Raw genomic sequence first — 115,343 nt, 5'->3', positions numbered from 1 at the left:
CGCTTTGACGGTCGGCGGCGCATTCGCGAAAGATCGTACGCTTGACGAGCGAACTGTCGAATCGAAACGCAAGCCCGCACCGCCGGCGCAGCAGCAAGCCGCGCCGCAGCCCGGTTCGGTCGAACAACAGTCGGCCGTCGTGTCACCGGAACCCCGCCCGGATTCGCCCGCCGGGACATCGCCGGTCGTTACGGAACAAGTCAAATCGCCGATGGCAGGCGAGCAGATCAACTGGTGGGTGATCGGCGGAGGCGGCGGCTGGGGTTCGTCGGCCAGCTTCCAGATGAACGGTACGATCGGCCAGACAGCGGTCGGCGTCGCATCGTCAGCCAGTTATACGCTCAATCAGGGATACTGGCAGGATTTTGCCGGCGGATCGTCCGGTTGCTGCACCGGAAATACGGGGAACGTAAACGATGACGCGGGCGGGAACGTCGATTTGTCCGACTTGATCTATCTGGTCAACTTCCTTTTCCTGGGTGGTCCGTCCCCAGTCTGTCAGGCATCGGCCAACACCAACGGCGACGCGGGCTGTAACATTGACTTGTCCGATCTGATCTACCTGGTCAATTTCCTGTTCCTCGGCGGGTCCGCTCCGGCGGCATGCCTGCCCGGCTGTTGAAAGTGATCCGTCGCAGAGTCAACGGCATCCCACATACGGGCCACCCGCTGAACAGCGAGTGGCCCGTTGATTTCGGCTTCCGAATTTTTACTCTTTCTTCGCGACCGAGAATCTGTTACCTACCGGCATGCATCGTCGCCACGCACATTACCTCGCATTCGTGACGCGCGCTCTCTCAGTAGGGGCTGTCGCTTTGACAATGTCGCTTTTCGTAGCCTGCGGTTCCGGATCAGACAGCTCGCAGGCGACCGAACATATCCCCGAACGGCAGAACGGCGTCCGGGTCACACTGTCGTGGACGGCGGTCGGCGACGATGGCGAGGTGGGGACCGCTGCTCGATACGAGATCCGCTACGCGTTAGATTCTGCTGTACTCCGCGCCTCCTGGGACAGGGCCGCACCGGTTTCCAATATTCCCACACCGTCGCCCTCGGGTTCGAAAGTATCCGTGACGAGGGTTCTGCCCTTATGGCCGGACACGACCTACTACTTCGGAATCAAGGCTGTCGACGAATCGGGCAACTGGTCATCGTTGTCGAATGTCAGCGTTGTTCACACCCCGGAAGACACCACCGCATCAGGCCGTCGCGACCGGCGTCGACGCTGACTGTTCGCCGCACAGCCGGCGCGGTTGCGCGGCGGCGTGTGCGATTCTTCCGTGATCACTCGCCGCCAGAAAATACTTGACAAGATACTCTACGAAAATTATTTTGTTTCCACATCGTAGAGTGCTAACGCGATTTTTGGATAAAGATGTGTGAAATCGCGCACAAGCGATGGTCTCGGTCGAAGTTGTGGAACGACTTTTCGAGTTGTAAGGGTGTGGGGTCAATCCGGGGACCCGCATTTTATCAGCAGCAGCTTTGACGGCGTCGTCGCAACATGGCGACGCCCAGGAATTGCCGAACGCGGCTGTGCACGTCGTGCGCAATCGCAGTGATATGCCTTCAGATAGACTAACCGCTGTGGAGGTGAATCGGCATCGACGGTCCAGTCATTTATTCACCACGTTTTAAACGCATTTACACGTCTTAACCCGGCCGCATATGTGCGGCGCCGCCGTGCGGATGTGTGCCGACGTACCTCAAACACTTTGCTACTCCGACTGAAGGGAGGTGACTGCGGGTGATCTACTTAATCGATCCGAAGGATGTGACCAGCCAGGTCTGCATTCTTTATTGCAGCAAGAAGTGCAAGGGTGTCGTGTATCCTTTGTACGGGGTTCCGATTTAGGCGATACCCCGCGTTAGGTGATCGGCATTGCTTATGGAATGTCGTTATCACCGTATCGCACGAACAGTCAGTGCAGAGTGAAACCTGAACCCACTGAAAGGAGGTGAAACAAGAGTGATTTATCTCATCGATCCAAGCGATGTGACGACGCAGGTCTGCAGAATTTATTGCAAGACCAGGTGCAAAGGTGTCGTGTACCCGCTGTATGGCGTACCACCGATTCCGATTTAATGCACGCTGCACAGCCTTGCGAGGCTGTATGCCCGATTCGGACACCGTCGGTCTGAACCGTGGTTGAGACACACGATTCAAGGGCAACTGCACCGCAATCACTCGCGCAGCTGGGCGCGATCGGTGCCTGCAAATTATCCGATTTGCGGAGGGTTGTATTCGGTTCGGCCGCACGCCGTGCCGATCGGGAGAAACGACGGTGCGGGAAGGGGCGACCTTTCCCGCACCTGGTCAACGACGTGAATAGGGACGAAAGCTGATTGGTTGAAACTCATGTTTAAGGTATCGCGGTATAATCACTTTCAGTCCGGGCCAAACGGGTACCACATAGCGTACAACGCATGCAGCGGTGCGGTGGCACTCATGACCGATGAAAACTACGCTGCCTACTGCGCGCTCGCCGCGAAACTGGGCAACGGCGAGTCGCCATCCTTTACCGAGGCCGAGCAGCAGTTGCTGCAGCAGCTGATTTACGGCCGGTTTTTATACGACGACGCGCGCGACGAACTCCGTTCCTACAAATTCCTCCACCGCCGGACGCGGTTTGAAACCAGCACGCTCGGCCTCGTCATCGCCCCCACGATGGCCTGTAACATGGCGTGCCGGTACTGTTTCGAGGGCAACAAGCGAGGCCGGATGTCGACCGAGGTGATCGACAGCCTGATTGCCTTCGTGAACCGTCAGGCTGCGCAGCTCAAGCATCTCGACGTCTGCTGGTATGGCGGCGAACCCTTGCTGGCCATGGATATTATCGAGCGGCTGACCGCCGCGTTCCTTGAGGTCGGCACGTCACACGGCATTCCGTACGACGCATCGATGATCAGCAACGGCTATCTGCTTACGCGCGAGACTGTCGATCGACTCACCGAGCTGCACGTTCGGCAGGTGCAGGTCACGCTCGACGGACCGTCGCATATCCACAACCGCAAGCGGCCGCTGAAGAACGGCAAGGAAAGCTTCGATCGGATAATCGAGAATATCACGTATGCCAGCGGGCTGATGTCGATCAGCGTCCGCGTTAATGTCGACCGCACGTTCACCGCCGATATGGTGCAGCAGTTGCTCGACGAGCTTGCGCGAGCCGGGCTGCAAGAGCGGGTGGCGGTCAATTTCGGCAAGATCGAGTCAGCCACCACGGCATGCGCCAATATCGCAGACCAGTGCTACGAGAACCGGGATTTCGCCGCGATAGAGGCGGCGTTTTACCGAATTCTGCTCGATAACGGATTTCGGATCGAGTCGCTGCCGTCGCCGTCAGCGACCGTCTGCATGTCGCAGCAGGTCAACTCGTTTCTGATCGACCACGAGGGCTACCTGTACCGATGCTTCAATTATGTCGGCGACCTGTCCAGGGCGACCGGGAACATCAAAGAGCCTATCGACTTCCATCATGAAAATTTCCAGCGCCTCTTCGCCTTCGATCCATTCGAGGACGAGAAGTGCCGCGACTGCACGATACTGCCCATCTGCATGGGCGGATGTCCCGCCCGCCGCGCCGAAGGCGTCGCCTCCGGCGACCAGCTGTGCGACAGCTGGAAGCACAACCTTCAACCGATGCTCGAAATAATCGCACGCGAACGACAGCAGCGGATGCAAGCCGCTGTGGAGGAGAAGTCATGAGCGAGTTTCAGTTTTATCCGCAAGCCGTCGTCTGGGAGATCACGTTTGCCTGTAATATGCGTTGCCTCCACTGCGGCACGGCCGCCGGGAAGAAACGTCCCGACGAACTGACGACCGACGAAGCCCTGGCCCTGATCGACGAGTTATGCGCGCTCGGGGCGGTGGACATCACCCTCTCCGGCGGCGAACCGCTGCTTCGCACTGATTGGCCCCTGCTGGCTAAACGAATCAACGACAACGGCGCGAAACCGTACCTGATCACCAACGGTATGGCGGTCACGCCGGAGATTGTCGATACCTTCGTCGATGTCGGCCTTCGCAATGTCGGCGTCAGTTTCGACGGCGTCAAAAAGACCCACAACTTCATCCGGCAGCGCGAGGACAGTTACGACCGGGTGATCAACGCGTTCCATCTGATGGCCGCCAACCCCCGGTTGAAAAAATTCTGCGCCCTGAGCCAGATCTCCAACATCAACCTCGACGAGATGGAGACGATCCGCGATATCCTTATCGACAGCGGTGTGCCGCAGTGGCGCATCCAGATGACCACGGCCACCGGCCGCATGAGGGAACACGGCAATCTCGTCATGTCGATCGAGAACTTCCCGCGTTTCGTTGACAAGATCCTCGAACTGAAACAGGACAAGCGGCTGGATATCGATGTCGGCGAGAATATCGGTTACTACGGCTGTAAGGGAACGATGTTGACTGACGGCCACCCGTACTGGGGATGTTTTGCCGGAACGCGGGGACTCGGGATCGAGTCCAACGGCGATATCAAGGGATGCCTGTCGATGCCCGAGCAGTTCGTCGAGGGCAATATCCGCACGCGTTCCCTTACCGAGATCTGGAACGACCCCGACGCCTTCGCGTACAACCGCAAATTCAAGCGAGAGTCCGCCGGCGGTTTCTGCAAGCAGTGCAAGTATCTGCCGATGTGCCGGGCCGGCTGTGCGACGACGGCAGTTTCCGCATCCGGGTCGCGGGGCGACAACCCTTACTGTATATACCGGATTGAGCACGGGCAGGGGCTGCATTGCCAGGACAATGAGCTGATTACCAACCTGCTGACCGCGGTTTATCGGCAGATCGGCGAGGAGATGCCGGCTCAGTGAGATACGGCCATCGGCCGCTGATGTCGAGTGTTTTTGATGTGCGCCGGGCGTTGCTATCGACGCCCGGCGTGCGTATTATACGGCGCTGAAATCTAGCGAGGGAGTGACCGACTACCGGTTACGACTATGACGGCGAAAAAGAGCAAAGTCCAAAGGCTGTGGTGTTACCTCCGCCCCTACTGGGGTCTGGAGTTGCTGACGCTGTTCGTGATGACGATCATCGCGGCGCTCGCGCTCGTCCTTCCCGGCGCCGTCCGGTATCTTATCGATGATCTGATTCCGACGCTGCTTGCCGGAGACTCCGCCAGCCCCGATATCACACCGATCGTCATGTTCGGGCTGTTTCTGGTCGGTGTCTATCTGGCCAATGTATTGTTCTCCTGGGTCCGTGATTATCTCGCCGGTTATATCGGCGCGCACATCATCGCGGACATGCGAACCGCACTCTTCGCACACCTTCAGTCGCTCTCGCTGCAGTTCCATCAGAACAATCAGGTGGGGGAGATCATGTCGCGGATTCTCTCCGACGTCAGCCGCGTGCAGAGCCTGCTGACCTCGACGCTTCTGATGTTCTTCACCAACATTCTGCTGCTGGTGGCGATTCTGATCTACCTGCTGAACGTCAACTGGTACCTGACGGTTATTGCGATCATTCCCGTGCCGCTGACGGTGGTGATTACCTCGTTTTACGGCCGCCGCCTGAACAGGATCAGCCGGTGGTTGCAGGAAGCCATCGCTTCGCTGTCCGGGCGAATACAGGAGTCTTTTACCGGCATAAAGACGGTCAAGGCGTTCGGACAGGAAAACCGCGAGGGCGGCCGCCTCCGCACGATCGTCGACCGTATCACCCGGCTCTACGTCCAGATATCCGTCAATACCTCGCTCTCCGTCAATGTCGTGCAGTTCATTTCCATGCTGGGACCGATTGTCGTACTCGCCTGGGGAACGTATTTGATCGCACAGGGACAAATGCAGCTCGGCGCTCTGATCGCCTTCTATATGCTGTTGACCTATTTGTACAGTCCGGTCGAAGGGCTGGCATCGCTGCATATCGAGGTCAAGTCCGCGATGGCGTCGGTCGACCGCATCTTCGAGTACCTCGATATCCCCGCGACCGTTGTCGAGCCGCCGAACCCGGTCGTGCTGTCGCAGCCTCGAGGCGAGGTCGAGTTGCGACATGTGCGTTTCGCCTACGAGGGCAGTAACGGCTTTCGACTCGAAGGGATCAATCTGCGAGTGGCGGCGCGGGAGAAGGTTGCCATCGTCGGACCGTCGGGCTCCGGAAAAACTACAATCATCAATCTCATTATGCGGTTTTTCGATCCGGACGACGGGACGGTCACGCTTGACGGCGTCGACCTTCGCAACCTCTCGCTCACCAGTCTTCGCAGCGCCATATCCATCGTTGATCAGGAACCGCTGCTCTTTCGCGCCACAATCCATGACAACATAGCGTTCGGTGTGCCGACAGCGACCGAGGCCGACGTACATGCCGCGGCGCGGATCGCCAACATCGGCGGGTTCATCGACAGCTTGCCCGATAAATACCAACATATTGTCGGCGAGCGTGGCGTAACAATCTCCGGAGGCGAAAAACAACGACTGTGTCTGGCCCGCGTCATACTCAAAAACCCGGCCGTGGTGATACTCGATGAAGCTACCTCGGCGCTGGATGCCAACTCGGAGTACCTGATTCAACAGGCCCTCGAACAAGTCCTGGTTGACAAAACTGCAATTATCATTGCCCATCGCCTCTCTACGATCAAGCACGTCGACCGAATCGTAGCGCTCGATCGCGGACGAATTGTCGATGAGGGTCGTCACGACGTGTTGATGGAGCGTTCCGCCCTGTACCGCGAACTGGTCGCGCACCAGCTTAAGAACTGAGGTAGATTACCTCCGCGATCTCCCCGCCAATTCGGTTGCATAACATGGACAGGACGGTATATTACTTTCGACTTCACTTGGCTTACAACAGAGCCATACAGCGGCCAACGAGCGTCGGGCCGCCGAAAGAGATTCTCGTCATAAACGGGGTGAATCATGTCACGCGCATTTATCCGCAGCAAACTTGCGGTGTCGTGTGCCTGTCTCTGCGCCATCTTCTTTGCCGTATCCGCGAGCGCTGTCTCGGAGCCGCTCTGTGGCGACATCAACGGTGACGGCACCGCCACTGACCTCAGCGATATCATCCATCTGGTCAACTTCCTCTTCCTTGGCGGCAGCGGGCCGAATTGTCCCTACACAGCCGACTGCAACGCCGATGGGCTGCTTGACATGTCCGATCTTATCAGGCTTGTTAATCTCGCGTTTCTGGGCGGACCGGCGCCCGATTGCCCGGGTATCATCCGCGAGTCGACTGACGGTAAGTGCTTGCAGACTGACAAGGTTCCGGGCGTTGCCGGTTCGATGTCCACGCTGTCAGTCACGCAGGGCGAATGCATCGCTTTTCCGGAACTTGGTGAAGAAGACTCGACCGAGTACATGTATGCCGAGATCGTCGGCGATGATCTTCACGTGCACCACTTCAACGCCTACTACAACTGCTGTATGATGTACGCGGTCACCGCACAGATCGAGAACATCCCCGGCGGTTACTACGTCACCGTGCAGGAAGCAGACACGACGAACAATCCCTGCTACTGCATGTGTTATTTCAACCTGGAAGCGGTCATCTACCTGATAGAGATCCAGGAGCCGACCATGTATATCGTCGAACTTGTTCACGGCGACGGCCATACGGTTGGCATCGATACGGTGTGGATCGGTCAGGAAGAGTCAATGCATGTAGACGTCGTCGGTAACGATCTCTACATCCACCACATGGGTGCATGGATGAACTGCTGCCCTGGATTTTTCACGACATTCGAGTTCGATGAAAACGTAATCCGTGCCTTTGAAGGCGACTCGCTCGGCATGTGTGATTGCTATTGCCTCTACAACCTGCGCTCGATCCTCTATGACGTCTATCCCGGAACCTGGATTGTGGAGTTATACGGGGTCTGGCCCGAAGGGCAACTGGTGGGAATCGATACCGCTATCGTGGCACCCGGACGATAACGGACGGAGAGGTCGACTATACGCCTGATGGAGGATGCGCCGGCAGTATCGGAACCGCGCGACCCTGTGCGGCGATTGCACAGATTTGGCAGCGGGTAGTTCTATTCCTACCCGCACGCAGGATGTAATCGCGTGTGGGACAAGGGAGTACGGTGTCGAGGCGCTCAATCCCGGTTCCCCCGAGTCACGGCCACATTAACGCTCCGCCATAACCTCCCGATACCAATGCAAACGCCCGATCATCGACAAAAGAACCCATTGGGAGGTACACAGAATGACAGACAAGACACGAAGCGTGGTGGCTGTTGCGCTTGGAGCGATCCTGTGCGTGCTGCTTGCAGGCACATCGACCCTCGCCGACAACACAAAGTCGTTTGAATATAACCTGTACGGTTATTTCAAACTGGATGGCGCCTACGACCAGAATTTGACCAGCCACGGCAATTTCGCCATGTGGGTTAAACCGCAATCCTATGAGGACGACGACGATCAGTTCAACATGACCGCCAACCAGTCGCGGTTCGGACTGAACCTTGCGGGCAAGGGATACGAAGACGTCAAGATCAACGGCAAAGTTGAATTTGACCTGTATGCGGGAGTCACCGGCGCGACCATCGCTGAGAACAAACCGATGTTGCAGCTGAGGCACGCGTACTTCACGGTGCAGAAAGGCGGCACGAAGCTGCTGGCCGGACAGAGCACCGATCTGATCTCGCCGCTGAATCCATCCACCCTCAACTACTCGGTTCTCTGGGGTGTGGGTAATATCGGCTACCGTCGCGCCCAGGTCAGTCTGTGGCAGACCTTCAAGGCCGGGGAGACCAATGTCACCATGGCAGGAGGCGCCTTCCGGACGATCGGCAACGACCTGACTCCAACTTTCACGCTCGCTCTTGGCGAAACCGCTGACGGCGCCGACGACGGCACCGACGCCGGTATCCCCTCGGTGCAGGGTCTGCTTGATGTCAAACACTCGTTTGCATCGGGCGCCGCGCTGCAGCTGGGCGTGTCCGGTCTCTGGGGCAAGCTGAAAGCCGAAACCAACCTGGGCAACTACGAAGACTACGAGAGCTGGATTGCCTCGGGTCACCTGCAGATCGACTTCTCCAAGGCCTTCGGTGTCAGCGGCGAAGTCTACTCCGGCTCCAACGGCGGTAGCTACTTCGCCGGCATCGCCAACAACAGCAAAGTTGACGGCGTCGCGTCGTTTGGCGCCTGGGGTTCGGTCTGGGCGCAGGTCTCTCCGAGAGTGAAGTTCAGCGCCGGTTACGGCATGGATGATCCGGAAGACGAAGATCTCAATACCGGCGACCGCGTCTACAACCAGTGCGTGTACGGTAACATCACCTACAAGCTGGTTGATCCCGTTGCGGTCGGCTTCGAACTGAGCCAGTGGCAGACGGACTATCTCGACGGCGAGCAGGCCAAGACCATGCGCGCGCAGACGTCCTTCCAGTTGAACTTCTAAGTTTCGCACGTCGGCAGAACCGACGCCAAACCCGGTCGCCACTCCGCGACCGGGTTTTCTATTACGTGAAGGTTTTAGGCGGCAGGACGAGTCGCTTACGTTTGCGAATGGGCTAGCTTTCTGCTGAAAGAATGCACAACTTGATCGCTCCTTCCGCCGATCGTGGCGCGTTTATAATCCGTTGTTTCTCAAAGCGTTGACCTTCGGGCACTCCGGCCGAGCCGGGCCATCGGCCACCACCCCAGTGAAGGGTCAAGAAAATGGGCCGATAACTCTAAGAAGCACCGATGTAAACAATTCCAGGCGCCCATCGGGCGCCAACGGTCTTGCACCGGGAGATGGCACCGGGAGAAGTGTATGCTCACTGCCGGGGGGAGTGCCGCCTGCCAAAGACCGGGCTGGGGGATGGAAAGGAGCACGCGTTCATGAAACTCAGTTTTCAACTCACCCAAAAGCTCATGCTGATGATGTTCGTCATCCTGGTCATTTCGATGGCGGGTGTGACCATGATCAGCGTGTATCAGTCCGAGAAGTACTTGACCGAACTCGCCCAGAACGATCTCGCGCACATGACGGCCATGGCCAAGAACCTGTGCCAGGTCAGCGCAGAGCAGTCCAAATCCGCCGTGCAGGGCCTGTTGTCCTCCACGCGCAAGGTATTCGATGCGCGCGGCGGCAGCAGTGTCGTGCTGCAGGACGGCATCATGTATGCCGGCGGTATCGGGACCGGCTGGACGGTCAATGACAACACGGAATTCGTCGACTGGGTCAACCAGAACACCGGTGCTTACTGCACGATCTTTATGAAAGACGGTAACCGGGCCCGGCGGATCTCCACCAGCGTTGTCGACAATCAGGGCAAGCGTGCCGTGGGAACGTACCTGTCGCAGGAAGTCTACGACGCCGTCATACGTGATGGCAAGTCGTTCAACGGGCGCGCCTTTGTCGTGGATCGCTGGCTTGTCACCGCCTACGAGCCGATTCGCGACGTCTCCGGAAGCGTCGTCGGCTGTTACTTCGTCGGCGTCGAGGAGCGGTCCGCCACATTGCGTACCGCCCTGCTGAGAGAGAAAGTCGGCAAGACCGGGTACATCTACACGATGAACTCACAGGGCATCCTGCAGATTCACCCGGCAAAAGAAGGTTCCGACTTGACCACGCATGATTTCGCCAAGGAAATGGTGGCGAAGGCGCCCACCCTGGCCGCGGATGAAATCGGATGGGTGTACTACGACTGGATCAACAAGGAACTGGGTGAGACGGAAGCGCGCACCAAAATCGTTGCTTACGCGTACTTCCCCGAATGGGACTGGATTATAGGTGTTGGCAGCTATCTCGATGAATTCACCGCCCCGGCCAACTCCGTCCGGAACTCCATTCTCCTGCTGGGCATCATCTGTCTGGTCGTCTCGCTGATAGCGGGCTTTTTTATGGCCCGGTCGATTGCCGGTCCGATCAAGGAAGTAGCCCGCATCGCCGAATCTATGGCGCAGGGCGACCTCTCCCGCACCGTCCATATCAACTCCAAGGATGAGATTGGCGTGCTCGCGAGGTCGTTTAACGCCATGATCAACTATCTGCAGGGTGCGGCAGCCGCCGCGGAGAGAATCGCCGCCAACGATCTCACCGTCACCGTGGAACCCCGCTCGGATAAAGACACGTTCGGCCACGCTTTCAAGAAAATGCTGGCCAACTTCACCGATATGATCCGCCAACTGTCTCAGAATGCCCAGGAACTGGTCAGCGCGGCAACCGAGATCGCGTCGTCCTCCGAGGAAATGCCCCGTGGCGCCAAAGACCAGTCCGACCAGGTCGGACAGGTCTCCGCGGCGATTGAAGAGATGAACGCGGCCATAGCGGAGTCCGCCAAAAACGCCGGCTCCGTTTCAGAGGCCTCCAAGCGCGCCTCCGACAACGCCTCGCAGGGCGGGTGTATTGTCAGTGAGACAATCAACGGCATGCACAAGATTGCCGAAGTCGTGCGGCAGTCCGCCGGGTCTATCGGCCAGCTCGCTGAGGCTGCCGACAAGATCGGTGAAATCATCGATGTGATCGACGACATCGCCGACCAGACCAACCTGCTTGCGCTCAATGCGGCGATCGAAGCCGCGCGGGCCGGTGAGCAGGGAAGAGGATTCGCCGTCGTGGCCGACGAAGTCCGCAAACTCGCCGAGCGTACCGGCAAAGCAACGGGCCAGATCACTGAAATGATCAAAGGCATTCAGAACCAGACCGGCGACGCCGTGTCGTCGATGGAGTCCGGTATCAAGGAAGTGGAAACCGGTCGTCAACTGGCCGACCAGGCCGGCGCCAGCCTCAACGAGATCGTCACGATGACACAGGAAGTCATGGCGATGATTCAGCAGATCGCCACTGCCACCGAAGAGCAGTCGGCCTCCGCCGAGGGTGTCCTGAAAAACATCGACTACATTTCCTCGGTCACCAAAGAAACCGCTCGCGGTGCCGAACAGTCGGCCGCCGCAGCCGAAGAACTGAGTCGACAGGCCGACGGCCTCAATCGCATGGTGGAGAAATTCCGTATCAAGGCCTGATCGGTATACCCGAAAGTGCATTTACACGGCGGAGAACTTCTCCGCCGTTTTTTTTTTCGGCGCCTGTCCGCATACGAGTGAAGTTTAATCTCATATATCCGTTCATTGCGACTTTTTGCTTGTATCATCCGGGCGTCTCACCTATTCTATCCGGGCTCTCGGGAAGGATCCGCATAATTGACGGACGAACAGAACGTAACTCTTTAATCACCGAGGGCGACCGCATGGTCGCCTGTTTGAGACGCGCTTCACAGGCGCTCTGGAGGAATCACATGTCACGCTTTACGGGAACCGTAGTTGTGCGCGTTGCCATGTTTGCGGCGCTGATCTGCGCCCTGGCCGGTGCCGCATCGGCCGACATCTACATGGTGCAGGTGCATCATACGCCGGAATTGCAGATGATGGGACAGACCCAGCCTGCGCGGACCGATACCGGTTCGGTATGGGTCACCAGTGACAAAGTGGCGTCGCTGACCGGCGACAACACGTCGATTATCGTTCGCGCTGATCTTGGCAAGATGTACATGATCGATCACGGCGCCAAGAAGTACACGGAACTGCCGGTCAATTTCAATGACATGGTCGATTCCATAATGGCCGAGGCTGCGGAAGACTCCGACGACGCTCAGCTCGCTCAGGCTAAAGAGATGATGAAACAGATGATGGGCGAAGTCAAGATGACCGTTACCCCGACCGATTCAACGCAGAAAATTCGCGACTGGGACACCCGCAAGTATGTCGCCGAGATCACGATGTCCATGGGGACCACCGTCTCGGACATGTGGGTAACCAAAGACGTCGACATCAACTACGAGGCGCTGTGGTCCGCGACCAACGCCATGCTCGCCATCCTGCCGGGATTCGATGATATGATCGCAAAGATGAAGGCCATCGAGGGCATGCCGGTGAGAACCATCACGACCACCACCATGATGGGCCAGAAAATGACCAGCACCTTTGAGGTGATTGAGCTATCGACCAAGGACGCTCCCGCCGGCATTTACGAAGTTCCCGAGGGCTACACCAAGGAGAGCTTTGGAAAGTCGATGCCGGGTATGGGCGAGTAACCGCGCTCGATTTCTGACCGGACAACGTGACCGCTGACGGGCGGGCGCCGTGATGGCGCCCGCCCGCTTCTTTTTGCCGCTCCCGATCGATTGCCGCAGTTCCTTGACAAACCTGCCGATGCACCCTTGTTTTACGATAGTCGAATGTGGATCGCACAAGTCGCTCTGCTGCCAGAGAAAGTGAGGCTCGACATGAACATACAGGATCTGTGGTTGACGTTGAAGGACTGGTTGCTGACCGGCGGTGTGCGGGTAGTTGTTATTCTGCTGATGATGCTCGCCGCGATGTTCATCACGCGACTCGTCGTGCGGCGGATTTTTTCGGTGCTGGCGTCGAGACAGTCGACAGAGGAGGGCAAGAAACGCCTCGTCACGCTGAGATCCGTCGTTCGGTGGGCGACCAGCATTGTCATCATTACCGTGGCGATGATGATGGTACTTCCGGAACTTGGAATCCAGATCGGGCCGATCCTGGCCGCCGCCGGAATCGTCGGCCTCGCGGTGGGATTCGGCGCCCAGCAGCTGGTGCAGGACGTGATAAGCGGATTTTTCATCCTCATGGAAAACCAGATCCGGGTGGGGGATGTCGTGCAGGTTGCCGGCAAAAGCGGGCTGGTCGAACGCGTGACGCTTCGCATGACCGTGCTGCGCGATACGTCCGGCAGCGTCCACTACGTGCGTAACGGGCAGATCGACCTGGTCACCAACATGACCATGGACTACTCGTATTACCCGATTGACATCGGGGTCGCGTACCGGGAGAACACCGATGAGGTCGCCGCCGTCGCGAAAGGCGTTGCCGAAGAACTGCGAAACGACCCCGCATTCAAGGACGACATACTCGAGCCGCTCGAGGTTCTCGGCGTCGACAAGTTTGCCGATTCCGCGGTGATCATCAAGGCGCGCATCAAGACCGTGCCTATTAAACAGTGGCGAGTCGGCCGCGAATTCAATCGTCGTCTCAAACTCGCATTTGACGCGCGGGGTATCGAGATACCGTTCCCGCACGTGACCCTCTACATCGGTGCGGGGAAGAAGGGCGAATCAGCGCCGCTTCGAGTCGCCATGGACGGTGGAGGAACCGTACATGATTCCGGAAACTGATCCGACAGAGCCGGCCCGCGCGCTCAACAGCCAGACGCGCAAGAAGCGTCATCGTGCCGGGCGGCCGGCAGCGCGGCGCAAAGTCGGCATGGAGCCCGGCTCGCTCGTGTACGTGGGCGAGCCGCGCGAGGGTGAGGCATCGATCACCATCGTAGACGTAGACCAGGCCGATTTCTCCGTCCGGCAGGCGGTGCAGGCGTCCGATACATTCACGTGCCGGGACAGCGCACCCACCAGCTGGATTCGTGTGGTCGGCGTCCACGACACGCGAACAGTGGGGCAAATCGGCTCGCACTTCCAGATTCACGCGCTGACGATCGAGGATGCGCTCAACACGAACGTGCGGCCCCGGTTCGAAGACGTCGGCGAGTATTTGTCGGTCGTGGCCAAGACGCTCGCCTACGACAGTGAGTCGAAACTGCTGACGACCCGGCAGGTGACCGTGGTCTGGGGCCGATCGTGGGTGATTTCGTTCGAGGAAGGCCCCGATAGCATCTTCGCGCCCATTCAGGATCGGATAGAACGGCTCGGGCAACGTCAGCGGATGCATCAGAGCGACTACCTCGCCTATGCGCTGCTCGACCTGATTGTCGACCAGTACTATCTCGCGTTCGAGCAACTCGGCGACCAGATCGAGGACATCGAAGACAGCCTGGTGCAGGGCGCGGACCGCGACCGGCTGGCCGACATTCTCGACGTCAAGCGGGCGCTTGCCTTGATTCGTCGCGCGGTGTGGCCCATGCGGGAGACGATCGGGATGCTGGAACGCGCCGACTCGGCGCTTATCCGCGCGGAGACGAGGGTTTATCTTCGCGACCTCTACGAACATTCCCTTGTGTCGCTCGACACCGTAGAGTCGCTACGGGAGACGGTCTCGGGCATGCTCGACATCTACCTCACCAGTGTCAGCAACCGGATGAACGCCGTGATGAAGGTGCTGACGATTATCGCGACCATCTTCATCCCGCTGGGGTTTCTGGCGAGCGTGTACGGAATGAATTTCGACCGGGCTGTCAGTCCGTTCAACATGCCCGAGCTGGGATGGCGCTACGGTTACCCGTTGTTCTGGGTGCTGGTCGCACTCGTGGGTGGCGGGTCGCTGGTGTGGTTCTGGCGGAAGAAGTGGTTGTAGGCGAACGCCTGCGTCACCCGGCGCTTCGGCCGACATCGCGGATGACCGCCCGGCTTTCCTCCTGCCGCCGGGCTTCTTCGGCGAGCAGGCGTCGATGGTCGCGCCAGGTGACCGATACCATGGCGAGCGCGGCCAGCATCAGGGCGATTCCCATCAATTCGTGGATGAACAGCAGAATCGCGAGTCCCGCCACGAACAGCGTTGCGACACGAATCCAGCGGACGACCATGTCGGGCGTCTGATCGTCCACGCTTTTGGCGCGACGACGACTGAGGCGGTCCAGGTAAACAGCGAGCCCCAGCACGCACGCCCATGCCAGCAAGAAGATTCCCGGAACCGGGTTGAAGAACCATCGCAGCGCGAACGCGCCCATCACCAGAAACGTAATCGGGAGGTAGACCGGCGGGCGGACCGAACCCCAGTAAGAATCACCGGCCAGCGGATCGATAACGTGTTTGAAACGCTGGCGGGTCAGTTGCTGCTGACGGTCCAGTTCGCGGCGCACCGGACGAGTGGATCGCACAACGAGCGCGAGCACCAGCCCCGTCACGATCAGGATCGCCCAGACCCAAAGTTCTTCGCTGGAAATCTGCCGCATGAATGCCTCATATAACCGGTTGACGGCGATAACTAACCGCCGGGCCGCCGGGCGTCAACTAAAACACTTCCGGTGTGGCGGGCGGATGGCCGGGTGGCAAGTTGGAAGACGGTCCCACCCGATGCGGGGTGTCGAAATTAAAAAAGTCATCGTACAAGTGTGCCCGCGTGTCGATTACAGCGAAATAGGTTCGTTTTGTCATTTTTATGGGGACCCCATTTTTTACTTTTTCCCCGATCTTGATATCCGGCAGGGGAGTAACCCATGTTTGACCGGGTATTTGACAATCTGTCGCGATACACAAGTACCATCGTTTTTGCACCTCATGTGAGAGGAGTCTTTACTAAGGGGGTGCGGGCATTTTCTCCATCGATGTGATGGGGAAAGTGTGCGGGGCGCGCGGCGCACGGGGACGAACGGCACGCACGGTGGGAAGTCGGCGGGTTCGAAGACGGACCCGCCCTGCGGGGATTGTTTATACCTCAAGTCAATCCCACCCGGGACGGGTGGGCTACTCGGTGTAGCGTGTGCGGTCAGGCGGGGTCGCCTGACCGCACTGATATAGGCTTTTTCAACATGCCCGGGACGCCAGCCCGCCGAGGCCGACCGGTGCGCCCGTGGCGTGCGGGGGTCGGCCGATCTCTGGCGGGTTCGAGGACGGACCCGCCCTACGGGGACTTTTTACACCTCAAGTCAATCCCACCCGGGACGGGTGGGCTACTCGGTGTAGCGTGTGCGGTCAGGCGGGGTCGCCTGACCGCACTTATATAGGCTTTTTCAACATGCTCGGGACGCCAGCCCGCCGAGGCCGACCGGTGCGCCCGTGGCGTGCGGGGGTCGGCCGATCTCTGGCGGGTTCGAAGACGGACCCGCCCTGCGTGAGCTACCCGATAATGCGCGAGAAATCCTCGTACGGAATAACCGGCCAGGTCTCGGTCTCCAGAATGCCGGAGTTGTTGATGTCCGAGGCGAGCTTAAACGCCAGACTTTGATCGGGGGCGTCAAACACCGCCAGATAGTCATAGCGGCCCAGCGTGGCGAACAGGTTCGTCACCTTTACGTGATTCCGTTTGAAAACGTCAAGAGTCTCAGAGACGGTGAAAGACAGGTTGGGGTGCGCTTTCTTGGCGTTCGGATTGATCGTCATGGCCATGATAAAGGTTGCCATACATCCCTCCTGTGGCGCGTCGATGTGTGTGTCACACATACGATAGCAGGGAGATCGGCGTTTGGCAAGGGAAAGTGGGGCGAGGAGATGGTCGGGGGATTGCCTTAAAAAAATACGCCCAGGAGGATTTGAACCCCCAACCTTCTGATCCGTAGTCAGACGCTCTATCCAATTGAGCTATGGGCGCATTTATGCTTTTTTCGAGGCACTAATAATACGGAACCACGGTCTGATTTGTCAACCATCTTTTCGGCCGGTCGGTGTCAGTGGGGTCGCTGGGTCAGGTAGATGATCGCGGCCGCGATGATAATAAACGCCGCGAATATCCCGATCAAGAGCAGCGGGTTGGCCTTGTTGTCGGCCGCCAGCGCTACGGTCTCAGTATCGTCAGAGGCTTTTTTTTTAGCCTCGGCCAGTTTCTGCAACCACTCGTCCTCGTGCGACAAGAGGTTCGCCGACTCGCCCGGCAGGGTGATTTTCTCGAGATCCGGCAGCGGAGAGTCCTCGGCGTGGGCGACCCGGATCGTGATAACGGTGACGTTGTCCATCCCGCCGCGATCGTTCGCCATCTGGATCAGATCACCGGTGATCCGGTTGATGTCGTCGTTGGCGGCATGGGCGACCTGGAAGATTTCATCGTCGTCGGCATATCCGCACAGGCCGTCGGAACACAGGATAAACGTGTCGCCGGGGCGAACTTTGACGATCGAGAGATCGACTTCGACGAGTTCTTTGACGCCGAGCGCGCGGGTGATGATGTTTTTGCCGACCAGGTTATCGGCTTCCTCTTTCGAGAGATTCTGGGTGTGCTGGATTTCGGCCACCCAGGAGTGATCTTCGGTCAGCGGCTGGAGGCGGTCGGGCAGCAGCTTATAGGCGCGGCTGTCGCCGACGTGCGCGACCGACATGATATCGGCTTCGAAGGCGGTCGCGACGACGGTGGTGCCCATCCCCGCCTTGCCGGTATCGGCGCGCGCGGCGTTGTGAATCGCCCGGTTGGCGAGCCGTATGGCTTTGACGAGCAGTTCGGCCTGAGCCGGCAGGGTGCGGCCGAGTGCGAGTCCGGGGTCGCTGAGCATCTCCCGCGCGAAGGCGTTAAACGCGGCCTCGATCGTCTCGACGGCGAGCCGCGAGGCGACCTCGCCGGCCTGATGGCCGCCCATGCCGTCGCATACTGCGTAGACGTTGTTGCGTTTGTCTATCGAAAGTGAATCTTCATTGCCCTGGCGAACGAGACCACGATCGGATTTTCCTGCAACCTGAAGGCTCAGCGGCACGTGGAATTCCTTATCGTTCTTCATGATTGATCTGCGTCCCCCGATTATATCGATCGACGCAGACCGGTGCAAGTTTAATATTGGACAAACCGGATACAGCATACCGGACAGGGAAAAGCCCCGGTCGAAAACCGGGGCTTCTCCTGGTCTATATGAGAGGGGAAGAGGGACTTATTTGAGCAGGAGCATCTTCCGACTCAGCGACGCATCGCCGGTCACCAGCCGGTAGAAATACACACCACTGGACAGCCGCGAAGCATCGTACTCCACCTCGTGGTCGCCGGCCGACATCGTTCCCAGCTCCCGATGGTCAACCGCCTGTCCGAGGACGTTGTAGATTTCGAGCCGGACAGGAGATTTCGACGGCAGCGCAAACGCGATCGTCGTCGTCGGGTTGAACGGGTTCGGGTAGTTCTGGTAGAGCGTGAAGCCGTTCGGCAGGGTCGACTGATGATCGTCGTCCACGTCGGTCACCGACAGGATCAGGTTCACCGAGCCGATGACTCGCTGGGTGGTATCGATCTTCGAGAAGACTTCGAACGAGATCACCCCAACCGTGTCGTCGGGCACATCGGCCCAGTCCATATCGACATCGAAATAGACATAGGTGGTTTCACCGACGCCGTTATAGAAGTTGGAGTCCGGGATGAGTACGTCCCACAGGGACTGGTCGGCCGAGGCGGTCACGCCGTAGAAGTCGAGGCCGTCGCCGTCATTGCGGATGCCGACCTGGAAGCGGACCGTGTCTTCCCAGCGTCCGGCCGCGTCGAGCGGCATATCGACCGCGGTGAGGCTGATAATCGCGGAGGCCACGTTCAGGTCGACCTCGTCATTCGCCTGGTTCGTCCAGGTGGGGTCGCCGGTTACGACCGCCTGGCGGCCGTTCACCATGAACGTGATGGAATCGCCGGCTTCCGCGCCTTCATCCTCGAGCGGCGTGTTGGAATCGTCGCCGTACACCGGCATAAACCCGTAGCTTCCGGCCGTATGCACGATAAATCTTCCGCACAGTACCCCGTCGGGGTCGAACGCGTCGATTATCGAACCAACCGGAACCGGGTTGCCGTTGTAGGTCGTGTTGCCGCTGTAGAAGTTGTTGAAGAACGGCGTCGTGATTATCTGTGCCTGAACGGCCGACCCTGTCGCCAGGAGCACTCCGACCAGGAACGTTTTGAATAGCAGTTGTTTCACCGTATCACCACCAGGATAGTCCGGCCGGGGAGACTGCTCCCCGGCCGGATTCTCTCGTTTTATTTCAGAAGCATCATCTTCTTGGTATCAGTAAAGGTATCGGTCGTCAGGCGGTAGAAGTACACCCCCGACGAAACCGTTTCGCCGCTCTCGGCGCGACCATCCCAGACCACCTCGGTGGTACCGGCCGCCGCCATGCCGTCATAGACCGTGGCGACCTTGTGACCGAGGATATTGAAGACGTCGATCCGAGCCTGGCCGGCGGACGGCATCGTGAAGCTGATCACCGTCGACGGGTTGAACGGGTTCGGATAGTTCTGGGCCAGCGAGTAGGTTTCCGGAACGGTGTTGTTGCCCGCCGACTGCGAGGTCAGCGCGCCCACCTCGATCCGCTCGCCGTTGCCGGTCCAGACAAACGTCTCGTTGGTCCGGGCGCCGTCGATCTCAAGATAGAACGACTGTCCGGCTTCGACGCCGATTTCGGCGTCCGAGGTCTTGCCGTAGACGGGCATGAAGCCGAAGGTGCCGGGCTGGACGACGTCAAAGGAACCGACCAGCTTGCCGTCGGCGGTAAAGGCCTCGATTCGCGAACCGGGAGTAACCGAGGCGCCGTCGAGCGTCACGTTCGACGAGTACAGGTTGACCCATTCGGTGGTCGGGCTGACGCGGCCGGCGAGAGCGGTCGGCAGCGACGCACGGCCGCCGTAGCTTTCGTACGGCAGGATGTACGATGATGTAAATGCGACCGGCGAAGCGCCCGGGTACACCAGCGTACCGTTACCGGAGACCTTCACCCAGTAGCCGTTGCAGGCGGCCATTTCGGTCAGGGTGTTGAACTGGGGCATGGTCGGCGAATAGGTCAGAATACCGCCGTCGTAGCCATACGCCCAGAGCAGGATGCCGTCGAGCGATATGAGCGCATCGGCCGGGGCCATCGTCATCTCAGGCAGGTAGCTGACGAGGTTCCATCCGGTGGTGACCGGGATCGGCGTGCTTACCGGAACCGCCGTGCCTTCGATAGCGAGGGTGAAGCCCATGCCGTCTTTGACGCGGATCCAGTAGCCGCTCAGGTGATCGACATCCCACAGGGTCGAGAACTGTGTGAGGTCCGGATCGTAGGTTAGACCGCCGCGCTCGAAGCCGAGGATGACGTCGATATTGTCCATATACGGACCGAGGACGGTTTCGAGGTCGTCGGACTCAGTATCGATGCGCCAGCTGACGAGGTTCCAGCCCTCCTGCAGCGTGCATTCCTGCGTGATGACATCGCCAACCGCAAGACAGACCTGTACCTCGGCGTACTCCGCCGGATAGATCACGTCGCCGTCGGCAATCGCGGGCATACCGTTGACGAAGAAGCTGATCATATCGCCGGTCAGGGCGCCGTCGTCGCCAAACTGATCGTTGGCACGGTACACCGTCATGAAGGAGTACGAGCCGGCTTCGATGACGATCTGACGGCCGACCAGCAGGCCACGATCGGAGACCCACGCCTCAACCACGGAGCCGATCGGCAGCGGCTGACCGCGATAGGTATTGGTACCGCAGTAGTAATCGACCCACTGCGATGTCGGGGTGAGCTCCGGCAGCGGCGTGAGGACAAGCATGATGCCCTTGTCGCCGAAGTTCAGGTTCTCGGCCAGAGCCGGGTAGTACCCGTCGGCAAACGCATAGAGGGCGAACGGGACGGTCGTGAAGTTGCCGAATCCGAACGATCCAAGTTCGGAGGAGAACCTCTGGTCAAGCGGTGCGCCGAACGGGAAGCTTCCCCAGAGCTGAACCGTGGCGCCTTCGATCGCGGTACCGGCGGTATCAACCACGAAACCGCAGACGTAGTTGGATACGGTGTCGACGACGATGCCGCCACCGACATATTCGGTCTGTTCGATTTCAGCGCCGAGGCCGCAGTCGCGCACGAACATCGGATTTTCAGCGCCGGCCGACGTGTCGAGCACGAATCCGTAGAATCCGCCCGGAGCCTCGCACTTGACGGTGACAAAAAGGTTCACCCAGTTGCCGGATCCGATATCAATGAGTCCGCCGTCGGCTTCAGTCATCAGGCTGAGCGTTCCGGCGTTGTTGTCGACATTGAACGTGTTGATTTCGTCCGCTACCCGCGACGCATCCAGAGACACCGAGTCGATATACAGGGCAGTCGGATTAAACACGAGCTGCGTGTGGAGCATCGACACCGGGCAGCTGTTGACGAAGTTGACCGGGACGGTGACGCGCATGCCCGGGACGGCCGGGACCGTCACCACCCGCACGGTATCGTCGCTGGGGACTATGACTTCGTTGATAGTGACAAGAACCGCGAAGTCTCTCGAGGCCGGCTCACACACGTTTTCATCGGTAGACGATACCACGTAGGGGAACGCATAGATGCCGACCGACAAGCTCATGGTGTTTACGTAGATGAAGATCGAGTCACCGGCGCTTCCCGATACGGTCGAGCCCGAATCGCTCGTCGTCGCGTTAAAGAACGAGACCACGGAGTCGTTGGTCGGGCCGGATATGGAGAAGTCAAAGTCGCTGCCGGGGATGGAGCCGAAGACATACAGCAGAGCACTTTCCGGCGTGGCAGGTCCGCCCTGCGGAGCTACAAAGGCGAAGACGGAATCCTGAAGCAGCAGTTCCGTGCAGGGCTCTTCGTACGGCGGGAATTCGATTACGGTACCGTTCGGCAGGGCCGCAAACAGGCCGAAGGGTGCGCCGTTCTGGTCGTCAGCCGGCGTCAGGAATCCGGACGCAAAGACGACCGCCGCGCTGCCACCAAGCGAAGAAAGATCGGCCGTAAAGGAGGCAAGAATGGACGTGCTGTCCGCGACGTCGAGAATGTAGGAGGCCGTCGGGACCGACTGGTAGAAGACAAACTCACCGTAGGTGATGTCGTCAAGCAGGGTGGCGACGCCGCGCGCGGTGATGTCCACGGTCGGGGCGTCAGTCGCGCCGTGCAGACTCGCGAATTCGACGGTCGAGTCATTGGCGGCAACCTGACGGGCGTTCGCAATGGAGTACATCGTGAACGTAATATTCACTCCGTCGGGATTGGCCTGGAATCCGGCCGGCTCCAGAACGCCGTTTGCGACAAACACGTATGTCTGATTCTCCGCCAGCGTGACGTCGAAAATGGCAAGGGGAGTCGGGTCGTCGAACGCCGAGACCTCGATCAACAACTGCTCTTCGGCCGGGAGGCTGACGAACGGTGTCGCGGTCCGGAAGGTGAAGTTGTCGAGGAGCAGTGAATCGTTCACCCAGACGTCTACCGTCTCGAGCGCCGGGCCGGCGGCGTTGTGGATAATCTGCACCAGCGCCGTTGTCGGCGGCGGAGGCAGGATTGTCGTCACGACATATATGTACGCATCGGCGGTCTGTTCGATGTCTTTCTCCTGGGGCTCGGGGACGGCTTCCGCCACCAGGATCGAGTCGATGTATGTCCCTTCAACCAGCGTGCTGATGTCGACCGAAACCGAGGTTACGCCCGGCGTCGTCAGATTCAACGGATCGACCGTGATGTACGGCGCAGCCGTGCTGAGCAACGTCGCTATCGCGAGATCCCCGGTAACGGCGATCGACACGTCCTGAGCATCGGGACTGTCGCCGCCTTCTTCGCCGGTGAAATACAGGGTGTCGGGACTGAGGATGTATTCGGGAGCAGCCGAGATTGTCGTCACGACATACACGTACGCGTCGGCAATCTGCTCGGCGTCCTTGTTGGCCACAGCGATTTCCGAAACCAGGATCGAGTCGAAGTAGTCACCCTCGGCCAGCGCACTGATGTCCACGGTGACTGAGGAGAGTGCAGGAGTAGTAAGGTCGGCTGGGTCGACCGCGATATACGCGGCCAGCGGCGAAAGGGTCACATCGACCGCGAGATCTCCTTCGACCGCCACCAGAACATCCTGACCGGCCGGGTTATCGCCGCCCACGACTCCGCTGAAATACAGGGTGTCGGGTGACAGGACGAACTGCGGCGCCGCCGTTACGGTCAGGGTCACCGGAACCAGGATGGAATCCTCCGTATCAGGCGACCGTACCACAATCACATCGTCGTACACGTCGGCAGGCAAACCGATAATATCGACTCCGACCTGTATCGATGACGGAGTGGTTCCGTCGGTTGCGCTCAGCGTGAGCCAGTCGTTGGTCTTGGAGACGGTAAACGGAACGGCACGCGCGGTGGCCTCTTCAATCGCCAGCGTCTGCGTTCCGGGGTTGTCACCGCCTTCAACGGCCGTGAAGCTGAACGACAGCGGCTCGACCACGAGAACCGCGGGAGGCAGCGCGTTGACGGTAATCTGCACGGTGTCGGCATCGTTCAACTCACCGTCAGACGCCTCGAAAATCGCGGTGTACACGCCGGCATCACCAATCTCGGTGACCCAGGAGAAAGACCCCGTGCCGTCGCCGTTGTCATCAAATGTGGCCCCGGCCGGCAGCTGCAAGGCGGCCAGCGACGGCGTGGTGCCGTCGGGATCAGTCGCCGTGACCGTGAGCGCCAGCGTCTCACCTTCGGTGACGGCCGTGTCCGGCAGATTGCCGATTACCGGCGCCTGATTGGTGGGCGCGCTGGGATCGACGATCGTGTAACAGTGTGGTCCCGAGAAAGTCGGGAAAATATCGTTGGCCGGTACTAAGCCGTCGCTCCACTTCCAGTTGTTGGTCGGAGGAAAGCTCGGAACCGAATCGAGGCAGAAAACGGAATTGTGGATGGTTGGATCATTAGGAATATCGACGGAGATGAAGAAAACCTGGCCGGAGAATCCGCCGGCCGGAATCTGCAGTCCGGTGCCAAATGACACCCCGGAAAACGAAATTGTATCAGGCGTAATCCCATCGGGGCGATATACGGTGTCGGCGAAGATGACGTACGTTCCGGCATTGATATAGGTGGGATTCATCGACGCCACAATGTTGCCCCACCGGGCTCCTCCGCCCGGCGAATAAACATGAAAGCCGTTGGTAAACCCGGCGATGCGCCCGCCGCCGATCGCCCCATCGACGTTCCAGCGAAGCGGGAACTGCACCGTCGTGCCGATATCGATCGTGCCCTCATTGGACACGCCGGTCGGATCATCCAGCGTAATCGAATATTCCTGCGCCTGCGCAAGCGACGCCAGGAGGGTTACCATAGCTACAAGAATAAGCAGTTTTCGCATACTCTTCTCCTCGTACTAACCTCTCGGACTATAATCGTTTATTGACAGATACATTGTACTTTCAGGCATTCGGGGCCGCTTGTTCCCTGCCAAAACCGGCGATTGCGCTACCCCACAAAGCAGCGAGACCTGCCACACATCATCGGGATCGTGCCCGGCCATTTGTTTATTGTCAAGCCAGTATGTCAGACCAAGAAACAGGAAAAACGAAACGATGCAGTAAAGTACGCAGGGTAGTGTATCCCCACATAGACCGCCTCAAATATACCAAAAACCGCCCGTCTGTCAAGGGATTAAGGCGAATACTCAGTGTCCGAAATTTGAACTGACGTTTCTGTTCGCAGACTCTGCGCGACGCGCTCGGAGCCAGAAGAATGTGGCCACAAGAACTGCGCCGCCGATGTCCGTAACCAGATCGCGCACATCCATCACCCGCCCGGGAACGAAACTCTGCAGGTACTCGTCGGCCATCGCGAACACCGATACGAACAGGACGGTCAAGAGATACGCCAGGTTCAAGGGAATTCGTTTCCCGATGCTGGAGAACGAGCGGAAGGTGATCCAGGCAAAAAGCGAGTACTCTATAAAGTGCACCAATTTGTCGAGGGCGAGAAACCTGACTTCAGGGGTTTTCAGGTTCGGTATAGATGATGCTGCGATAATAAGGCCCGCATAGAGGATCACCGGAAGGTGATACCAGAGAAAGTGGCGGGTACGGGAAGGCCGACGAGTGGATTCAGTCATGACGGTCTTTTTAGCGGAGTCCGGGGGAGGAGTCAACAACAATCCCGTTTTTCGATTGCTGTCGCCCGCAACACGGCGGAAGAGGGCACGGTCCGGCGCGATGACCGTTTGTCTGACGGAATTCCGGCAGAGGAGCCGGCCAAAGGCGGTAACTTGCTGACAGCGCTTCTGTTATAAAGTCGTGTCCGGTTCCGGCCCCCAAAAAGCCCTTGCCAGAGTTGACTGAAGATTCTATCATGCAAGGCTATAATGACAGGCTGGTGCTGGTGGACGCGCCGGGGCGCAGTTGCCCGCGATGTATATGCGATTATTCCACCAACAGAAACCTGACCACCGGCATTACCCGGGAACCTCTAAGCAGGAAAAGGGACACGTAAAGTGTTGAACGCCTGCCGGACGGCGCCGCAGATCGGCCCCTTCCCGGCAGCGACCCAGAATCATCATGAACGATCAATCATCAAATCATCTATCGTACTGGATCATGGTCGGCACTATCCTCGGCGCACTTTGCGGGTGGTTTTTGCCGGGGGTTATGCTGTCGATTGACTTCATCGGCGCTCTATTTCTCAACGCCCTGAAGATTATTGTCTTTCCGCTCGTAGCGACCACTCTCATTCTCGGAATCACTACACTGGGGGACTATACCAAACTCGGCCGAACGACACTGAAGACCTTGGGTTTTATCGCCGCGACATCGGGCATAGCCGCCGCAATCGGTCTGATTCTCGCGCTGGTGCTGGGACCGGGTCGCGGCATCACGTCCGGTTCATCCCCGCTTCCCATTGAAGTAATGCCGCCGCAGTTGCGTTCGTTCGGCGACTTTTTGACCTCGTTGATTCCCTCCAACCTGATTGAGGCGGTCGATGGCGGCAATTACATCGGACTGGTGGTCGTGAGCATCGTAACCGGCATCGTCCTGACGACCCGGCAAGTCCGTGGTCGTACGGTGCTGTCCGTCGTGAAGGATCTGCAGGACATCTTAATGAGACTACTGTCGTGGCTTTTGGCGGTTGCGCCGCTCGGTATCGCCGTTCTCGTGGGAGCGGCGGTCGCGGCCAATCGTGCGAGCCTCTCGGAGTTTATGTCCGGCGCCGCCATGTTGATCCTGGTGGTGGTGATCGGCCTGCTTGTCCAGGGCGTTCTATTGCTGCCGACGATCCTTCGTCTGTACGGGCAGCGTTCACCGGTTGAGTACCTGGGCAACATGCTCCCGGCGTTCTGGACCGCCTTCGGGACCGCGTCGTCGTCGGCGACCTTTCCCGTGACATACGAGGCGGTGGTGGAGCGGAACCGGGTCGACGAGCGGGCAGGGTCATATGTCCTGCCGCTCAGCATGACTCTGAACATGAACGGATCGGCGTTGTATATTGCCGCCGCTGCTGTCTTTGTCGCTCAGGCGGCGAGCATAAGTCTGTCGGTTGTACAGATTCTGCAGTTGTTTCTCGGTTCGCTGATCGTATCCCTGGCGCTCGGCGGCGTGCCGAATGCGTCACTCTGGGGTGTGGTTGCCGTAGCGTCCATTGCCGGTTTCCCCCGCGAGGCGATGGCGGCTTTTTCGATACTGCTCGTGGTCGACTGGGTGCTTGATCGTCTGCGCACGGTGGTGAACGTTGCCGGCGACGGTGTCGCGGCCGCAGTGATCGCCGAGACTTTTGAGTTTAAGACGGTAGGTCAGCGCGGGGCCCGTATGGCCGGCGCACGCACCCGCCCGGTGCGTCGCGACGACCGATCCGACCGCGGTTCTGCGGATTCCCGACCCGACCGCCGCCCCGGCCGCGACCGCGACCGTCGCCCTGTCGGCGAGCGGGGCCGGCGTCCGGATCGACCGCCGTCCGACTCAACTCGTCGGGATGCGCCCGACACTGACCGTCGCGAGCCCGAACGGGCTGTGTCGCCACCGGATCGCGAAGATCGTCGCATGCGCACGCGTCCGGATCGGTCCGGCGATGAGTCCGGCCGCGATCGGCGTCGCAGCCGCCCAGAAACCGGCGACCGACGTTCGGACCGGGGTCCTCGCGATGACTCGCGCCGTGGGCAATCCGGGGGAGGGGACCGCGAACGTTCCGACAGGCCGCGCGGCGGTGACAGCCGGCATGGATATTCCAGAGGCGACCGCAGACCGTCGGCCGGCGAACGATCGCAGCAGACCGAGGAAGTCGCAGCCCCGGACTCGCCGGTCGAGACCGCGCCCGTTGCGTCGTTCGTTACACCGACACCCGTTGCGCCGACACCCGTCGCGCCGATACCGACAATTGAACCAGCGGCTGAGACGAGTACTGAGTCTTCGAGCCCATCCGAAAGTCCGCGCGTGTTCAGACGCGTATTGAAACCAACCAGCCAGGCCACTGCCGCCGAGCGGCCGGACGACAGTTCTGATGATAGTGGCCAAAAGACAACTGAAGACCGTGCGGCTGAGGAGTATTCACCGGCCGTAACTCCCGAAGTGCCGACGTCCTTGCCGGATGTTGTCGCTGAGCGCGATACGGACGTCCGCAGCGATGACGGCGCGGAGAGCGAGGCAGCCGAGAGGCCGTTGTCGTTCGGCCGCAAGGTCAGCCGCAAAGGCAGACAATCTTCGTCGCCGAAGGCCCCGGATCAGGAAGTCGGTCCGGTGGGCGGTTCCAATGAGGGAGAACCAACGGAGCCGGTGGAGGCGGAAGACTCTTACTCGAGTGAGAATATCGCGTTCGGACGCAGCAAACGAAAGAAGACGCGGTAGATCGGCCGACGTACCGATTTCTGGAACTTTTCGGGGTCATTTCGCGCTATTATGAGCGAATAGACGGCGATTCGGGCAGTAAGCCTGACAAAATCGGTGTGATACGGAGGTAAGGGACAATGAACACCGCCAAGGTGTTTCTGATGATGACGGGTCTGGTGTTGCTGTTTATGGCCATCGGCTACTATTTCGGCGGCCAGAGCGGCATGATACTGGCCTTTGCCATAGCCTGTGTGATGAACTTTATCGCTTACTGGGCGTCTGACAAGATGGTGTTGAAGATGTACCGGGCGATCGAAGTCAAGCCGGGCGAGCGCGGCAAACCCGGCCTGCTGTACGATGTGGTGCGGAATATCGCGACCATTAACGGCATGCCGATGCCCCGCGTCTATGTCATTCCGACTAAAGCGCCGAATGCGTTTGCGACCGGCCGTAACGCCGAACACGCCGCGGTGGCCGCGACCGAGGGCCTTCTCGAGATATTGAACAGAGAAGAGCTTGAGGGCGTGATGGGCCACGAGATGGCGCACGTCAAAAACAAGGACATGTTGATCGGGACGATCGCCGCCACGTTTGTCGGCGCCATCGGCATCCTCGCGTCACTCGCCCGCTGGGGAGCGATCTTCGGCGGCTACAGTCGCGACGAGCGCGGCGGCGGCGGCGGCGGGATCGGTTTGCTGGTGGCCGCGCTGCTGGCGCCGTTCATGGCGATCCTGCTGCAGACGGCGATTTCGCGTCAGCGTGAATACAAAGCCGACGCGATCGGCGGCCGGCTTGGGGCTCCGGGCGGACGGCACCTTCAATTGGCATCGGCGCTCCAGAAGATACATCAGGCGCCCTACCGATTGAACCTTGACGATCGTCCCGGCACGGCTAATCTTATGATCGCCAACCCGCTTTCCGGTCGCGGACTGACAAATCTGTTCTCAACCCATCCGCCGCTGGAAAAGCGTATCGCGAAACTGAAGGAGCACGCGCAGCAGGCTGTCTATCAGGGATATGCGGGATAGTAACAACGACGAAAGTGACGCAGCCGGCAGTCTTTGCCCGATTCCGGAGAGGTATGCCTGACCATGGACATACCGCTCTGGGTCGAACTGCTGGCTATTTTTCTGTTGATTCTCGCCAACGGCGCCTTCTCACTGGCGGAATTCTCCGTTATTGCCTCGCGTAAGTCGCGGCTCCGGCAGAAAGTCACCGAACGAAAACCGGGCGCCTCGCGGGCGCTTTTGCTTCGCGAGCAGCCGGAACGCTTCCTGGCCACGATTCAGGTGGGCATCACTCTTGTCGGCGCAATGGTGGGCGTATTTTCCGGCGCGACCATTGTCGACGAAATCGCCCGTCCTCTCCAGACGATTCCGGTACCGGCGATCGCCGGCGCGGCGCGGCCGATTGCTGTCGCGTTCGCCGTCGTCGCGATAACGGTCCTCTCCGTCGTGGTCGGCGAGCTTGTGCCCAAGTACCTCGCGCTGTCTTATCCTGAGCGGTACGCGCGCATTATCGCGCGCCCCATCTCCGTGTTCATCGCGATCACCTCCGTTTTCTCCCGCCTGTTGTCGGGGATGGCGCAGCTGGTCGTTCGAACCATGGGCGTGAGAGCGGCTGACGAGGGCGTGGTGACCGAAGAGGAAATCAACCAGATGATCATCGAAGGCAAGGAGAAGGGGTTTTTCGACGAAACGGAGCGTGATTTCGTCCGCTCCGTGTTCGATTTCGCCGACTCCAGCGTGAGCCGTGCGATGACGCCGCGCACGGATGTCATCGCATTCGATCGGGAGGCCGATAGTGCGGACGTCATGAAGGTCATCCGCGAACAGGGCTACAGCCGCTATCCCGTCTATCACCGGACGATCGACGAAGTGGTGGGGGTGATTTATTCCAAGGATCTCCTCAAAGTGGATCCCGAGTCGGCGGATTTCTCGCTGGACAAACTGCTTCGGCCGCCGTTTTTTGTGCCGAATTCGATGCCGCTTCCCAAGCTGCTGAGAGAATTCCAGCGGGGGAAAAACCACCTCGCGATCGTGATGGACGAGTACGGCGGTACCGACGGGATCATTACGCTGGAAGACATCCTCGAAGAGCTGGTCGGCGAGATTCAGGACGAGTACGATGCCGAGGCCGCGCCGCTCGTCAAGCACTCCGACGTGGTGGCGTATGCCAACGGCGCCGTGTGGCCGGGAGAGGTGAACGAACTGCTGGGAGTGCGCCTTCCCGAAGAGCACTTCGACACACTCGCGGGGCTGTTCATCGATGCGGTCGGCCATGTGCCGGAGAAGCATGAGTCGGTGCAAATAGCTGACGCCCGACTCACGGTGCTGGCGAAACAGGATAACCGTGTTTTGCGGTTGAAAGTGGAGAAAACCCCGTCGCCGTCAATCGAGGGCGCGTAGCCGACGGTTTGGGATACGTCTATGACACGACTGCTTAGCGCGCCGCTCCGCTGGAGCCGCTCGATGTACGACTGGGTCCTTCGATGGGCCAAGTCGCCGCACAGCCGCCCCGCCCTGTTTTTTCTGTCGCTCGCGGAAGCATCGTTTTTCCCCATTCCACCGGACCCGCTGCTGATCGCACTGTGCATGGGCGATCATCGCCGCTGGGTGCGGTTTGCCACCATCTGTTCGGTCGGCTCCGTTATCGGAGGTATGGTCGGGTACGCGATCGGCTACGGCGCATTTGAACTGATCGGTTCGAAGATCCTTGCGATGATTGCGTCGATTTCGGGGGGCGATCCCCAGGAAATGCTGGCGACCGCGCAGTTCTGGTTCAACGAAAAGGAATTCGGCGGGATGAAAGTCGGCGCGTGGGCGGTCGGGATTGCCGGATTTACGCCCATCCCGTACAAAGTCTTTACCATCGCGGCAGGATTCTTCGAAATGAACTTCGCGGTGTTCGTCATTGCGTCGGCACTGAGCCGCTCCGCCCGGTTTTTTCTCGTGGCCGGTTTGGTCGGACTGCTGTTCGACAAATACGGCACACGCATCACCGATTTCATCGACCGCTACTTCAACCTTCTGGCCATTCTCTTCGTGCTGCTGCTGATCGGCGGCTTTCTCGTTATCAAAGTGGTGTGACACTGATGTCCGAGACGCCACTCTCTCTTGCCGTCGTCCTCTTTGAGCGGTTCGTGCGCTTTCGCACCGCGAATATCACGGCGCTCGATACCGTGCCGGAGGACGCCTGCGACATCATCCCGGCGGGCCTTCGCAACAACATTCACTGGCAGGCCGGTCATCTGGCAACCGTGCAGGCGTCGCTTCTTTACCGGCGGTGCGGAGTCGACGCGCCGCTCGACGACTCATGGTTCGCCTCGTTTGCCAAGGGGACGTCGCCCTCGGACTGGTCCGGTTCCACCCCGTCATATGCCGATGCCCGCACGCAACTGCGCGCGCTGGTCGATCGCACCCGGTCCGATCTGCCGTCGCTTGCGGGATTGGCGTATCCCGAGCCGGTGACGGTCACCGGAGGGGAACGTCTCTCGACTTTTCTCGATGCGCTCGGCTTTCTCACGATCCATGAAGCGCTCCACCTTGGAACGATCAATACCATGCGGCGTCTGGCGGCCGTCAGATAGGGCGAGGAAAAAGAAATGTCTTTACGTATAAGCACTATGGCGCGATTTCCTGCACGAAACGAGATGTACGGATGACCCCGACCGTGATCGAACTGGAGATCGATGATTTGGCGTTCGACGGCAAGTCGGTCGGCAAACTCGACGGCAAGGTTGTCTTCTGTAATGGCGGTCTTCCCGGTGAGCGCGTGCTCGCGGAAATCACCAGAAACAAACCCCGCTATTGCCAGGCGAAGGTCACGAAGATCCTTCGCAAATCAGACTTGCGGATTGAGGCGCGCTGCGACCATTTCGATATCTGCGGAGGTTGCACGTGGCAGGATCTGGCCTACGAACAGCAGTTGCGCTATAAGAAGGACCAGGTTGTCCAGTGCCTCTCGAAACTGGGCAAACTACCGTCGGTCGTCGTTCACGATGTGATCGGGTCCCCCGATCAGTTTTCCTATCGCAACAAGATGGAGTTTTCGTTCAACACGTCGGACCACGGTGGTTTTTCGCTAGGACTGCATGAGCGGGGGCGATGGGATTCCATCTTTGATCTCGGCCGCTGCCACCTGACATCGCCGGTGGTGAACGAACTGGTCGCGTGGATGCGCGAATACGTCGCCGCAAACGGATTGTCGGTGTACGATGTCGCCACCCATGAAGGGTACATGCGATTTCTTGTTGTCCGGGAAGGCATAAACACCGGACGGATTCTGGTCAACGTGGTGACCAACTACGGCGAGTTTCCGCTCGCCGACAAACTCGTGCACGGTCTCACCACGCGGTTTGAGTCCGTCGCGACGATCGTGCACAACCAGAACGGCCGCAAGTCCAACATCGCGGCCGGCGAGATCGAGACGGTCCTGTACGGACCCGGTTATGTCGAAGAGCGGCTGGGGCGGTTCGTCTTCCGGATCCGCGCCAACTCTTTTTTCCAGACCAATACCCGGCAGGCCGAACGGCTGTACGAGATCGGATTTGACATGCTTCAGCCAACCGGCTCGGAGCGGCTTCTGGACCTGTATTGCGGGACGGGGTCGATCGGCATCCTGGCGTCGGAACGGGTCCAGAGTGTGACCGGAGTCGAGCTGGTACCGGATGCGGTCGAGGCGGCCCGGGAGAATGCGGCCGCCAACAATGTGACGAATGCGGTCTTCTTTGAAGGTGATGTAAAGGACCTGTTGAATCGGCTGAACGATGACGATACACGATATGAGGCGGTGATAGTCGATCCGCCTCGAGCGGGGCTGCACCCGAAGGCGCTCCGCGGGATAGTCGAGATGGCGCCGGCGCGCCTGCTGTATATCTCGTGCAATCCCGCGACTTTCGCGCGCGACGCCGCGCTGCTGGTGGCCGCCGGCTGGCGGTTGCCGGAAGTGCGGCCGGTTGACATGTTCCCGCACACCATGCATATCGAGCTGGTGGGACTGTTCCGACGAGAATAAGGATGCGTGCGTCGGGCCGACGGTTGGATGAGTTCGGCGCGCTTTTGTCAAGGAGGCTTCATGGTTCGGTTTCTGAAATGCGGTATTCTGCTGATACTCCTCACTGCGGTGCTGCACAGCCCGCCGCTCCTCGCTGAAAACGCCGCCTTCACCAAACTCGGCGGCCAGATCCTCACCGACCTGCAGGCGTTCGATCCGGTCAAGGCCACTCAGATGGGCATTCACACCTACGATGCCCGGCTCGCGGACTACTCATCGAAATCAATCCGGGCCCAGATCTCCCGACTCAAGGATCACCATAAGTCGCTTCGGCGGTTCAATTCATCCAATCTGGACTCGCACGAATTGATCAATTTCCGGCTGCTCGAGTCGAATCTGAATATCGCGCTGCTCGATCTGGACAAGATCCGCTGGTACGAACGTTCGCCGCAGATGTATGTCGATCAGGCGGTCGACGGCGTTTATTCGCTCGTGCTGTCGCAGCATGCGCCCTTGTCGAACCGGTTGTTCTCGATCGTGGAGCGCATGAAGCAGGTGCCGGAGCTTTTGCGCACGGCGCAGAAAAACATCAAGCGGGCGCCGGCCGTCTATATCGAAACCACCCGGCAGTCGCTGGAAGGCGGTATCGACTTCTACCAGCAGGTCGCCGGCGAGTTGATGAAGCAGTTCCCCGAAGAGGCGGACAATATCCTCAAGCACTCCACCGCCGCACGTGAGGCGATGACGGAGTTCAGCGCTTACCTCGAGGGACTGGAACGATCCGACGAACACAGCTTCGCGATCGGCAAACAGAATTTCGACTACATGCTGTCGCACGGGCACCTTCTCGGCTTTGATTCCGATTCGCTGCTTCGCATCGGTGAGAACCTGCTTGCCGAAGTCCAGGCGGAATACGTCGACTATCTCGATTTCGTCGAGAACAACCGGCAAAACGGACAGGACTCGGTTTTTATTCCGGCTACCTTCACGCGCCAGGATGTTCTCGACTACTACGCCTGGGAAGTGAATCAGGTGCGGGTGTTCCTCGAGATGAACGATATCGTGACGATACCAGCCGACATCGCCCCGGTCGACGTGGTTCAGACGCCGCCCTTTTTGCGCGCGATGATCGGCGGCATCGCATATCAGCCGGCCGGGCCTTTTGATGCGGTGCAGAAAGGTTACTTTTATATTCGCCCGATCCCCGATGAGCTCGACCGCGCGCAGCTCGACGCGCGCTACCGCTACGTTCACCGGCGCGGTTTTCGCGGATCGGTCGTCCACGAGGCTTTTCCCGGGCATCACCTGCAGATGCAGTTGGCCGGGATGTCCGGTGATCCCGTGCGCAAATGGCAGCAGAACATCATGCTGATCGAGGGCTGGGCGCTGTACTGCGAGGAAATGGTGTATCACGCCGGCCTGTACGGAGACAACGACCCGGCCACCTGGCTGAATATTCTCCGCGGGATCCGATTCCGCGCCGCCCGCATCATCGCCGACGTCAAGCTTCATACGGGACAGTTCACGTATGACGAGTGCGTCGACTGGATGATCCGCACGCTCGATATCGACACCGAGGCGGGGAAGGAGTATGTCCGTACCGAGGTGCGCCGCTACACGCTCACGCCGACCGTGCAGATGTCGTATCTCATGGGGAAGGTGCTGATAGAGCAGTTGCGCGACGCAATGATGCAGCGCGACGGCGACGCCTATTCAGACAACGAGTTCCATGACGCGCTGCTGGGTCAGGGATCGATACCGCTCCCGCTGCTTCGCGAGGCCCTGGGTCTGTAGCGCAGTAATGGCGCTACCGGACGCCGACATTCTACAGCGGCCCCGCGCTGGTCGGGTGTGCACGAGGCGGTCTACGTGGACCGCTTCGTGCAGTAGTCCCGCAACCAGTCATCGAGCGTTGTCCGGTTCGGGCCGAGCAGGCGATCCGCCTCGGCGCCGTCGACGTCTTCGTCGATCCTGTTGAAATAGGCGAAAAACGCGGCCCTGCTCTTGTAGTCGGTCCGACCCGTCAACAGCCCGGCAAGTCTCACTATCCATACGGGCATCATGCGTACGCGCATGTCGGGGTGGCATACCCGCCCGAACCGCCGTACTACCTCGCCGATCGTTAACGCTTCCGGACCCAGATTGTAGAAGCATTTGTTTTCCGCTTCCTGCGTGCGGTAGGCGTTAACGACCTGCGCGGCGTAATCCGACACCGCCAGCCAGCGGCGGGGAATCGGCTGGCGACCGATATACGCGAGACCTCCGTCGCGAATGAAATGCGGCAACGATTCAAAAAACCACGACGCGCGCATGATCGTGTACGGAATGCCGCTTTCCATGATGGCGCGTTCGGCCCGCACTTTGGCGCGAAGATAAATCGGCCCTTCCTCCCGGCCTTTCGATGATGCGCCGGTGATGGTGATCAGGCGTTTGACTCCGCTGTCTCGGGCCACTGTCGCCGCCAGGGCCGAGCCGCCGATTTCGATTCGTTCGTACAGCGCCGGATCACGCTTCGCATTCAGGTTGAGATACACGAAGTCCTGACCGGCCATCGCGCGGGCGAGTGACGCGCGGTCGGTGACGTCGCCGGCCACCACCGAGAAGCGGTCGCCGAGTTCATCGCTGACAGGCTGGGGACGTGTGGTCATGATCGTCACCCGGAAGCCACTGGTCCGAAGTTTTTCGGCAACGGGGAGTCCCAGCATCCCGGTGCCGCCGATTACAAGTACCGAATCCTGCATGATATTCCTCGGTAGGCCATCCCACTATACACTTTTGACGGAGCGTTGTAAGTTATTATCAATTGTACGCTTATGTGAAAGTGTCCATTGCCGCCGGGCGGGGCCGATTCGGGTGCGGTTGGACCCATGTGTTTCAACTGGTTACGTATCAATGGAATAGGTTTCAGTAAATTTGTTTTTTCTCTTTCGTGGCATCAGACGCCCGGCTATATTGGCGATCATGGCCGAACGAATTCTGTGGGCGCCCTGGCGGTCTGCCTTTGTCCTTTCCAAGAAAGAGAAAGGATGCCCGTTATGCAAGGCCCTCCGGGCCAGAGAAGATTCCGGGAAGAACCTGATTCTGTACCGGGGGGATTCCTGCTTTGTCATCATGAACAAGTTCCCGTATAACACGGGCCACCTGATGATTTGCCCGAAGCGCCATATCTCGAAACTCGACAAGCTGACTTCGGAAGAGAGCGACGAGTTGATGACGCTGACGCGTCAGTCTTCGCACATCATCAACCGCGTACTCAAGCCGCATTCGCAGAATCTCGGCATGAACCTCGGGCGGTCGTCCGGCGCGGGTATTCCGGAGCATGTGCACATGCACATCGTGCCGCGCTGGAGCGGTGACACCTCGTTCATGCTGGTCGTGGGCGACACCAAAGTGGTGTCGGTGCCGCTCGATCCCGTCTACCGGGCGCTCCGAAAGGAGTTCGGGAAGCTGTGAGCCCGAAAAAGAAAATACCGACCAAGACGGAACTGCAGCAGTTGCAGAAGCTGTACAAAACCGATGAGAAGATCGGTGAGCGTCTCGGCGGCGTACCGTCCTATCTCGTGGCATATTGGCGGCGCAAGAAAAACATCCCCAAGTACTCTCTTCCCAAATTTTCGGAGAACGAAATCCGGAATCTGTGGGAGCGATACGGCGACGACGAGAAATGCGGACTGGAGCTGGGCATCTCCAAGGCCGCTTTTTACAACTGGCGGCGGCGATACGGGATCCGCGAGAAACCCGCCTTTCTCAAGCTCGAACAGCTCGAATTCAACTTTCCGGGCTCGCGCCCGAGCATTCACACCACCTCGCTGTACGGCAAACAGACGGTGGCCCAGAAAGTGTTCGCGCGCGCGGCGGGGCTGGAGAAGGTTGAAGTCGGCCAGTCGGTCGAGGTCGAACCCGATGTCGTGATCGTCAGCGGCAATGTCGCGCGCGTGGTCAGCGAGTTCCGGCAGGCCGGCGTCGAGTACGTCTGGAATTCGGGCAAAATCGTGCTCGCGCCCGATCAGTTTGCCCGCGACGGCGACGACGGCGACTGCGCCGAACATGCGGCCGTCAGAGAATTCGTGAAGCGACAGGGTATCCGTGCCCTTTACGATTTGCGCGAGGGCGGCGTCAACCAGGTGGCCGTCGAACGGGGACATCTCGTCCCCGGATCGCTGGCGCTGGTGACCGACCCCGAAGCCGTCTCGTTCGGCTCGCTCGGGTCGCTGTGCCGTCGCATAGACTGCGCACGTGTTGCGGACATGTGGGCGCGCGGGCGGATCGCCCTGACCGTCCCGCCGACCGTATTTGCCGCCGTGTCGGGCCGTCGCGGCCGCGGCGTTTTCGCCCGCGATATCGCCCTGTTCCTCGTCAAAAAACTGGCGGAAAGCGGCGCTACCGATGCGACCATCGAGCTGGCCGGTTCGGTCGTGTCCCAGATGTCCGTCAGCGAACGGTTCACACTGGCCGGGTGCAGCGCGGCGCTGTCCGATGCCGGCGCGCTGTGCCCGTACGACGCGACCATCCGCCGCTACCTGAACGGCCGCACGATGTCCAGCTACAAGCCGATCCTGGCCGACAAGGACGCCGAGTACAAGCAGATGTTCCAGTTGTCCATTGACCACGTGCTGCCGCAGGTGGTGTCCGGCGACGGACCGAAGGGAATACGCCCGGTGCAGGAAAGCGAAGGGATGACGGTGAGCCGCATCGTGCTCGGCTACTGCACCAACGGCCGGTTCGACGATCTTCGTGTCACCGCCGAAATCCTCAAGGGAAACAAGGTCCACCCGGACTGTCAGTTGTTTATCATGCCGGCCTCACGATCGGTCCATCTCGAGGCGCTCAAGAAGGGGTTGATCCGTATCTTTGTGGAAGCCGGTGCGATCGTGCTGCCTCCCGGAAGCGACCCGTTTATCGATGCTGTTCTGCGCGGGCTGCCGCCGGGAGAGAAAGTCCTGTCGACCGGCGGCTGGCATTCCGCCCCCGCCGACATGGCGGCTCGTGGGGATTACCTGATGTGTTCGCCTGCCACCGCCGCAGCATCGGCCCTGTCCGCTTCGCTCACCGACCCCAGCCGGTTTGTGAGATAGCCGGCGCGCACGCTCTCATTCTTCTGTAGAACACGATGATCGCCACGGGTCTTTTTCTGCGCGTATCTGGTCAGACCATCAAAACAACAACCGGATCTGAAAGGATGCGCCATGAAGAAGGCAGCAGTACTCGCCCTGGCTCTTGTGATCGGTGTCGTAGGCGCCGTCCAGGGGTTCGACGGCGAACGCAAGGGGTTTGTACTTGGCGGCGGCATAGGCTACGCCTCGTCGGTGAAAACCACAGTCGACGTTTCCGCATCGTCCGGGTTCGGCGACCAGTTCTACCTCGGTACGCTGGAAAACGACGAGAAGGGTCTCGCCGGGCAGCTAATGTTTGGTTTTGGCTGGGACGACCGGAACATGCTCGTGCTGGAAAGCAACGTCGCAGTGTACTCGATCAACGACCTCAACCTGTACGGTGACGGCTTTCTGTACGATGTGCAGTTTGCACAGGGTGTCGGTACGGTTAGTTGGTACCATTACTGGGGCGGGCGCGGTTCATCGATATTCACGGCGATCGGCGGAGGATTGGGCTACTTCGATACGGACTACACCGATCCGAACGACTACGACTTCGCCTGGCTGGCGGCAATCGGCTATGAATTCACCGCACACCTGCAGCTTGGCGTATACTACACGAGCGGCAAGACGGTGTTCACGGAAGTACCGGGTCTGCAGGGAGACTTCACGCAGACCAATCTCTCAGTGCTGCTCAGCGCTGTCGCTTTTTAGAATCGTTACGGTCAACCAAAGAAAAAGGCGGTCGGTGCGTACGCACCGACCGCCTTTATTTGGCCACCGATCGACCTACACGCCGACCGGTTTTGGTTTCCAGACTTTCCAGACCTGTCCGACCAGATCCGGGCCCGGCTTGAGTGTTGCTGAGCCGGGTGTCCACTCGGCCGGAGTCGCCTCGGCGCCTTTTGTTTTGCGCACGAGCTGAAACGCCTGAATCTGGCGAATCGTCTCCGGGAAATTGCGTCCCACCGGCGGCGTCATGACCTCCATGGCCTGAATGATACCGTCGGGATCGATGATAAACCGCCCGCGGACCTCCACACCGGCAACATCATCGTAGACGCCGTACAAACGGCCGATCTGTCCGCCGGAATCCGAGAGCATCGGGAACGGAACCCCACCGTCGACCATTTTCGACAGCTCGGTTTCATTCCAGATTTTGTGAACGAAGTGAGAGTCGACCGAACAGGCGAGCACGTCCACGCCAAGGTCGGTCAGAGTTTTGTACGAAGCGGCGACCGTCGCTATTTCGGTCGGTCAGACGAACGTGAAGTCGCCGGGATAGAAACACAGCAGCGTCCACTTGCCGAAATGATCGGAAAGCTTGACGTTGGTGAACGCTCCCTTGTGATACGCGGGCGCCTCGAAATCCGGCGCCGGGCGTCCTACCATAATACTCATGGCACGCACCTCCGAGGGGGGTGAATTGTCTTTCGTCGAATTCTCCGGCGATGTGGGCTTGGGAACCGTCACACCGGGCCGGGCACAGCCGGGACGATCAGCCATGCAGCCTCCTTTCTGACGATGGCACACGCGCCCTCGTCGCCGCCAAGATACGGAATGTCCCCAATAGAGTCAAATCACTCTATCTTTTTTCACCGTGTGAAAGAAGGAAATCGTTTCTGCTCTCGAGTGAAGCGCCGGAAGATAATTGACTAGGTTGCCCATAACCCGTATCTTTTATTCAAACTCGTTTCGTTACCACCGTTTTCCTCGGAGGGAGGGTCTCATGCGATCCATTATTGTCGCCCTTGCCGTGCTCACCGTCATGGGCCAGTCGTCCGCGTCCGCCTTTGACGGCGAACGCAAGGGGTTCATCATCGGCGCCGCGGCCGGGATCAGCCCGTATGGGCGCGTTACTCCCGACCACGGTCTGTTCGTACTCGATCAACCGGTTGAGCGGGAAGGGGCGGGGACCGTGTCGTGGGGCTATATGGGGTGGTGCTGGAATAAGCGCGACATGGTTGTCGGCCTGCTCTCAATCGTCGGCTACCAGCAGGAGTCTATCGATTTCGATCACACGTTTGCGGGTGTCGCGTGGTTTCATTACTTTCGTCCCACCCCCACCGGTCTTTTCTCCATTATAGCGCTTGGCGGTGCGTCGTATGATACCGGGGTGACGTGTCCTGCCGACGTGGGGCCGGGTTATCTGCTCGGAGGAGGGTACGAGTTTTCGTCACACTGGCACTTTGGAGCCGCCGTATCCGGCGGCCGCTCGGAGATAGGCTTCGTGAATCTCGACCAGTTCGACATTATGCTCTTCTTCGGCGGCGTGCTCTTCTGACACGCCGGTGTTTTTGTTGATCGCGCCTCGCCGACAACTATCTTCGCGGCATGGCGCCATCCGCACACGAACGGCTTGACTTGACCGACTCGGTAACCCGCGAGCGGCTTCTCGTTCACTGCCGATTGAAACAGGGCGAGATCTGGCGCGATGACGTTGCCGGTCATCGGGTCGGCTGCGGTGATGCGGCAGGCAGCGATTTCATCGACGAGTTGTGCCGTGACCTGCCGCCGGCGACGCTGGCCGTTCACGATCCCCCCTACAACATGGTCATGGGGCAGCGGCTTTTTCCCGATATGTTTGCTGCCTGGTGCCGCGCGTGGATCGACTCGACCTGGCGACGGCTGGCCGCGGACGCGGCCTTGTATGTCTGGCTGGGGGCCGACCAGAACGATCACTTCCAGCCGCTGCCGCAGTTCATGCTCATGATGGCGCAGAGCGGGTTTGCCTCACGGTCGTTCATCACCATGCGCAATCAGCGCGGTTACGGCACGCAGCAGAACTGGATGGCGGTACGACAGGAGTTGTTGTACTACACGAAAGGAGAACCCGCGTTCGCCGTCCAGTACACGGACATCCCTAAAATCCTCCGCGGCTACTACAAAGAAGTCAATGGGGCAAGAACGGAGAATCTGGCCCGCTCCAAATCCGACACCATCCGGCCCGGCAACGTCTGGGTTGACATCCAGCAGGTGTTCTACCGAAGGGAAGAGAATGTCGCCGGCTGTTACGCGCAGAAACCGCTCAAAGCGATAGAGCGAATCATTCAGGCCTCGTCGCGCGATGGTGACACGGTCCTCGACTTTTTCGCGCACGCCGGAACGACTCTTATTGCGTGCGAGCGGTCTCGCCGACGTTGTATCACCTGCGATATCGACCCGATATTTGCGGAGATTGCGATTCGACGGCTGGAGCGATTCCGGGAAACCGGTCGTACCGGGTGGGGACGCGAACATCCTTTCGATTGCGAACTTCGCAGCTTGAGGCGGCGACAATTCGCAGAGGCGGCCCAAACCGCCGTTCCGCGCAGCTAGTCGGCGTCTTCCAGTTTCTTGCGCAACTGCTCAACCGCCGTCGATATCCAGTCGCCCCGGCGATTCTCGTGAATGGAGAACCAGAAGTGCCCGGTGGCCGGTTGCCACGTGGCCTCCAGCGTACCGACAGCGTCCGGTTTGCGCACGTGCCAGTGCGTGGAGCCGGGACGGTCCGCAAAACTGCCCCGGGAGTGAATGATCAGCCCGGCCTCGAGCACCATCGTTTCAAACCGGCGCACCACGGTTTGGGCAGTCAGCGTGCGCGACAGCGTAATGATGATACTTTCCATGGTGCGCTACTCGGGGGATTCCGCGCGAAGATAGTTCAAGGCGATACCGCTGTCGTCCATTCGCGCATAGCTGAAGTGGTTGATGAAATCGCCGGTGTTAATATACACCCCGGTCCCGAACCGCTTGAACACCGGCAGATGGAGATGGCCGATCGCGACGATGTCGTAACCTTCCGTGAGCTTCCCCTCGGCGTACCGCTCGTAATCGGCGGCGAAATGGTGTTCGCGCCGCGCGGTGTATTCACGCGAGGTTCCCGAGACGCGCTTGGCCAGCGCGATGGCGAAATCGGGGGGGAGTTTCCGATACAGCCAGATACAGACGCGGTTGCGCAGGACCCGCTTGAGCAGGCGATAGCCCCGGTCGGCGGGCGCAAGACCGTCGCCGTGTATCAGATGCAAGCGCCGACCGGCGTACTCGATATCCAGTGAATCGAGATGAACCGCCACGCCGATCTGGTTCTGGAAGAAGTCGTCCATCCAGAAGTCATGGTTGCCGGAAATGTAGTCAACCGTAATGCCGCGACGCACCAGGTCGCGGAGCAGCATGATAACGTCGAGGTTTTCTTTGGGGATGGCGCGTTTGTATTCAAACCAGAAGTCGAAGAGGTCGCCGAGAATCACGAGCCGGTCGCCGTCGGCCTTGACCATATCAGCGAGCCGGTTGATGCGGTCGAGTTTGATAAGCTCCTTCGCCGGTGGACCCGCCCCCAGGTGGGCATCGGAAAAGACATACAGCGCCATAGTCGAATATAGGTTTCGGGCACACGCCTGCGCCAGTTTTAAACCGGCGCGACCTCGCCGACCCACTCCATGAAGGCAGGCATCGCGTCGTAGAACGCCGACGAGATCGTGTCCAGCGACGCGTCGATAAGGTCGTTGATAATCAGGCGGTCGCCGCCCACCGTTCCGATATGGGCAATCGGCATCCCGGCCGCCCGGAAGTGTTTCAAGACGCGCTCGATCATCTCGGGGGCGACGCTCACAATTATACGTGATTGAGTCTCCCCGAACAGGAGGCAGTCGGGACGGATACCGTCTGCGACGGTCACTGTTGCGCCGAGCCGGCGGTCGCGGTTGGATATACAACACTCGGCCAGCGCCACCGCCAGACCGCCGTCGGACACATCGTGAGCGGAGGCGATCAATCCCTGCTGAATCGCGTTCAGCAGCGCATCCTGCATGCGCTTTTCGTGATGGAGATCAAGCGGGGGGACCGGGCCGCGCGTTTGCTTGTGGATCACGTGCAGATATTCGCTGGCCCCGAGATCTTCGCGGCCGGCACCGAGCAGGAGGACGGCGTCGCCTTCCGCTTTGAACCACTGGGTCGTGATATGGTCCACGTGCTCGATCAGCCCGACCATGCCGATGGTAGGCGTGGGGAAGACCGCGCGGCTGGGATCCTCGTTGTAAAACGATACGTTGCCGCCGGTGACGGGTGTTTCGAACACCCGGCAGGCGTCACCCATACCGGCGACCGCCTCAGCGAATCCGTAGTAGATTTCCGGTTTGTACGGATTGCCGAAATTGAGGCAGTTGGTCACCGCGAGAGGACGGCCGCCCGAGCATACGATATTGCGGGCAGCCTCGGCCACCGCCGATTGTGCGCCCAGTCGTGGATTGAGATAGCAGTACCGGCCGTTGCAGTCCGTGGTCATGGCCAGCGCTTTGGTGGTTTTGCGCAGTCGAAGAACCGCCGCGTCGGAGCCGGGTCCCACCGCGGTATTGGTCCGCACCATGTGGTCGTACTGCTCGAACACCCATCCCTTGTGGCACAGGTTCGGCGACGACAGCATGGTCACCAGCGTCTTGTTCCAGTCCGAGGGCAGCGGCAGCGAAGCGAGATCCAGCGAATTCAGTTCGTCCATGTATGCCGGGCGCCTGGTCTCGCGATGATACACGGGCGCCCCGCCGCCGAGGACCAGATCGTGCGAGGGGATTTGCGATACGGTCTGCCCGTGCAGCTTCACCGTCATCAGCCGGTCATCGGTCACATAACCGACAATCGTCGAATCCAGCCCCCACTTCGTGAAGACTTCACGGACCGCATCCTCCATGCCTTTTTTCACACAGACCATCATGCGCTCCTGCGATTCCGAAAGCAGGATTTCATATGGAATCATGCCCGTTTCGCGGACCGGTACGCGGTCGATATGAAGCTCGATGCCGGACTTCCCTTTGGCGGTCATTTCCGATGAGCAGCAGGTGATTCCCGCCGCACCCATATCCTGAATACCGACCACGAGCCCTTTTTCAATGATCTCGAGCGTCGCCTCGAGGAGCAGCTTCTCGGTAAACGGGTCTCCGATCTGCACCGAAGGCCGTTTCGATTCGGACTTCTCGGATAACTCCTCCGAGGCAAAGGTCGCGCCGTGGATCCCGTCGCGACCGGTCTTCGAACCCACGATCATCATCGGGTTGCCGACGCCTTTGGCGGTCGCCGAGACGATTCCGTCGGACTCGACCAGGCCCACGGCCATGGCGTTCACCAGCGGGTTGCCGGTGTACGCGTCGTCGAAAAACACCTCTCCTGCGACCGTGGGCACGCCGAAAGAGTTGCCATAATCACCGATTCCCCGCACCACGCCGTCGATAAGGTATCGCACGCGGGGATTTCTCGGCGATCCAAAGCGCAGTGAGTTCAAAGACGCAATCGGCCGGGCGCCCATTGTAAAGATGTCGCGAAGTATTCCGCCCACGCCCGTGGCCGCTCCCTGATAGGGCTCGATAGCCGAGGGGTGGTTGTGTGACTCGATCTTGAACACGACCGCCAGTCCGTCGCCGATATCAACCGCGCCGGCGTTTTCCTCGCCTGCCGAGGCCAGCAGATTGGCGCCTTCGCGGGGGAGAGTTTTGAGCAGCGCGATCGAATTCTTGTATGAACAATGCTCCGACCACATGACCGAAAATACGCCGAGTTCCGTAAATGTCGGCACGCGCCCGAGGAGCTGCTTGATCCGCGCGTATTCATCCGGTGTAAGCCCATGGCTTGCAACAAGTTCATCGGTGACGTCAGGCTGACGGTACGGCTCGGTCATGATTGGTCTCCTTGAAAAGAAGCCTGAATATAGACCCTCTCCCCAGGGCGGTCAAGTGGGGAGTCGTCCGGCGAGGACCCAAAAAAAAGACCGGCCGGACCGCCGGTCTTTCCCGTTGGGATGGTCTTATCAACAGGCATCAGCCCCTGTTGCGCCGACCGCCTGTCGCCCGGTCGGCTCACGCCTGCATCTCGTGTCTCATTGCTCCGGGCTGCGCTGCTGCCTGCCCGTCTGGCCCCGAAAAACTCCTTGGCCCCTCGCGCCAACCGCCGCTCCGCACGGATTGCGAACGACGGAGTGAAAAACACAAGAGTCAGTTGCCTGTTGTCGCCGTATCGGCATAGTGCCGAACAGCGGCCATGATGCCGTTCCCTTGCTACATCCTCAAATGTAGAGCAGGATCACACGCGCGTCAATGTCGAATTTCCGTGCGTCCTACTGCCCGGTGCACGGCAGAGGATGCGGGGCCGGACCGCCGAGAAACACGAAGTTGACCAGATAGATAAGATCACTCAGGTCTATCGTCCCCGCCGCATCGCCATTGACGTTGGCTTCATCCATACAGCACTCGGAATCGGGCGGCCACACAAACAGGAACGCCGTGAAACACATCAGGTCGGACAAATCGCATGAGCCATCGCCGGTCAGGTCTCCATCTACCACGCCGCGACAGCACGACTCCAGTTGGCAGGGCTCAATGGTTGCTACGTCCATCAGCGCAAACCGTGCTCCTCCGTCGCACACTACTTGGTATCCGGCAACGAAGTTCCCCGTCACGCGGACGACATCCCCGGCGCCGTACGATCCATAGTTCGAGAGGCCGTACAACTCCCCCTCGCGGTTATTGAACAACAGGCATCCCCGGTACTCGAACAGGTCGCCGCAGTAGTCGAGCGCACAAGGCTCTATGGTGGTGACGGCGACCACGGGGACGTCCTCAAACCCGCCGCAAATGGCAAACTGCCCGTTGTACTCGCCGACCACGTGCACCTGGTCGCCGGGCCCGAAACCGCCGTACTCGGTCAGCACGACCGGTCCCATGGGACCGGGCCAGATGGCATACATCGCCACACAACCTTCAAAGTCCTCCAGCGTGCCGCACCAGTCGTATGTTCCCGAGGGTTGGGCTGCGACCGGTAGCGCACCGATGCCGAGGATACCGATTCCAATGGCTATGAACTTGATCACGTTCACAATCAACCTCCCATATTTGATTGCGGTTACCGATGGTATTAATCCGTACCTGAGGCTGCAGACCGGGTGGTGTGTGGAGATCACTGAGGTGAGTTGCGGTAAGTACCGGAACCAGTCTCAGACATGTGCGAGACAGACCAATCCTACTTCCAGTATACGAAAATGGATTCGCCAGTCAATGACTCTGATTCTATGTGAAATCCGCCGATCTCAGTTTATGATGGCATTCCCGGCCGGGACGTGTATTATCCCTGTATGGATCTGCTCGAACAGTGCAAAGAGGTTATCGCCCGTCATGCGTTGATCGCTCCCGGCGATGCTGTTCTGGTGGCGCTGTCGGGCGGGCCGGACTCGGTCGCCCTGCTGCACCTGCTCACGCGACTTCGCGACAGCCTCGATCTTACCCTCGGGGCCGTTTATGTCAATCACCAGATCCGCCGCCGCGCCGCCGCGATCGAAGCCCGCTTCTGCCAGTCGCTGTGCGATACGCTGGAAGTCGACATCACGATTGTAGTCGAAGATATCCCGTCACTGGCCAAAGCCGAAAAAAAGGGTATCGAAGAAACGGCGCGAGAATTCCGCTACGGGGTGTTCGACGCAATTGCTGAGGCCGATGACTACGACCGCGTTGCGGTGGGACATCAGGCGGACGACCAGGTCGAGACCATTCTGTTCCGCTTTCTCCGGGGCGCGGGGCGAACCGGTCTGCTCGGTATTCCGGTGAAGCGGGGAAGGATCATCCGGCCCCTGCTTGAGACACCGCGCGAGGACATTCTCTCGTATCTGAAAGACGCCGGACTCAGCTGGTGCCACGATCGCACTAACGACAGCCCTCAGTACGCCCGGAACTTCATTCGGACCAGACTCCTTCCGGCGATCCGCGAGCGCCTGAATCCGTCGGTTGAGCGCGCGTTGTTGTCGACCGCGGAACTCCTGGCCGATGAAGAGCGCCTGCTTAATCGGTACATGCTGTTGGCGCTGCGACGATGCGCATCGGTTACCACAGGAGGGAAGATTCAACTTGCACGGACAGCTTACCTCCGTTATGATAAGGTGTTACGACGAAGATTGTTGCGACGCTGCTGCCAGTTTGTGTCAGGACGAACGGAAGCGCCCGACCGTGAAGTGATTGAACGCCTCGACCGCTTCTGCCAGCAGCCGTCGGCGGCCCTGAGCCTGCCCGATGGGATCCGCGCGCTTTTTGTCCCCGCAGACTGTATCATCCTGCGCCGCAACGAAAACGCCGTCGTGCACACTGAATTGCCGGTCGGCGATTCGATTCGTTTGGCGAATCCGGCGATCACCTTCCGTGTGGTTGAGCCGGCTAAGCGGACGCCGAAGGTCGATAAACGGCGTCGGTCACACTCGATTCTGATCGACCGGGACTGCGTTGCCGGACCGCTTGTCGTCCGCTCGATCCGTCCCGGCGACCGGTTCCGCCCGTTGGGAATGCGCGGACGGAAAAAAGTCGGAGATTACCTGACCGATCGGAAAGCGCCGGTGGCGCTGCGCGATGAGGTCCTGGTGGTGTGCGACGCAAAAGGGATCGTGTGGCTCGTGGGATACGAAGTGGACGACCGTGTAAAGATAACGGCTGCAACGAGGAAGGTACTGAGAATTGACGCCCGTATCGCAAAGACGACCGCTGTACCAGCCGATTGAGCTGCTGATCGACGAAGACAAAATCCAGCGTCGCGTGAAAGAACTGGGCCTGCAAATCACCCGCGATTACGCCGGCCGCGAACCGGTTGTCGTCGGTGTACTGAAAGGCTGTACGGTGTTTCTTGCCGATCTCATCCGCAACATCAACCTGCCGGTGGAAGTGGAGTTCATCTCGGCGGCGTCGTATCGCAAGGGCGCACGCCAGGACAAAAACATCGAGATCGCCGATGCCATGACCATTGACCTGCACGGTCGTGATTTGCTGATCGTCGAAGGGATTGTCGAGACCGGACGAACCGTGTCGCGTATCGCGCAGCGGCTCAAGCAACTGGAACCGGCCTCGATGGAGATTGTTACCCTCTTAGACAAGCCCAGCGCACATCGGCCCAAAATCGAGCTGAAGTACAAGGGCTTCAAACTTGGAAACGAGTTCGTGGTCGGCTACGGACTCGACAACACGCAAAAGTATCGCAACCTGCCTTATATCGGACGGGTAAGCGAATCGCGATAAGGTGACGATATCGTGACCAGGGGCCGAATCTTTCGGCCATGCACGGGTATAACGTTTGGACCGAGACACACCAACGAAAGACAGGATTCGTGAACGATAACAGACGACCACCGGTTGACCCGGAGAAAAGACACCGAAACCAGCAGTCGAAGGATCCGATGCCCTGGCGCGGCACCGGGCGATCCCTGATTCTCTGGGCCGTCATCATTATTGTCGCCCTCGCCACCTGGCAGGCGTGGGGCTCGATGGACCACGATATCGCCGATATCACGTATTCGGAATTCGTCCAGCAGATCGACAAAGAAAACATCGCTGAAGTGACATTCACGGAACGCGCGGTTGAAGGCAAGCTTCGCGAACCGGCCGCGTTCTCGTCGAGCAAGCAGAGCGGCCAGACGTTCGGGAAATTCAAGTCCCGAATCCCCTTTCCCGACGTCAACTACGAACTGATCAACCGGCTGGAAAAAAGCGGCGCGCGGATCGTCGCCAAGATCGAAGAAAACTACTTTTCCATCCTGATTTCCATTCTGCCGTGGGTCGTTCTCGTTCTTATCTGGCTGTTTTTCCTGCGCCAGATGCAGGGTGCGGCCGGCGGACCGAAAGGGCTGTTCTCTTTCGGCAAGAGCAAGGCGAAGCTTCTGACCGACGAGCGGCCCAAGGTGACGTTTAACGACGTCGCCGGAGCGGCCGAAGCCAAGGAAGAACTCGAAGAGATCATCGAGTTCCTGAAGGAACCGGCCAAGTTCCAGAAACTCGGCGGCAAAATTCCCAAAGGCGCCCTGTTGCTCGGCCCTCCCGGCACGGGCAAAACCCTTCTCGCGCGGGCGGTCGCCGGGGAGGCCGGGGTGCCGTTCTTTTCCATGTCGGGCTCCGACTTTGTCGAGATGTTTGTCGGCGTAGGCGCCAGCCGCGTGCGGGACTTGTTCGACCAGGGCAAGAAGAACGCGCCGTGCATCATTTTCATCGATGAGATCGATGCTGTCGGTCGCCATCGCGGCGCCGGTCTCGGCGGCGGCCACGACGAACGCGAACAGACGCTCAACCAGCTGCTGGTCGAAATGGACGGCTTTGAATCGAATGAGGGAGTCATCCTCATCGCCGCGACCAACCGCCCCGACGTTCTCGACCCGGCGCTCCTGCGCCCCGGACGGTTCGATCGTCAGATCGTGGTCGGCACACCCGATGTCAAGGGCCGCGAGGGTATCCTTCGCGTCCACTGCCGCAAAATCAAGATGTCTGAAGATGTTGATCTCGATGTTCTGGCCCGCGGCACGCCCGGCATGTCCGGCGCCGATATCGCCAACATGGTCAATGAGGCCGCGCTTCTGGCGTCCCGGAAGAACCGCGAGTCGGTCTCGATGGAAGATTTCGAGGAAGCCAAGGACAAGGTGCTCATGGGCACCGCCCGCAAGTCGCTGGTGATCTCCGACGAAGAAAAAGAGATCATTGCCTACCACGAGGCGGGACACGCGCTGGTCGCCAAGCACCTGCCCAAAGCCGACCCGCTTCACAAAGTCACGATCATCCCCCGCGGAATGGCGCTCGGCGTGACCTGGTCTTTGCCGGTCGACGAACGCCACACGCACTCGAAGGAATATCTTGAGGCTACGCTCGCCGTCATGATGGGCGGCCGCGTCGCCGAGTTGCTCGTGTTCAACCAGCTTGACACCGGCGCGGGCAACGATCTCGAGCGCTCCACCAAGCTGGCGCGCAAGATGGTCTGCAACTGGGGCATGTCCGAAAGACTCGGCCCCGTGACTTTCGGCAAGACCGACGAACACATCTTCCTCGGCAAGGAAATGGCTCACGCGCCGGATTACTCCGAGGCCACCGCGGTGGTCATCGACGAGGAAATCCGCTCCTTTGTCGAAGCTGCGGAGACCCGGGCTAAGGAAATCCTCGGCAAGCATATCAAGCAGTTGCATGCGCTGGCCGGGGCGCTGCTCGAACGCGAGATTATCGATGCGCGCGAGGTCGACGAAATCATCCGCAATACGCCCGGTGATTCCGAGGAAGTCGAGAAACCCAGCCCGTCGCCCGTCAAGTAGCGGCGGACCATACGACAGGTTCCGACGGGGTGATCGTATCGATCGCCCCGTTTTTTTTCGCGGATCCAAAATCAATCTTGAATTGACCGCCCTGTTTTCGCTATATGTGAATGTGACCGATCACAAACGAGAGCGGCTATGACCAAACAGGTACTCACACGTCAGCCCGAACGGAAACCGGTCATCCGGCTGGCCGACGGCAGGCAGCTGGAGCTGTCCCGGCCGCTGGTTATGGGTGTGGTCAACGTGACGCCGGACTCGTTTTCGGACGGTGGGCAGTTCGCCGATTCACGGACCGCCTGCGAGCATGCGCTCCGGCTCGACGGCGAGGGCGCCGACATAATCGACATCGGTGGCGAATCCACCCGGCCCGGCGCTGATCCGGTGTCCCTCGAGCTTGAACTGGAACGGGTTCTGCCGGTTATTGAGGCGGTCCGCCGGCAAACCAAAACGCCCATTTCGATCGATACCTCCAAGGCGGTCGTCGCGGCTCGCGCGCTGGATGCCGGAGCGGATATTGTCAACGACGTAACCGCCCTCCGCCGCGATCCCGACATGGCGACGGTCCTTAAGAAAACGGCGGCCCCGGTCGTGCTCATGCACATGCTCGGAGAGCCCAAAACCATGCAGGTTCAGCCGCGCTACGAAGACTGTGTGGGAGAGATAAGACGTTTTTTCGAACAACGCATCAGTTACGCCGAGACCCGCGGGATTGACCGGTCCCGAATTATCCTCGATCCCGGTATCGGGTTCGGCAAGCGTCTGGTCGATAATCTTGATATATTCGCCCGCCTGGACGAACTGGCGACTTTCGGACTGCCGCTGCTCGTCGGGGCGTCGCGGAAACGATTTATCGACATGCTGCATCCGACCGGTGAACCGGCCCATACGCGGCTCGGCGGATCGATTGCCGCCGCCGTGATGGCCGTGCTCAACGGGGCGGATATCGTGCGGGTGCACGATGTCGCTGAAACGGTGGAAGCGCTCAAAGTGGTGCAGGCGATTCGGACCGAGACATGACCTTCCTGCAATTCGAAATGCTCAAGTTCGGGCTCAAGGACCTGATCGACGTCGCGATCGTGTCCTTCATCATTTACCAGATGCTGCGCCTGGCCAAAGGCACCCGCTCCGCGCAGATTATCGTCGGCCTGTCGCTGATCGCCGCGATCGCCTTCATCTCGTACTGGTTCCAGCTCGAAGGACTGACGTATCTGTTTTCCACCCTCGGCACGTTCGGTATTTTGGTCCTGGTGGTCGTCTTCCAGCCGGAACTTCGCGGGGCGCTCGCCCATATCGGGCAGAACCGACTCTTCCGCATGTTCGTGTCGCTCGAGCATTCCAAGGCGCTCGAGGAAGTTTCCCGCGCCGCCCTGCGCCTGGCCGAACTCGGCTACGGCGGGCTGATCGTCATCGAGCGTCGCACCGGCCTCCGCAATTACTCCGAGACGGGGAAGACGCTCGACGCCGCGTTGTCGTCGGAGATGCTCGTGACTCTGTTCACGCCGTATACGCCGCTGCACGACGGCGCCGTGATCGTCTCGGGCGACTTCATCGTCGCCGCCGCCGCCTCACTGCCGCTCACCACCAACCCGCGTTATCGCAAGCTCTACGGCATGCGCCACAAGGCCGCCATCGGCGTGTCCGAGGTTTCCGATGCCGTCGTCGTTGTCGTCTCCGAAGAGACCAACCATCTGTCGCTTGCGCACGACGGCATCCTCGAATCGGACATCCCCCGACAGGAGTTCCGCGACCGGTTGTCCGAATTGCTCCGCCGCTGACCTTGTATCATTCCATTGACTTTTAATCGGAAAAACGGTAGTATGGCAGGCTCGAACGGTCGCGCCCGCGCGTCGGGACGCGTACGAAAGAAGTGAACCACCGGGACAACAATGCACGATCCGTCGAAAATAAGAAACTTCTCGATTATCGCCCACATCGACCACGGCAAATCGACGCTTGCCGACCGGCTGCTCCAGAACACCCGGACCATCTCCGAGCGGGAGATGCGCAAACAGGTGCTGGACTCGATGGATCTCGAGCAGGAGCGCGGCATCACGATCAAGGCGCATGCCATTCGGATGGTCTACGAGGCGTCCGACGGCCAGGTTTACCGCCTGAACCTGATCGATACCCCCGGCCACGTCGACTTCACATACGAGGTATCGCGGTCGCTGGCGGCCTGCGAGGGCGCCGTCCTTGTCGTCGACGCCGCGCAGGGAATCGAGGCGCAGACGTTGTCCAACCTGTACCTCGCGATGGACAACGACCTCGAGATCATCCCGGTCGTCAACAAGATCGACCTGCCCACCGCCGACCCCGACCGGGTCGCCGCGGAGATTGTCGACCTGATCGGCTGCAAGCCCGAGGAGGTGCTTCGCTGTTCCGCCAAGGAAGGGATAGGGATCGACGAGTTGCTCGAACGGATTGTCAAGGTCGTGCCGCCGCCGAAAGGCGATCCCGCCGCGCCGCTGCAGGCCATGATTTTCGACTCGGTATTCGACAGCTATCGCGGCGTGATGCCCCTGATCCGCGTCGTCAACGGCACCATCTCGCCCGGCGACAAGGTCAAGTTCTTCGCCAACAAGAAAGTCTTCGAGGTCGATGAAGTCGGATACCTTCGCCTGCAGCGTGTGCCGATCGACATGCTGGGAGCCGGCGATGTCGGCTATTTTTTCGCGTCGATCCGCGAAGTCGCCGATACGCGGATCGGCGACACCGTCACCACCGAAAGACACCCGGCCAAAGAACCGCTCGAGGGATTTGTCGATGTCAAGCCGATGGTGTTTTCCGGGCTGTATCCGGCGGTGGCCGAGGATTTCACGGAGCTGCGCGAAGCGCTCGAACGCCTGAAACTCAACGATGCGTCGCTGCACTTCACGCCGGAATCTTCCACCGCGCTCGGTTTCGGATTCCGCGTCGGCTTCCTCGGATTGCTCCATATGGAGATCATCACCGAACGCCTCTCGCGGGAGTACGGCCAGACCATCATCAACACCGTACCCAACGTCGAGTACCACGTGTACCTGACCAGCGGCGAGATGGTCACGGTCGACAATCCCGCCCAGATGCCTTCGACCCAGATCATCGATCATGTCGAGGAACCGTATGTTGAGTCGCAGATTATCGTGCCGTCCGAGTATATCGGCTCGATCATGAAGCTGGGCACCGAACGGCGCGGCGAATACAAAAACACCGAATACATTTCGCCGGAACGGGCTTCAATAACGTATCATTTCCCGCTGGCCGAGATCATTTTCGACTTCTATGACAAACTCAAATCGGTCACGCGCGGGTACGCGTCGTTCGATTACGGCATTCCCTACTACAAACGCTCCGACCTTGTGAAGCTCGACATTCTCGTCAACAGTGATCCGGTCGATGCGCTGTCCACCATCATCCACCGCGACCGCGCCTACAACTGGGGGCTGGCCTTGTGCGACAAACTCCGCACGCTGATCCCGCGCCAGATGTTCGAGGTGGTTTTGCAGGCGGCGATCGGCAGCCGGATCGTGAGTCGTTCCACCATTCGTCCGCTTCGCAAAAACGTAACCGCCAAGTGCTACGGCGGCGATATCACGCGCAAGCGCAAACTGCTCGAACGCCAGAAGGAAGGCAAGAAGCGGATGAAGCAGATCGGCGCGGTGGAAATCCCCCAGGAGGCGTTCCTCGCCGCCCTGAAGATCGAGCGGTAACCCCCCAGCATACGGCTCGCGGACCTGTAGGTCACGACTGTACTCAGACGTGATATGCCGTGCGTAGCCCATACCTCAGCTCTCCGATTCCGTCCGCCTGCCAAACGTCACATACAGCGCGGGCAAGACCAGAAGCGTCAGCGCGGTCGATGTCAATATCCCGCCGACCACTACCGTCGCCAGCGGCCGCTGTACCTCGGCGCCGACACCGGTCGAAATCGCCATCGGAACAAACCCAAACGCCGCCACCAGCGCCGTCATAAACACCGGACGTAGGCGCGTAACCGCGCTTTCGCGCACCGCCGACACGATATCCATGCCGTCGGACCGATAACGTTTGATGGTCGATACCAGGACCAGTCCGTTGAGGACGGCAATCCCCGACAACGCGATAAACCCGACGCCTGCCGATATGGAGAACGGCATGCCGCGAAGAGCCAGTGTTACCACGCCGCCCAGCGCCGCCAGCGGTACCCCGGAGAAAATCAACAGCGCGTCGCGGGCCGACCGATAGGTCCAGTACAACAAGCCGAATATCAGCAGCAACGCAATCGGTACGACTATCGCCAGTCGAAGTCGTGCTCGTTCCAGATTCTCGAATTGCCCGCCGAGACGAATAAAGTAGTCCGTGGGCAGTTCGACTTCGTTGTGGAGCAGCTCCCGCAGCTCGTTGACGAACGATCCCATGTCGCGGTCGCGCACGTTGCACTGGATCACGATTCTGCGCTTGCTCCACTCGCGGGTGATGGTCCCCGGCCCCTCCTCGAGTGACGCGTTTGTCACTCGATCCAGTCCAACCAGGCTGCCGGTCGACGACCGCACGAGGATTCGGTCGATGTCTTCGGGGCCGTGGAGTCGTGTCGTATCGACCCGCACCGCCAGTTCGAATCGCCGCTGGCCCTCGAAGACGTCGCCGACCACGATGCCGCCGATACTTTCGACCGACGTCAGCACGTCGCGCGCGGTCAGTCCGAATCGCGCGAGACGCTCGCGGTCGACCGTGAGGCGAAGCTGCGGCTGGCCGGTCAACTGTTCGACCGACACGTCTGCCGCGCCATCGATCGTCTCCACCAGCGCGGCGATTTCCTCGGCTTTCTCCTCGAGGACCGCGAGGTCGTCGCCGAACAGCTTGATCCCGATATCGGACCGGATGCCGGCGATCATTTCATTGATCCGCATCTCGATCGGCTGCGTGAATATGCGATTCTGTCCCGGCAGATCGGCCAGTTCCGCGTCAATCGCCGCAACCAACTCCTCCTGCGTGCCGGCCTTTGTCCATTGACCGCGCGGGTGCAGCGCCATGAACATGTCCGACAACTCCAGACCCATCGGGTCGGTCGACAGCTCCGCCGTCCCGGTCCGCGTCCAGATGTGCGCTATCTCGTCGGGGAACGCCGCCAGTAGGTTCTGCTCGATTCGCGTGTTGTATGCCACGGACTCATCGAGAGAAATCCCGGCCAGCCGTACGAGGTTAACTACTATCGTTCCTTCGCTCAACCTCGGCACGAACTCGGACCCAAGGCGCGTGAACAGAATCACGCCGGCGCACAGCAGGACCAGCGCGACCAGCAGGACCGCTCGGGCTCGGCGAATGACGAAATCGACCGTCGGTCGGTATGCCCCTTTGAGCCATCCGATAACGACCGGTTCGCGCTCTTTCACACCCCGGTTCAACAGGGTGCCGATCAGGGCGGGGATGACGGTGAAGGACATGATGAGCGACCCGGTCAGTACAAACACGACCGTCATCGCCATCGGGCGAAACAATTTGCCCTCGACTCCCTGAAGGGTCAGGATCGGGAGATAGACGATGATGATAATCAGCTCGCCGAACAGGGTCGGTTTGCGAACCTCGAGGATAGCGTCGCGGATGATATCCATGCGCGACACGCTCGAAGACCCGTGTGCGAGTCGTCGTACGGAGTTCTCGACCTGGATCACCGCGTTATCCACGGCGAGGCCGAAGTCGATGGCGCCGAGACTCATCAGGCTGCCGGCGATGCCTGCCCGGGACATCAGGTCGAACGCGAACAACATCGAAAGCGGGATAGCGGACGCGACAATAAGGCCCGCGCGAAGGTTGCCCAGAAAGACGAACAGGACCGCGACCACGAGCAGCGCCCCAAACAGCAGATTGTGCTCCACCGTGCGAAGAACCTTGCCGACAAGTTCCGTCCGCTCGTAAACGGGAATCGCCCGGACCCCATCGGGAAGATTGGCGGCCGCCTCGTCCAGCCGCTGGGCCATGTCTTCGGTGACGCGCGCCGGGTTTCCACCGGTAATCATGAATCCGAGTCCCAGAACGGCTTCGCCTTTTCCGTCGTAGGTAGTAGCGCCCCGACGGATCTCGTGGCCGATTGCCACCTCGGCAATTTCCGCAACGGTCACCGGCACGGACTCGACCGTCGAAATGACGATATTCTCGATCTGCGCGATATTCTCGACATTGCCTATCCCGCGCACGATCGTCATCTCGCCGCCCCGCACGATTTGTCCGCCCGGAACGTTACCGAGGTCTTCCTCGATCGTTTCGATCACATCCGGAAGCGACAGATTGTACTGCGCCAGACGATCCGGATCGAATAGTATCAGGTACTGCTTGACGAATCCGCCCCAGCTGTTGACTTCAGCCACCCCCGGTACCGCCTGTAACTGCGGCTTGACCACCCAGTCCTGAACGGTGCGGGGATCGGTTAGGTCCGGTGTGTCGCCCACGACAACATAGTGGAAGACCTCGCCGAGTCCCGTCGAGACCGGCCCGAGCTGGGGCGACGGAATACCGTCGGGGAGATCGGCCGTCGGGAGCCGTTCGGACACCTGTTGCCGGGCGAGGTAGAGGTCCGTGTTGTCATCGAAGATGGCCGTGATTTGTGACAGCCCGTATTTCGTGACCGACCGTACCTCCTCAAGTCCCGACAACCCGGTCAGCGCCTGCTCCAGCGGATAAGTTACCAGCAGTTCAAGATCGTCCGGCGCCCATCCCGGCGCGGCAACGTTGACCTGCACCAGCACCGGCGTGGTGTCGGGGAAAGCGTCGAAGGGAAGCTGTAGCAGCGCGATTATCCCGACCACACAGAGCAGCCCCGCCAGCGCCAGGACGAGGTACCGGTAGCGCAGTGTAAACTCGACCAGTGATTTGAGCATGGTTGTCTCAGCCGACCGGTTCGAGCCCGCAGCAGCCCGCGCCGATACTGGTCTTTTTCAGTTCCGTCTTCAGCAGGAATGCGCCTTCGACAACCACTTCTTCGCCCGGACGGAGCCCGCCGCTGACCTGGTAGTACGGTCCTTCGGCGTCAATCAACTCCACCTTGCGGGGCCGGTAGCGATCGACCGCCTCGCGTACGAACACGACATTGCAGCAGCCCTCCCACTGCACCGCATCCTTCGGCACGAGCGCGACCGTGTTATCGAGTGTCCGGGTGATATGTGCCCGGCCGAACTCGCCTGCCCGAAGCTGGTTGTTCGGGTCGAGCACGCGCGCCCGGACCGTTCCCGTACGCGTGTGCGGGTCGAGAAACCGCGACGTCCAGATGATCTCCGCGCCGACCCGGTTCAGCCCGCGACCGTCGGAATCAAACGTCATCGTCTGTCCCACGGATACCTGTCGAAGCTGCTCTTCGGTGAGACGGGCCTCGATCCACATCGATGACGGATCCGCGATCAACGCGAAGGCGCGGCCCGCATCGTTCAACTCCCCTATCCGGGCTATTCGTTCGACGACCATGCCGGCGCCGCCCGCCCGAAGCGCGAACTGGTTGGACAACGTGCCGTGCTTGATGATCTCATCGATATCGTTTTCGTCGAGCCCGGCCGACAGCAACATGCCTCGGGCGCCGACCAGCGACGCACGGCTGCGTTGCGTTATGGCATCCTGTTGCTCGTAGTCGGCCGCGCTGATCAGGCCCACCTTGCGCAATTCGCGGTGTCGCTCGAGTTCCTTTTGCTGAACATCGTACTCCGCCTGCGCCGAAAGAAATGCGGCGCGCAATTCGGCGATCTCCGGTGACTGCAGGATTGCCAGGACGTCACCTTTTCGGACGACGTCCCCCGGTGACACCATCCAGCGCGATACCAGCGCCGGGACCGTCGTGGTAACCACGGTCGCCGCGGTTTCGTCGAACACCACCTCGGCCGGTGCATCAACCGCCCCCTCGAGCCGTGACTCGGAAACCGATCGAACCGAGATCCCGGTACGCTCGGCGGTCAGAGCCGATGCAAACTGGATCAGTGCGCCGTCGGTGGCACACGCGACGGCATTAGGACGAAAGTTCAACGTGACGTCAATCTCGTCTTCGACAGGATCGATCGCGCTCAGGGCAATGACCTCTTCCTGGGGAAACGTAATTCCCGGATTGCAGAGCCGGCAGTGCGACTCCGGCAGCCCGTGACCGGCGCACCAGTCACCGGTGGCTTTGAACTCCGCGATGAGCGCCGGATTGCATGCCGTACACTGCGATTCCGGGACCCGATGCTCGCGACACCAGTCAAGCGCGATGTTGGTTTCGCCTGTCGGCGCAGGCGCTTCATGGTGTTCGCCCGGTCCGTGGTGGTGGCCTTCGTGTCCGGCTTCGGCGCTCGCCTGTACACTCCCCGTCTGTTCGGTGTCGGATCCGCAACCGAGAAACGCGCCCAGCGCCAGGGCTATCAGCGAAATCAGTAAGATGAAAGTTCTCCGCAACATCTGTTCTCTCCACTTCAATAGTTTGGTGGACGCTCACAGGGGCGTCGGAATGATTCTGTTCAGTGGTTTCGGGCCGCAGAAGCCCGATCGGAAGATCAGACGAGCGGTCTTGGAGGGCGATCGATCCGGGCGGGATCGGGACTCGCGATGTCGATATCAGAGGTTGATGGCGTAAACGAAATCGAGAAGTGTATCAGTCGTGACTCCGGCGTAAACGCGGGCAGCATGTACAATCCGGGAAGGCAGTGCAGACAGTCTCCGCAGTCCCGGCAGTCGTCGTCGCAGTGGTTTTCACAATCGTCGGCACAGATGCCGGCCACGAGGTCGCCGCAGGCAAAAACGGCCAGCGCAGCCACAAGCCCGAGCGTGACCCAGTTCCGGATGGAGTGCAGATCGATTCTGTGAAAACCAGCAGTGCGCATACGACCTTTAAACCGCAGATGTGCTGAAAGGTTCAATCCCGAGTGGTGCTAATATACCATATCGGCCCACTTTATCAAGTCTTTTGGAGAATAGTCCGCAACGATCAGGCGGCCGTCAGGACGCCGTCTCGAGTTCCGCGCGAATTGCCGCCGCCTTCATCAACGGGAACCGGTATTTCATGTCGGTCTCGCGGAGCGCCCGTCGCCACGAGGCAAATAACTCGCTGGCGGGGTCGACCACCCACTGGCCGCCGTCGCCGGCGGATGAACCGCCGTCTCCTTCGAAACGACGGACATGCGGACAGGAGACGGCATCGGCGACCTCGGTGTGGCCGTCAACCCTGCAATAGGTCAGCCCCCGGCTGCAGAGACCGTCGCGAATGTAATCGGCAAAGCCTCCTTCGCCTTCGGATTCCCCCGGCGCCGAAGAGCCGGTGGAACAGGCATAAAGGGGCATCACAATATCACCTCGGCACTTTGTCGCAAGCAGGTCAAGCAATTCATCGGTAGCGGCCCGCTCAGACGCGTTTCGAATCGAGAACCCGAGCTGAACGCCGTTGCGATAGCCGTGGCACACGAAACTCACGACCCGCAACAGCGGACCGCTGTAGCCGTCGAGGATATCGAGCACCTGCCGGCGTCGCGCTTCCGCCGTATTCGCGTCCCCTTCCTGCGTGGAAGCGTTGAGACCGTTGTCGATAATGTGCAGGGTGAAGCGTGACGATCCGTGCAAGTCACAAAAGTCCTGGGCACGTCCACGGAAATGATCGGCGTCATGCGGGCTTTCCCGCTGTGAGGCGTCCCCATCCACAATCCGATTGCGATTGTACCTCGGTGCAAACAGGATACCGTAATCCACCGGACGAATGACTCCGACCGCCACCCGGGGAACGTAATACCGATCGCTCATACCGACTCCTCACGGTCTTCGTATCGACGGGCCAGCCGTGACACGGTCGCTTCGTCCGCTTCCCCCGTGATCGGCAGGCGCTCCTCTGCCTGGAACATGCGCAAAGCGCGCCGGGTCGGTTCGTCAAGACTGCCGCTTATCTCATCTATCCCGTACCCGAGACTTTTCAACCGCGCCTGCACGCCGGTCAGTTCCTCAATCGGGTCCAGATGTCCCAGGTCCAGCGTCCAGACCAGCTTTCGATCGGGCGCCTGAGCAGCGGAGTCCAGCCACAGGGTGAGGGTGGCGGAGGCAGCATCCGGGGCAATCTCGCAGCAGAGCCGCCCGTTCTCGGCCGTGGTTCCGCGCTGTACCTGACCATCCACGTCCAGTTCGTATTCCTTGTGCGCATACGGATTGCCGAAAGCGTCGGTGAGATTCAATTGCAGTGTCGTCGGCGGGGGAGAGGTCAATCGAAACGCGCCGGACTCGCCGGAACAGCCCTCAAACGCCGGCCCGACATCGTCCGGTATCTTCACGACATCACCCGGCTTCAGAATATGCGGATTGCGATGCTCGCGAAGGGCCGCGTTGTCCGGGTGCTCCCAGAGTTGCCGCCAGTCGCTGATACCGTAACGGTGCGCAATACTGCTCAGGCACTCGCCTTGTTGTACTTCGTGGTCCGGCATGGTTTTAGTGTGATCGGTCCAGCGATCTCTCCTCCGGCTTCTAATGAAACACTTTCCGACATTATTTGCCAGATCTCGTTTTCCCGATTAACAAAACCAGACGAATAAAGTCACTATATATATCAATAACCATTAATAAACAATAATATTCTTGACCAAATATGAATATAACCATAGATTGCAGAGAAGGGTGTTTGGCTTTAATCCCGAGGTGCCACATGAGTACGAAGCTGTTATCGCTGGAGTTTTTTCCCACGTTTTCCAACCGCGACGAGTTTCTGCAGCGCATTACCGGCGACGAGGCGGTATGGTCGCGCGTGGTCGGCCAATATGTCTTTTTGAGTCTGCTGACCTTCGTGTACGGCGCCGTCATGGGCGCCTACCACGGCGTCCTGCAGGCGGCCGCGGCCGGCGTAAAAATGGTGGTATTGTTTACGCTCATACAGGTCATTTGCTTCCCGGCGTTTTTCATCATTCAGTATATTCTCGGGTCACGGCTGAAGCTGGCGCAGATGGTTTCGATTATCCTGTCAGGGTTCGTACTGACGTCGGCTATTATGGTTTCATTCACGCCGATCGTCGTGTTCTTTCTGCTGACCGGCGGCAATTATTACTTCCTGCAATTCCTGCATATCGCGATCGTGGCGCTGTCCGGTATCTTCGGCATGAAGACTATTGTTGATGCTTTGCAGTACTCGTGTGAGAAGAAAAACATCTACCCGAAGATGGGCGTGGTGGTCTTTCGTTTCTGGGTGGTGATCATGGCCTTTGTTGGAATCCAGCTGGCCTGGAATCTTCGGCCGTTTCTCGGCGATCGGAACCAGCCGTTTGCGCTCTTTCGCGACTACGAAGGCAATTTCTATGCGGCGCTGATCTACTCCGCGAATCAACTGCTGGACAAAGGGGACACGGCATCACCCGCCGGCAATACCGCGACGCCCCACCAGGAGCGTTACCTCGACGATCGGGCCGTGGCTGACTCTCTTCGTGCTTTCTTCGAAAACCCCGATACCAAGGCAGGCGGCGGTGGAGACTGATATCATGACGCTCGAGGAGGTCGCCGCTTACCTCAAGGTGAAGCCTCAGACCCTCTATACGTGGGCGCAGGAGAAGAAGATCCCGGCGGCCAAACTGGGCAAGGAGTGGCGTTTCAAGAAATCGCTCATCGATGAGTGGTATCTCCAGCATATCGATCGGAAATTCGCCGAGGTCATCGAATCTGTCCGCGCAAAAACCCAGAACGACTCCGGCGCCGCGGACTAGGAAACTCGAATGGACGCCAAGCTGCGCAAACCTCGCTCACGTTTCTCGGTCGGGCTTATTCTGGCCGCCATCGGCTTTGTCTTTCTCCAGACCCCGCCGGTGAACGGCGTGCTGTCTCTTACGATCGCCCCGGCGCTCCTGTTGATCGGTTTTCTCGTGCTGATTCCGATGGGCCTGGCGCCGACCGTCCGCGTCGCCTCCGATCCGGATCACGCGGCCCGCGATCCACGATCTCCGGTCGCCGCCTATGTGTGCGGCGCGGCCGTGTTCGCAGTAACGCTGGTAACGTACTGCGCGACCATGTGGCCCGGACCGGGATGGTGGGATTCGAGCGCCTATATCACGTGCGCCTACACGCTCGGTGTCACCGGCCCTCCGGGTTCGTTTTTGCTCCAGTTGGCCGGTCACTTCTTCGGCTTTATCGGTGCGATAGAATCCCCCGCCGTACGCATCAACTTCATGATCGCCGTCGCTGCCGCAACGACGGTCACCGTGTCCTATTTCACGCTGTTGCACCTGTTTCGCCTGCTGCCGGTGCGACGCCGGTCGACCGCCGTGTCTGTTACCTCCGCGGTGATCGGTTCATTGATGATCGCGTTTTCCGTCAGCGTCTGGCAGCATGCCACCTTCACCAATCCCTATGCGTTGTCCCTGCTGATGGGAATTCTGCTGATCTACACGGCCGTCCGCTGGTGGGAGTCCGCCGACCGCGACGGCGGCGGCAATTACCTGTTGCTGGCGGCGTTTCTTTTCGGCCTCGACCTGAGCATCCACCGTTCGAATATACTGCTGGCGCCTGCGTTTGTAGCGCTCGTGCTGATTCGAAAACCCCGCGCGTTGGCCGACTGGCGTCTCTGGCTGGGCGCCGTACCGCTATGCGTCATCGGCGCCTCCCTTCAGCTGGGAGTGATGCTCCGCGCAACACTTTCTCCCGAGATCAATCTCGGCAATCCGGACACATTGCCCGGGCTGTGGTCGTATCTAACCCTGTCGCAGTACGGCATCAAGACATTTGGAAGCGATCTGCTCCAGCGCAAGGCCGAGCTGTGGGACTACCAAATCAACCACATGTACCTCCGGTATCTCGGCTGGAACTTCCTGGCGATCTCCTCGGACGGCGCCTCTGTTGCGTGGCGGCCGCCCTTTGGGCTTCCCGCACTGGCGGCCGCGACCGGACTGGTCTACCTGTGGGTGAAACACTGGAGAATCGCGTTGTGGACCATCATCGCGTTCCTCTGCGCCGCCGGGCTGGCAGTCTTTTATCTCAATGCGCCGGCCGGCTTCTTCCGTGAAATGGACCGCCATTTCCTGGTCTCGTTTGCAGTCGTTGGTCTCTGGGCGGCCTGCGGTGTATTTGCGGCGCTCAATCTCGTTCTCGGATGGTTCCGTCGCCGCCCCATACGCGCCCCGTTGCTGGCCGGACTTGTTTTGCTGGCGGTTCTGCCCGCTGGTCAACTAATAGGCAATATCCGACTGTGTGATATGAGAGGAAACCATGCGCCGATGTCATGGGGACGAAACGCGCTCGATACGTGCGAAGAGGAAGCCATCCTGTTTACGGCCGGCGACAACGACACGTTCCCCCTGTGGTATCTGCAGATCATCGAAGGCTACCGACGCGATATCACCGTGCTGAATATTCCGTTGCTCAACACCCCATGGTATCTGGAAACCGTGCGTCAATATCATCGTGATCTCCCGCTGTCCATTCCCGACTCTCTGACAGGGACACTGAGGCCTGTGGCGGCATCGCGGGACACGATTCGCATTGTCGATGCTGCGGACGACGGCGACACGGCCGTGTTTGTCCTGCAACCGTCATACGGCGATTACCTGCTGGTCGCAGACCAGGTGGTGCTCGATATCCTGAAAACCAACAGCTTCTGGCGACCCGTCTATTTCTCAATCGGATTCGGCGACCGCCTGCCGCTTGGTCTCAGCGACCTGTCCCGTCTGGATGGAATGGCCTGGCGGCTCGTCGTTACTGATACGGCGCGTTCGGGCACCAGCGTGCTTCAGCGGAACCTGCTCGGTACGTACCACTATGCCGGTTTTGAGTTGCGCGAGTCGATGGATCTGACTACCCGGCAGATGCTGCCGGTGATTCTGGGTCAGTTTGCGCACCTGGCCGACGAACTGCGACGCTCGAATCAGGACGCCGCGCTGGCGGATGTGACTGAACGGCGCCTCTCGCTGTGGCCGGAATTGACAGAGCCGCCGGCTGGGAACCCGCCTGATTCGGCCCGCTGATCCGGCAACACGGCTTGATAAGGCTCTCGACCAAACGTATTTTATGGACTCAAAACATCCATTTATGGAGGTCGGCACGTGAGCGAAACGATCCTGACTCGCCATCCCCAGGGTAAGGCCGGTGTCAATATACTGGCGCGACGGTATCACGCGGTTCGCGACGCCATCGTTGCGGAGTTGTCGTCGGTCCACGACATGGCGTACAAGGAACTCGCGGCACGTGTCTACGGGCGATTGAAAGGGACGTTCGACGGCAACGTGCCGTGGTACGTGGTCACCGTGAAGCTCGATCTCGAAGCCCGCGGCGTGATCGAGCGCCTCGATGGTATTTCGCCGCAGCGCCTGCGACTGAAAAAGAGGTTGGGCGGACCCGACTCCGAGCCAGCCGCCTACAAGCGTGTTGTCAAGCGGGGTCGCCTGACAACACAGCACTGACAACCTGCCTGACATCACGGCACCAGAATACCTATTTTTCTCGCGCCAGTACCGTTTCCTCCCAGGCGTCGGCGATGGTGGCGTACTTTGTAACGAACGCCTGAATCTCTCCCGTTGACGCTGTGATGATCAGGTTATCTTTTTCGACTTCATGTTTCAGAGCACCCGGGTTCTCCTTCAGCAGTTTCTCGACGAACTGCATGTTGAGCGTTCTCAGCACAAGGTCCGGTTCGATCGTCTCCACCAGTGCGAACGTGTGGAGCGGCATGAGAAGGGTGCCGAGATACTCGTCCACTTTGGCGTCGGACGGCTCCGGGTAGAGGTCCATCAGCAGTAGTTCTCCGACCCTGGCCAAATGCACCTCATAGTGCGTGGATTTCTCGCCGTTTTCCGTGACCGTCAGCACGTATGAGCGATCGTCTCGTTGTGCGAAGTTCCACGTTCCGTCGCCGGGAGCGAACGACCCCACCAGCGCCGGCTCGAAGACCAGCTCAGCATCCGAGTAAACGGGGTGAATCAACGGAATGCAACCGGCTGCATACAGGCTGCCGGCCGCGATCAACATCAGGAATGTCCTCTTCATGGATTTTTCCTCCAGCAAGAGAATGTTCAGTCAAATACGGTCTGCCGCATAAGATCGGGGTCTGTCGGGAAAGGGGCAGCAGACACGCGACTTATGAATCCATGATCCTTGGTACACCCAGACCGTTCGTTCGGCTCCAATGAAAGCATCGGCAAAGCCTCCGGTTGCTCCATCCGCCTGAATTGTATATAATTAGCCCCTGAAAGCCGGTCCGCCCCGTTAAGGTTTATCGGGCGGGGCCGATAATAGTAACCATGGATCAAGACTTCCTGATTCAGGAACACACACAGGCGGAAACGCAGCGCCAGGCGCGCCAGTTTCTCAACCGCCGCGAGCGTAAACCGCTCTGGCGCGAGTACCTCGAGACCGCTATTGTCGCGCTGGTCTGCGCCATCCTGCTGCGCATATTCGTTGTATCCGCCTACCGTGTTAACTCCGCGTCGATGGAAGACACCCTGTTTGAAGGCGACTACATCTTCGTCAACAAACTGGCGTACGAGTTCGGCACCGACCCGCAGGTCGGCGACATCATCGTCTTCCGCTATCCCAATAACCCGAACAAGCAATACATCAAGCGTATCGCTGCCGGTTCGGGAGAGATTGTGGAAGTGGCGGACAAGGTCGTTTACGTCAACGACCAGGTGGCCGAAATTCCCGCGAACTCAAAGCACATCGATCAGCGGATAATCCCCGGCGATTTGTCCTTCCGGGACAATTTCGCGCCGTACGTGGTCGCGCCCGGCGAATATTTCGTGCTCGGCGACAACCGCGACGACAGCCGGGACAGCCGATTCTGGGGCGGCGTGCCCAGAGAGAATATCATCGGCAAGGCGGTCTTCGTGTACTGGTCGTGGCAGCCTGATCCGAACCCCCCCGGATGGGGATTCCCGTACATTATCGATGCCTTCCAGTGGATCGGTCATGGCGTGTGGAACTTCCCGACTCACGTCCGATGGGGGCGTATCGGCAGACCGCTGTAAGCATGCCCTTTTCGGTTTACCTCCACTTTCCGTTCTGTCGCAACAAGTGCTCGTATTGCGATTTCTACAAAGAGTTGTACGACCCGGTCGAAGAGAAACGCTTTTACGACGCCCTGCTGGTGGAAACACGCCGCCGAGGGGAAACGTGGTCCTCCGACGATCGCATCGTCACCAGCATATTCGTGGGCGGCGGCACGCCCTCGCTGACGCGAATTGAGTTCCTGACCGCGTGGCTCGACGAACTCAAGCGGCAGTTCACCGTGCTCGAAGGGTTGGAATTCTCGATAGAGAACAACCCGGAGTCGGTGACGGTAGACCTGCTCAAGTCGTACCGGTCCCTCGGAATCAACCGGCCCACCTACGGCATTCAGTCGTTCGATCAGAAACTCCTCAAGCTTCTCGATCGAAAGCATCATGTCGAGGACAGCCACCGGGCGGTCTACCTGACCAACGCTCTTCGGTTCGCCACCTTCGGAACCGACCTGATCTTCGCGCTGCCCCGCCAAACGACCCGCATGCTCTCGTCCGATCTCGACCAGCTCATTGAGCTCGACCCGCCGCATGTTTCGTTCTACCAGTTGACCGTGGAACCGGGCACGCCGCTGGCCCGCAAGGTGGAGAAGGGGAGAGTGAAACCGATCGACGAGGAACTGGCCCTCGCCATGTATCGGGGCGGCTCCGAACGACTGGCGGACGCCGGTTACGTTCGATACGAAGTATCGTCCTTCGCGAAGCCGGGCCACGAGTGCCGACACAACATCAGCTACTGGGAAGGTCAGGATTACCTCGGCCTGGGACCGTCGGCCCATTCATTCGTCCGGGGACGTCGGTTCGCGAACGTGTCCAGTGTCGCGCGCTATGTCCGAACGATTCAGGCCGGCGACTACCCGGTCGAGATCGATGAATCCGGTGTCGAGCAGCGCATGATCGAGGCCATCATGCTCGGTCTCCGCATGACGAAAGGAATCGACCGGCGGCAGTTTGCCGAGCGGTTCGGACGGAATGTCGAAGACCAGCTCGATCGTCGGCAGTATGAGGTGCTGGTGGAGTCGGGTCACGTTATTCCGGACCGGGGAAGGATTCGCTTGTCGGAAAACGGCTTTTATCTCGCGGACGAAATTACGCGGCGGCTGCTGAAGTAGCGTCCCCGTTTTTCTCGTTTGTGATTGGACAACCGCCCTCTTTTCGCCTATCCTAGCCACATGGACTTCTTCGATCAAACTGATAACAACGCCCACCGCTCGGCGGCCGATCTCAAACCCCTCGCCGATCGCATGCGACCGCGAACCTTTGACGAGTTTGTCGGTCAGGAAAAAATCGTCGGCGACGGCACCCCGCTTCGAAAAGCGGTCGAGGCCGACCGTGTCGGTTCGCTGATCTTCTGGGGGCCGCCCGGCTCCGGAAAAACCACCCTTGCCGAAATCATCGCCCGCTCCACTCGCGGGCAGTTCGTTCCGTTCTCGGCGGTTACCTCGGGCATCAAGGAAGTCAAAGAAGTCCTGACCAAGGCCGTCAACTATTACCAGATGTCGGGCCGCAGAACGTACGTCTTCATCGATGAAATTCACCGTTTCAACAAGGCCCAGCAGGACGCCTTCCTGCCGTACGTGGAAAAAGGCGAGGTCGTGCTTATCGGCGCGACCACGGAAAACCCGTCGTTTGAGGTCAACTCGGCCCTCTTGTCCCGAATGCGCGTGCTGGTGCTTGAACGCCTTTCCGTCCAGAATATGATGGAAGTCCTCCGGCGCGCCCTCACCGATAGCGAACGCGGGCTGGGCGCCCGCAGCCACGCAATCTCGGATGAGGCGATGGAGTTCCTGGCGTCGGCGGCCGATGGCGATGCCCGTCGCGGCCTCACGCTTCTCGAACAGGCATCGGAATTTGTCGGTAACGGCAACGAACTGACTCTCGACGCCCTCCGGAAAGTGCATCAGAAATCAGCGCTCGTGTATGACAAGACGGGCGAAGAACACTACAACATCATCTCGGCCCTTCACAAGACGATCCGTGGCGGCGACCCCGATGCCGCCCTGTATTGGCTCGCGCGGATGCTCGCGGCCGGGGAAGACCCTCGGTATGTCATTCGCCGGCTCGTGCGCTTCGCCTCCGAAGATGTCGGTATGGCTGATCCCTACGCCCTCACGTTCGCCCTCAATGTCCGTGAAACGTACCATTTCCTCGGCTCTCCCGAGGGCGAGCTGGCCATCGCGCAACTGGTCATTTACCTGGCGTGCGCGCCCAAGTCCAACTCTGTCTATCTGGCCTTTGGCAAGGCGATGGCCGACGCCGAACAGAGCGGTTCACTGCCCGTGCCGCTGACTATCCGCAACGCGCCCACCGCCCTCATGAAAGGTCTCGGCTACGGCAAAGACTACAAGTACGCCCACGAGTTTGAGGACGCCATTACCGATCAGGAATACTTTCCGGAAGGTCTCGAAGGCAGCCGGTACTACTTCCCCAAGGAGGCTGGCCGGGAACAGAAGATTTCGGACTACCTCCGGACATATCTCGAACGCCGGCGTCAACTGATGGCCAGGCCGGGACAGCCCGACAGGCCGAAAAAAGGAAGCGGCCACTGATTGCGAACCTTCGCCCCAATCCCGCGTTTAAAGAGCGATGAACACGAAACCCAAGAAGCATACGGCGATCCTTGCGTTCGTCCTCGCCCTGCTGGTGGCCGGCGGTGTTGATGCAACCTCTGTTCTCATTCCGATGGATGACTCCCAAACCGACCATCTCAAAGCCTACGGCGTGACGTTCAAGGCGCTTGAACTTCACGAACACGCACAGTGGCTGCTTAACTACCGAAGCGGTTCATTTCTTATCGATTATTCGCCCGAAGTCGTCAACCTCTGTCTGCTTGCCGGCGTCCGCTACGAAGAAATCAGTTCGGGTCAGGTCGCGGACATTTTCCGCCAGATCGAGGTCGAGAACATGGAACGAGTGGAACTCGAAAAAGCCCCCAGTGTCGCGGTCTACCAGCCGCCGGGGCATGAACCGTGGGACGACGCCGTCCGGCTGGCGCTTGAATACGCCGAAATCCCGTACGAACTGGTGTACGATGAGGACGTCCTGAACGGCGCCCTTGAAGATTACGACTGGCTCCACGTGCACCATGAAGACTTCACCGGGCAATACGGGAAATTCTACGGGGCGTTCGCCAACGCGCTCTGGTATCAGGCGCAAGTCAAAATGAACGAAGACAAGGCGCGCGAGCTCGGTTACAACAAGGTCTCGGACATGAAACGCGACGTCGTGCTCGTCATGAAGGACTACATCCGGCGGGGTGGCTTTTTGTTTTCCATGTGTTCGGCCCCGGAAACCATGGATATCGCCCTGGCGGCCCAGGGAGTGGATATCGTGCCCCGCGAGTTCGATGGCGACCCTGTAGACCCCGGAGCGCAGGAAAAACTGGACTTCGAGCAATGTCTCGCGTTCGAAAACTTCCACCTGATCACGAACCCGCTGGTCTACCGCCGTTCCGATATAGACACCTACCCCGATCGCATGGTCCGCTTCTTCAGCCCGACCGAAGACTACTTCTTCCTGTTCGAATTCTCGGCGAAGCTTGATCCCGTGCCGACGATGCTGGTGCAGGATCACGTATCTACCGTCAACGGTTTCATGGGTCAGGTGACGGGGTTTCGCAAATCACTGCTCAAGCAGCACGTGGTCGTTCTGGGACAACCCGATAATTATGACGAAGTGCGTTACATTCATGGCGGGTTCGGCCGGGGGACCTTCACGTTCCTTGCCGGTCACGACCCCGAGGACTACCAGCACATGGTGAATGATCCGCCCACCGACCTTGCACTGTACAGAAACTCGCCCGGATACCGGTTGATTCTGAACAACGTGCTGTTTCCCGCCGCCAAGCGCAAAGAACGCAAAACGTGATTCTCCCGCCGCAGCTTTCCGTCGCCCCGTCGGCGATCGCCAGAAAGGTTGTGGTTGATTTCCGCACACGATCGTCTCTTATAGCACTATGACCAACACGTCCGACAAGACCTTCCTCGGGATCGACTACGGAGAACGGCGTATCGGGATCGCCAAGAGCGACCCCACCGGCCTCATCGCCTCGGCCCTGACCACGCTTGTCGTGCGGTCGCGGCAGCATGCGGTCGACGAACTTCTCAGACTCATTGCGGAGTACGAGCCCGCCGGACTCGTCGTTGGCTACCCGCTTCTGCCGAGCGGCGACAAAAGCAAAAAGTGCGAGCAAATCGACCGCTTTCTTTTGCTCCTGCAGAAGTCGTTTACCGGACCGATTTACCGGGAAGACGAGCGGTACTCCTCGACCGAAGCCGCCGACATTATTCATGCCCACGGCAAACGAACGGGCAAAGACAAAAAACGAATCGACCGCCTCGCGGCCGTGATTATCCTCCAGCGTTTCCTTGACGAGAATCGGACCTGATCGACTATGCGTACCCGGTATATCATTTTCGCTGCCGTTTCGGTGCTGGTACTGCTTGCCGGTTATTGCCTTTTCGTATACCTGTCGCCGGTCGATATTGGTGACCGGACAGTCTCAGTGATAATCGCTCCGGGCGACGGTTTCTCGGCAATCGCGACCAGGCTCGCCGATGAAGAGGTCGTTCGCTCCCGATACGCCCTGACGATCCCGGCCCGATGGCGCAACATCGACAAAAACCTCGTACCCGGTCGCTACGATTTCACCGGGAGCAATTCCGCCAGATCGATTCTCGACCGCTTTGAGGCCGGCGACTTCCTGATACTCAGGTTCACGGTGTATGAAGGCGCTCCGATCTGGAAAGTGGCCTCGATTCTGGCCGAGAAACTCGAGTCCGACTCTGCCCGCATAGTCGAACTGGCGCAGGATACGGCCTTCTGTAACCGACTCGGGGTTCCCTCCCTCGAAGGCTACCTCTTTCCGGAGACCTATTTCGTGCCGTGGGGAACGCCCGTTGAAGACGTGCTGGCGCAGATGGTCGCCATGTTCAGGGCAAAGACCGAAGGTATTTGGCCGGACTCCATCCCCAACGGGCTGTCAAGGGAACAGGCGGTCGTGCTGGCGTCAATTGTCGAGGCCGAGGCCTTTCTGGGTGAGGAAATGCCGACCATCGCTTCGGTCTATCACAACCGGCTTGAACGGAAGATGCGCCTCGACGCCGATCCGACTGTCATCTACGGACTCGGCGGGCTGGATCGCCCCTTGTACCGCCGGGATCTTCGCACCGACACGCCGTACAACACCTATCGACGCAAGGGTCTGCCGCCGACCCCGATCAATTCGCCGGGGCTCGATGCCATCAAAGCGGCGCTGTATCCGGAATCCACCGAATACCTGTTCTTTGTCGCCGACGGTTCCGGCGGTCACCGTTTCTCACGGACAAACGCCGAACACAACAGGGCGAGATACGAGATACGCCAATCGGGGCAGAGTGCTCCGGCGGGGCAGTAACGAGATATTACGTCTAAATGGTGACCGTCTGTCTGATGCGTTCGGCCAGGTGTGCCGCCGCCCGATCAACCGCGCCCTCTTCAAAGGTGACAAATGTCGAGGGGCTGTCCGACGAAAATCCTAAGATCCCCACGACGTGCCCGTCGCAGGTGAGCGGCAGAATGGCGTAGGAACGACACTCATCGTCCAGCAGCAGGTTCCGCTCAAATGAGTTGCCGCTGAACAGGTCGCAATACGATTCAGTGAATATGGTCCGGTGGTCGGCTACCTTGAGGAAAAGCGACGAGTGGCCGGGCAGTCGCAGGGAAAGGTTCTTCCGTGTGCGGCCGCCGTTAAACGACGCAACCGCACAGAATCGGCTGCTCGCTTTCTCTTTAACGATGAGCACCGCCTTGCGAATGTCGTATCGCTCCTGCAGCACCCGCGTCAGGCGGAAAAACTCCTCTGCGGGGTCGAGCGCCGCGGTCGGATCACCGTCGTGGCTTGTCCGCACGGGTTCGCACCCGGGCTCCGACCGGGGGGTGTCATATGATTCGTCCCACGCCGCCATCCGATCGTCCTCTCAGCGAAGATCGCTTTCCCGCCTAAGATCGTACCGTCGTATTTTTCTCCAGAGGGTGGTTCGTCCGATACCGAGATCGGCCGCGGTACGTGAATAGTTCCAGTCGTTGGCGTCCAGGGCCTTGATAATCAAAGTCCGTTGCGTGTTGTCGAGCAGCCCGCCTTTGATGGTCAGCGTGACCCGCGACGGTCCGCTGTCGGTTGGCGCGCCGGCCGGTTCCCCGAGGAAGACGATATCGCCCCACTCGATACACCTGTTCTGACACAGAGCGATGGCCCGGCGCAGGGTGTTCTCGAGTTCCCGGACATTGCCCGGCCAGGAGTGCGCCGCAAGCATCGTCAGGGCCTCACGACTGATTCCCACCTGCGTCTGCCCGCGACCGGCAGTCAGCCGATGGAGCATGTAATCGGTTAGTACCTCAATATCCTCGGAGCGTCCCTTGAGTGGCGGCAGGTCGATCGATATCACGCTGAGCGCCTGCAGCACGTCGGCCCGAAATGAACCGTCTGCGACACGATCCCGCAGATCGTGGCTGCTGCCGGCCAGCATGCGAACGTCGAGACGCATCGGTCGGGCCTGCACCGAGCTGACTATTTGGTGGTCCTGCAGGAAGCCGCTCAGGCGTTCCTGTGCCTCCATCGACATTGCCCCGATGTCGTCGAGATAGATCGTGCCCCCGTCGGCGCGTTCCAGCAGACCCGGCCGAACAGACCGGCGTCCGGCCGTCGTGCCGCCGAACAGCAGTTCGGAGTGCTGGTCGGGCGGGACCGTTTCGAAATCGACCGTCACCAACGGTCCCCGGCGTCGCAGGGAGTGATGATGAATGATGGTTGCGAGGTGGCGCTTTCCGCTGCCCGGCCGCCCCGTCAGCAGGACCGCGATATCGGTCGGCGCGAGGCGCTGTGCGGTCTCGCGAACCCGCACGATACCTTCCGACACGCCGATGAAGTTGTCAAAGCCGTAACTCATCGCCGCCGATTCGCGCAGCGCCGTGAGCTCCGTACGCATGCGGGCGGTTTCACCCGCCCGCTGCACGGTCCAGCACACGTGCTGCGGTGTATCGTCACGCGAGAGCGCCGCAAAGACGGCGGGGTGTGACAACAGCGTAAGATCAGATGACACCCCCGCGCCGATGAAGACGATCTGCGCGCCGGGCCATTGGCTTCGCACACTCTCAAGTGCCGCGGAACAGGGTGCCGGGGCGTCCCCGGCATCCTGAATCACGACCTGCGGCGTCACGCCGCGGGTTTCTTCCGTCCCCGTGGTCTCAGAATCTTTCAGTACCCTGCAGCCGGCGGATCGCAATTGAGTCGCTAATGACTCCGCCAAATTCGGGTTCTCAGTTCGAATGACGACCGCAATTGGTTCGCGATGCTCTGTCATGGTAGATCATCTTCCGCTGTCGCCGGGGTTCCAAGTACCAGACGGGTGAGATGTTCGATCCCGTCCCGCACGAGAATCGCCTGGCTGTCAATGCGATCGAGGAGAGCAGCCGCCACCGTGTTGCCGGCGGCCGCGACGTACGACTTGAGTTCCGACACGCTGACCGCCAGATCGTCCAGCGCCGAATGCAACTCATCAGCCAGCGGCCCGGTCGCTTGAGTTGCCGCGCTGTCGGTGTCGCCGGGCGACGATGGCGCCCCCACCAGCGACAGCGCCAGTCCCGCCACCGTTACCTGCCTGATCATCAATCGCGGCCCGGAACTGCACAGCGGCAGCAGCCCGGCAATATCGTCGAATGAAGCGCCGATTATCGGTGAATCCGTCCACTCGGCCAGTTGGCAGGCCGGCGAATTTGCGTGAAGTATGGTGCCCGTCGTCTGATCGACGACGATGAGCGGCTCGTCGCTGTTCCCGGCAGCCCGTATTACGTCGCAGGCTCGTTCAAACTCGATGCGACAGGCGCGAAATGCCGATACCACATCCGAGAACTGCCCCTGCCGCGCGGCTGCTTCCCGACGGTTTTCCGGACTCAGGATCCCCAGCACGAGCGGTACCTCTTCACCCGGATTCAGCACCGCAGTCATGACCGTGTACCACGTTTCCGGATCGTTCTCCCTCGGCTGGTAGCGGTGCGATACGACGGCTTCGCCGCAAATCGTAACGGCGGTTTCGATCAGCTCGTAGTCAAACAGCGGCAGGTCCGCCGGATGTACCCAGCGGCTGCCGTTGATCAGAAAGACAATCGCGTTGGCGCCCCCGACTCGGTCCAGGTACTCCCGATCGCTGTCGATCAGAGAGCCCCGGAGGGTCAGGCCCAGGACGGCAGCGGTCAGGCCCGCCAGCGGCGTTCTGTCAGTGTTTGACTCTCGCAGCAGATCATCTCGAAGCCTCGAAGGCACCGGCCGAGCGAATGTGTCGCTCACGTGGCTGCTGATTCGACGGGGAACCGTGACTATGCTCATTGTGTAACCTGTTTCATTTTGAGACACCTGTTGTAGAGATCGGCTAATTGATGATCCGACTTTAGCTTCAATCGGTTGACACCGAGCCGGTGGGTGCGATGTATGGGAATGGGTCCGCAGTGCGCGGGAGTGTTACCGTCCCGTTTTTGTCTTGACTGCCGACAACAGCTTCGGTATGTTGGCCCATGCCACTAGATAAGAATCAGGTGCGGCATATTGCGCGTCTGGCGCGACTCAGTCTCACTGAAGAAGAAATCACCCGCTTCTCCCGCGAACTCACTGTCATCCTCGACTATATCGATGCGTTGCAACAGGTTGCGACCGACAACGTGCAGCCGCGCGAGCAGTTTATCACGTCCGAAAATGTCTTCCGCGATGATGTTGTGAAGCCGTCACTGCCGCGGGAAACGGTCCTGGCGATGGCGCCGGATGCCGACGACCGTTATTTCCGCGTGCCGAGGGTGATCGGCTGATGTCCCGTGAAGTAATCGCCGTAATTCCGGCGAGAATGGGTTCCACACGGTTTCCCGGAAAAGTCGCTTATCTCTACAAGGGCAAGCCGCTGCTCTTCTATATCTGGCACTCAGTGAAGAAATCCCGCACCATCGACCGCGTCGTGATTGCGACCGACAGCGGGGAAGTGGAGTCTCTGGCGAAGTCGTTCGGAGCCGAGGCGATTCGCACGTCCTCACGCCACCGGACCGGGTCGGATCGAGTCGCCGAGGTAATGTCACGGCTCCCCGGCGCCCTGTACATCAACGTGCAGGCTGACAACTTCGGACTGAGCGGGCGGGTGTTTGATCCGGTTGTCCGATGGATGCTCGCCCATCCGAAAGAGATGTACGCGACGCTGGCCCGTCGTATCCGGGCCGAACACGATCTCGACCGAACGGACTGCACCAAGGTGGTGGGTTCCCACGACGCCTATGCGCTGTGGTTTTCCCGCCTGCCGCTGCCGTTCATCCGCGACGCCCACGGGCGGAACCGCATCGCGCAATACCGGTTCTTGGAACATATAGGCGTTTACTTCTTCCGTCCCGACGGACTCGCACGGTTTGCCGGCTGGAAGCGCACGGCCATCGAAAAGGCGGAGTCGCTCGAGCAGTTGCGCATTCTCGAACACGGCGGCAGGATCCGCCTGTTTGTCACCGGCGCCCGGTCAATCAGTATCGACAGCCCGAAGGATCTGAACGCAATTGAGTCTTTGATACGATAGGGAGTGTTATGTCAGACACGAACAGGACCAAGTATATCTTTGTGACCGGTGGCGTGGTATCGGCGCTCGGCAAGGGAATCGCCTCGGCGTCGATCGGCCTGCTTCTGCAGAAGCGCGGCCTCACCGTCCAGAATATCAAACTTGATCCGTACCTCAACGTTGATCCGGGCACGATGAATCCGTTCCAGCACGGCGAAGTGTATGTCCTCGACGACGGGTCCGAAACCGATCTCGACCTGGGTCACTACGAGCGCTTCCTCGGCAAGTCGCTCGACAAGCGCAATAACGTGACGACCGGCCAGATCTATAACACCATCATCACCCGCGAACGACGCGGCGACTATCTCGGGGCAACCGTCCAGGTCATCCCCCATGTAACCGAAGAAATAAAGAGCCGCATCCGCGCGCTCGCCCGCAACGGCGAACGCCCGGACGTGGTCATCGCCGAAATCGGCGGTACCGTGGGCGATATCGAATCTTTGCCCTTCCTCGAGTCGATCCGGCAGCTCCGCCTCGAAGAGGGCCTGCAGAACACCATGTTCGTGCACCTGACTCTGGTCCCCTATATCTCGACCGCCGGTGAGTTCAAGACCAAACCGACCCAGCACTCGGTCAAGGAACTCCGCGAGATCGGCATCCAGCCGGATATGCTGCTGTGCCGGTGCTCCAAACCGATCTCCGATTCCCTCCGCCAGAAAATCTCGCTGTTTTGTTCGGTGCCGACCCGCAACGTCGCGGTTGCGCCGGATGCCTCGACGATCTACGAAATACCGCTCCGCTTGCACTCGCAGCAGGTCGACAAGATCATCTGCGAGCATTTCGGCATCGAGGTTGTCGAACCGGCGCTCGATGAGTGGGAAGCGATGGTCGAGAAAATCCACAACCCCCAGCGTCGCGTGAAAATCGCCATCTGCGGAAAGTATGTGAATCTCAAGGACGCGTACAAATCGATCATCGAGTCATTCACGCACGCGGGCGTGCCCGCCGATGCGGCGGTCGATCTCATCTGGGTCAGCTCCGAGGAAATCAAACACAGCGGTCCGGATCGGTTTCTGCACGATATCGACGGCCTGCTGATCCCCGGCGGGTTCGGCGAGCGCGGCGTGGAAGGAAAAATCGAGTCCATTCGTTATGTCCGTGAAAACAAAATCCCGTTCTTCGGTATCTGTCTCGGCATGCAGTGTGCCGTGATCGAATTCGCACGAAACGTGTGCCACATCGAGGATGCGCACTCCTTCGAGTTCTATCGCGACCTCAAACACCCCGTTATCCATCTCATGGCCGATCAGGAGGGAGTGACCGAACTCGGCGGCACCATGCGGCTTGGCGCATACCCCTGTACGCTGCTCGAAGGTACGCGGTCACACCAGGCCTACGGCGCGCTCGAGATATCCGAACGGCACCGTCACCGCTACGAGGTCAACAACAGCTACCGCGAATTGCTCGCCCAGCACAATCTGGTTATGGCGGGGGTGTCGCCCGATAACAGGCTTGTCGAGATCGTCGAAATCGCCGATCACCCGTGGTTTGTCGGCGTACAGTTCCACCCCGAGCTGAAATCGCGACCGATCGCCCCGCACCCGCTCTTCCGTGAATTTGTGCGGGCCGCCGTCGAGTACAACCGCCGTCGCGCGGAATCGCCCGGGGCGTCGTCCGGCGGGAATCCGGAACTGGCCGAAACCACCAGCAAACACCGCTGAGTCGTTTCGCGTGTGATTCGAACAAATCGGCCCCGGTATGCGTTCTTCCTTTGGGTTTGATCCGGAGGATGACAGTGAAACGAATTTGTTCGATCATGCTGATTGTGGCGGCCGCCCTGCCGATCGCCGGGTGTTCCGGCGACGACGATGACCCCGTGCCCGCAGCCGCCAGCTATCGCGGTGAACTGCGTATCGACTTCAGCCCCCTTGTCGTCGGCGAGCAGTGGGTCGATACCATCTTTTTCACCGTCAATAACGGCATTTACTCCATTACTCACCTGAGCAGCAACGGTAACCCCTCATCACTGTGCGATTCCGAAGGCGAGATCGGCGGCTTCAACACCAATCAGGTTCGCCTGACCCCGCAGTCCTATTTCGGGGGCAACTGCAGCCAGCGCGGGCCTTCGGGCGAGTTCACGGCCCAGTTCGCGGGGGATTCGCTTCGACTGGATAACATCGACCAGACCGACGCCGTCTTTCAGTTCCGGCTTGTGCGTTCCGGCGGCAGCGGGTCATCCCTCTACCCGACACGTTAAGAGCCCGGCGCCGTCAGACCACCCCGGCTCATACCACCCCATAACGCCAGTTGACATTGCCCTAAGGATTGCCTATCCTTGCAAGTTATGTCTATGTACGGTTTACAGATGAAGCCGCTTGCCCGGCTCGCGACTGCCGCCCTAGTTCTGTCACTTGGCCTGGCAAAACCCGGCGCCGCGCAGATCGCCGGCGAAGTACCTGACTCACTTGTCCAGCTCGAGTACCGCTATTATGACCGCCCGGTCGATCCGGACCAATTTATCATCCGGCCGGGTGAACAACTGCGGGTCGTCTTTGTGGGCGCCAAGCTCCCCTCCCTGAGTCTTCCGGTAACTGCCGACGGAAAGATTGCCAGTCCTACGCTTGGCCTGTTCGACTTGAACGGCAAGACCCTTACCCAGGCCCGCGAACTTCTCATGCCGATTCTCTCCGGTTTTTATACTGCCGACCAGATAGATATCACAGTCGGCGACCCGATGCGTACTGCGATTACGGTCACCGGCGAGGTCGTCGCGCCCGGCCTGTATGTAGCCTATACGTCGCAGCGCGTCTCGGAGCTGCTTGAGCTGGCCGGCGGTGTTACCGAATACGCGTCGACGAGGCGAATCACGCTTCTCGGCGGACCTGCCGGTATACCGGTCGATCTGGATCGCGCCACGTTTCTGGGCGATCCCGATGCCGACCCGCCTGTCTATGGCGGATTTCACATTCACGTTCCGCAGCGCACCGACGAAGTGATAAACATCGTCGGATACGTCCGACACCCGAGGGAAATCGAGCTGCAGCCCGACGATGACCTGAACACGCTGTTATCCCTCGCGGGCGGCGTGCGGCGCGACGGCGATATGGAAGGCTTGTTTATCGTCGGCGACAGTCTCCGTGATCCACGTGTAAAGGGCACAATACAGCCGCGTGATGTCGTCATGGTCCCCCAGCGAGACGCCGACGATGCGTCCAGCATGATGATCATATTCGGCCGCATCACCCAACCCGGGCGGTATAACGTGGGGGAAAACGCCACCCTCGCGTCGTTGATTGCGCACGCGGGAGGGCTCCTCCGCGATGCCAACGCCCCACGGGTCACCGTCTTCCGAAAAGTCGAAGAAGGGATGACGCCCCAGATGTCTGCGCTCAGGTATCCCATCAGAGTCGGCGGTGATTCCTCGTTGTGGGCTCGGTTCATTCTTCAGTCCGATGACTCCATCTTCGTCCCGCGTACGGTTGGCTATGTGCGCGTCTCCGGCGAGGTTCGCAACCCCGGGCTGGTGCCGTACGAGCACGACAAAACTGCCACCTATTATATCAGCGCCGCCGGAGGTTTCCTGGCAGAGGCCGACCGACAGCAGGTGGTCGTTACCGATCGCGTCTCGCAGCTCTCGTCGACCGTCGGTCCCGATGTCGGTATCCGCGACGGCGATGAAGTGCGCGTAAACCGAAAGGAGCTGCTCCGGTGACCCACTCCGGAACCTCCAACCTCTGGCTCTTCGTTGACATGCTGGCCCGCCGCCGGGGTATGGTTGTCACTATCGTGGCGCTGATTACGCTGGGTGCGGTTGTCGTGTCGCTCCTGTTGCCGGCGTGGTACTCCTCAGAGGTGTTGCTGCTGCCCCCGAAAGATCTTGGCACCGCAATCCCCGCCGGACTCAGCCAGATGGCCGATATCGTGTCGATGACCGAGGGGCTGACGCTGCCGATGATGGTCACGCCGTCCGACGTCTACGCGCGGATTCTGACCAGCCGCACACTGTCGGAACAGATTATCGACCGGTTCGATCTCGCCACCCGATATGAAACCGAGAGTCGTATCGATACCTACCTCGCACTCATGAGTCACACGGCGTTCCGGGTGACCGATGAGGGGCTGCTGAGCATAACGGTCGAGGACCGTGACCCGGTTGTGGCGGCGGATATCGCCAACGCCTACATCGACGAATTGAACATTCTGAATGCCCGCATGGTGGTCAGCCGCGCGAAACAGAACCGGGAGTTCATCAGCGACCGGCTCGAACAGGTGGCCCGCGAGCTGGCTGAGGCGCGCGATTCGCTGGAAGCGTTCCAGACCGCCCACAAAGCCATCGACTTCGGCGAACAGACCCGGCTGGCCATCGAACAGGCTACCCAGCTCAAGATCACGCTCGCGCAACTCGACCTCGAAATTCAGATGGGCGAAGAGTATCTCAGCGCCGACAACCCCGATCTGGTGGAGAAAAAACGGCGCCGCTCGATCGTGCGCGGTCAGCTTCGCGCCCTCGAGGAGGGCTCCGGCGACAGTTCGTATTTCTCGGTGCCGGTTTCCGTGATACCCAACCTGCGGGGCCGCTACGAAAACCTCTATACGCGCGTCCGCGTCAACGAACGGCTGTATAACATCTTGCTGGAACAAAACGAACAGGCGCGCATCGCCGAACAGGAGTCGACTCCGACCATCTCGGTGCTGGACTCGGCCCGCGTCGCCGAAGTCCGAAGCCGGCCGCAGCGAACCCGGATCGTGCTCGGCAGTCTTGTCGTGTCGCTGCTGATGTCCGTGGTGATCGCCGCGATGGTCGATTACACCGCCCGCATGCAGCAGAACCAGCCGCAGGATTATGACCGCCTCAATCGCTTCGTACGAGCCTATTTCGGCTGGCTCCCGGGCGTCGGCAAAAAACGGTAAATACAGGTTCGAACGGCGGATGTCGCCCCCGGCGACTGTCTGTCTGTCCATTCACTGAAGGATAGTCCGCTATGTCAAAGTCCATCGTGGCCGCTTCGGCGGTCATCGCCGGTACATCTACACTCGGCGAGTTCTGTGTTATCGGAGAAAGAGTAAAAATCGGACACGGCTGTGTGATCGGACACCACGTCATCATGCATGACGACGTGCAGATCGGCGATAACGTCCGGATCGACGACGGCACTGTTATCGGCAAACTCCCCATGCGGGCCGCCAACAGCGCCGTCACCAAAGACCAGCAGCTGCCGCCGACTCGGATCGGCAGCAACGGCATTATCGGCGCCCATGTGATCATCTATCGCGGGTGTACGATCGGCGAAAAAGTGCTCATCGCGGACTTGTCGACCGTTCGGGAGAACGTATCGGTGGGGGATTATACGATCGTCGGACGCGGCGTGGCGATCGAGAACTACTGCACCATCGGCCGCTACGTGAAACTCGAAACGAACGTGTATCTGACGGCTTACTCCGAAGTCGAAGACCGTTGTTTTCTGGCGCCATGCGTGGCCACATCGAACGACAACTACATCGGCCGAACGGAAGAGCGGTTTAAACACTTCAAAGGCGTCATCATGCGCAGGGGAGCGCGAATCGGCGTCAACGCGACCATCCTGCCCGGTATCACGATCGGCGCCGACGCCCTGGTCGCCGCCGGCGCACTCGTTACCAAAGACGTCCCTGAGAAAAAAATCGTCGCCGGCGTCCCGGCCAAAGTGTTTCGCGATGTCCCGTCGGAGCAGTGGCTCGATAACCAGGGCTGGAAGGAGTGAGGTGAGAAGATGGCTGTCCCCTTGATAGACTTCGCCAGACAAACCGAGTATCTTCGCCGCGACCTCGAGAAGGCGCTCTCATATGTGATCGACCACGGCAGGTTCATCCTCGGCCCCGAAGTGCATCGCCTCGAACAGGAGATCGCGGCCCGGTGCCGGGTCAAACATGCCATCGCCGTCGCATCGGGCACCGATGCCCTGATGCTGGCGCTTCACGCCGCCGGCGTCGGGCCGGGCGACGAGGTTATCGTGCCCGACTTTTCGTTTTTCGCCACCGCCGGGGTTGTCAGCCGCCTGGGTGCGACACCCGTGTTCCTCGATATCGAACCGGACACGTTCAACATCGATCCCTCGCTGATCGAAAAGGCTATTACGAAAAAGACGAAAGCGATCATGCCGGTGCATCTGTTCGGCCAGATGGCCGACATGGATCCGATCGTCGAGATCGCCCGTCGGCACAACGTGGCCGTGGTCGAAGACGCTGCACAGGCGATCGGTTCAGAATACAAGGGCCGACCGGCCGGCTCTATCGGGGACTACGGCTGCTTCTCGTTTTATCCGACCAAAAACCTCGGCGCCGCCGGCGACGCCGGCATCATCACCACCGACAGCGATGACAACGCCGCCACCGTGCGCATGCTTCGCGTCCACGGACAATCAGGCAAGTATGAACACAGCGTCGTAGGGTACAACTCTCGGTTGGATACCATGCAGGCCGCCATCCTGCTGGTGAAACTGCCCCACCTTCGTCGGTGGTCCGAAGCGCGCATCGAAAACGCCCGGCGGTACGACCACGCGTTTGCGGGCGTGCCGAATATCGTGACCCCGGCCGTCAAGGACTATACCACGTTCCATATCTACAATCAGTACACGCTGGTTTCGCCGAAGCGCGAAAAGATTCTGAAGGGACTGGACGAAGCAAAGATCGGGTACTGCGTCTATTACCCGATACCGTTCCACAAACAGCCGTGTTTCGTATCACTGGGATATCGGCCGAACCAGTTGCCGGTGTCCGCTCGATTGGCCGACCAGGTGTTTTCGATTCCGATTTACCCGGAATTGACGTCGGCCGAGCAGGAGGAAGTGATCGCCACGATCACCCGTTTGGCGAATGAATAACGGCAGCCGACGATACTCTCGGTGACCACGGAGTGCCATGGCCAGACGGATCGTGATATTCGGTTGGGCCGAGTCGGTTCATGCCAGCCGATGGGTGAAAGCCCTGCATCAACGCGGCCACGCCGTCAAGCTCGTATCGCTCGGCGGTGAGCCGAAGGACTACTGCGAGACGATCAACTTTCCGCGACGCGGATACCTGGACTACCTCCGCTACGCGCCGGCCGCCGCCCGTGAGGCCATCCGGTTCAAACCCGATCTCGTTCACGTTCATTACGCCGCCGGATTCGGCCTGTGGGGGCTGTGGACTCGCTTCAAGCCGACGGTCGTCTCGGTCTGGGGCTCCGATATTCAGAAAATTGCCCGCCACCCGCTCTATCGTCCGCTCGTCCGGGCGATGTTGATGCGTGCCGCCGCCGTCACGGCTACCAGCGAGTTCCTCAAGCGACAGACCGCCGCGCTGTTCAGGCCGTCCGAGAAGAAGTGTGAAGTAATTCCATTCGGCGTCAATCTTCCGGACTCGGTCCTGCCGATGCCCCCGGAACGACCCTTCCGCCTGTGCTACTTGAAACTGCACAGCAAAATATACGGACCGGATGTGCTCCTCAACGCGCTGGCGAAAGCGCGCGAGTCGGTCCCTGATATCGAGTTGTCCATGGCGGGGTCGGGGGAGATGACGGAGTCGCTGAAACGGCAGGCGAAAAAACTCGGTCTGGAAGGTGCCGTCAACTTCCCCGGCTTTCTCGACAACGCCGACGTTCCCGCGTTCCTCGCCCGGCACCATGCGCTCGTGATGCCGTCGCTGACCGAATCGTTCGGGGTCGCCGCACTCGAGGCCGGGGCATGCGGCCGACCGACCGTCGGCTCCGATGTAGGCGGGATTCCCGAAGTCGTACGGCATGACCAGACCGGCCTGCTGGTACCGCCGGGCGAAGAAGGTCCGCTCGCCGATGCCATCATACGGCTGGCCGGCGACCCAAGCCTGACGAGGCGGCTCGGGGCGAATGCCCGCTGTTTGACCGAACGGGAGTTTGACTGGCGGAAATCGCTTGAGATGATGGAGACCCTTTACGAACGGCTGCTGATGTCGAATGAGGTCTGACCAACGCGGCGTCGAAAAATGCTGTCGCAGCGCGTCAGCCCAGTGTATGTTACGAGAAACCCGCTGATCGAATCGGAATTGTACCGGGAATATCGTCCATGGAAATCCGACTGCTACGCACCGATGACGCCGAAGCCTGTAATGCGCTTCACAACAAGTTCTCCCACAACAAGCGGTCGCTCGACCAATGGCGCTGGGATTTCGACAGCGGTTTGTACCAGACCGATCAGCTCCCGTTCGCGGTCGCCGATGATGATGGCCGTATTGTCGGAACTCAGGCCTTCATCCCCATTCGGTTCATCGATCGCGACGGCGTTTACTGGACGGCGAAGTCCGAAGAGACACTCGTGGATCCCGATTACCGGGGACAGAAGTTGTTCGAGCGTATGTACGAACTTCTTTTCGGCTACGCCGAAGAACGCTCTCTTCGCTATGTCTGGGGCTTCACCCCCGCGACCAAGGCGTTTCTCAAGCTCGGCTTCAAAATCCCCTGCGCGACCGAGCAGCTGCTCTTTCCGTTCCATGCCGTCGGGATTTCGAATCTGATCGAGTCCCGCGTGCTGGTCGGCCGCTCGGTATCGACTGTTGACCGCCTCAAGATGATCCCCTACCGGATCGGAGCTGCCGGCGCGCGGCTGACGGCTTCCGCGAAGTTCGGCCTCGCTCGCCGCGCCGGATTGGTCGGCGACTCGCTCGACACGCGGATTGTCGAGGCTGCTCCCGACGGTTGCGCAGAGCTGTGCCGACGGTTTGTCGGGCAGTACGGTGGACCCACGATCTATCGTGATGAGGCCTACCTCGAGTGGCGCATCTTCAACAACCCCTACACCAAACCGATCATGCGCGCCGCATTCGAAAGAAACACGCTCGTCGGATGGATCATTTACTCCATAGGCGATGAGAACGTGGGATACATTGTTGATGTTATGGCGGCGACGCCCGACAATGCTACCCTCGCACCCCGGCAGATCGTAAAGCGCCTTCTTGTTGAAGCGCTCGACGATCTTCGCAGGACCGGCATTGCCGCCGCCAGAGGCTGGTGCGTGACCAACCACCCGTTCGACAAACTTGTCCGCGAAGTATCGAGATCGCTCGGTTTCTTTCATGTCCGACGCGGTCACGCCGTCGTGGTGCTCGGTTCAACACCGGAATTCCACGATCCGCTCGATGACTCCTTCAGCGACTGGTATGTGACTCGTATCTTCACCGAGGGTGTGGCGGGCTGAGATGGATCCCCGCGCGCTGTACCTCTATACGCAAATCCTCCGTCACGCGCATGTCTTCTTCTCCGAGCGCGCCAACGCGGCGGTGCGCGAAACCGACGTCCGGTTCGTGCCGCTGGAGACGGCGCTCCGACTGCGTCATCCATGCATCGCGATTCCGACGGACCTCATACGCCGTTACGACTACTCCGACGCGTACGAGGTGACAGTCGCCGGGGCGACGCTTCGCCTCTGCCATCGCATACTGCGCCCGGACAGCCGTGAGTGGACCGCCTTCCCCACCGAATCCGCGCCGCTCTGGCTCATCCACGAGTCCGGCACGCGCCTTCCGGCCTGGGACCTGTTCGGCACGCTGTTCTCCCTTCTGACGCTGGAATACGAAGGCGCACACACCGAGCGTGACCGGCACGGCCGATTTATCGCGGCCTTCGATCCACGTCTTAAGGCGGGACTGCTGGAACAGCCTCTGTTTAATGATGCGGTCTTTCTCCTGATCGTCGAAGCGTTCCGCATGCGCGAGGGAGATGGCGCGCTTTCTTCGATCGCCGACGAGATCAAACCGCCGGCAATGATCCTCTCGCACGACTGCGATATCCTCGAAGGCAACGACATCTGGACGCAGAGCATTCGCCTCGGACGCGTGGTACTACCGCTGGCCAAACGAAAGACCCCCCGACTCGACAATCTCTGGTGGGCGGTCCGCAATGCCGTCAAACCACGCGAATTCTATTTCGACAATATTCCTGGATTGATCACGCTCGAACGCACTTTCGGTTACCGCTCCACTTTCTACATATTGAACGGTACCGGCGGCCGATTTGGCGCGCGGAGCGGCTCGAAATTGCTGGCATCTCTCGTTGGCGCAATCTCCGATACCTGGGAGATCGGCATCCACTACAACTACGATACGCACCTCGATCACGACCGTTTCTCCCGCCAGCAGGCGGAACTGCACGCGATAGCCGGTCGCACCGTATCTACCGGCCGCGCTCACTACCTCCGCTTCGATCCGGTGAAGTCACTTCCCTTCTATCGCGCCCACGGAATCACGCTCGATGAGTCCGTTGGTTATCCCGATCGAATCGGCTATCGTGTGGCTGTGGGCGGCTGCTATCGGCCGTACGACCCTGAATCCGAACGGGAGATGGACATGTGGCAAGTACCGATGGTCGTTATGGAGAACACGCTGCTGGCCCAGTACGCGGATAACTCGCTCCGGGCTTTCACCGACCTGCTCAACCATCTCTCCAGGGTCGGCGGCGCCCTGAGCCTGATCTTCCACCCGGGCCTGTTTTACAATCCAGAGTTTCGCACGCATCGCAGACTCTACCACCGCATGCTCCAAACCGGACGCGACCACGGAGCCTTCGGCTGGACTGCCCGGCACCTGTCCGAACTCGCGTCCTCAGCGCCGACCGTCCCTTCCGACACCGGCAAAGGAGGTAGACCATGAAACCGCACGCGCCCGACTCGATGATACGCCTGTACGAACTGCGCCTGTCCGCCGACAGCTTCGCCAACGTTCGCGATACGCTGCGCTCCACCTGGCTCACAAGCGGACCCCGCGTGAAGGAATTCGAGTCCGCCGTCGCCCGCATCTGCCGCGTGCGCCACGCTGCGGCCGTCAACTCCTGCACCAACGGCCTCGTGCTGGCACTGCAGGCGCTCGGACTGCAGGGCGGCGAGGTGATCACCACGCCCTTCTCCTTCGTGGCGACCGCCGAGGCGATCATGCACGCCGGCGCCCAGCCCGTGTTTGCCGACATCGATCCCCACTCGCTGAACATCGATCCTGAGGAAGTCGCCCGCAAAGTGACCCCCCACACCCGGGCCATCATCGCCGTCGATATCGCCGGACTTCCCGCGGAATACGACCGGCTCCGAAAAGTCGCCGACCATTTCACCCTGCCCGTCATTGCCGATGCCGCGCACTCGTTCGGCGCACTGTACCGCCGCAAGTCGGTCGCGCAGGTAACCGACGCCGCCGTATTCTCGTTCCACGCCACCAAGAACCTCACCTGCGGCGAGGGAGGAATGGTCGTATCGCGCCATAAGATCCTGGCCGACCGCGTCCGCCTGCTGGCGATGCACGGTCTGACCAAAGATGCGCATCGCCGGCGCGAGGAAGCCGGCTGGCGGTACGACGTGATAGCGCCCGGTCGCAAGGCCAACATGTCCGACGTCCATGCCGCCATCGGGCTCGGCCAACTGCCGGAATTCGAACGCCGGCAGCAAAAACGCGAAGCGCTCGTCCAGCGCTATTGCGACAATCTGTCGGCGCTGTCCGAGTACATCGACCTGCCGTCGCCGCCCAAATATGTCCGGCACGCCTGGCACCTGTTTATCATCCGCCTGAATATCGATAGTCTGACGATCTCGCGGGACCGTTTCATCGATGCCATGAAAGCCCGGCGCGTCGAGTGCGGCGTACACTACATCCCCATGTTTGAGTTGTCGTTGTTCCGGTCGGCCGGGTTCAACGAGCATATCTTTCCGAATGCCGCATGGGTCGGCCGCCGCGTGGTCACCCTGCCGCTGTACCCGCTGCTGACCTTCAGGCAGATAGACTACATTTGCGACGCCATCGCCGACATTGTCGTGAAACATCGAAGATAAACCCGGTCGCCCCCGCATCCGGCATGGGTGCCCGGATAAGTCCGCCTGAACTCGTGCAGGTGCGATCATAAACGCCCTCCCGCTGCTGCGTCGGTTGCATCGGCGCCGCAGGCGGCGTACATCCGGGGCTGCACCAACACTTGCCAACTGCCGGGCACTCCATTATTAATAGGGCATGCCGGCCAATCTGCCCCCTCAGTATTACGAGCTGGAACGGGAGTTCCGGGCCTGCCGCGATTCCCGGGAGAAACTTCGTCTCGCCGAGGAACTGCTTCGCATCATGCCCAAACACAAAGGTACCGACAAGCTCCAGGCGGAAATGAAAGCGAAGATCTCCAAACTGAAGAAGGAGATAGACGGCGGGGGCAAGACGTCGGCCGGCGCGGCACGACAGGCCCCCACCCATGACTTCGTCGAGCGCGAAGGCGCCGGGCAGGTTATTCTGATCGGCGCGCCTAACAGCGGTAAATCGTCACTCGTCGATGCGCTCACCAACGCCAGGGTGGAAATAGCCGACTATCCCTACTCGACCCGCGAGCCCGCCACCGGCATGATGGACTATGAAACAATCCAGATTCAACTGATCGATACGCCGCCGATCTCGGACGAGTCGTTCGAAAACTACCTGACCAATCTGGTCCGCAACGCCGACCTCGTTTTGCTTGTCGTTGACCTCTCCGACGGCAATCTGGGCGATCGGAACCGGTATATCATCGACGCGCTCGCGGAACGGAAGATCATTCTTACCCCGGACCCGCCCGCGCATGTCGACGATGCCCGGTACGTCTACAAACGCACGCTCGTGTGCGGACACAAAGTCTACGACGACGAATCCGGGAATGGCAAAGCCGCGCTCGAAAACTCGTTCGCGGGATTTCCCACCGTCCTGACGTCCATTCTGGACGACACGACCCTGACCGCGCTGCGCCGAACGATCTTCCAATCTCTGCGCATCATCCGCGTTTATACCAAACAGATAGGCAAGCCCGTCGAACTGGTCGATCCCGTCGTCCTCCCGGTCGGCGGGACCGTCGAAGACGCTGCGATGACCATTCACAAAGACTTTGCGGAGAAATTGAAGTTCGCCAAGATCTGGGGACAGGGAAAGTTCGATGGCCAGCGAGTTAACCGCGATCACGTCTTGACCGACGGTGATGTGGTCGAATTTCACATCTGATCAGCCTGCAACCCCGAGTACCTCTGCTGGGCGCCGCGAAGAAACTCCTCCAGCGAGCCAACCTCGGTCTCGTCGTCCGCCCTCAGGTCGGCCAGTTGCGCATGCATTCGCGAACGGCATATCTGCAATTCGATCATCAATGCCCGCGTACGTTGATCGGTCGGATATCGCTCCGAGATTCTCCTGATCAGTTCGTCTTCAATTTCATTGACTCGCTCCGCCGATCGTTTCACACGCTCCAGACTGCCCGACGGCGACGACGAAACGCCGCCGGAATGAAGTTTCATCCGTGCATGAGGAACGCGTGACGTTATCGCACCATGCTCGGCCCGACTTGCACTCGCCGCCGACCGCGGCCTTTTGATACGTCGGCACGCGAACCACGAACCGGCTGCGATCACTCCGGCCGCCAGCGTCACCGGCACGAATCGGACGGATCCGCCCCCCAGAGACAAGAAAACCGCGACCGCGGCGGCTGATGTCATGCTGTTGAGTGTAATCGTTCTGATGAGACCGACTGGTGGGGTGGCGACCAGTGGATCTTTCGATCCGCTGCCGGCCGTCTTTGGCGTCCCCCTTTTAAGGAATACTAATTTCATCCATTATTTCTATCGGTCTGTGCGGCTGTGGGTTTAGCCCAAACGCCAGCCTTTTCCCTTGACTTTGTCGCCGCCGAGGGGAAAGATTGAGCCCATGAAACCCCGCCTGTATTTCGACCTGAGAGACATCCTCGGGGCGCCCGCGAGGGCGCTGTCAGCCAAGCAGATATTCGTCATGACCGCGTCGCTGGTCGTGGCCCTGGCGGTCTTCGACCTGGCGTTTTACCTTGCCCATCTGGTTTCAGGCTCGAATCTCGGGGTTGTATTCGACGTGTACGGGTTGTTCCCGGACCCGTCGGCCGGCCTCGCTGATCCACTCGCCGGTCCAGTGCTGATTCTCGGGATGTTTGGCGCTGTCTTTGTCCTGATGCTCGGTCAGACCGGGGTAGCCGCCATCAACGTTGAGCAGATACGCGGCAACCGTTTCTTCTCGATCAAAGACGCCGCCCGCTTCGCTCTGAGTCGCGCCCGCACGGTGTTCCTCTGCGAGATCGCTATCGCGGCTTTCGTGACGTTTATTGTCGCTCTCTTTATGTTGCTTGGCCTGTTTGGCCGGATTCCCTATCTGGGTGAATGGCTCTACAGCCTTTTCGTAGTGTTCCCGTTGTACTTCATCGCTCTGTTCACCGTGTTTATTGCCATGATCGCTCTCGTATCGATCATTTTGACACCGGCCATTGCCGCCGCCGACCGCCGCGGCGAGACCTTTGGACTTATTCTCGAGACATTCTCCACCGTCATCCGCCAGCCCCTTCGATGGCTCGGCTATACGGGGTACGCGCTCGTAACCGGTAAGATCGCCAGCTTCGTCTACGCGTACTTTGCCTTCCGTTCCGTGCAGGCAATCGTGTTTGCGACCGACCTTACCGACGGCGGCAGGATGCGCAAGCTGGTGGCAAGTGCCTTGTCACATTTACCCATTCGTTCCGATTTATTTCGAGAGGCGCTCACGGTGTTTCCCGGTGTTGACTGGGGGATCAGCCTGCTCCCGTTTGTCAGATCAGGCGACAGCCTCGCCTCTCATGTTATGGCATTCATGCTCTTTTTGATCTTCGCGAGCGTGATCGGCTACTTTCTGTGTGTTGTCGCCTCGGCGCAGGCCTACGGGTATGTCGTTATCCGCTACCACAAGGACGGGTACCGGATCGACGAGGAACCACCGATCGGCGAGCCGACTCCTGCAGGCACTCCGGAGTCAGCCGTCAATTCGACCCCGAACGGTCTGCCGTCTGATCCCGCATGAAAACCATCCGTACCGTAAAACAGATGCAGCAGGCCGCCCGCCTGCTCGCCGCGCAAGGCAAAACGATCGGTGTCGTCCCGACTATGGGCTTTCTGCACGACGGCCACCTGTCGTTGATCCGCAAAGCCAAACAACACGCCGATGTTGTCGTCACGACCATTTTCGTCAACCCCACCCAGTTCGGCCCGCGCGAGGACCTGTCGACCTACCCCCGGGATGAACGAGGCGACCTGAAGAAAATCCGCTCGGCCGGCGGTGACATCGTGTTTATTCCAACCACGCGAGAAGTCTATCCCAAAGACTTTCAGACCTTCGTCACCGTCGAAAAACTGACTCGAATTCTTGAAGGCGCCTCGCGGCCGACTCACTTCCGGGGCGTTACCACCGTTGTTGCCAAGCTCTTCAATATTATCCGGCCCGATGTCGCCGTCTTCGGCATGAAAGACTTTCAGCAGGCCACCGTCCTCCGTCAGATGACAGCCGACCTGGGATACCCGATCAGGTTTATCGTCGCGCCGACCGTGCGCGAGCGCGATGGCCTCGCGATGTCGTCGCGAAACAAATACTTCACGCCCGAGACTCGTCCCGAAGCCGTTTGTCTGTATCGCGGACTGGTGACCGCCAGAGCGCTCGCCCGCGCGGGGGAGAGGTCGAGTGCTAAAATCAAGCGAGAGATGGAAAAGGCCATCCTCGCCACCTGTCCCAGCGCTCAGATCGACTATATTGCCTTTAATGATCTGAAGACTCTCGCCCCCCGTACGACTGTCGAATCCGGCACCGTTTGTTCTCTCGCCGCCCGGGTGCACGGCGTGCGCCTGATCGACAACCTGAAGCTGCGGTAGCCGGCGGCCCGCCGTCCTGTCCGTTCACCCGCGCGCCAGCGTTCCTGCGCTCCAAAGAAGTCACATCGCCAACGCATTTGCTACGACATCGATAGTGTTAATGGCGCGCCCCCCTAAGGCAGAGAGATGTTGCTCAGTTACGAGGAGCCATTCTATGTCACCGTACGCACCGAAGAATTTTACTAACCGTCACTTTATTGATGCGCTCCGGAGAAGAGAAGAAAATGGGGACCCCCTAAAAATGACAAAACGAACCCATTTCCCCGTAACCGCCTCAAAGACATACTTGTACAATGACTTTTTCAATTATTGTTCTTGGTTTGCGTGCCGGCACTCCTCCTCGGGAAGTTCGTTGACAGTAAGTCCGAGGCGGGACAGGCCTCACTCGCCGCGCCCAACGAGAGTCCGCTCGGCAATGACTGTCAGGAATTCAGGAACTCCTTATGATCTTGCCGGTTACACGGGTACACGAGCGGGCCGATTTTGGCGTTATCCCCTTGCGGAATTGCCGAAAAAGACTATATTGGCCCCCTGAGACGAAAGGCGCGGATTGAGCGAGCATGTTGATTACTATATGCAAATCGAAAATCCATCGGGCGACCATTACCGACAAGGACTTGAACTATGTCGGGTCGATTACGATCGATCGCGACCTGATGGATCTCGCGGACCTGGTGCCGTGGGAGCAGGTCCAGGTCGCCAATATCAACACCGGCGCCCGCTTCGAGACGTACGTGATCGAGGGTAAACGCGGCTCGGGGACGATCGCGCTCAACGGCGCCGCCGCCCGACTCGCCGAAAAAGGCGATCTCGTCATTATCATCGCGTACGCCCAGATCGACCGCGCCGAGGCCGACTCGTTTAAGCCGGCCGTCGTGCATGTTGACGACCGCAATCGACCGACGACCTGACCGCAGTTTCTCGCCGTTACAACGGGGGTTATTTCCAGCATGGCTACCGATTCGCGACCCAGAGCGGCTATTGTGCTCGCCGCCGGTAAAGGCAAACGGATGAAATCCGACCTGCCGAAAGTGCTGCACGAAATTCATGGCCGCCCCATGATCCGCATCCTGCTCGATACACTCGAGCCGCTCGCCTTCGACCGCACGGTTGTCGTGATTGGTTTCAAGGGGGACCTGGTCGAAAAGGCGCTCGCCGACTATCCGGTCGACTTCGTCTGGCAGCACGAGCAGCGCGGCACCGGCCACGCCGTCATGATGGCGCGCGAGCGCTTGCGGGATTTCGATGGTACCACACTCGTGTGCGCGGGCGACGTGCCCTTTCTTACCGAGCGCTCCGTGCGCGACCTGATCTCCGTCCACGAGCGAACCAAAGCCGCGGCCACCTGTTTGTCCGCCATCTTCGACGATCCGACCGGCTACGGGCGGATCGTTCGCGACGGCGACAGTGACTTCCTTCGCGCTATCGTCGAGCACAAAGATGCATCGGAAGAGATTCAGCGGATCAGGGAGATCAATTCGGGCACATTCTGTTTCGACAACCGCCGCCTCTTTGGTGTGATCGATGACATCGATGACCGTAACGCGCAGGGCGAGTATTATCTGACCGATGCCGTTAAGATTCTGCACGGCAAGGGGCTGAAGGTCGCCGTCGTCACCTGCCGGGAGCCCGATGAGGTGCGGGGCGTCAACTCCAAAGAGCAGCTCGAGGCGCTCGCGGAGAAGTTCGCGCCGGGTTTGTAATTGTTTTTTTGACTCCCGATGCCGATTACAACGTTATAACCTATAGCGGCGGCGCTTGCCCTGACTCCGCCTGCCGTTTTTTGTTGACCCGTCGAAGCGCGAACCGTAGATTGAACGGCGAGTATTGTATGATGAAACACGTTGTTACCGTTATCGTTGTGCTCTCTCTGGCCGCCGCCGGCTACACTCAGGATATCGAGCGGGCCCGGCTGGAGCAGCCGACCGCGTCCAACAGCATGGGCGTCAGGCCGGTCGAATCCCCCTTTTCACTGATTGATTTCTCCCGGATCAAATGGTCGCACAGCTATTCCGTCTCGTACTTCTCCGGATCGGGTTATTCCGGCTCCGTCGGACTGGCGTCGACCAGCATGTTTTACGAGTTTTCGCCGAAGCTCTCGCTTCAGGTGAATCTCGGCATTCTTCACAGTCCGGGGGCGCTCTGGGGTGACGAGAACAACGGTGCCACGATCCTGCCGGGTTTCCGGCTCGATTACCATCCCTCCGATAAGTTTCATATGTCGATCGGGGTGCAGCGGTTCGACGGACGGGCGTACCCCGGACCATACGGGTACTACAGCCGGTATGGCCTGATTTCGCCCGACTGGTCATTCTGAACCGCGAGACAGGCAGACCACGAGGGAACTAACCTTAGGAGAGACCGCCGGGAGACAATTGTTACCGCATCATCCTTCCTGCAGACCGCCTGACCTGTTTTCCACCCCGCAACGAGTAACCTGTTTGCAGCTGCCGTGATATCCGTCGGGAGATTGGCGGAGTGAAACTACAACTGAAAAGTCGCTACCTCGAGATTCTCATCGCCGTCACGTTCGTGGTCTTGTTGGTCTACGTTGTGTCGGTAACGCTGCAGGTGGCGCGCGGGATTTCGCAGACGGTCGACCCGCCCACGCACACCGTGCGTCTGCAGGTACTCAACGGCTGCGGCGTGCCCCGCATGGCGGCTCAGGTCGCCGACCGGCTCTCCGGATACCGCGACGCGGACATTCGGATTTCGATCGTCGATACGGATAACTTCGAATCCGTCTCGGTTGACAGCTCGTTCGTGATCTCGCGCGAACGGGACAAGACCGCGGCCCTCGTACTGGCGCGGAAACTGGGTCTCGATGACAGCCGGGTGACCTACGATGAACTGGAAAATAACTACCGCCATGTGTCGGTGACACTTGTTGTCGGAAGCGATCATGCGCGGATTGCGGCGCCGAAACCTGCTACGACGGAGAAACAATAGCACACTTTGAGCACGACCAGCACCGCACTTACCCTCGCGCGCCAGGCCGGTCGGCTGGCGCTTTCCAAGAAGGCGTTTGACGTCAGGATACTGAAACTGAAAGGGCTCTCCTCGGTGTGCGATTACTTCGTGATCGCATCGGGAGACGCCGATGTGCAGGTGAATGCGATCGCCGAGGCGATCGAAGACGGTCTGCGCAATGACGGCATCAAGCCGTACCATCGCGAAGGACGCAGGGGCGGCAACTGGATTCTGCTCGACTACGTCGATGTCGTCGTGCACGTGTTTTATGAGCCCACCCGCCGGTTCTATGCGCTCGAAAAGCTCTGGGGCGATGCACCGGTCGAGGAACTGGCCGATGAATAGCGGCCGGACGTAACCGCCGATTGTTGATTGATGATAAACACATAGGAAGTACCATGGAACTAGCCGATCTGAAATCGAAGACCATCGCGGAGCTGCTGAAAATCGCCGAAGACCTCGATATCCCGGGCGTGTCCGGCCTGCGGAAATCCGAGCTGATCTACAAGGTGATGGAAAACCAGTCCACGCAGAACGGCGCGATTCTGGCCGAGGGGGTCCTGGAAATCATGGACGAGGGCTACGGCTTTTTGCGCTCTCCCGACTACAACTACCTTCCCGGTCAGGACGACATCTACGTCTCGCCGTCGCAGATCAAACGATTCGATCTTCGGACCGGCGACACCATCTCCGGACAGGTACGACCGCCCAAGGACAACGAGCGGTATTTTGCGCTGCTCAAGATCGAGGCGGTCAACTACGAAAATCCCGAGGCCGCCAAGCACAAGACGTTGTTCGACAACCTGACCCCGCTGTATCCGAACACCCCGTTCAAGCTGGAATTGTCGGCCGAGCAGTTGACGACGCGCATTATTGATCTGATGTGTCCGATCGGCAAGGGACAGCGCGCCCTGATTACCTCTCCGCCGAAAGCCGGCAAGACGATCATACTCCAGAAAATCGCGCAGGCCATCACGGCCAACCACCCCGACGTCAAGTTGATCGTGCTCTTGATCGACGAGCGGCCGGAGGAAGTGACGGACATGCGGCGTTCGGTGCGCGGCGAAGTCATCTCGTCGACCTTCGACGAACCGGCCGACCGTCACGTGCAGGTCGCGAACATGGTGCTCGAAAAAGCCAAACGACTGGTCGAGCACAAGCACGACGTGGTCATTCTGCTGGACTCGATCACCCGACTTGCGCGCGCCCACAACTCCGTGGTGCCGCATTCGGGCAAGATTCTCTCCGGCGGTGTGGATTCCAACGCGCTGCACAAGCCGAAACGGTTTTTCGGCGCCGCCCGCAACGTTGAAGAAGGCGGCTCCCTTACCATCTGCGCCACCGCTCTGATCGAAACCGGCTCGCGCATGGACGAGGTGATTTTCGAGGAGTTCAAGGGCACCGGTAATATGGAAATGGTGCTCGACCGCCGACTCAGCGACCGGCGCGTCTTCCCGGCCATGGATATCAACCGGTCATCGACCCGCAAGGAAGAGCTGCTGATGGATCAGGATACCCTGTCGAAAATCTGGATCCTTCGCAAGTTCCTCGCGGAGATGAACCCGATCGAGGCCATGGAATTTCTGGTCGATCGAATGAAAAAGTCCAAGAGCAACGCGAAATTCCTCGCTTCGATGAAGGATTAACCTGCTCAGGCAGAGACGTCTCAGGCGCAGTCACCCGGCTGCGCCTTTCTTTTGAGGCGGCGGGTTCGTTCAGGGCCGGCGGGCCCGAAGGACCGTCCCGGACCGGCCGACCAGATACACGTACTCCCCCGCAATGGCCATATCGTAAATGTCGAATGCCAGGGACGGATCGAGCGCGATGTCGGTCCATGACACGCCGGCGTCGGTCGTCTTCATGACGACTCCGTTCAAACCGGCGACATAGCCGGTGTCGGCGTTCACCATGGCGAGACTGGTAAAGACATTCTTGGGGTCGGCGGAGGCGTCATTCCATGTGCGACCGTTGTCGTGGGAATACATGATACGGCCGCCGGCCCCGGCGAGAATCCCGACTCGGCCGGTAACGGAAGTCACCCGGCCCGGGATGCCGTCGAGCGTCTCGATCGTCCTCCACGTCTGACCGCCGTCGCGACTCATGTGAAGCTTGCCGAACGACTGGAAGTAGACCGGGCCGTGCGGGGCACGAAACAACTCGCCGTATCCCAGCCCCATTGATTCCTGCCGCTGCCAGGTACGCCCTCGGTCACGCGTCACCAGCGTAAAACCGAGCAGCGGCGAGGCAGTCGCGCGGGTCATTCCCGCAGCCACCGCGTGGAGCGAATCCACCCACTGCACCGACAGCAGCCATGAAACGGTGTCCATGATCGAGCGATTCTCCCAGCGCCGGCCGCCATCGGTGGTGACGTACAGCGAACCGCCGCGTCCACATACCGCCCCGGTCCGACCATCGAGAAACGAGACGTCTTCCAGTGGCGCATTTGGTGCGATCGTCATGACGCGCCACGTGCGACCGCCGTCGTGCGTGATACCGAGCTGACCGCCCTGACTGACGACAAAACCGGTATCGGCTGATACGAACTCGATTCCCGTGATATTTTCCGTGATGTCGAGACGAACCGGCTCGAAGTCCCCGGCAGAGGCCTGCGCGGGCATGGCGATACCGACAATCGCAAGGATTGCGGCACGAAACGTCGTCACAGCGGTGTTTTTAATTGAAGTCATCCGGTATCACTTATACACTGCACGCAGGCACGTGCGCCGGCGTGTTCGCAATCGTAGCGCATAATAGGGCGTAACGCGCAGGATGTCAAACAACTCGCGGGTCTAATCGGACTCAAGTCGACATGAAACAGCCGTTGATAGAATTGCATAACGTCGAATATCGCACCGACCGGGGCGATTTCGTCTTTCGCGACCTCAACTTCACGCTTCTTCCTGAGCACTCCGCCGTCATTGCCGGTGCGGCGGGCTCGGGGAAAACGACGCTCGTGGAACTGCTCGTTGGGCTCCGCTTCGCATCGGCCGGTTCGGTGGAGGTATTCGGCGAACAGCTCAAAAAGGGACGGTCGAGCGCTATCCGCCGGGTCCGGCATCAGATCGGGGGGATCGGCGGGCCCTTTGGGCTCATGCCGCTTCTGACGGTATCTGAAAATATCACGCTGCCGCTGGTACTGGCAGGGGTTCGCCGCTCAACGCAACGGGAGCGCCTGTTCAAGGTCCTGACGGAGTTCTCGCTGCTGAAACAGGCGTCGGAGACTCCGGGGTCGCTCACCCGGGTCGAAAATACGCTCACCCAGTTCGCCCGGGCATCGATAGCCAACCAGCCGCTCCTTATTATTGACGAGCCGATGGCCGGTCTGGACAGAAACACCTGGGAGCGCGTTTACCAGGTGCTGCAGAAAGTGGCGTTGTCCGGGCGGTCGATGCTGATACTCACGTCCGATGTCCCTTCCCAGGAACTGCCACAGACGGCGTATTACCAGTTGATAAACGGGGTCCTGCAGTGATTCGCCTCGGCTTCATGGTTCGCGAACTGGGGCGGAGTCTGTACCGCAATCCCGGCACAGCGCTCGGCTCGGTACTGTCGTTGACCCTGCTCTTTCTGCTTTTCAACATCTTCTGGGTGGCGGCCGGGACATCGGAAGCCTTCTATCGCGACCTGTTATCGGAACTGCGCATGGAGGCCTTTATCAATGAAGACCTGCCCGACTCGGCGGCGACGTCCCTGACCAAAGAGATCTATGCGATAGACGGTATTGTCTCCGCAGCATATGTTTCCAAGCAACAGGCACGGGCGGAACTGGCCGACCAACTGGGCATCGACCTGCTCGTCGGCTACGACTCGCTCAATCCGCTGCCTCGCTCGTACGTGCTGACGATGGAGCCCCAGGTGCTGAATTCAGGGGATATGCAACGGATCAGCGAGCAGCTTACGCTGATCCCCGGTATTGACGACGTCGCTTACAGCAGGCGGTTTCTCGAGAAGGCGGAGACGACGCGCGGGTTGATCCTGCAGGTCGGGCTCGGTCTGGGTGCGATTATTCTGCTCACGGCGCTCATCACGTCGTCGAACAGCATCCGGCTCATGACGCGGGCGCGCGCGGTCGGCTTCCGGCAAATGATGCTGCTGGGGGCATCGAAATCTTTTGTCGGGATGCCGTTTATAATAGAAGGACTGCTGATCGGCGGGTTGTCGGCGATCTTCAGCTGGGTGATCGTTTTGTACGGCCATTCGCGTGTGGTGTTCACCCAGATAACGATCGTATTACCCTCCCGCGAGGATATGATACTGTTTTGCGCAGCTGCTGCGCTGGTCGGCTGCATCAGTGGTTTTCTTGGAATTCGACGGTCGCTCAAATGATGCGGAAAGTAATACGTGCCGCGGTAGTTCCGATGCTGCTCGGATGCTGGCTGGCGGGAGGCGTTACCGCCGACGATAAGCGGCAAATTCTCGAGCAGCAGAAGGAACTGGAGAAAATCCAGAAGGACGTCGACGACAGCCGTCGTCGTCTGGATTCGCTCCGCTCCGCTGAAGAATCGGTTGCCCGGCAGATTGCCGACTACGATCAGCGTATTTCGTCGGACCGGAAACTGATCAACCGTCTCAGCAACGAGCTGACTGCGCTCAAAAAGAGTCTTGGCGAGGCGGAGACCGCCCTGCAGAACAACCAATTGAGTTTCGACAACACCCGCCGGCGATATCTCGGCAACATCCGTCAGGCATACTACGCCACACGATTGCCGGACCAGTCCCTGGTCAACGAGCCGAACGGCGAGCTGGATCTTCATCGGACTACCGTGTATCTCACCGCACTGGCGGGCTTCGAGTCCGGAAATGTCGAGCAGGCACAAACGTACCTCGCCGAGTCCGTCAGCCAGCTCGAGGAATTGACCGGCCAGCGCAAGCTGGTGACCAACTTGAAGAAGGAGAAGGAGATCAGTTTTTCGGTCGGTCAGAGCAGGAAGGAGAAGCAGGAACGTTCGCTGGATAGGCTCAAGCGACTGAAGCAGGACGAAGCCGACCGGATGTTGACATTGCAGCAGGCGGCCGCCGAGATGCAGCAGATTATCGCGCGGCTGGAGGAAGCCGGTCGCCGGAACCCGTATCCCGAGGCCGGTGTGGCGCCGTCGGTTTTCACCGCCCTGAAGGGACAGTTGATCATGCCGCACCGAGGCAAGGTGGTGGTGCCGTTCGGCTTGTCGGTCGATCCGATCACCAAACTGAAGTCGTATTCTCCCGGTATCGTCATCAAGGGCAAGCCGGGGGCGACCGTACGCCTCGTTGCATCCGGGACAGTCGCGTACACCGGCAATTTGCGCGGCTACGGAAATTTCGTTATCATCCGACACGACAGTCAGCACTACACGACCTATGCCGGACTGGGTCGCATCGATGTCTCCGAGCGCGAGCACCTCGCGGGCGGCAGCCCGCTGGGGGTGGCAGGCGACGACGGCCAGGTCCGGTTCGAACTGCGGGAAGAACGGGAACCGCTCGACCCGGTGGAATGGATCAAGTTTGAAGCGCTCTGAGATCGCCTTCGACATCGTCACCGCCCAGCCACGGGCCTGGTCGATACTGAGCCGGTCGTTTCTGGCCGGCCGGGTGGCGTCCTGTTATCTGTTTACCGGGCCATATGGATCCGGCCACTGGGCGCTTGCCTCGGCCTTCGCCTCGCTTCTCAATTGCAGGCAGCGTGTCGATGGCGGCGATCCCGACGGCAACCGGACGGTGCGGCCGTGCGGCCAATGCCCCCCGTGCCGCACGATCGCTGCGATCAATTTCGAGGGCCTGTATCCCGTGGTGCCGATTCAGACGTACAAAAACGACATCGAGAAGTTCGAGTTTCTCAATGCGTGTCTCGATCGGCTGCGCGAAGAGCCATTGGCCATGATCGAGGAGGAGAAGGCCGCAACCATCCGAATCGAGCAGTCGCGCGATGTAAAGCTGACCCTGAGCAGGCGGGGCTCGGAGGAGATTGTACGGGTCGCGATATTCGACCGTGCGCAGAAGATGCGCGATGACTCCGCCGACTCCTTGCTCAAACTGATTGAAGAACCCCCGCCGCGGACAGTCATCATTCTCACCGCGGAGCGCGCCGAGTCGCTATTGCCGACCATCCAGTCTCGCGCGCAAGAGGTGCGGCTGGCGCGATCGCCGGAAGCGATGATCGCGCAGTATCTCGAAACGGCGTACGGAGCGCCGTCGAAGCAGGCTGTTCTGCTTGCCCGCCTGGCTGAGGGGCTGCCCGGTCGAGCCATAAGATTGATGGGCCCCGAGGACGAGGAGGAAGCGCCGATCCGGTCGGTCGCCTGGCTTGTCTTCAAGCTCCTCTTTCAGCGACCGTCAGGGGAGGCCATGCAGGTCGCGATGGAGCAGCTGGCGAGCCGGGGGCGAAGCGATATCGAGCAGTCTTTGCTGTTATGGCAATCGCTGATTCGTGATTGTGCCGACTTTGCGATACGTTCGCAGCCCGACCAGTTGACGAATGTCGACTTCGCCGACGAGCTTATGAAACTGAGCCGCCCGTTCGAGGCGAGCGGACTGGCGGAATCCCTCCTGATTGCCATCAAGAATACCCTTGCCGATCTATACCTCAACGTGCATATTCATACCGCTTTAGCGGCACTGGTGCTGAAAATGAGAGCGGCCATCCGCCAGGCCGAATCAACGGCTGTCGTCTCCTGAAATGTGACGCGAATCGGACTATTCTCATGGCTGAACTGTTTCTGGTTGAATTCAAAGGCTCCCGCAAGGAGTACTTTTACAATACGTACCATCACTCGCTCAAGGTCGACGACTATGTGATCACCCAGGCCGAGCAGGGCGAAGATCTGGGATGGATCATTACGCATATCGACAACGGCGACCGCATCGCCTCGTCCGAGAAACCTCGGTCCATTCTTCGGCCCGCGGGTAACGAAGACATGGCGCGGTTTACGGAACTCAAGCGCAACGAAGTCGCGTACAAGGGCGATATAGTGAAAATGGTCCGTCGCCACGGACTGGTGATGAAGATTGTTGACGTGGAGTGCCAGTTCGACGGCAACAAGATCACATTCTTTTTTACGGCCGACCACCGGGTCGATTTCCGAGCGCTGGTGCGCGATCTCGCTGCCAAGTACCGCACGCGTATCGAGCTTCGCCAGATCGGCGTGCGCGACGAGGCCCGTCGGATCGGCGGCTACGGCATCTGCGGTCGGCAGCAGTGCTGTAACAGCCACATCAAAGAGTTCGTACCGATTTCGACCCAGCATGCCCGCGAGCAGGATCTGCCGCTCAATCCCAGCAAAATCTCGGGCAATTGCGGACGACTGCTCTGTTGCCTGCGCTACGAGAGCGATCTCTATCACGCCGTCAAGGCGAGGTTCCCGTCGCCCGGCACGGCCGTGCGAACGACCAAGGGCGACGGCGTAATTGAGCGAATCGACGTCTTCAACGAAGAAGCGGTCATTCTGACTGAGGACCGACTCACGTTCCGTATCGCTCCGCAGGATATCAAGGACACCGTCGGCGCCACCGCGCCGCAGCCGAGACCGGCGCTCGATGATGCCGAGATTGACATCGAGCAACTCAGCAAGCTCGAGGATGAATCCGCGAACGGCAAAACCGCAATGTAACGGAGCAGCCAGGTGCAGCGACCAATTTACATAACGACGCCGATTTACTACGTAAACGCCAAGCCGCATATCGGCCATGCCTACACGACCATCGCCGCCGACGTCATCACGCGGTGGCATCGTATGGCGGGACGAAAAACCTACTTTCTGACGGGAACCGACGAGCACGGGACCAAGGTTGCCGAGGCGGCTGCTGCGGCCGGTCTTACCGAGCAGGAGTTCTGCGACCGAATCGCAGGGCTGTTTGCCGACGCATGGAAGCGGCTCGGTATCGAGAACGATGATTTTATCCGCACCACCGCCCCCCGACATGTCGCAGCGGTCCGGAAGCTGCTCGATGTACTGCGCACGGCTAAAACCGCCGACGGTCAGGATGTGGTCTACTCCGGGTACTACGAGGGACTTTATTGCACCGGATGTGAGAAATTCCTGACGGAGAAGGAGCTCGTGGACGGTCTTTGTCCGTACCATCGCAGACCGCCTGAGACGGTGCGCGAGAAGAACTATTTTTTCCGGCTCACCTCGTTCCTGCCGATCATCAAAGAGAAAATCGAGTCAGGCGAACTCGCAATTCTGCCGGACGAACGACGCCGGGAGGTGCTGGGCCTGATTGAACAGGATCTGGGCGATTTTTCCCTGTCTCGTGAGCGCGTGACCTGGGGCATCCCGCTGACATTCGACGAGAGCCAGGTGGCGTATGTGTGGGTCGACGCGCTGTCAAACTACATTTCCGCGATCGGATACGGCGACGACCGCGTCATGTTCGACACGTGGTGGACCGGCGCGGAAATCGTCCACCTGATGGCTAAAGAGATTCTGAAGTTCCATTGCCTGTACTGGCCCGCAATGCTTCTCGCGGCGGGAGAGAAACTTCCTGACACGCTTTTCCTGCACGGTTTCTTCACGGTCGACGGCGAAAAGATGTCGAAGTCGATCGGCAATCAAATCGATCCGAACGACATGGTCGCTCAGTTCGGCGCCGATGCGTCGCGATACCTGCTGCTCACGCAGTACCCGTTCGGCGTGGACGGGGACATTCAGGCCAGTCGATTCATCACGCAGTACAACAGCGATCTCGCGAACGATCTCGGCAACCTGGTGTCGCGCGTCGTCAAGCTCATCGACACGCATTGCTCTTCTCGCCTCCCCAGGCCGGACAGGTCGGTCGACGGATTGGATGAATTGTTGAAGATCGCCGAGCAGACGGCGACCACGGCGTATGCGCATATCAAGCACTTCCGTCTGCATGCGGCGATTGCCGAAGGTATTTCGCTGTGCCGGGCGACCAACAAGTTCTTCAATGACACGGCGCCATGGAAACTCGCCAAATCAGGCGATACCGCCGCCCTGCATGGCGTTCTGTATGCCTGTTGCGAATCGTTGCGGATCATTTCGATCGTCCTGTGGCCGGTGATGCCGGTGAAGATGACGGAACTCCGGAAGGTGCTCGGTCTCGACGCAGCGACGCTGTCGATCAATGATGCCATGACTTTTTATTCTCTGGTACCCGGTTCGGCGATCAGGCTCGAGCAGCCGTTGTTTCCCAGGATCGACGCGAACGCGGCTGCCGCCGCCACTTCGGCCGCCGAGACGGCCCCTCAGCTCGACGAAGACAATCTGCTGGATATCAGCGAATTCGGCCGCGTGCAGTTGAAGGTCGCACAGGTGATCGCCGCGGAACGAGTTGAAAATGCCGATAAGCTGCTGAAACTGCAGATCGATCTCGGTGACGAGCGGCGCCAGATCGTCGCCGGGATCGCCCAGCACTACAGCCCCGAACAAATGATCGGTCGGCGCATTGTCGTTGTCGCGAATCTCAAACCGGCCAGGATCCGGGGGATCGAATCGCGAGGCATGCTGCTGGCCGCGAAATCCAGGGACGCCTTGTATATCGTGACCCCCGACGGGGACCTGCCGCCCGGCTCCGGCGTGTCGTAATGATCGACTCCCATTGCCATTTGTACTTTGATGCGTTTGACGGCTGCCGCGACCGTGTCGTTCGCGAGGCTGCCGATGCGGGTGTGCACACGATTGTCAACATCGGCATCGATATTGAGTCTTCGCAAAAATGTATCGACCTCGCCGAGCGATACGACTCCTGTTATGCGACTGTCGGCATTCATCCGCACGACGCCGCCCGGGCGCCCCGCGACTATCTGAATACTTTGCGTTCACTCGCGGCGCATGCCAAGGTCCGTGCGATCGGCGAAATCGGGCTCGATTTCTACCGCAATCTCTCACCCAAACCCGTCCAACGGCGGGTGTTCGAGGAACAGCTGGAACTGGCCGCCGATCTCGCCATGCCGATTGTCATCCACACGCGTGAATCGTTCGATGCGACGCTTGAGGTTGTCCGCCGATACGCCGATCGCCTCCCTGGCGGCGTTTTTCACTGTTTTCCGGGTGACGCCGACGATGCGGAGCGAGTGATCGAGATCGGTTTTGTGATTTCAGTCGGCGGTGTCATTACCTATCCGAACGCGTCGATGGCCGCAACCGCTGCAGCAACGCCGTTGGACAAGATCATTGTCGAGACCGACGCGCCGTTTCTTACCCCTGTTCCGAATCGCGGGAAAACCAATTTCCCCGCCTATGTTGCGCTGACGTGTCGAAAACTGGCGGAACTGAAGGGGGTTTCTTTCGATGAAGTGGAAGCGATGACCGATCGGACGTGTCGGAAGCTGTATCGTTTGGTGGAGACGTTCGGGGACTGATCGTGGGTGGATACCACACCAAAAAGCGTCTCGGTCAGCATTTCCTGACCTCCGACGCCGTCATCGCTCGGGTTGTCGAGACGATCGCACCGCAGCCGGGGGAGACGGTTGTGGAGATCGGCCCCGGACAGGGCGTCCTCACCGCCGCGCTGGCTTCCCGAGACATTCAGGTAACGGCAATCGAGTTTGATCGCGACCTGATCCCCGCGCTGGAGCATAGGTTCGGAGACTCCGAAAACGTCACGATCATTAACTTGGACTTCCTCAAGTGGCGCCCCTCATTCGACCGGTTCGTCCTTGTCGGCAATCTTCCATACAATCTGACCACACCGGTTATGGAGTGGTGCGTGACATGGCATGGGTCGATTTCACGGGCCGTTTTCATGGTGCAGCGCGAGCTTGCCGAACGTCTTGCCGCCGCGCCAGACTCCCGGGCATGGTCACCGATTTCGATATTCACACAACTGTGTTTCCAGGTCGAATTGGCTTTCGACGTCCCGCCGACGGCGTTTGAACCACCGCCTGCGGTAGTTTCATCGGTGATTTCTCTACAGCCGACAACCGGTACGCGGGTCGATGATATGCCTGCGCTCCAGAGAGTCGTCCGGTCGGGGTTTGCCCAGCGACGCAAACTGATGACCAATAATCTGACGAAAGAGCTGCACATGGCCGCGGACGGCGCCCGGGATGCGTTGGCAAACTGCGGATTGGGGATCGACGTACGGGCGGAGCAGGTTACGATCGAACAGTTTTTGAAGTTGACGGCGTATCTCAGGGCGCGTAAGATCGTATAACAGGTTATACGCGACAATTAGTTGCGACAACTATTCGATAGGAACTCACGTGGCAACGTTGACAGTCCGGGTGGACCCGGTTGCGGTCCTTAGGAAGATTCGCGGGTTGAAAGACCCTGATCCCGCGCAGGTGGTGGTGCTGTCCGAGTTGGCCGGGGCAGATGGGATCGCCATGCAGCTACGGCGCGATCGCAAGTATCTGCGCGAACGCGACATGTATATCCTCAAAGAACTCATCCGCACGCGGATGGCTCTGGAGCTGCCCCCGGTTGATACGCTGCTGGAAAAGGCGCTTGAAGTGCGGCCCGCCATGGTTACGTTTGTATCTGATCACGCCGATAGCGACACTCCCGTATCCGGGGTGGACTTCTCCGCGGCGCCGGTCGATTTGGGCGAAATCACCGCCCGGTTCCGGGGCGCCGGGATTAGCACCTGCTTTCTCATCGAACCCGAACCCGACAGTGTCAAAGGAGCTTCCAAGGCCGGGGCGGCCGCCGTGCTGATCAACTGCCGGGAGTATTCTGATTCACGCACGATCGATCAGGCGCAGGAAGCGCTGGATAGAATCGACCGGGCCGCGCAATCCGCGGTCAAGGCGGGCCTTTCCGTCCGCGCCGGCGGCGGCCTCAGTTACAAGAACATCGAGTCACTGCTCGAACTGGGCAATATCGGAGAATATGTCGTGGGGCACGCGATCGCCTCGCGCGCCCTCTTGGTTGGATATACCCAGGCGGTTACCGACCTGCTGGAGATCATTCGTGCGGGTGGTTCCGCCCAGCACTAGGCTCGCGAATGAACGCTCCCGCCGAGACCGACTTGAATATTGTCCTAACTGTCGGCATCCTGCCGTCCCCGGTTCGTATCGACCGGTATCTGGCGGAGTCGGACTCGATATCGCTGTCACGTACCGCGATTCAGAAACTCATCAAACAACAACTGGTGCTCGTGGACGGACGGGCCGTCGTGGCCCGATTCCAGGTTGCCGGCGGGGAGCGCATCGAGATCTCCGTGCCCGCCCCATCACCGTCTGAACTGGCGGCCGAAGCGATACCGCTGGACATCGTGTATGAGGATGAGTACCTGGCGGTTGTCAACAAACCGGCAGGGCTTGTCACCCACCCGGCCGTCGGAAACCAAACCGGCACTCTCGTCAACGCCTTGGTCCATCGTTATAGAAGACTGTCCGGTGCCGCCGGGTCGGACAGACCGGGAATAGTCCACCGGCTGGACAAAAACACGTCCGGACTGCTGGTGGTGGCGAGGCGAGATGACGTGTACGCCGCCCTGCAGCGGGCGATTCAAACGCGCGCGCTTCAACGCCGCTATCTGGCCCTCGTCTTTGGGCACTTTCGCGACGAATCTGGGGTGTTCGATTTGCCTATCGGTCGGTCGACCCGGGACCGCACCAAAATGGCAGTCAACGAACAGACCGGGCGGTCAGCCCAGACGAGATATGATGTAATCGACCGGTATCGCTCGTACGATCTGCTTCGGCTGACCCTCATGACCGGGCGGACGCATCAGATTCGCGTGCATTGTGCCCATTTCGGGCACCCGGTGTTCGGCGATCCGGAATATGGCGGGCGGACGAGACAGCTGGCCGGCATGTTTGCACCCGAGCGTCCGCTGGCGGTTGAACTCCTCGGGCTGATTAGCCGCCAGGCGTTACACGCTGCCGAATTGGCGTTCGATCATCCCATAACCGGCCAGCCTTTAGAATTATCCGCCCCGCTGCCGGCGGATTTCCAGGCCGTCTGTGATCTGCTTGACCGCAAGGGGCGATGAACCGTATCTTTCCGGCAGCGGTTAGTCCGGGAACTGCCTGATTCGATCGATTACGATAACCCCCAGCGTTGGGAGATCAACTATGCCCGAAGGAACGTTTGCCACTGCGATTACCTGCATGGACGGCCGCGTTATCGAGCCCGTTCAGTTGTGGGCAAAAGAGCATTTCGGCGTCGATTTCGTCGATTTCATCACAGAGCCGGGCGTTGACCTGATGCTGACCGAAAAGCTGATCTGGCAGGACGACAAGATCAAAGGTCGCCTGAAGACATCGATTGATCGGCACGGCTCCCGGCAGGCAGTGATTGTGGGGCACTACGACTGCCCCAGCAATGCAGTCAGCGACGACAGCCACCGCTCGATGATTCGCAAGTCGGTGGAGACTATTCTATCCTGGAAACTCGGCATCCGGGTAGTCGGACTCTGGATAAACGAAAGCTGGCAGCCCGAAGTCGTTGTTGACGTGCCGGCCGCCGATTAGCCGCCGCCGCCGCGTTCTGTCGAAAGCAGAGCCGCGCGGTTGTTGACTTCACGCTTGTGACCCGATACATTCGGGTCATGTCGTCACATTCATCCGGTAAAAAACTGAGCTACGCCCAGGCGGGCGTCGACATCAAGGCGGGCGAGCAGGCCGTGCGCCGCATCAAGGAACTGGCCCGCGCCACGTTTAATTCGTCGGTCCTGTCGCAGATTGGCTCTTTCGGGGGCTTTTTCCGCCCCCAGTTGTCAGGCTTCAATTCTCCGGTGCTGATTTCGTCGGCCGACGGTGTCGGCACCAAGCTGAAACTTGCTTTTATGACGGGCCGCCATACGACCGTGGGCGAAGACCTCGTTAATCACTGCGTCAACGACATTCTCGTTCACGGCGCCCGGGCCTTGTTCTTCCTGGATTATATCGCCACCGGCAAACTCCATCCCGACATTATAGCGGATATCGTCCAGGGGCTCGCACGTGGCTGCGCCAATGCCGGGATGGCCCTGCTGGGCGGAGAGACCGCCGAGATGCCGGACTTCTACGCCACGGGGGAGTATGATTTGGCCGGATTCATCGTCGGTCTGGTCGATGAACATCGCGTGATCAACGGCTCGACCATACACGAGGGGGATGTCTGCATCGGCCTGCCCTCGAACGGATTGCACACCAACGGCTATACCCTGGCCCGCAAGGTTGCCTTTGAGATCGCCGCCTTGAAAGTCGGTCAAATGGTCGATGCGCTCGGCACGACCGTCGATGATGCACTTATGGCCGTACACCGGTGTTACGCGCCGATTATTCACCCGCTGCTCGATGAGTTCGACATTCACGGCATGGCCCACATAACCGGCGGCGGACTGCCCGGCAACCTGAACAGAATACTGCCCGCATCGCTCGATGCTGAAATCACGAAGGGAACCTGGCCGGTCCTTCCGATCTTTCAGTGGTTACAGGAGGCGGGTGATGTCGACCCCGACGATATGTATCATGCCTTCAACATGGGGATCGGCTACGTGCTCGTGGTAGACGAAAACGATGCCGACAAAGTGTGTGCGCGACTGAAGGAAAGAGGAGAGTCGTCTTACCGGATCGGCCGTGTCGTTCCCGGCAGTTCGGTGGTGAGACTGAAAGACTAACATGACGGTACTTCTGTGCGTGATGGATGGCTTCGGTCTGCGTGAGAGCGCTCCGGACAACGCCATCGCCGCCGCCAACAAACCGAACTTCAACAGGCTGATCGCCGAGTGGCCGTTTACGAAGATTGACGGTTCCGGCCGGGCAGTCGGGCTGCCCCACGGTCAGATGGGAAACAGCGAAGTTGGTCACCTCAATCTTGGGGCCGGCCGGGTTGTGTATCAGGATATCACGAGAATAGACAAGGCCATTGAGGATGGTGACTTTTTCACCAACCCGGCCCTTGCCGGCGGCATGGAGATGGCCGCCCGCACCGGTGCGGCGGTGCACCTGTATGGCCTGGTGTCCGACGGCAAAGTTCATTCCTCGCTCGATCATCTGTATGCGCTCGCCGAACTGGCGAAGCAGAAAAACGTTTCCAGACTGTTTCTACACGCGCTGATGGACGGCCGGGATACGTCGCCCACTTCCGGCGCCGGCTATATGCGGCAGGTGCTTTCCCGATTCAATGAAGTCGGTATCGGGAAGGTCGCCACAGTCGGCGGACGGTATTACGGAATGGACCGCGATCGGCGGTGGGAGCGTACTGAAAAGCACTTTCATACGATTGTGGGCGGGCAGGGGGAAGTGTGGAATGATCCGGTGGCGGCCATCGAGGCGTCGTACGAGAACGATGTGACCGACGAGTTCATTGTGCCGGTCGTCATCGACAACGGCGATCGCGGACTCGTGCGCGACGGCGACGTGTTCATCATGTTCAATTTCCGCGCCGATCGCATGCGCCAGATGGCGTACATTCTTGCCCGGCATCATATCGACGGTTACACGCCTCCGACCACACCTTCCGTCGGTATTGCCACGATGACCAACTACGACGTCAAATTGACCGGGGTCGAGGTGGCGTTCGACAAGGTCAAACTGACCAACATCCTTGGAGAGGTGATCGCCCGCGCCGGAATCCGGCAGTTGCGCACCGCCGAAACAGAGAAATACGCGCACGTTACGTTCTTCTTCAACGGCGGATTCGAGAAGCAATTCGAGGGCGAGGACCGGTATCTGGTACCGTCGCCGAAAGTCGCGACCTACGACCTCAAACCCGAAATGTCGTCGGTCGAGGTCACCGATAACACGGTCGAACAGATTCGTTCCGGCAAGTACGGTTTCGTAGTGCTGAACTACGCCAACTGCGACATGGTCGGCCACACGGGTGATTTTGGCGCGGCGAAAGCCGCATGCGAGGCGGTCGATAGGGGATTGGGTCGGCTGCTCGATGCCGTGAAAGATCAGGGCGGCGTCGCAATCGTTACCGCCGATCACGGCAATGCGGAACTGATGATTGACCCGGACAACGGCGGTCCGTGGACGGCTCATACGACTAATCTGGTTCCGTGTGTCGTCTACGACCCGGCCCGCCGGCTTGGCCGGTTTTCGCTTCGCGACGGCGGAATTCTCGCCGATATCGCTCCCACGGTGCTCGACATCTTGAACCTCCCCATCCCTGACGAAATGACCGGAAAGTCGCTGATCAGGCGGGGTTAGGCATCTGGTGGGCATCGTCAAAACGATCGGTCGGTTCTTCCTGCCAGCCGACGTTGCCGTGCGCATGCGCCGGCTGGAACTGATCGTATGGGCTTTCCTGCTCTCACTGTCGTTTTATCCTGGGTGGTTCGGGTTTCTGGCCTGGATCTCGCTGGTCCGACCGATTATTCTTATCGCCCGCCTCGAGGGGAGAGCCGTCATTACGTCGGCATACTTCTTCAGCTTCTTCTTTAATCTCTTTTCGCTGTATTGGGTAGGGCTTGTCACGCCGCCGGGCATGCTGGCGGCAGTCGTAATTGTCGCCTTCTACTATACGGCGGTGCTCGCGCTCTTCAACCGTCTGTACCGAATGCGCCCGCTCGTCGGATTCGTCGCCCTGCCGTTTTTGTGGACCGGAATCGAATACTTCCGCACTCTGAGCGAATTTGCGTTTCCGTGGTCCGACCTCGGCTACACGCAGGCGTATTTCCTCGTTATTCTGCAGGTTGTATCAATCATTTCAGTACATGGTCTCACGCTTTTGATCGTGGCTGTCAATGTTCTGCTCGCCCAGGCGTTTCGACGCGACTTGTCTGCCGAGCGACGACTGACATCCGTATTTGCGTCGCTGGCGACTGTCGCCCTGCTTGCGGCGTACGGATGGGTGGTGATGCCCGCCATTCCGGTGCCGGGGAAATATCCGGTGGCGCTTCTGCAGGGCTCGGTGCCGCTTGACGTCAAATGGGCGAGGGACCTGCGCGAGCAGAATTACATCATTTATGATTCCCTGGCCCGATCCGTCAAAGACTCAGCGGTGAATCTCTTCATCTGGCCGGAGACGTCTGCCCCCTGCTACGTGACGCATGAACCATATTGCCGCGCGCGTCTCGGCGATATCGCCCGCCGTTCGGGCGCACCGCACCTGGTCGGGGCGCTCGGTGCGAGGGTGGTCGGCAGCGAACAGCGCCATTTCAACTCCGCGTTCCAGTTTGATACCACCGGGCTGGTGGTTCGTCAGTACGACAAAGTGAAACTGGTCCCGTTCTCCGAGCAGTCACCGTACCAGGACTACCTGCCGTTTCTTCGAGAAAAGGTGCTCTCCGAGTATTTGACGTTTATCAAGACATACGAGGTGCAGTGGTGGTCGGACTTCTATCCCGGCGACTCAGCCGGGTTGTTTACGGTGTCCAATGTCAACTACGGAGTCCTCATATGCTTTGAGTGCGCCTTTCCTGAATATGCACGACGGATGGTGAACGGCGGAGCCCGGTTCCTGGTGGGAATTACGAACGATACGTGGTTCGGCGGATCGGTAGGTATCTATATGCACGCGCGCATTTTCATAACCAGGGCGGTGGAGAACCGCATATGGATGGCGCGCGCGGCGAACAGCGGCCTTACGTTTGTCGTAGACGATTACGGTCGCGTTCGCTCAGAACTCCCCCGGGAAGCGGTGGCGGCCCTGAGCGCATCGCTGAACTTATCGACCGGTTCGTCCGTCTTTACGAGGTACGGTGACATTGCGGGCCGGGCGTCATTCTTGATGCTGGTATCAATTCTCGGTATATTGGCGGCACAATGGATTGGACGAAAAATCATCGGCCGCGGCTGACGCGCCGAATTGTAGCGGCGGCACTGGCGGTTCTTGCCGTAACGGCCCATGCAGCCGACTGGCAGACGTACACATCGTTTACCGATGTGCGCAGGATGCGCCTGATTGACGATACGCTGTTTGTCGCCACTTCGGGCGGCATCCTGGCTATAACTGACCGGGACGAGCAGGGACAGACCTATGTGAACATCGACGGACTCGGGACCAACGATGTAACGGACATTGTCGTCGATGCAACGGACCAGAAGTGGGTGACCGGCAGGGGACGGCTGGTGCGGTTCGACGGTCCGAATCCCCGGCAATTCCCAACCGGGCCGATCTACGGTGACCTTCGTCTCTTGACGGTCGAAGACGACGGCAGCAATCTCTGGATCGGCAGTGACAGTGGATTGATATTGTTCTCGAAGGAAAACGACGGCGGGCAGTACCAGAATCGTTTTCGCATTACATCGGTCAACCAGTTTCCGGCGGTATACGATATCGCGCTCGACGGTGACTCTATCTGGCTCGCGACAGCTGCGGGCGTTGCCGTTGCCAATCGCTCCAACCCGTCGCAGTTGGTTTCCCCGGCCAACTGGACCGTCTACAACACCGTCACGCATCCGGCGCTCGGCAATAACCGCATCAACCGAGTCGCAATATTCGAGAACCAGTTGTACGTCGGAGGACTCGGCGGCCTGTTCGTGATGGATACATCGGGCGGGTCCGTTGTGTTTGGGCCCATTCCGGTCATTGGCGCCGTCGAGGTGACCGATTTGATCGAGAACAACGACAGTCTGTTCGTTTATTCGTCGCGCGGCCTTGTGGTCGTTGACGATGGAGGTGTGACGTTGCTTCCAGGGTCGTTCACGAGCCGTCCGCGAACGGGATTCAATACCGGTGATTTTCGGTGGGTGGCGCTGGATGCCGGTGGCCTGTATCACAATGCCGGTGGCGCATATACCGCCTACCAGTATGTCGGAATGCCGGAAAACGTGGTAGCTGATGTCACGGTCACCCCTGATGGAGTAGTGGCGGCCCTGTTTGACCGGAAAGCCATGGCCCGGTTGCTCAATGATGAATGGGCTCCAACCACCTTCAACGTGGGCCTCCGAACGACGAAAATCCGGGCCGATTTGGCGGGAGGGATATGGGCCGGCACGTTTGGCGAGGGCGTGTATCGTGTCGTCGGCGATACCGCGATCCGATACGACCAAACCAACACGCCGCTGCATATCGACGGCAACGGCGATGTGGTTCTGTCGGGAGTCGCCGTCAGCGATCGACATATATTCCTGTCGGCGCTCAATCCCGTTGCCGGTTATCCGGTCGTGTATTGCCGTTTGGACAGCCTCGACACACGGTCGGCTTGGGATTCAATCGGTCAGGCACAAGGGCTGACCGACAACACCATCATCTCGCTGGCTTATCAAAACGGTGAATTGGCGATCGGTACGGACAACAACGGCGTCTTCGTGTGCCGTCCGTTCGTATCGGGTGTGAACTGCGAGCACTTCACCGAAGATGACAACCGGCTGGCGTCCGATGTGGTTCGAATCGTGCGCTATGCGCCCGACGGTGCGCTCTGGGTGGGGACGAATTTCGGCCTCTCCCGATTCAATATCGAACTCGGTCTCGAATTGTTCGAGACCATCCCGCTCCCATCGGGAATTGGTCCCGACATCACGTCGCTGGCCATCGATGGTCGCGGTAACGCGTGGATCGGCGCTCGCAACGGTTTGGCGCTGTACGACGTCACTGACCGTTCGTTCACGGTCTTCACGTCATCAAATTCGGGGCTGGTGGACAACGAGATCAGGGGTATGTCTATCGACCCCGTCACCGGTGACTTGTACATTGCGACGAACTTCGGACTCTCCCGGTATCCGTCGATCTTCGGACCGCCCACCGAAAACATCGACGAGGTCATCGCATTTCCAAACCCGTTTGTTATTGCCTCCTCCGACGACCTCCTTCGTTTTAACTTCAACCGCCCCGGAGACGTGCGCATCTATACGGTCGCCGGCGATCTCGTGCGCACCGTTCGCGTCAATGAGGGATGGGACGGGCGCAACGACGGCGGTGTTGATGTCGCGTCGGGCGTTTACTTGTACATCATCGCCGACGACGAGGGCAACGTGGGACGGGGCAAGGTCCTTTTGGTCCGCCAATGAATGTCTTCCGACTTGCTGTAGAAGAGCTGTCCGCGGACAGTATCGCGCAATTGACCGCCGCATCCCTGTTCAGCTCGCCGGATTTCGCCGACGTGTGGCGGGCGATGGGTGGGCGGCCCATCTGCTGGATCGTTGAAGCGGGTGGCGACTGTGTTGCGATGTTGACCGCCGTCGAATTCGGCAGTTCGCCCCTGACGCGGCTGCAGTGCATGCCCGACGGACTGCCGGGCAGGATCGTCATGTCCGCTCAGGTTGCCGGCAATCACTCGCTTATCGCCCAGACGCTATTCGACACGCTCAGGTCATCCGGATATACCAGAATATTCATCACCGATTACGACACCCACGTCACTGTGCCCGAGGGATTCGAGACACAGGTTCGTGAGACGACCGTGGTCGACATCGGCGCACCCGGCTGGGCGCCGCCCGACAGCAAACTCCGATCGGAGATTCGCAAAGCGGCCCGCGAGGGGGTCCAGCCTCAGCCGTTCGTGATGTCGCGTGACCTTGACTCGTTTATTTCGCTGACCCGCGCCACGGAGCAGCGGCACGATTCGCCGGCGCGTTACTCCGACGATTTCTACGCTCGCCTGGCTTCGCTTGCCGGGCGCGACGAGCGCGTGCTGTGGACCGTGGTCCGGGATAACGACCGCCTCGCCGCGTCGCACATCTATTTTCGCGACGGCTCCAGCGCGCTGTACTGGCAATCATGCCTGGACAAGGAGCTCTCTTCGATGAAGCCTAACCAGGCATTGATGTCCGACGCCATTGCGAAGCTGCGATCGTGCGGCGTGGTACGGCTGAATCTCGGCCAGTCACCCTCCGAGGCGGAAGGCCTCGAATCGTTCAAGCGCAAATGGGGGGGCATAACGTACCGCTACCCGTGCTATGTCTACAAGTCGCTGTTGGGGAGACTGCGATGAGCGATGCCCGTCTGCATATCATGGTGCTCGCGGACAGCCGGTCGTTCCATACCGAGCGGTATGTGGCGGAACTCCGACGTCAGGGCTGCCGCGTGTTTGTCGCTTCGCTTGAGCCCGGTGCCATGCATCACTATACCCTGAAATCCCGGGGGCCGGTGCGTCAACTGCATTACGTGATGGCGGCCACTGAGCTTCGCGCGCTCATGGAACGAGTCAGGCCCGATATTGTCAATCCGCACTTTGCCTCCGGCTACGGGTTTCTGGCCGCGATCGGCAATGTGCGTCGATGGGCCCCGGTCATCACCAATCTCTGGGGATCTGATGTCCTGCTTGTCCCGCAAAAATCCGTGTTCCATCGCCGAAA

At 59.7% G+C, this 115,343-nt stretch carries 100 protein-coding genes and 1 tRNA gene (2 of these 101 cut by a window edge); 77 read left to right on the top strand and 24 right to left on the bottom strand.

Going from position 1 to position 115,343, the window contains the following annotated elements; all coding sequences use genetic code 11:
- The 11 genes from RBT76_00750 to corA all read left to right on the top strand — a co-directional run.
- A protein-coding gene (locus RBT76_00750; protein ID MDX9856300.1) for a hypothetical protein crosses the window boundary here: on the top strand, positions 1-622 show its 3' portion. It extends 41 nt beyond the left edge of the window; 622 of the gene's 663 nt are visible here — the last part of the coding sequence; the start codon falls outside the window, past its left edge; its stop codon occupies positions 620-622.
- Between the two features lie 199 nt (positions 623-821).
- Complete coding sequence (locus tag RBT76_00745; protein MDX9856299.1) at positions 822-1,229, top strand: hypothetical protein; 408 nt, start codon at positions 822-824, stop codon at positions 1,227-1,229.
- A gap of 1,220 nt (positions 1,230-2,449) precedes the next feature.
- The gene (locus RBT76_00740; GenBank protein MDX9856298.1) at positions 2,450-3,706 is read left to right on the top strand and encodes a radical SAM protein; all 1,257 of its coding nucleotides are present in this window, start codon (positions 2,450-2,452) and stop codon (positions 3,704-3,706) included.
- Complete coding sequence (locus RBT76_00735; protein ID MDX9856297.1) at positions 3,703-4,821, top strand: radical SAM protein; 1,119 nt, start codon at positions 3,703-3,705, stop codon at positions 4,819-4,821. The genes RBT76_00740 and RBT76_00735 overlap by 4 nt, the downstream gene beginning before the upstream one ends.
- A 126-nt stretch (positions 4,822-4,947) precedes the next feature.
- On the top strand, positions 4,948-6,708 hold the full coding sequence (locus tag RBT76_00730) for an ABC transporter ATP-binding protein (GenBank protein MDX9856296.1): 1,761 nt from the start codon (positions 4,948-4,950) through the stop codon (positions 6,706-6,708).
- 156 nt (positions 6,709-6,864) lie between these two features.
- Complete coding sequence (locus RBT76_00725; GenBank protein MDX9856295.1) at positions 6,865-7,881, top strand: hypothetical protein; 1,017 nt, start codon at positions 6,865-6,867, stop codon at positions 7,879-7,881.
- Between the two features lie 274 nt (positions 7,882-8,155).
- Entirely contained in the window at positions 8,156-9,349 is a 1,194-nt protein-coding gene (locus RBT76_00720; protein MDX9856294.1) for a hypothetical protein, read from the top strand.
- Positions 9,350-9,774: 425 nt separating this feature from the next.
- Positions 9,775-11,901 carry a methyl-accepting chemotaxis protein gene (locus tag RBT76_00715; GenBank protein ID MDX9856293.1) on the top strand — a complete coding sequence of 709 codons (2,127 nt, stop codon included), beginning with the start codon at positions 9,775-9,777 and terminating at the stop codon, positions 11,899-11,901.
- 272 nt (positions 11,902-12,173) lie between these two features.
- On the top strand, positions 12,174-12,968 hold the full coding sequence (locus RBT76_00710; GenBank protein ID MDX9856292.1) for a DUF4412 domain-containing protein: 795 nt from the start codon (positions 12,174-12,176) through the stop codon (positions 12,966-12,968).
- A 144-nt stretch (positions 12,969-13,112) separates the two neighbouring features.
- Positions 13,113-14,072: a mechanosensitive ion channel family protein gene (locus tag RBT76_00705; GenBank protein MDX9856291.1), complete on the top strand. Its 960-nt coding sequence runs from the start codon at positions 13,113-13,115 to the stop codon at positions 14,070-14,072.
- Entirely contained in the window at positions 14,056-15,204 is a 1,149-nt protein-coding gene (gene corA, locus RBT76_00700; GenBank protein ID MDX9856290.1) for a magnesium/cobalt transporter CorA, read from the top strand. The genes RBT76_00705 and corA overlap by 17 nt, the downstream gene beginning before the upstream one ends.
- 13 nt (positions 15,205-15,217) lie before the next feature.
- Here corA and RBT76_00695 read toward each other — a convergent pair whose 3' ends face one another.
- The 7 genes from RBT76_00695 to RBT76_00665 form a co-directional block, all read right to left on the bottom strand.
- Complete coding sequence (locus RBT76_00695) at positions 15,218-15,802, bottom strand: hypothetical protein (GenBank protein ID MDX9856289.1); 585 nt, start codon at positions 15,800-15,802, stop codon at positions 15,218-15,220.
- 883 nt (positions 15,803-16,685) lie between these two features.
- Entirely contained in the window at positions 16,686-16,970 is a 285-nt protein-coding gene (locus RBT76_00690; protein ID MDX9856288.1) for a GYD domain-containing protein, read from the bottom strand.
- 113 nt (positions 16,971-17,083) lie between these two features.
- Positions 17,084-17,157 (bottom strand) — tRNA-Arg (locus tag RBT76_00685).
- Positions 17,158-17,233: 76 nt separating this feature from the next.
- Positions 17,234-18,271: a Stp1/IreP family PP2C-type Ser/Thr phosphatase gene (locus RBT76_00680; protein MDX9856287.1), complete on the bottom strand. Its 1,038-nt coding sequence runs from the start codon at positions 18,269-18,271 to the stop codon at positions 17,234-17,236.
- Positions 18,272-18,418: 147 nt separating this feature from the next.
- Positions 18,419-19,438: a T9SS type A sorting domain-containing protein gene (locus RBT76_00675; protein MDX9856286.1), complete on the bottom strand. Its 1,020-nt coding sequence runs from the start codon at positions 19,436-19,438 to the stop codon at positions 18,419-18,421.
- A gap of 59 nt (positions 19,439-19,497) precedes the next feature.
- Complete coding sequence (locus tag RBT76_00670) at positions 19,498-24,597, bottom strand: T9SS type A sorting domain-containing protein (GenBank protein MDX9856285.1); 5,100 nt, start codon at positions 24,595-24,597, stop codon at positions 19,498-19,500.
- A gap of 306 nt (positions 24,598-24,903) precedes the next feature.
- Complete coding sequence (locus RBT76_00665) at positions 24,904-25,341, bottom strand: VanZ family protein (GenBank protein MDX9856284.1); 438 nt, start codon at positions 25,339-25,341, stop codon at positions 24,904-24,906.
- 442 nt (positions 25,342-25,783) lie between these two features.
- On the opposite strand from RBT76_00665, the gene RBT76_00660 reads away from it, so the two are divergent.
- From RBT76_00660 to RBT76_00630, 7 genes are all read left to right on the top strand, one after another.
- Entirely contained in the window at positions 25,784-28,060 is a 2,277-nt protein-coding gene (locus RBT76_00660; protein MDX9856283.1) for a cation:dicarboxylase symporter family transporter, read from the top strand.
- Positions 28,061-28,179: 119 nt separating this feature from the next.
- Positions 28,180-29,070 (top strand): zinc metalloprotease HtpX, encoded by an 891-nt coding sequence (locus RBT76_00655; GenBank protein ID MDX9856282.1) that lies wholly within the window; start codon positions 28,180-28,182, stop codon positions 29,068-29,070.
- 63 nt (positions 29,071-29,133) lie between these two features.
- Positions 29,134-30,450 (top strand): hemolysin family protein, encoded by a 1,317-nt coding sequence (locus tag RBT76_00650; GenBank protein ID MDX9856281.1) that lies wholly within the window; start codon positions 29,134-29,136, stop codon positions 30,448-30,450.
- Between the two features lie 21 nt (positions 30,451-30,471).
- Entirely contained in the window at positions 30,472-31,131 is a 660-nt protein-coding gene (locus RBT76_00645) for a YqaA family protein (protein MDX9856280.1), read from the top strand.
- Between the two features lie 5 nt (positions 31,132-31,136).
- Positions 31,137-31,631 carry a DinB family protein gene (locus RBT76_00640; GenBank protein ID MDX9856279.1) on the top strand — a complete coding sequence of 165 codons (495 nt, stop codon included), beginning with the start codon at positions 31,137-31,139 and terminating at the stop codon, positions 31,629-31,631.
- Positions 31,632-31,702: 71 nt separating this feature from the next.
- Positions 31,703-33,058, top strand: a complete 1,356-nt coding sequence (rlmD, locus tag RBT76_00635) for a 23S rRNA (uracil(1939)-C(5))-methyltransferase RlmD (GenBank protein MDX9856278.1) — start codon at positions 31,703-31,705, stop codon at positions 33,056-33,058.
- Between the two features lie 60 nt (positions 33,059-33,118).
- Positions 33,119-34,831 (top strand): DUF885 domain-containing protein, encoded by a 1,713-nt coding sequence (locus RBT76_00630; GenBank protein MDX9856277.1) that lies wholly within the window; start codon positions 33,119-33,121, stop codon positions 34,829-34,831.
- A 71-nt stretch (positions 34,832-34,902) separates the two neighbouring features.
- On the opposite strand, the gene RBT76_00625 is transcribed toward RBT76_00630, so the two are convergent.
- Entirely contained in the window at positions 34,903-35,778 is an 876-nt protein-coding gene (locus RBT76_00625) for an NAD(P)H-binding protein (protein MDX9856276.1), read from the bottom strand.
- A 220-nt stretch (positions 35,779-35,998) separates the two neighbouring features.
- On the opposite strand from RBT76_00625, the gene RBT76_00620 reads away from it, so the two are divergent.
- From RBT76_00620 to RBT76_00610, 3 genes are all read left to right on the top strand, one after another.
- Positions 35,999-36,490 carry an HIT domain-containing protein gene (locus RBT76_00620; protein ID MDX9856275.1) on the top strand — a complete coding sequence of 164 codons (492 nt, stop codon included), beginning with the start codon at positions 35,999-36,001 and terminating at the stop codon, positions 36,488-36,490.
- Positions 36,487-38,112: an aconitase family protein gene (locus tag RBT76_00615; protein ID MDX9856274.1), complete on the top strand. Its 1,626-nt coding sequence runs from the start codon at positions 36,487-36,489 to the stop codon at positions 38,110-38,112. The genes RBT76_00620 and RBT76_00615 overlap by 4 nt, the downstream gene beginning before the upstream one ends.
- A 111-nt stretch (positions 38,113-38,223) precedes the next feature.
- The gene (locus RBT76_00610; protein ID MDX9856273.1) at positions 38,224-38,844 is read left to right on the top strand and encodes a hypothetical protein; all 621 of its coding nucleotides are present in this window, start codon (positions 38,224-38,226) and stop codon (positions 38,842-38,844) included.
- A gap of 75 nt (positions 38,845-38,919) precedes the next feature.
- Here RBT76_00610 and prxU read toward each other — a convergent pair whose 3' ends face one another.
- The gene (gene prxU, locus RBT76_00605; GenBank protein MDX9856272.1) at positions 38,920-39,636 is read right to left on the bottom strand and encodes a thioredoxin-dependent peroxiredoxin; all 717 of its coding nucleotides are present in this window, start codon (positions 39,634-39,636) and stop codon (positions 38,920-38,922) included.
- Between the two features lie 223 nt (positions 39,637-39,859).
- Between prxU and RBT76_00600 the strand changes: the two genes are divergently transcribed.
- Both RBT76_00600 and RBT76_00595 read left to right on the top strand, forming a co-directional pair.
- Positions 39,860-40,414, top strand: a complete 555-nt coding sequence (locus RBT76_00600; GenBank protein ID MDX9856271.1) for a hypothetical protein — start codon at positions 39,860-39,862, stop codon at positions 40,412-40,414.
- A gap of 50 nt (positions 40,415-40,464) precedes the next feature.
- On the top strand, positions 40,465-41,448 hold the full coding sequence (locus RBT76_00595; protein ID MDX9856270.1) for a site-specific DNA-methyltransferase: 984 nt from the start codon (positions 40,465-40,467) through the stop codon (positions 41,446-41,448).
- Here RBT76_00595 and RBT76_00590 read toward each other — a convergent pair.
- The 4 genes from RBT76_00590 to RBT76_00575 form a co-directional block, all read right to left on the bottom strand.
- Positions 41,445-41,738, bottom strand: a complete 294-nt coding sequence (locus tag RBT76_00590; GenBank protein MDX9856269.1) for a hypothetical protein — start codon at positions 41,736-41,738, stop codon at positions 41,445-41,447. The two genes, RBT76_00595 and RBT76_00590, sit on opposite strands and share 4 nt — an antisense overlap.
- Positions 41,739-41,744: 6 nt before the next feature.
- Positions 41,745-42,479 (bottom strand): UDP-2,3-diacylglucosamine diphosphatase, encoded by a 735-nt coding sequence (locus RBT76_00585; protein MDX9856268.1) that lies wholly within the window; start codon positions 42,477-42,479, stop codon positions 41,745-41,747.
- A 38-nt stretch (positions 42,480-42,517) separates the two neighbouring features.
- Positions 42,518-44,773, bottom strand: coding sequence for a phosphoribosylformylglycinamidine synthase subunit PurL (gene purL, locus RBT76_00580; protein ID MDX9856267.1), 2,256 nt, complete (start codon positions 44,771-44,773; stop codon positions 42,518-42,520).
- Between the two features lie 435 nt (positions 44,774-45,208).
- Entirely contained in the window at positions 45,209-45,967 is a 759-nt protein-coding gene (locus RBT76_00575; GenBank protein MDX9856266.1) for a hypothetical protein, read from the bottom strand.
- A gap of 255 nt (positions 45,968-46,222) precedes the next feature.
- Between RBT76_00575 and tilS the strand changes: the two genes are divergently transcribed.
- From tilS to lepA, 6 genes are all read left to right on the top strand, one after another.
- Positions 46,223-47,629, top strand: a complete 1,407-nt coding sequence (tilS, locus tag RBT76_00570) for a tRNA lysidine(34) synthetase TilS (GenBank protein MDX9856265.1) — start codon at positions 46,223-46,225, stop codon at positions 47,627-47,629.
- Complete coding sequence (hpt, locus tag RBT76_00565; protein MDX9856264.1) at positions 47,586-48,140, top strand: hypoxanthine phosphoribosyltransferase; 555 nt, start codon at positions 47,586-47,588, stop codon at positions 48,138-48,140. The genes tilS and hpt overlap by 44 nt, the downstream gene beginning before the upstream one ends.
- A 158-nt stretch (positions 48,141-48,298) precedes the next feature.
- Entirely contained in the window at positions 48,299-50,188 is a 1,890-nt protein-coding gene (gene ftsH, locus RBT76_00560; protein MDX9856263.1) for an ATP-dependent zinc metalloprotease FtsH, read from the top strand.
- A 138-nt stretch (positions 50,189-50,326) separates the two neighbouring features.
- On the top strand, positions 50,327-51,208 hold the full coding sequence (gene folP, locus RBT76_00555; GenBank protein ID MDX9856262.1) for a dihydropteroate synthase: 882 nt from the start codon (positions 50,327-50,329) through the stop codon (positions 51,206-51,208).
- Positions 51,205-51,966: a diadenylate cyclase CdaA gene (gene cdaA / locus RBT76_00550; GenBank protein MDX9856261.1), complete on the top strand. Its 762-nt coding sequence runs from the start codon at positions 51,205-51,207 to the stop codon at positions 51,964-51,966. Before folP ends, cdaA begins: the two co-directional genes overlap by 4 nt.
- 111 nt (positions 51,967-52,077) lie before the next feature.
- Positions 52,078-53,880 carry a translation elongation factor 4 gene (lepA, locus tag RBT76_00545; protein ID MDX9856260.1) on the top strand — a complete coding sequence of 601 codons (1,803 nt, stop codon included), beginning with the start codon at positions 52,078-52,080 and terminating at the stop codon, positions 53,878-53,880.
- Positions 53,881-53,955: 75 nt separating this feature from the next.
- On the opposite strand, the gene RBT76_00540 is transcribed toward lepA, so the two are convergent.
- The 5 genes from RBT76_00540 to RBT76_00520 all read right to left on the bottom strand — a co-directional run bounded on the left by RBT76_00540 (position 53,956) and on the right by RBT76_00520 (position 60,561).
- Entirely contained in the window at positions 53,956-57,024 is a 3,069-nt protein-coding gene (locus RBT76_00540; GenBank protein ID MDX9856259.1) for a CusA/CzcA family heavy metal efflux RND transporter, read from the bottom strand.
- Between the two features lie 7 nt (positions 57,025-57,031).
- Positions 57,032-58,561 carry an efflux RND transporter periplasmic adaptor subunit gene (locus RBT76_00535; GenBank protein ID MDX9856258.1) on the bottom strand — a complete coding sequence of 510 codons (1,530 nt, stop codon included), beginning with the start codon at positions 58,559-58,561 and terminating at the stop codon, positions 57,032-57,034.
- A gap of 95 nt (positions 58,562-58,656) precedes the next feature.
- Positions 58,657-58,983 carry a hypothetical protein gene (locus RBT76_00530; protein ID MDX9856257.1) on the bottom strand — a complete coding sequence of 109 codons (327 nt, stop codon included), beginning with the start codon at positions 58,981-58,983 and terminating at the stop codon, positions 58,657-58,659.
- A gap of 115 nt (positions 58,984-59,098) precedes the next feature.
- Positions 59,099-59,893 carry a hypothetical protein gene (locus tag RBT76_00525; GenBank protein MDX9856256.1) on the bottom strand — a complete coding sequence of 265 codons (795 nt, stop codon included), beginning with the start codon at positions 59,891-59,893 and terminating at the stop codon, positions 59,099-59,101.
- Positions 59,890-60,561, bottom strand: a complete 672-nt coding sequence (locus tag RBT76_00520; GenBank protein ID MDX9856255.1) for a peptidoglycan-binding protein — start codon at positions 60,559-60,561, stop codon at positions 59,890-59,892. Before RBT76_00520 ends, RBT76_00525 begins: the two co-directional genes overlap by 4 nt.
- A 218-nt stretch (positions 60,562-60,779) precedes the next feature.
- Between RBT76_00520 and RBT76_00515 the strand changes: the two genes are divergently transcribed.
- The 4 genes from RBT76_00515 (at position 60,780) to RBT76_00500 (ending at position 64,509) form a co-directional block, all read left to right on the top strand.
- On the top strand, positions 60,780-61,598 hold the full coding sequence (locus RBT76_00515; protein MDX9856254.1) for a hypothetical protein: 819 nt from the start codon (positions 60,780-60,782) through the stop codon (positions 61,596-61,598).
- 4 nt (positions 61,599-61,602) lie between these two features.
- Positions 61,603-61,824 (top strand): helix-turn-helix domain-containing protein, encoded by a 222-nt coding sequence (locus RBT76_00510; GenBank protein MDX9856253.1) that lies wholly within the window; start codon positions 61,603-61,605, stop codon positions 61,822-61,824.
- A 9-nt stretch (positions 61,825-61,833) separates the two neighbouring features.
- A complete protein-coding gene (locus tag RBT76_00505; GenBank protein MDX9856252.1) occupies positions 61,834-64,074 on the top strand; it encodes a DUF2723 domain-containing protein in 2,241 nt (746 codons plus the stop codon).
- A gap of 78 nt (positions 64,075-64,152) precedes the next feature.
- A complete protein-coding gene (locus RBT76_00500) occupies positions 64,153-64,509 on the top strand; it encodes a hypothetical protein (GenBank protein ID MDX9856251.1) in 357 nt (118 codons plus the stop codon).
- Between the two features lie 31 nt (positions 64,510-64,540).
- Here RBT76_00500 and RBT76_00495 read toward each other — a convergent pair whose 3' ends face one another.
- On the bottom strand, positions 64,541-65,092 hold the full coding sequence (locus tag RBT76_00495) for a hypothetical protein (GenBank protein MDX9856250.1): 552 nt from the start codon (positions 65,090-65,092) through the stop codon (positions 64,541-64,543).
- A gap of 254 nt (positions 65,093-65,346) precedes the next feature.
- On the opposite strand from RBT76_00495, the gene lepB reads away from it, so the two are divergent.
- The 6 genes from lepB to mltG all read left to right on the top strand — a co-directional run bounded on the left by lepB (position 65,347) and on the right by mltG (position 71,497).
- Entirely contained in the window at positions 65,347-66,072 is a 726-nt protein-coding gene (gene lepB / locus RBT76_00490; GenBank protein MDX9856249.1) for a signal peptidase I, read from the top strand.
- A gap of 2 nt (positions 66,073-66,074) precedes the next feature.
- Positions 66,075-67,214, top strand: a complete 1,140-nt coding sequence (hemW, locus tag RBT76_00485) for a radical SAM family heme chaperone HemW (protein ID MDX9856248.1) — start codon at positions 66,075-66,077, stop codon at positions 67,212-67,214.
- 60 nt (positions 67,215-67,274) lie between these two features.
- Entirely contained in the window at positions 67,275-68,651 is a 1,377-nt protein-coding gene (locus RBT76_00480) for a replication-associated recombination protein A (protein ID MDX9856247.1), read from the top strand.
- Positions 68,652-68,688: 37 nt separating this feature from the next.
- The gene (locus tag RBT76_00475) at positions 68,689-69,969 is read left to right on the top strand and encodes an asparagine synthetase B (protein MDX9856246.1); all 1,281 of its coding nucleotides are present in this window, start codon (positions 68,689-68,691) and stop codon (positions 69,967-69,969) included.
- A gap of 88 nt (positions 69,970-70,057) precedes the next feature.
- Positions 70,058-70,489, top strand: a complete 432-nt coding sequence (gene ruvX / locus RBT76_00470; GenBank protein MDX9856245.1) for a Holliday junction resolvase RuvX — start codon at positions 70,058-70,060, stop codon at positions 70,487-70,489.
- Positions 70,490-70,495: 6 nt separating this feature from the next.
- The gene (gene mltG, locus RBT76_00465; protein MDX9856244.1) at positions 70,496-71,497 is read left to right on the top strand and encodes an endolytic transglycosylase MltG; all 1,002 of its coding nucleotides are present in this window, start codon (positions 70,496-70,498) and stop codon (positions 71,495-71,497) included.
- Positions 71,498-71,510: 13 nt separating this feature from the next.
- On the opposite strand, the gene RBT76_00460 is transcribed toward mltG, so the two are convergent.
- The 3 genes from RBT76_00460 to RBT76_00450 form a co-directional block, all read right to left on the bottom strand.
- Complete coding sequence (locus tag RBT76_00460; GenBank protein MDX9856243.1) at positions 71,511-71,990, bottom strand: hypothetical protein; 480 nt, start codon at positions 71,988-71,990, stop codon at positions 71,511-71,513.
- A 69-nt stretch (positions 71,991-72,059) separates the two neighbouring features.
- The gene (locus RBT76_00455) at positions 72,060-73,442 is read right to left on the bottom strand and encodes a sigma 54-interacting transcriptional regulator (protein MDX9856242.1); all 1,383 of its coding nucleotides are present in this window, start codon (positions 73,440-73,442) and stop codon (positions 72,060-72,062) included.
- Entirely contained in the window at positions 73,439-74,464 is a 1,026-nt protein-coding gene (locus RBT76_00450) for a PAS domain-containing protein (GenBank protein ID MDX9856241.1), read from the bottom strand. Before RBT76_00450 ends, RBT76_00455 begins: the two co-directional genes overlap by 4 nt.
- A 185-nt stretch (positions 74,465-74,649) precedes the next feature.
- On the opposite strand from RBT76_00450, the gene gatC reads away from it, so the two are divergent.
- The 13 genes from gatC to RBT76_00385 all read left to right on the top strand — a co-directional run bounded on the left by gatC (position 74,650) and on the right by RBT76_00385 (position 88,634).
- Complete coding sequence (gene gatC / locus RBT76_00445; GenBank protein ID MDX9856240.1) at positions 74,650-74,937, top strand: Asp-tRNA(Asn)/Glu-tRNA(Gln) amidotransferase subunit GatC; 288 nt, start codon at positions 74,650-74,652, stop codon at positions 74,935-74,937.
- Positions 74,937-75,680 carry a 3-deoxy-manno-octulosonate cytidylyltransferase gene (locus RBT76_00440; GenBank protein ID MDX9856239.1) on the top strand — a complete coding sequence of 248 codons (744 nt, stop codon included), beginning with the start codon at positions 74,937-74,939 and terminating at the stop codon, positions 75,678-75,680. Before gatC ends, RBT76_00440 begins: the two co-directional genes overlap by 1 nt.
- A gap of 8 nt (positions 75,681-75,688) precedes the next feature.
- Positions 75,689-77,380 carry a CTP synthase gene (locus tag RBT76_00435; protein ID MDX9856238.1) on the top strand — a complete coding sequence of 564 codons (1,692 nt, stop codon included), beginning with the start codon at positions 75,689-75,691 and terminating at the stop codon, positions 77,378-77,380.
- Positions 77,381-77,454: 74 nt separating this feature from the next.
- Positions 77,455-77,916: a hypothetical protein gene (locus RBT76_00430; GenBank protein MDX9856237.1), complete on the top strand. Its 462-nt coding sequence runs from the start codon at positions 77,455-77,457 to the stop codon at positions 77,914-77,916.
- Between the two features lie 93 nt (positions 77,917-78,009).
- Positions 78,010-79,371 (top strand): SLBB domain-containing protein, encoded by a 1,362-nt coding sequence (locus tag RBT76_00425; GenBank protein ID MDX9856236.1) that lies wholly within the window; start codon positions 78,010-78,012, stop codon positions 79,369-79,371.
- Entirely contained in the window at positions 79,368-80,570 is a 1,203-nt protein-coding gene (locus RBT76_00420) for a GNVR domain-containing protein (GenBank protein MDX9856235.1), read from the top strand. The genes RBT76_00425 and RBT76_00420 overlap by 4 nt, the downstream gene beginning before the upstream one ends.
- Positions 80,571-80,641: 71 nt before the next feature.
- Positions 80,642-81,400 carry a DapH/DapD/GlmU-related protein gene (locus tag RBT76_00415; GenBank protein MDX9856234.1) on the top strand — a complete coding sequence of 253 codons (759 nt, stop codon included), beginning with the start codon at positions 80,642-80,644 and terminating at the stop codon, positions 81,398-81,400.
- A 9-nt stretch (positions 81,401-81,409) separates the two neighbouring features.
- Positions 81,410-82,519: a DegT/DnrJ/EryC1/StrS family aminotransferase gene (locus RBT76_00410; GenBank protein MDX9856233.1), complete on the top strand. Its 1,110-nt coding sequence runs from the start codon at positions 81,410-81,412 to the stop codon at positions 82,517-82,519.
- 37 nt (positions 82,520-82,556) lie between these two features.
- Entirely contained in the window at positions 82,557-83,618 is a 1,062-nt protein-coding gene (locus RBT76_00405; protein ID MDX9856232.1) for a glycosyltransferase, read from the top strand.
- Between the two features lie 98 nt (positions 83,619-83,716).
- The gene (locus RBT76_00400) at positions 83,717-84,844 is read left to right on the top strand and encodes a GNAT family N-acetyltransferase (GenBank protein MDX9856231.1); all 1,128 of its coding nucleotides are present in this window, start codon (positions 83,717-83,719) and stop codon (positions 84,842-84,844) included.
- A gap of 1 nt (position 84,845) precedes the next feature.
- Positions 84,846-86,294: a hypothetical protein gene (locus tag RBT76_00395; protein ID MDX9856230.1), complete on the top strand. Its 1,449-nt coding sequence runs from the start codon at positions 84,846-84,848 to the stop codon at positions 86,292-86,294.
- Positions 86,291-87,457 carry a DegT/DnrJ/EryC1/StrS family aminotransferase gene (locus RBT76_00390; GenBank protein MDX9856229.1) on the top strand — a complete coding sequence of 389 codons (1,167 nt, stop codon included), beginning with the start codon at positions 86,291-86,293 and terminating at the stop codon, positions 87,455-87,457. The genes RBT76_00395 and RBT76_00390 overlap by 4 nt, the downstream gene beginning before the upstream one ends.
- A gap of 175 nt (positions 87,458-87,632) precedes the next feature.
- Positions 87,633-88,634, top strand: coding sequence for a GTPase (locus tag RBT76_00385; GenBank protein MDX9856228.1), 1,002 nt, complete (start codon positions 87,633-87,635; stop codon positions 88,632-88,634).
- On the opposite strand, the gene RBT76_00380 is transcribed toward RBT76_00385, so the two are convergent.
- Positions 88,625-88,921 carry a hypothetical protein gene (locus RBT76_00380; protein MDX9856227.1) on the bottom strand — a complete coding sequence of 99 codons (297 nt, stop codon included), beginning with the start codon at positions 88,919-88,921 and terminating at the stop codon, positions 88,625-88,627. The genes RBT76_00385 and RBT76_00380 overlap by 10 nt on opposite strands.
- 406 nt (positions 88,922-89,327) lie before the next feature.
- On the opposite strand from RBT76_00380, the gene RBT76_00375 reads away from it, so the two are divergent.
- The 8 genes from RBT76_00375 (at position 89,328) to rho (ending at position 95,934) form a co-directional block, all read left to right on the top strand.
- Complete coding sequence (locus RBT76_00375) at positions 89,328-90,476, top strand: hypothetical protein (GenBank protein MDX9856226.1); 1,149 nt, start codon at positions 89,328-89,330, stop codon at positions 90,474-90,476.
- The gene (panC, locus tag RBT76_00370; GenBank protein ID MDX9856225.1) at positions 90,473-91,318 is read left to right on the top strand and encodes a pantoate--beta-alanine ligase; all 846 of its coding nucleotides are present in this window, start codon (positions 90,473-90,475) and stop codon (positions 91,316-91,318) included. Before RBT76_00375 ends, panC begins: the two co-directional genes overlap by 4 nt.
- A 560-nt stretch (positions 91,319-91,878) precedes the next feature.
- The gene (locus RBT76_00365; GenBank protein MDX9856224.1) at positions 91,879-92,229 is read left to right on the top strand and encodes an aspartate 1-decarboxylase; all 351 of its coding nucleotides are present in this window, start codon (positions 91,879-91,881) and stop codon (positions 92,227-92,229) included.
- A 39-nt stretch (positions 92,230-92,268) separates the two neighbouring features.
- Positions 92,269-93,021, top strand: coding sequence for an NTP transferase domain-containing protein (locus RBT76_00360; GenBank protein ID MDX9856223.1), 753 nt, complete (start codon positions 92,269-92,271; stop codon positions 93,019-93,021).
- Between the two features lie 128 nt (positions 93,022-93,149).
- The gene (locus RBT76_00355) at positions 93,150-93,635 is read left to right on the top strand and encodes a hypothetical protein (protein MDX9856222.1); all 486 of its coding nucleotides are present in this window, start codon (positions 93,150-93,152) and stop codon (positions 93,633-93,635) included.
- Between the two features lie 161 nt (positions 93,636-93,796).
- Entirely contained in the window at positions 93,797-94,267 is a 471-nt protein-coding gene (locus RBT76_00350; protein ID MDX9856221.1) for a LytR C-terminal domain-containing protein, read from the top strand.
- A 6-nt stretch (positions 94,268-94,273) separates the two neighbouring features.
- On the top strand, positions 94,274-94,633 hold the full coding sequence (gene rsfS / locus RBT76_00345; GenBank protein ID MDX9856220.1) for a ribosome silencing factor: 360 nt from the start codon (positions 94,274-94,276) through the stop codon (positions 94,631-94,633).
- Positions 94,634-94,686: 53 nt separating this feature from the next.
- The gene (rho, locus tag RBT76_00340; protein ID MDX9856219.1) at positions 94,687-95,934 is read left to right on the top strand and encodes a transcription termination factor Rho; all 1,248 of its coding nucleotides are present in this window, start codon (positions 94,687-94,689) and stop codon (positions 95,932-95,934) included.
- Between the two features lie 69 nt (positions 95,935-96,003).
- Here the strand turns inward: rho and RBT76_00335 are convergent, their stop codons facing one another.
- Positions 96,004-96,975 (bottom strand): YCF48-related protein, encoded by a 972-nt coding sequence (locus RBT76_00335; GenBank protein ID MDX9856218.1) that lies wholly within the window; start codon positions 96,973-96,975, stop codon positions 96,004-96,006.
- Between the two features lie 122 nt (positions 96,976-97,097).
- Here RBT76_00335 and RBT76_00330 point away from each other — a divergent pair, with 122 nt between their 5' ends.
- The 17 genes from RBT76_00330 to RBT76_00250 all read left to right on the top strand — a co-directional run.
- The gene (locus tag RBT76_00330; protein ID MDX9856217.1) at positions 97,098-97,760 is read left to right on the top strand and encodes an ATP-binding cassette domain-containing protein; all 663 of its coding nucleotides are present in this window, start codon (positions 97,098-97,100) and stop codon (positions 97,758-97,760) included.
- The gene (locus RBT76_00325; GenBank protein MDX9856216.1) at positions 97,757-98,614 is read left to right on the top strand and encodes a permease-like cell division protein FtsX; all 858 of its coding nucleotides are present in this window, start codon (positions 97,757-97,759) and stop codon (positions 98,612-98,614) included. Before RBT76_00330 ends, RBT76_00325 begins: the two co-directional genes overlap by 4 nt.
- Positions 98,611-99,783 (top strand): peptidoglycan DD-metalloendopeptidase family protein, encoded by a 1,173-nt coding sequence (locus RBT76_00320; GenBank protein ID MDX9856215.1) that lies wholly within the window; start codon positions 98,611-98,613, stop codon positions 99,781-99,783. Before RBT76_00325 ends, RBT76_00320 begins: the two co-directional genes overlap by 4 nt.
- Positions 99,770-100,939, top strand: a complete 1,170-nt coding sequence (locus tag RBT76_00315; GenBank protein MDX9856214.1) for a hypothetical protein — start codon at positions 99,770-99,772, stop codon at positions 100,937-100,939. The genes RBT76_00320 and RBT76_00315 overlap by 14 nt, the downstream gene beginning before the upstream one ends.
- Positions 100,940-100,965: 26 nt before the next feature.
- Complete coding sequence (ricT, locus tag RBT76_00310; GenBank protein ID MDX9856213.1) at positions 100,966-101,871, top strand: regulatory iron-sulfur-containing complex subunit RicT; 906 nt, start codon at positions 100,966-100,968, stop codon at positions 101,869-101,871.
- A 12-nt stretch (positions 101,872-101,883) separates the two neighbouring features.
- Positions 101,884-103,809, top strand: a complete 1,926-nt coding sequence (metG, locus tag RBT76_00305) for a methionine--tRNA ligase (GenBank protein ID MDX9856212.1) — start codon at positions 101,884-101,886, stop codon at positions 103,807-103,809.
- Positions 103,809-104,585 carry a TatD family hydrolase gene (locus tag RBT76_00300; protein ID MDX9856211.1) on the top strand — a complete coding sequence of 259 codons (777 nt, stop codon included), beginning with the start codon at positions 103,809-103,811 and terminating at the stop codon, positions 104,583-104,585. The genes metG and RBT76_00300 overlap by 1 nt, the downstream gene beginning before the upstream one ends.
- The gene (gene rsmA / locus RBT76_00295; GenBank protein MDX9856210.1) at positions 104,543-105,379 is read left to right on the top strand and encodes a 16S rRNA (adenine(1518)-N(6)/adenine(1519)-N(6))-dimethyltransferase RsmA; all 837 of its coding nucleotides are present in this window, start codon (positions 104,543-104,545) and stop codon (positions 105,377-105,379) included. The genes RBT76_00300 and rsmA overlap by 43 nt, the downstream gene beginning before the upstream one ends.
- Before the next feature lie 49 nt (positions 105,380-105,428).
- Complete coding sequence (locus RBT76_00290) at positions 105,429-106,163, top strand: pyridoxine 5'-phosphate synthase (protein MDX9856209.1); 735 nt, start codon at positions 105,429-105,431, stop codon at positions 106,161-106,163.
- A gap of 32 nt (positions 106,164-106,195) precedes the next feature.
- Positions 106,196-107,164, top strand: a complete 969-nt coding sequence (locus RBT76_00285) for an RluA family pseudouridine synthase (GenBank protein MDX9856208.1) — start codon at positions 106,196-106,198, stop codon at positions 107,162-107,164.
- Between the two features lie 82 nt (positions 107,165-107,246).
- Entirely contained in the window at positions 107,247-107,645 is a 399-nt protein-coding gene (locus RBT76_00280; protein MDX9856207.1) for a hypothetical protein, read from the top strand.
- Positions 107,646-107,722: 77 nt separating this feature from the next.
- Positions 107,723-108,775 (top strand): phosphoribosylformylglycinamidine cyclo-ligase, encoded by a 1,053-nt coding sequence (purM, locus tag RBT76_00275; GenBank protein MDX9856206.1) that lies wholly within the window; start codon positions 107,723-107,725, stop codon positions 108,773-108,775.
- Position 108,776: 1 nt separating this feature from the next.
- The gene (gpmI, locus tag RBT76_00270) at positions 108,777-110,312 is read left to right on the top strand and encodes a 2,3-bisphosphoglycerate-independent phosphoglycerate mutase (protein MDX9856205.1); all 1,536 of its coding nucleotides are present in this window, start codon (positions 108,777-108,779) and stop codon (positions 110,310-110,312) included.
- Positions 110,313-110,319: 7 nt separating this feature from the next.
- The gene (gene lnt / locus RBT76_00265) at positions 110,320-111,903 is read left to right on the top strand and encodes an apolipoprotein N-acyltransferase (GenBank protein ID MDX9856204.1); all 1,584 of its coding nucleotides are present in this window, start codon (positions 110,320-110,322) and stop codon (positions 111,901-111,903) included.
- Positions 111,870-114,056, top strand: a complete 2,187-nt coding sequence (locus RBT76_00260; protein ID MDX9856203.1) for a hypothetical protein — start codon at positions 111,870-111,872, stop codon at positions 114,054-114,056. The genes lnt and RBT76_00260 overlap by 34 nt, the downstream gene beginning before the upstream one ends.
- Entirely contained in the window at positions 114,053-114,979 is a 927-nt protein-coding gene (locus tag RBT76_00255; GenBank protein ID MDX9856202.1) for a GNAT family N-acetyltransferase, read from the top strand. The genes RBT76_00260 and RBT76_00255 overlap by 4 nt, the downstream gene beginning before the upstream one ends.
- Positions 114,976-115,343: the 5' end (the start) of a glycosyltransferase gene (locus RBT76_00250; GenBank protein ID MDX9856201.1), read on the top strand. The gene runs 709 nt beyond the window's last position; only the first 368 of its 1,077 coding nucleotides appear in the window; its start codon is at positions 114,976-114,978; its stop codon lies beyond the right edge, outside the window. The genes RBT76_00255 and RBT76_00250 overlap by 4 nt, the downstream gene beginning before the upstream one ends.

Source organism: Candidatus Zixiibacteriota bacterium (genome assembly GCA_034003725.1).
In the GTDB taxonomy this organism is placed as follows: domain Bacteria; phylum Zixibacteria; class MSB-5A5; order GN15; family FEB-12; genus WJMS01.
This window is presented reverse-complemented; position numbering and strand designations above follow the sequence as displayed.

Bases quoted from the DNA above. Each gene is read 5' to 3' on its own strand.
- RBT76_00435 (MDX9856238.1), top strand. From the start codon at position 75,689: ATGTCAGACACGAACAGGACCAAGTATATCTTTGTGACCGGTGGCGTG.
- rlmD (MDX9856278.1), top strand. From the start codon at position 31,703: ATGACCCCGACCGTGATCGAACTGGAGATCGATGATTTGGCGTTCGAC.
- RBT76_00660 (MDX9856283.1), top strand. From the start codon at position 25,784: ATGAACGATCAATCATCAAATCATCTATCGTACTGGATCATGGTCGGC.
- RBT76_00610 (MDX9856273.1), top strand. From the start codon at position 38,224: ATGAAGAAGGCAGCAGTACTCGCCCTGGCTCTTGTGATCGGTGTCGTA.
- RBT76_00520 (MDX9856255.1), bottom strand. From the start codon at position 60,561: ATGCCGGACCACGAAGTACAACAAGGCGAGTGCCTGAGCAGTATTGCG.
- gatC (MDX9856240.1), top strand. From the start codon at position 74,650: ATGCCACTAGATAAGAATCAGGTGCGGCATATTGCGCGTCTGGCGCGA.
- RBT76_00655 (MDX9856282.1), top strand. From the start codon at position 28,180: ATGAACACCGCCAAGGTGTTTCTGATGATGACGGGTCTGGTGTTGCTG.
- RBT76_00415 (MDX9856234.1), top strand. From the start codon at position 80,642: ATGTCAAAGTCCATCGTGGCCGCTTCGGCGGTCATCGCCGGTACATCT.
- RBT76_00260 (MDX9856203.1), top strand. From the start codon at position 111,870: ATGGATTGGACGAAAAATCATCGGCCGCGGCTGACGCGCCGAATTGTA.
- RBT76_00255 (MDX9856202.1), top strand. From the start codon at position 114,053: ATGAATGTCTTCCGACTTGCTGTAGAAGAGCTGTCCGCGGACAGTATC.
- RBT76_00495 (MDX9856250.1), bottom strand. From the start codon at position 65,092: ATGAAGAGGACATTCCTGATGTTGATCGCGGCCGGCAGCCTGTATGCA.
- RBT76_00375 (MDX9856226.1), top strand. From the start codon at position 89,328: ATGAAACCCCGCCTGTATTTCGACCTGAGAGACATCCTCGGGGCGCCC.
- RBT76_00335 (MDX9856218.1), bottom strand. From the start codon at position 96,975: ATGACTTCAATTAAAAACACCGCTGTGACGACGTTTCGTGCCGCAATC.
- RBT76_00385 (MDX9856228.1), top strand. From the start codon at position 87,633: ATGCCGGCCAATCTGCCCCCTCAGTATTACGAGCTGGAACGGGAGTTC.
- RBT76_00590 (MDX9856269.1), bottom strand. From the start codon at position 41,738: ATGGAAAGTATCATCATTACGCTGTCGCGCACGCTGACTGCCCAAACC.
- RBT76_00450 (MDX9856241.1), bottom strand. From the start codon at position 74,464: ATGAGCATAGTCACGGTTCCCCGTCGAATCAGCAGCCACGTGAGCGAC.
- RBT76_00475 (MDX9856246.1), top strand. From the start codon at position 68,689: ATGAACACGAAACCCAAGAAGCATACGGCGATCCTTGCGTTCGTCCTC.
- RBT76_00320 (MDX9856215.1), top strand. From the start codon at position 98,611: ATGATGCGGAAAGTAATACGTGCCGCGGTAGTTCCGATGCTGCTCGGA.
- RBT76_00705 (MDX9856291.1), top strand. From the start codon at position 13,113: ATGTGGATCGCACAAGTCGCTCTGCTGCCAGAGAAAGTGAGGCTCGAC.
- RBT76_00600 (MDX9856271.1), top strand. From the start codon at position 39,860: ATGCGATCCATTATTGTCGCCCTTGCCGTGCTCACCGTCATGGGCCAG.
- RBT76_00640 (MDX9856279.1), top strand. From the start codon at position 31,137: ATGTCCGAGACGCCACTCTCTCTTGCCGTCGTCCTCTTTGAGCGGTTC.
- gpmI (MDX9856205.1), top strand. From the start codon at position 108,777: ATGACGGTACTTCTGTGCGTGATGGATGGCTTCGGTCTGCGTGAGAGC.
- purM (MDX9856206.1), top strand. From the start codon at position 107,723: ATGTCGTCACATTCATCCGGTAAAAAACTGAGCTACGCCCAGGCGGGC.
- RBT76_00690 (MDX9856288.1), bottom strand. From the start codon at position 16,970: ATGGCAACCTTTATCATGGCCATGACGATCAATCCGAACGCCAAGAAA.
- folP (MDX9856262.1), top strand. From the start codon at position 50,327: ATGACCAAACAGGTACTCACACGTCAGCCCGAACGGAAACCGGTCATC.
- RBT76_00740 (MDX9856298.1), top strand. From the start codon at position 2,450: ATGACCGATGAAAACTACGCTGCCTACTGCGCGCTCGCCGCGAAACTG.
- RBT76_00480 (MDX9856247.1), top strand. From the start codon at position 67,275: ATGGACTTCTTCGATCAAACTGATAACAACGCCCACCGCTCGGCGGCC.
- RBT76_00380 (MDX9856227.1), bottom strand. From the start codon at position 88,921: ATGAAACTTCATTCCGGCGGCGTTTCGTCGTCGCCGTCGGGCAGTCTG.
- RBT76_00330 (MDX9856217.1), top strand. From the start codon at position 97,098: ATGAAACAGCCGTTGATAGAATTGCATAACGTCGAATATCGCACCGAC.
- RBT76_00440 (MDX9856239.1), top strand. From the start codon at position 74,937: ATGTCCCGTGAAGTAATCGCCGTAATTCCGGCGAGAATGGGTTCCACA.
- RBT76_00355 (MDX9856222.1), top strand. From the start codon at position 93,150: ATGATGAAACACGTTGTTACCGTTATCGTTGTGCTCTCTCTGGCCGCC.
- RBT76_00425 (MDX9856236.1), top strand. From the start codon at position 78,010: ATGTACGGTTTACAGATGAAGCCGCTTGCCCGGCTCGCGACTGCCGCC.
- RBT76_00360 (MDX9856223.1), top strand. From the start codon at position 92,269: ATGGCTACCGATTCGCGACCCAGAGCGGCTATTGTGCTCGCCGCCGGT.
- RBT76_00515 (MDX9856254.1), top strand. From the start codon at position 60,780: ATGAGTACGAAGCTGTTATCGCTGGAGTTTTTTCCCACGTTTTCCAAC.
- RBT76_00400 (MDX9856231.1), top strand. From the start codon at position 83,717: ATGGAAATCCGACTGCTACGCACCGATGACGCCGAAGCCTGTAATGCG.
- RBT76_00650 (MDX9856281.1), top strand. From the start codon at position 29,134: ATGGACATACCGCTCTGGGTCGAACTGCTGGCTATTTTTCTGTTGATT.
- tilS (MDX9856265.1), top strand. From the start codon at position 46,223: ATGGATCTGCTCGAACAGTGCAAAGAGGTTATCGCCCGTCATGCGTTG.
- RBT76_00715 (MDX9856293.1), top strand. From the start codon at position 9,775: ATGAAACTCAGTTTTCAACTCACCCAAAAGCTCATGCTGATGATGTTC.
- hemW (MDX9856248.1), top strand. From the start codon at position 66,075: ATGCCCTTTTCGGTTTACCTCCACTTTCCGTTCTGTCGCAACAAGTGC.
- RBT76_00505 (MDX9856252.1), top strand. From the start codon at position 61,834: ATGGACGCCAAGCTGCGCAAACCTCGCTCACGTTTCTCGGTCGGGCTT.
- lepB (MDX9856249.1), top strand. From the start codon at position 65,347: ATGGATCAAGACTTCCTGATTCAGGAACACACACAGGCGGAAACGCAG.
- RBT76_00510 (MDX9856253.1), top strand. From the start codon at position 61,603: ATGACGCTCGAGGAGGTCGCCGCTTACCTCAAGGTGAAGCCTCAGACC.
- lepA (MDX9856260.1), top strand. From the start codon at position 52,078: ATGCACGATCCGTCGAAAATAAGAAACTTCTCGATTATCGCCCACATC.
- RBT76_00680 (MDX9856287.1), bottom strand. From the start codon at position 18,271: ATGAAGAACGATAAGGAATTCCACGTGCCGCTGAGCCTTCAGGTTGCA.
- ruvX (MDX9856245.1), top strand. From the start codon at position 70,058: ATGACCAACACGTCCGACAAGACCTTCCTCGGGATCGACTACGGAGAA.
- RBT76_00595 (MDX9856270.1), top strand. From the start codon at position 40,465: ATGGCGCCATCCGCACACGAACGGCTTGACTTGACCGACTCGGTAACC.
- ftsH (MDX9856263.1), top strand. From the start codon at position 48,299: ATGCCCTGGCGCGGCACCGGGCGATCCCTGATTCTCTGGGCCGTCATC.
- cdaA (MDX9856261.1), top strand. From the start codon at position 51,205: ATGACCTTCCTGCAATTCGAAATGCTCAAGTTCGGGCTCAAGGACCTG.
- rho (MDX9856219.1), top strand. From the start codon at position 94,687: ATGGAACTAGCCGATCTGAAATCGAAGACCATCGCGGAGCTGCTGAAA.
- RBT76_00535 (MDX9856258.1), bottom strand. From the start codon at position 58,561: ATGTTGCGGAGAACTTTCATCTTACTGATTTCGCTGATAGCCCTGGCG.
- RBT76_00710 (MDX9856292.1), top strand. From the start codon at position 12,174: ATGTCACGCTTTACGGGAACCGTAGTTGTGCGCGTTGCCATGTTTGCG.
- RBT76_00540 (MDX9856259.1), bottom strand. From the start codon at position 57,024: ATGCTCAAATCACTGGTCGAGTTTACACTGCGCTACCGGTACCTCGTC.
- RBT76_00725 (MDX9856295.1), top strand. From the start codon at position 6,865: ATGTCACGCGCATTTATCCGCAGCAAACTTGCGGTGTCGTGTGCCTGT.
- RBT76_00620 (MDX9856275.1), top strand. From the start codon at position 35,999: ATGGCCGAACGAATTCTGTGGGCGCCCTGGCGGTCTGCCTTTGTCCTT.
- purL (MDX9856267.1), bottom strand. From the start codon at position 44,773: ATGACCGAGCCGTACCGTCAGCCTGACGTCACCGATGAACTTGTTGCA.
- RBT76_00630 (MDX9856277.1), top strand. From the start codon at position 33,119: ATGGTTCGGTTTCTGAAATGCGGTATTCTGCTGATACTCCTCACTGCG.
- RBT76_00530 (MDX9856257.1), bottom strand. From the start codon at position 58,983: ATGCGCACTGCTGGTTTTCACAGAATCGATCTGCACTCCATCCGGAAC.
- RBT76_00745 (MDX9856299.1), top strand. From the start codon at position 822: ATGTCGCTTTTCGTAGCCTGCGGTTCCGGATCAGACAGCTCGCAGGCG.
- RBT76_00410 (MDX9856233.1), top strand. From the start codon at position 81,410: ATGGCTGTCCCCTTGATAGACTTCGCCAGACAAACCGAGTATCTTCGC.
- ricT (MDX9856213.1), top strand. From the start codon at position 100,966: ATGGCTGAACTGTTTCTGGTTGAATTCAAAGGCTCCCGCAAGGAGTAC.
- panC (MDX9856225.1), top strand. From the start codon at position 90,473: ATGAAAACCATCCGTACCGTAAAACAGATGCAGCAGGCCGCCCGCCTG.
- corA (MDX9856290.1), top strand. From the start codon at position 14,056: ATGATTCCGGAAACTGATCCGACAGAGCCGGCCCGCGCGCTCAACAGC.
- RBT76_00585 (MDX9856268.1), bottom strand. From the start codon at position 42,479: ATGGCGCTGTATGTCTTTTCCGATGCCCACCTGGGGGCGGGTCCACCG.
- RBT76_00625 (MDX9856276.1), bottom strand. From the start codon at position 35,778: ATGCAGGATTCGGTACTTGTAATCGGCGGCACCGGGATGCTGGGACTC.
- RBT76_00300 (MDX9856211.1), top strand. From the start codon at position 103,809: ATGATCGACTCCCATTGCCATTTGTACTTTGATGCGTTTGACGGCTGC.
- mltG (MDX9856244.1), top strand. From the start codon at position 70,496: ATGCGTACCCGGTATATCATTTTCGCTGCCGTTTCGGTGCTGGTACTG.
- RBT76_00525 (MDX9856256.1), bottom strand. From the start codon at position 59,893: ATGAGCGATCGGTATTACGTTCCCCGGGTGGCGGTCGGAGTCATTCGT.
- RBT76_00645 (MDX9856280.1), top strand. From the start codon at position 30,472: ATGACACGACTGCTTAGCGCGCCGCTCCGCTGGAGCCGCTCGATGTAC.
- RBT76_00670 (MDX9856285.1), bottom strand. From the start codon at position 24,597: ATGCGAAAACTGCTTATTCTTGTAGCTATGGTAACCCTCCTGGCGTCG.
- RBT76_00280 (MDX9856207.1), top strand. From the start codon at position 107,247: ATGCCCGAAGGAACGTTTGCCACTGCGATTACCTGCATGGACGGCCGC.
- RBT76_00395 (MDX9856230.1), top strand. From the start codon at position 84,846: ATGGATCCCCGCGCGCTGTACCTCTATACGCAAATCCTCCGTCACGCG.
- RBT76_00665 (MDX9856284.1), bottom strand. From the start codon at position 25,341: ATGACTGAATCCACTCGTCGGCCTTCCCGTACCCGCCACTTTCTCTGG.
- RBT76_00390 (MDX9856229.1), top strand. From the start codon at position 86,291: ATGAAACCGCACGCGCCCGACTCGATGATACGCCTGTACGAACTGCGC.
- RBT76_00735 (MDX9856297.1), top strand. From the start codon at position 3,703: ATGAGCGAGTTTCAGTTTTATCCGCAAGCCGTCGTCTGGGAGATCACG.
- RBT76_00695 (MDX9856289.1), bottom strand. From the start codon at position 15,802: ATGCGGCAGATTTCCAGCGAAGAACTTTGGGTCTGGGCGATCCTGATC.
- RBT76_00455 (MDX9856242.1), bottom strand. From the start codon at position 73,442: ATGACAGAGCATCGCGAACCAATTGCGGTCGTCATTCGAACTGAGAAC.
- RBT76_00720 (MDX9856294.1), top strand. From the start codon at position 8,156: ATGACAGACAAGACACGAAGCGTGGTGGCTGTTGCGCTTGGAGCGATC.
- RBT76_00365 (MDX9856224.1), top strand. From the start codon at position 91,879: ATGTTGATTACTATATGCAAATCGAAAATCCATCGGGCGACCATTACC.
- RBT76_00730 (MDX9856296.1), top strand. From the start codon at position 4,948: ATGACGGCGAAAAAGAGCAAAGTCCAAAGGCTGTGGTGTTACCTCCGC.
- RBT76_00405 (MDX9856232.1), top strand. From the start codon at position 82,557: ATGGCCAGACGGATCGTGATATTCGGTTGGGCCGAGTCGGTTCATGCC.